Source organism: Thermodesulfobium sp. 4217-1, assembly GCF_039822205.1.
Classification (GTDB): domain Bacteria; phylum Thermodesulfobiota; class Thermodesulfobiia; order Thermodesulfobiales; family Thermodesulfobiaceae; genus Thermodesulfobium.
Genome location: NZ_JBAGBW010000001.1, coordinates 57672 through 173014 on the forward strand (window position 1 = coordinate 57672; position 115343 = coordinate 173014).

Genomic DNA, 115343 nt, shown 5'->3' on the forward strand with positions numbered 1-115343 from the left:
CGGCGTTCAGCATAAGTTCTATGCAAAGGAGCATCATAATAATGCTTCTCCTCGTCATAAAGCCAATCAAACCTATAGCGAAAATAATAGCAGCTAGTATTAGATATGCGTTTAATGGCACCATTTATTCATCACTCCTTTTTCCGGCCAATACAATAGCAGCAATCATTGGAACAAACAGCACTACGCCCATAATAATAAGCGGCAAGTTGGCCTCAGAATAGAAAACCTGACCCAAAAGCTTTGCATCTGAAAAGGTGTTTACAACATCTATAGAAAACTTGCCAATAGTATTTAGATAAGATGCTTGAAGAGCTAGAGCCAATATGCCAAAAACGCAAAAAACAAAGAATATCTTGGGAATTGATAAAGAGCTAAGATCGCTAAGATGATCCTCATGTCTTACGTTTAAGAGCATTATTACAAAAATCAGCATTACAAGTATCGCTCCGGCATATACTATCATCTGAATCATAGCAAAAAACTCAGCGTTCAAAAAAAGATATATGCCCGAAATGTGAATAAAAAGAAGAAGAGTCCACAAAACTGCATGAATATAATTCTTTCTAGTCACAACAATAAGAGACAGAACTATAGAGGCTAGGGCAAAATATGAAAAAAATAATATAGGTATACTCATGGCATGAACACCTTCTTTATTATCATAATAATAAACAAGTTTGTAAGGCTAAGAGGCAAAAGAAGTTTCCAGCCAATTTTTAGCAGTTGATCGAATCTGTATCTTGGAACGGTACCTCTTACCCATATATAGAAAAACATAATTGCATAAACTTTTAGCAAGAACCAGATAATGCCCGGCACTAAGTTTAAGACGGGTAAAAGATTTGTCAAAAAAGGTGGTAGAGTCCAGCCCCCCAAGAAACAGATGGTGAGCATTGAGGACATAACGTACATTGCTGAATATTCTGCAAGGAAAAAAAGACCCCATCTAAACCCAGAGTATTCTGTTAAATATCCAGCAACCAATTCTGTCTCAGCCTCAGGGAGATCGAAAGGAGTTCTGTTCGTCTCAGCTAAGGCGCAAACGAGAAAAACAAAGAAGCCAATAATCTGCGGGAAGATAAACATACCCCAAGGAAGCTTGTCCTGTGCGTATACAATATCAGAGAGATTGAGCGACCCAGTCATAATCAACACAGCAAGAAGAGCAATGCCCATAGGTATTTCATAACTTATTATTTGTGCGCTAGATCTAAGCGCACCTAAAAAGGCGTATTTTGAGTTAGACGACCAACCTGCGATAATTATTCCGTATACCCCCAGAGAGCTCATTGCGAGAATAAACAACAGGCCTACGTTAATATTTGCCAAAACCCATCCTGCAGCAAATGGAAGCACTGAAAAAGATGTCATTACACAGGTTACCACTATTACAGGAGCCGCGGTAAACAAGAATTTGTCAGCTCCGAATGGAATATTGTCTTCTTTGAAAAATAACTTTACCAGGTCTGCAAATGGCTGAAACAAACCAAGAGGACCCACTTCCGTAGGACCTAGTCTTGCCTGAATATGACCTAATATTTTTCTTTCAAAGTAAACTGCATAGGCTACATGCAGCAGCAAAACGCCCAATACTACTGCAACTTCAATAATTAAAATAATAATGCTTAAAATCATATCTAACCTCCTCTCCTGATTTCAAATTTAGAGAGGCTTTCCACTTTTTTAAGAAGCTTTTCGTGGTCTTCCCAAACCCCTATGCCTTTGAGTGGATAATCCTTTTTCAAGGGATAACCAACCCAGTTCTCAGGCATAAAAACGCGTTTGAGGTGAGGATGGCCTCTAAATTGTATACCAAACATATCAAAGCACTCGCATTCGTGCCAATCTGCCCCTTTAAAAATACAGGTTAGGCTATTTACTTCCATATCATCTTCTGGAACCTGAATCTTTACTCTAATTCTGTGCTTAAAATTAATTGAGTAAAGGTTATAAACTACTTCATATCTAATATCTCTTGATTTAAAATAGTCCACCCCACACAGATCAGCAAGGTGATCGAATTTTAAACCTTCATGCTCTTTCAAAAAGAGAATTACTTCTGTGTTGTCATCCTTGGGAACGCTGATATTTAGTTGATCGAATTTCACTTCGTCAGACAATATTCTGTCTTTAAATTCCCCTTTTACTACATCCAAAATTTCTTCTATAGTCATCGCCTCTTCCTCCTGTGATACATATCAAACGCACCCTTTTTCCAATCATAAATATAACCAGCAATAAGTATTGCTATGAATATCAAAACGCTAATCATAGCTACAGAAGAAATATTGTCAAAGTTTATCGCCCAAGGATAAAGAAATGCAATCTCCACGTCAAATACTACAAACAGCATAGCGATTACATAAAATTTCACAGAAAATCTCTCACCAGTTTCACCCACTGGATCGTTTCCTGATTCATAAGGAATCATCGATTCAGAATAGCTTCTTTTTGGTCTTAGAAAGCTTCCAGAAATTAAAATGCCAATTGCAAAAAGAAAAGCAGCAATCATCATAAATACAATTGGTAAATATCCTGTTGGAACATACGATCCTGGTGTCATGACGCTATCTCCTCATTTTTTTTCTTAATCTCGATTGGTTTCTCATTTCTTTTTTGAGGTGTGAGCATTTTTTCTGGCATTCCAGGCGGTCTCCAGAACTTATTAAAATAAGAATCACCTGGGTAATTAGTTAAAAATTCATCCCAATCTGACAATAATTTTTCTTTTTTAAAAAACAGATCTGACCTTTTGTCCCCAAGATATTCATATTCCTCAGTTAACACTAGAGCGTTTACCGGGCAAACCTCCACGCAATAAGCACAGTAAATACATCTGGTGGCATCTATAGAATATTCTTTTAATACCCTTGTATTGTTCTCATCCTTGCCAACCTCAATGCTAATGCAATTAGATGGGCATACTGTCTTACATCTCAGGCACATAATGCATCTCTCTTTAAGCTTCTCGGGGTCTCTTACTAGAGCCTGTCTACCCCTAAAACCTGGAAATGGCTGCCTTTTCACATGCGGATAGAGTCTTGTAACAGGCTTTACTAACATGGTCTTAAACGTAACAGAAAGCCCCCTAAACCATTCGATTAACAAAACGTCTCTAATTAATTTCTGTATCTTCATTTATCCGACTCCCCTAAGACGATATCAATAGACCCTATAATAGCAATAATATCTGCCACCATATGGCCGACAGAAAGGGCAGGCATTGCAGCAATATGAACAAATGAGGGCGTTCTGAGCCTGAGCCTATATGGCTTTCCAGAGCCGTCACTTACAACATAGATGCCAAGCTCTCCCTTAGGCACCTCTACTGCGCTGTACAAATCACCCGTATTTATCATCTTTCTCTCTTTCGAGAGCGTTATAAAAGCGCTTGCAGCACTCCCAGCTCCCTCAACCTGTCTGGGAGGGGTAGGAATCACAAAGTCCGGCGCGTCATCTGAAATTATTTCGCCTTCTGGTAGCTGATCTAAGAGCTGTTTTAGCATTTCATTGGACTGCCTTAATTCTTCCATTCTACAAAGATATCTGTCGTAAACATCGCCATTTTCGCCAAGCGGTACATAAAATTTTACATATGGATATGCGTCATACGGGCAATCTCTTCTGAGATCATAATCAACCCCTGATCCTCTAAGGCAAGGGCCTGTCAGCCCCCAGCTAAGAGCATCTTCACCTGAAATCTGTGCAATATCGATAGTTCTTTCCATCCATATTGGATTCTTAGTCAGAAGAGTTTCGTATTCTTGTACCCTTGAAGGAAATTCTTTTGTAAAATCTCTTAGACCCTGAACGAATTCAGGACTAATGTCACACCTAACTCCGCCAATCCTTGCAAAATTTGTTAGAAGCCTTGCTCCAACAGTCATCTCAAATAGATCTAAGAGCCATTCCCTTTCTCTAAAACAATAGGTAAAAATCGTCATAGCTCCTATATCGAGTGCATGGGTAGCAAGCCAAAGTAGGTGGCTGGAAATTCTTGCCATTTCACAAAATATGGTTCTTATAAATTTCGCTCTTATTGGAGCTTCTATACCAAACAATTTCTCGATTGCAATAGCATAAGCAGTGTTATTTGCAGGGCTAGATATGTAGTCAAGCCTATCTGTAAGAGGAAGAGCCTGAGCATAGGTCTTGCTCTCCATTAACTTTTCAATCCCTCTGTGCAGATATCCTATATGAGGTTCCATACCGACTATTTCTTCGCCGTCCAGTCTGAGTACCAATCTTAGCACGCCGTGAGTTGCAGGGTGCTGAGGACCCATATTAAGGATCATCTCTTTTGTTTCCAGATTTTCTTCAACCTCTGGAAGTATGCAAACGTTCTGGGTAGTTAAGATTTGTTCTTTGATTTCCTTTACCTCCATGCTCCCCATACCAAACCTTCCTTTTTTATTTTCTGTTGGAGATACAAAAGAGCATGCAGTAGTGCCTCTGGTCTTGGTGGACAGCCTGGAAGATAGACGTCCACAGGAACGATTTGATCTACGCCCTGTAAAACCGAATACGTGTTAAAAACTCCGCCGCTGTTTGCACAACTGCCCATTGATATCACATATCTTGGCTGTGGCATCTGATCGTAAACCCTTCTTAAAACAGGAGCCATTTTCAATGTTACCGTTCCAGCAACAATCATAAGATCGGCCTGCCTAGGAGATGCTCTAAAAAGAATTCCAAACCTATCAAGATCGTTGTGTGGGGCTCCCACAGCCATCATCTCAATTGCACAACATGCAAGGCCAAACGTCATTGGCCATAGCGACGATACCCTTCCCCAGTTGACTACCCAATTTATAGCCTTGTCAATTGGGGATACAATAACATTTGCTTCTGGAATAGCTTTAACTCCATCAGCAATTTCTATTTCTCTGTCCTTCACCCCGTTTTCGTTCATATCGACCTCCTTGACAGTTACTAAAATTAATATCTGCAGATAACCTTAAGTAATAAAAGCTTTAAAATATTAATATTTAATATATTATCACTATTTTTTCAAAGGAGATATGTCCTTTGCAAACTTTTCTCGCTTAACTTGAGAAGCCTCGCTCGGAGAAATAAATTTCAATGCACCGGTAGTGCAACCTGTAACACATGCAGGCTGCAACCCTTGATCGATTCTGTCCATGCAATAATCGCATTTCATCACCTTACCCTTTTCTGAATTCCATTGAGGCACACCCCAGGGACACGCGGTAATACAATTCTTACATCCAATACAAAGATCTTCTTTTACATATACAATACCATCTTTTGATCTTTTTATCATCGCCCCAGTGGGACAGGCGTACACGCACCATGGCTTTTCACAGTGAAAGCAGGGCATAAACACAAAGTGCATCCTTGGGACTCCCTTTACCACCTGGGGACCCGTAGGCACTATCCTGCAAAGCTTGGCGCCTTCTGGAGCGTTATTTTTGGTCTTGCAATGAAGCTCGCAAGCATAACATCCTATACACCTTTTCTGATCTTGAAATATATAATATTTTCCCACATTACTCCTCCAAAATTTTTTTATATAACAAAAAACTTATATTTTTTGCTCACAAAATCATTTAATCTTCTTAATAGAAACTGTACATTCTGTATATGGACAGTTGCCACCAATTGCGACCTTAGCAAGCCCTTTTTGGAGTCTAATATCAGACGCGCCCCTGCCATACGATCTGGTTCTGAGAGGTACATCATCCCCAAATCCATGAAGCATAAAAGCTACGTCTGGGTGTATATATTTTGTCAATTTTGATTTAATATGCTGCTTTTCTCCCTCATTTTCTACTTCAAGCAGATCGCCTTCCTTTATGCCAAGCTCGTTTGCCCTATCTTCATGTATATATATATGATTTTCACTAACGTATTCATTCAGCAATTTGTTGTTTGAAGTGGTTCTCCCTTGGGTATGGAGCGCACATTTACTAGTGACTAATCTAAATCTGCCAGGTTTTAATTCTATCGGCTTTTCATAAGGAATAAATGAAGGGACTCCAACGTCCTCTAACTTTTTGGAGATAAATTCTATCTTACCAGAAGGGGTTTTAAACTTTAGGCCATCAACCCTATCCCACATTATAGGCTTATCTACCAGATCTATATAGCCCTTTTCATTAAAATCTTCCAAACTGTAACCAGTTCCATCAAGCTGCCAGGCGATAAGCTCTTCAATATTGTTATATGGAAAATATTGACCCACTCCAAGCCTATTCGCAAGCTCTTTAAATATCCACGACCTTGGCCTGGTGTCAAATCTTCTTTGAACAGCAGCCTGCCTAAGGATATAGCCTGGCTTAGAGCCGTTTCGAGCTATCACATGATCTGTTCTCTCAAGATATGTATCTTCTGGGAGTATCACATCGGAAAACCATCCTGTTTCACTAAAATTTATGTCGATCGAAACTAATAGGTCCAATTTTTTATAAGCACTTCTAATATAGTCCGGATCGGGAAGAGATGCAAGAGGATCGTGCCTGAAGGCAATATAGGCTCTAACGGGGTATGGCTCGTCTGTAAGCAGCACGCTTGCCAACTCTTGAGCAAGACCCCATTGTCCGCTAAGATGAGGATACTTTGTCCCGCATCCATCAAATCTTGGCTCATTTGACTTTGGAATTTGAGATAACAATGACTTTAAGGGCTTGCCCAAGGAACCTGGGCCCTTATTTATAATCAAACCACCCTTTGCCTCATATGTCCCGAGCAAAGCGTTAAGAGAACAGATAGCGCGCCTGAGGTAGAAGTCATTTGAATACCAGGCAGTCATCCAGCCCAAATGAAATATAACTGAAGGCTTCGCATTTCCTACATCGTGAGCCAGTTTTACAATATCGGCTGCAGATATCCCTGTCTCCTTTTCAGCAAATTCTGGGGTATAGGGCTTCACAAAGTTTGAAAGCTCATCAAAACCTACAGTCCATCTTTGTACAAAATCGACATCGTAAAGAGAATCCCTTATGATTACATGAATTAAAGCTAAAGCCAAAGCATAATCCGTACCAGGATTTATCATAAAAAATCTATCTGCTTTTGCAGCTGTGTAGTTCCATCTAACGTCGACCTGTACAAGTTTTCCGCCATTTTCTATCATATCTATAACATTTTTTGCCTCTCCTGTGACAAGAGACTCCAGTAAATTTCTGCCAAAACTGACTAAGTATTTTGCATTTTTATAATCATAAGTCACACCATTTCTTGCAAGGCCTGCTACCGAGAGATGAGCATTGTGTATAGAGTTAGAGCATGTTGCGTGATGATTGAAATAATTCGGAGATCCAATTGCAGCTATGAATGCCTTCTCAAACTCAGTAATAGCGCCCCCTCTATCGGAAAGAACTACGCTCTTTGCTCCATAATTATCGATCACTTTTTTCAAATTATCTGCAACATAATCCAATGCCTCGTCCCAAGAAACGCTTCTCCATTTTCCCGAACCCCTTTCTCCATCGCGAATCAAAGGAGTTTTTGGCCTTTCAGAATCATTTAACAGGGTTTTTCCTGCAGCCCCTCGTGGACAAAGGTTATATCCACCCAAAAGATAGGGGTTGCCCCAGATATGTTCAACCTCATTGTCTTCCACATCAACCACTATGGGGCACCTTCCAGTACACATAGCGCAAATACTATACACCCTCTTACTACCCATGGTCTCCTCCAATTTATTTTGAAATAGTATAAACTAAATCTTAAAAATTGACAGAAAATTGCGACAATATTAATTCTACACTATTATAATCTATAATTATCAATTGATATTTAGTTTAGCAAAGTATTTTAAAATCGTTGATAAGAAGTATTTATTATTAAATATAAAATGATGATAGAAAAGGAGTGTTTATGCCAGAGGCTAGCGGAAAAATATTTGAATTTAAAGATGAATCCTATATTATGCCAGATTTTCTGGAAGGATTCGAGTTTATGGCTGAAGAATATATAAAGATTGAAACAAATGAATTTAGTGCTGTTTGCCCATTTAGCGGACTGCCTGATATAGGAAAATTGATTATTGAATATTTTCCTGATGGCGGGTTTTGTGTAGAGCTGAAAAGCCTGAAATACTATCTGATATCATTCAGAAATGTAGGAATATACCAGGAAGCAGCCACAAAAAAAATATTTGACGATCTAAAAAAGCTATTAAAAACAGATAGAATAAAAATTACTCTTGTTTACAATACCAGAGGCGGGATGGACACATTGACCAGTATGGGGAGCCTATAAAATTTATTAATCAAAATAATAAATAATACACATGAAATAATAAATTTTTCTAATTTAAAAACAAAATTAGATTAGAAATTACTAATTTTTTAGTGATAAAATATTGTATATTATTTTTATTTTAGGGGAGAATTATTTTATGAATATTATTAAGAATTGGTCCTTGAGGAAAAAGCTTTTAGCAATTACTTTTCTTAGTTTCTTTATATTCGGCGTTGCTCTTATAACTCTTACTTCATTTCAGCTTTTTGAAAACGGGCACAAAAGCGCCCAAGAGAAACTTCATTATGCAATGGACGCCTCAAATGAACTTTTGCAGGGATATACATCTAGATCTAAAGATATGGCAAAACTGCTCTCAGATAAGGAGAGCGTGGTAAAAGGAGTAGAAACGAAGAATTTCGATCTATTGAAAAACGTACTTGTCCCATATATAAAGGAATACAAAGACCTCTACATTGTGGTAACAGACAACAAAGGAGACGTCATCATAAGAGCACATTCTCTTAACACGCCAATTGGAGATTCTATAGCAAATCAAATAAACGTTCAAAAGGCACTCAAGGGAGAAAATACCGTTGGCATTGAGGAAGGAAAGGTAGTCAAGCTCTCTATTCGTGCAGGATCGCCAGTCAAGGATAGTAACGGTAACGTTATAGGCACAGTGAGCGCAGGGTATACGATTTTCGACTCAAACAGGCTGGCAAGCGAGATGAAAAAATTATTAAATATTGATGCAACGTTCACGTTTGGCCAAGACATTGTCGCATCAACTTTAAATAAAGATGTCAAAAATCAAAAAATCCCCCAAAATATTTATGACAAGCTAACAAAGGGCGAAAGTTTTATCCAAAGATTTAACTTTCTTGGAAATGATTACTACAATGTAGTGATCCCTCTTAAAGATTCAAATAATAAGGTGGTAGGCTCTTATGTTCTCTCGTATCCACCATCGCTTATAGACGGTCCAATATATAACTCGCTAATAGTTCAAATAATTACAATTATTCTTTGTCTCCTGATAGGGTTTCTGATAATCGGTGCAGGAATAGAGTTTATATTAATAAGGCCGCTTTCAAAAGCAAAGACTGATATAGATTGCCTTTCTACTGGAGATCTGTGCTCTGATATAAGCGTGTCATCAAGAGATGAGATAGGGCAAATTGCCCAGGCATCTCTAAAGCTTAGAGATAACTTCTCTGAGATTCTGCACGATATAAAAGCTGTACTTGACGATCTGTCCCAAGCCTCTAACAAGCTGTCAAATCTTTCGTCAGACGCAAAATACGCGTCAAGCGAGAGCTCAAGCTATGCCGACAAGACAGCTCAAAATTCTGAAGAGCTAAGCGCTACATTAGAAAAGCTAAACAATCATGTAACCATCTTATTGGGAGCCATAGAGTCAATAGCAAAAGGCGCAGAAGATCAGGCAAACTCTGCATCAAGCGTTGCTGACAAAATGGGCAAAATTTCAGAAAACGCACAAATCCTCCTTAAGACCACCAGAGGAGTAGGTTCTCTTGCATCAGAAGCTGAAGAGAAGTCCAAAATGGGATCTTTGTTGATAGAGCGAAACGATTCTTCCTCTTTGCAGATATTGAACTCTGTCGAAGATCTATCGAAGACAATAATATCCCTATCAGAAAGATCAAATGATATAGTAAAAATAGTAGACATCATATCTCAGATCTCTGAACAGACAAACCTCTTGGCTTTAAATGCGGCAATAGAGGCAGCACGAGCTGGCGATGCAGGAAGAGGATTCGCAGTAGTTGCAGACGAGGTTAGAAAATTAGCCGAAGAATCCCAAAAGGCTGCCAAAAATATTGGAGAGCTTATAGAGCAAACCAAGCAGGAAACGACCTTGGCTTCAGAAGCAATGAAAACTACTCTTGAAGAGGTAAAAAAGGGCAGAACCATAACGAAGGACTCAAGAGAAGCCTTTGAGCAAATCAGCTCAAACATTGACAGACTTCTTAAAGAGATACAATCAGCCCAAAACAACGTAACAAAGGTAGAAGAAGACATTAGAAGTATAGAAACAAATATCAGCAACCTTGCAGCCCTTTCGGAAGAATATACTGCAAGCGCTCAAGAGATGAACGCCTCTACATCAGAATTGAAAAAAGATATCGATGGGCTATCAGTAATTGCAAAAGATGGCTCCATTGCTGCGAACGAAGAGTCCGCTCTTTCAAAGGAATTGAGTTCTATGATGGAGGACGTGGAAAACATCTCAAAGAACCTAAGCGTTCATGTAGAGAAACTAAACGATAAAACTTCAAAATTTAAAATATAGCAAAATTTATTTAGGCTCTTGTCGGCAGCATAGTTATATACTTGAGCACATGCTGGCAAGAGCTTTTTTTGAAAATCTTATCTGTCAGCATTCTAAACGTACAAAAATCTTTAAAAATTTTTTAGATTTTTATTATTATCAAATTTCGTATAAAATAGATTATTAGCTAATTTTTAAGGAGGTAATCTATGAGCATACTTGAAATTATCAAGTCAAGAAGGTCTGTTAGAAAATTTAAGGATATTACGGTTGAATCTGAAAAAATAGATCGATTAATCGAGGCTGCCATGTGGGCGCCAAGCGCTATGAATTCACAACCGTGGGCTTTCGTAGTAATTCAGGACAAGGCAGTTCTACAAACCATATCAGATAACTCAAAAAAGTTGCTTTTAGAAAATATGACGAATTTCCCTGCGTTGGAAAAATACAGGGGCGTTTTAGAAAAGGATGATTTCAACATATTTTACAATGCGCCCGTTTTAATAACTATTTATGCAAAGGATAATGGGCTTTATTCAAAAGAGGACACAGCCCTTGCTGCCCAAAATCTTATGCTTGAAGCTCATTCGATAGACCTTGGAACTTGCTGGATAGGGTTTGCAAGAGAATATATGGATCTAGAAGAAACAAAAAATAAATTCAAGGTATCCACAGAATACAGTGCAGTAGCGCCTATAATAGTAGGCTATCCAGAAATAGTGCCATCTCAGAGCATTCGAAACAAACCAATAATATTCTATAGGAGATAACTAAACAGGAGGAAGAGATATGAATTGTAAATTAGCAGATTCATTATATGATGTAGGCGCTTTAGATTGGGAAATAAGAGATTTTCACGGGGTATATACCCCTCAAGGGAACAAGTATAACTCTTTTCTCATCTTAGACGAAAAGATAGCAGTTATAGACAGCGTGAAAGAGTGCTACGGAAAAGAGTCCATCTGTAAAATAAAAGAAATAACTCAAGGCAAAGAGGTAGATTACCTTATATCTTTACATACAGAGCCAGATCATGCAGGCTCTATCATTGAATATCTCAAAGAATTTAAAAATATGAAAGTTGTATGTCTTGAAAAGAATTATGAGTTTATAAAAAACTTTTTGCCAGATCTTGATGATTCAAGAGTTTTAGTTTTAAAATCAGGGGAAAGCCTATCGATTGGAGAAAAAACTCTAAACTTAAAATCAATGCCAATGACCCACTGGCCTGATACTACCAGTCTATATATCCCAGAAAAGGGGTGGCTCTTTACCTCAGACTTCTTTGGCTGCCTCATATCGCTATCAAAACCATTCTACGATCAAACACAATCAGATATATATCCATTTATCAGAGATTATTTCGCGTTCTTAATGAGGCCTTTCGAATCCCTCACAAAAAAGGCTCTCGAATACTATAAGTCGCTAAACCCCACAATAATATTCCCAGCACATGGACCATTTTACAGAAGGCCAGAAGACATCAAATATATATTCGACACTACAGAAAAATTAATAAATGACCCTACAGAGAACAAGGTAGTGATAGTTTACACATCTATGTGGCACACTACAGAAAAGATGGCAAAGTTAATCTCTGAGGGAGCAGGGTGCTCAGACTGTGAAGTAAAGGTATTTGACCTTAGAGAGGATCCGGTCTCTGTTATTATGGGAGAGATCATGACCTCTAAAGCCTTTGCAGTAGGTTCGCCCACGGTTTACAACGGCGTATTTCCAAACATATTGCCACTGTTAAGGCTGATGAGACTTCTAAAATTAAAGGGCAAAAAGGCAGCCGTATTTGGCTCTTATGGTTGGTCGGGCGGCGCAGTAAAAGAAATAGAAGAAGCCATGAAACCGCTTGGAGTAGAGGTTATAGAAAAAATTGAAACAAGGTTTTCCCTAAAACCAGAAGAAGTAAAAAAGTGCTTAGAAATCGGCAAAATTTTATCTGAGACATAATTATGAAAAAGTTATCAAGAAAAATAGAGCTTTATGACACTACCCTAAGAGACGGAGCCCAGAGAGAGGGCATATCTCTAACCTTAGAAGATAAATTAAAGATAGTCAAAAAGTTAGACGACTTTGGAATAGACTACATAGAAGCAGGTTGGCCAGGGTCCAATCCTAAAGACGAAAAATTTTTTGAACACGTAAAGGATATAAAGTTAAATTTTTCTAAGCTTACAGCGTTTGGATCGACGAGAAGGGTAAATGCCCTACCAGAAGATGACAAAAATGTAATATCGCTACTGAATGCCAATACAAGCGTTATCACGATATTTGGAAAGTCTTGGGATCTGCACGTAAAAGAGGCATTGAAGACTAATCTTGAAGAAAACTTAAATATGGTTTTCGACACCATATCATATCTAAATTCAAAGGGCAAATCAGTATTTTTTGACGCAGAGCATTTTTTCGATGGTTTTAAGAATAACAAAGAATATGCGCTTGCTGTATTAAAAAGGGCAAAGGACGCAAAAGCAAAAAGGATAGTCTTAGCTGACACAAACGGTGGCACCCTGCCAGATGAGATTCGAGACATAATAAGGGAAGTAAAATCTTACTTAGGCAAAAATGTAGCGCTTGGCATACACTGCCACAACGATAGCGAGCTTGCTGTGGCCAACTCAATTGCGGCTGTTCAAGAAGGAATAATCCAGGTTCAGGGTACTATTAATGGTTTTGGAGAAAGAGCAGGCAATGCGAATCTGTGTTCTTTAATACCTATTTTGCAGCTAAAAATGAACACCCCCCTCTTTGATGAGGAAAAGCTAAAAGCCCTAACTCCTCTTTCCAGATTTATAGATGAAATAGCCAACATAACGCCAAACGATCATCAGCCATTCGTAGGGAAATCGGTTTTTGCTCACAAAGGAGGCATACACGTAAGCGCCGTCCTGACAAATCCAAAAACATACGAGCACATAAACCCAGAAATAATAGGGAACAAGAGAAGGGTGGTAATTTCAGAGCTTTCTGGCACAAGCAATATAATATTCAAGGCTAAAGAGATGGGAATAGATTTAAATAAAAATAGGCCAGAAACAAGGAAGATACTCTCTTCCATAAAAGAGCTTGAAAATCAAGGCTATCAATTTGAAGCCGCTGAAGCATCTTTTGAGATACTTTTATGGAAGGGTCTGTGTACAAGGAATGAGCTCTTTGACTTAATATACTGGAAAACTACTGTAGAATACAACGAAAGGCTAAAAGAGATCTATGCAGAGGCAGTAATAAAATTAATCGTCGAAGGCAAAATAAGCCATAGCGTTGGAGACGGAAACGGTCCTGTAAACGCAATGGACAAAGCGCTTAGATCGGCGCTCTACAGCCACTTTCCATCTCTTGAAAGAATACATCTATCTGATTATAGAGTTCGTGTTCTTGGAGGGAGCTCAGGCACAGGAGCAGGAGTAAGGGTTCTAATAGACCACACAGACTCAGATGAGACATGGACAACCCTTGGGGTATCAAGCAATATTATTGAAGCAAGTTATATTGCGCTGGTTGATGGAATAGAATACGGCTTAAGAAAAGAAAAAATAAGAAAAGACCTAAAAGAAATATCAAAAAAGCTGCTATGAAGGATAGATTTCTCTTATTCTCTACCATAGGAGAACTTTTTCTTGTAGCAATATCAATTTTTATTTTAGAAACGTTTCAGCAGATGCCTGACTTTTATATAGATACGCAGGGCATATTTACATCAATATTGGTCGGAACGTTAATTTTTTTACTGGGATTCTACGTCTCAAAAGTTTTTTTATTTGCAGAAAAGATAAGCCAAGCCCTCTCTATTAATATCTTTAAACGGGTTAATATAGTAGAGATATTTTATATTTCATTGCTCAGCGCTTTTTGTGAAGAAATGTTTTTTAGAGGATTAATGCAGAATTTTCTTGGGATATATATTGCGTCCATTTTCTTTGGAATTTTACACACGCCAGAAATAAACATTAAGGGCCTTTTTTATGCAATATATATCTCAGGAGTTGGATATATCTTAGGAATACTTTACTTGCAACAGGGATCAATATTAGCCCCTATGATAGCTCACTTTGTTATAAATTTCTTGGGTGGCGTTGCCTTGATGTTTTATAATATATTTCCAGAATCAAAGCCTTAGATATTTGCTAACTTATAGCAAGTTTTTATAAAGTAGCATAAAAGAAGCCACAATTTCATATATAAGCAAAGCTTATAAAAAATTTGCACATAATTATTTAAAACTCAAAATTTTTTGATATAATATTCTCTGGGTTCCCCCCACAGCACGGCCATGAAGGTAAAACTTACTTCATGGCCTCTTTTTTAACAGAATTGTTTGCTACAAAAACCTCAATAAGCCTAATATTATCTCTATCAAGATTAAAAGAATAATAGTAATTTCAAGAAAGTTCGCAATCTTTTGGAAAAAATCTTCTCTTAATAACTGATATATTTCTGAAAGGGTTTTCAAATTTCTTTCAAGCGAGTTTTCCCAGTCTGATACATGTAGCTTCAAACCAAGCGATCTGTAGATCCTTGCAAGATACAAGTCCCCTATCAGCTTCAAGGCATTGTCGAGCCTTTCTCTATTAAGCGAAACGTTCAAGAAAAAGAGACTTATACCTCTAATTGGAGGCAGAAAAACTGATCTTTTTTCAAGAATGGACTCAAAATAATCTAAATTTTTGTCCAGCATTCTATCCAACGCCCTAATTTGAGCCAGTTCAACTTGAGAGAATTCAATTATCTCCAGGATGTCTTCATAGTCAGTGTCCACAACAAATGAGGCATTGTAATCGATTATCACCATATCAAATTCATAATAACTATGCACTATCTGTGTAGCCTCTTCTATCTCCATCTGTGATAGATTGGACTTCTCCATCCTAAGTATATGGCCTAAAATTTCTTTGTTTTTTTTAAGGAATAAGGACGGTTCAATTTCAACATCGTCTGTCTGAAACACTATGTAGTCTTCATATATTAGCTCTTCAAAGGGCTTCTTCAGGGTCTTATTTAAAGAACTTTTCAACCCAGATACATAGCTGCAGACTCTCTCTTCAAGGTCGCTATCAAATAGATCTGATGAAATATCTTTTAAGTTCACAAATTCAGTTTTGCCATTCCACAGGAGTGAAATGGAAACTGCCCCAAAATCAAAAATCTTTAGATTCGCATTGGAGGGATAAAAGTCATCAATAATATCAAAGTCAAACGGCATTTCCAAGTTAACAGTTAGGGGAGAGGTTTCATATTTCAACCTTTTAGGAGTAGATTTCGATCTCCTAAAATCCACCCTTTTTGAAGCGTTAAGAAGGTTTTGCGCAAGGGCAAGGTTTATTTCTTCAGCTATGTAAAAAGAATATATTGAAAAAATTTTTCCTCTGAATTCCATAACTTGATTTTACTACAACTATTAAGGCATTATCTAGGGAATTTTATAAGTTGAACAAGAGTATATATTTAGCGCCATGGGTTATGTATCTGTATAAAGTATTTGCTGACAATTAAGTGCTGATTTTTATAAGTCGAATCACTGTCTGTAAAATACTTCGTGACCCTATTAAGAATTTGTGCTTGATTGTCTTGTGAGGTAACGTCTACCCAGGGCAGTTTTGCGCCAAAATCAGAGTCGTAAAGAATATTGTTTTCACTGTCACAGGATATCTTTTCTAATTATCTTACCTGTTTGGGACCATTATTTGGATAAATACGATATAGATAATGATTGAGCTCATAATAATCTTTATTAAATACATCCTTTACCCATACGTCATATTCTTCAAAAAAATTATTCTTTTCCAGAATCAAACTATACGTATCAAGATAAGAAACAGAATAATTGTTTGAAGAAATGTAATACCACCTAACGGCAGCCAAAGAATTAGAAACGTTGAAACCTGAAAATAAAAATATCAATACAAGGCTAAAAATCGAGAAAAGCTTTTTCATAATACCCCCTTTTATTTAATAACATCTAACAATTGAGTTAAAATTTTGCCAAAAGATCATTTGTTGCACAACATTAATTCTAAAATCCTTTAAATAATTATACTATTTAATAACTTAAAACACAAAAAAATATAAATGTTGTCACTTAATAGAGCTAAAATTTTCCACATCAATCTCATTGTAGAAGGTGTATCTTCCAACATGCTTGGTCTCAAAATACTTTCCGCTTACTTTTAATACTTCGTTATTTTTGATAGATAGCCATTTTGGAGAATAGCAATTATAGATTTTATTGTCTTCTGTCTTTACCTTAAAAGTGGTATATTCATTGCCTCTCTTAGAGGTTCTAAACTTCAAATTGTAGATAGCGCCACTAACCTCAATATTTTTAAAACTGTCACTATATGAATCGTTGTAATTGTTATAAGAATTTTTAGGATAGCTGCTGCTATTGGAATTTTCAGAATAATTGCTGTTATTCTGGTATGAATTGGTTCTGTGCGTTCCAAAAGTTCTATAAAGAAATAGCCCCGCCATAAGCAAAACGACAACAATTATCAAAAAATTTCTTTTGTTCTTAAAAAAGTACATTTAATACCTCGTATTAAGACTTATAAATCATTTTAATACTAAACTCTCTCAATAGATCAAAATTTTCGTCTTATCAAATGTAGCTTAGTAAAAATAAGATCGTTCAATATAATCTAATTTTAATTTGAAAAAAGTATATTTTCTTGTTAAAATATAATAAATGAAATTTAGGAGATATTTTGCTTTGAAATACGTTTTTTTCACCTTGATGATGATTGGAATTTTAGCTTTATCTGGATGTGGTCAGAAGGCTGAGCACAAAGAAGTTACAAAAAACGAAGGTGCAACTCAGCTTATAGGCAAGAGAGCTCCGAATTTTACACTAAAGGATATAGCTGGTTTTGAAGTAAACTTATCACAATACAGAGGCAAACCCGTCTTGTTAGTTTTTTGGGCGACATGGTGTCCTCACTGCAGAGTTGAAATGCCACAAATCAACACTCTATATAAATCATTCAAAGAAAATGTATTAGTATTTGGCATAAATGTAGAAGATGAAAATAGTAGAATTTTGAAATTCATTAGCGACTATCCAATGTCATTTCCTATACTCTCCGATAAAAATGGAGATGTTTCAAGACTTTATGGGATCACATCAATCCCCACATTGGTCTTTGTCGACCCAGAGGGGGTTGTAAAAGACGTTGATGTAGGAGAAACAAATATAAGCACAATTGACAATTGGGTAAATCCATATATAAAGGAGGTAAAAACCAATGGGAGATCAAATTAAAACATTTTTACTCCTTGGATTGCTAAGCGTAATCTTAATAAGCATGGGAGGCCTCATAGGCGGGCAAAGCGGTCTTGTGATAGCCTTTATTATCGCATTGGGTATGAATTTTGTTTCATACTGGTTCTCAGACAAAATAGTCCTTAAGATGACAAGAGCAAGAGAGGTTACCAGGGAAGAGATGCCAATTCTTCACGATATAGTCGAAGAACTTTCATATAGGGCCAATTTGCCAAAGCCGAAAATATATATCACCGACGATCCATCGCCTAACGCTTTTGCAACAGGCAGAGATCCAGAACATGCAGCAGTAGCTGTTACCAGCGGCATTCTTAAAATACTTAGCCCAAGGGAGTTAAAGGGAGTTTTAGGACATGAAATGGGTCACGTTAAGCACAGGGATATTCTAATATCCAGCTTAGCGGCCGTACTGGCCTCCACCATAACCTTTGTAGCCGATATGGCTCGATGGGCTATGATATTTGGCACAAACTCAGACAGAGATGATAACAACAGCCCACTATCTCTTGTAGGAGGAATATTAATGCTAATCCTTGCGCCAATAGCCGCAATGCTTATCCAATTCGCTATATCAAGGTCAAGAGAGTTTCTTGCAGATGAGGAAGGAGCAAAGTTATCGCGCGATCCAGACGCGTTAGCTGATGCCCTGGAGAAATTGCACAGAGGGGTTGAATTAGTGCCATCAGACACCTCACCTGCTATTTCTCACATGTATATAATGAATCCTCTGAAGGGTGACGCTTTAGCTAATCTATTCAGCACACATCCGCCTTTCGAAGAGAGGATAAAAAGGTTAAGAAATATTAGAATATATTAGAATTCAAAATCTTGTAGTTTTCCTAAGGAGATAAAATGGATCATGAAAAGATAAAAAAAGCAGTATATGACATATTGGTAGCAGTTGGAGAAAACCCAGAGCGAGAAGGACTCAAAGAAACCCCAGATAGAATAGCAAGAATGTATGAGGAGATTTTTTCAGGTATAAACGAAGACCCTATGTCAGTGCTTAACGTAGAATATCACGAGAACACAGATGAAATGGTGCTTATAAGGGATATTCCTTTTTATTCTGTGTGCGAACACCACTTGATTCCCTTTATTGGGAAGGCACATGTGGCATATCTCCCAAAAGACGGCAGAGTGGTAGGGCTTTCCAAGATTGCCAGAGTGGTTGACATACTCTCAAAAAAACCCCAACTTCAGGAGAGATTAACTTCTGATATAGCCAACACCATAATGAAGGGTCTCGATCCTTTGGGCGTTGCAGCCGTGGTAGAGGCAGAACATCTTTGTATGAGCATGCGAGGCGTAAGAAAGCCGGGACACAATACGGTTACATCTGCGCTAAGAGGGGCATTTAAGGCTTCTTCGTCCACAAGGTCTGAAGTGCTTAGCTTGATATTCGGCAGAATTATCTGATGTTCAAGGCGCGGGATAAGAGTTTTAAATTAAATAAGACTATTATCTTTGGCATTCTAAACGTCACGCCAGATTCCTTCTATGATGGCGGTAAGTGGGACGGCCCTGACATGGCCATAAAAAGGGCTTTTAAAATGGTTGAAGATGGAGCAGATATAATAGATCTTGGCGGAGAATCTACAAAGCCATTTACAGATCCTACTCCGTTAGAAGTTGAAATAAAAAGAATCTTACCGGTTCTGAAGGACCTCGTTAAGAATGGCATAAGCGTTTCGGTAGATACCTACAAACCAGAAGTGGCAAAAATTGTCCTTGAAGAGGGGGCAATTATAATAAATGATATTTTCGGGCTAAGATCTGAGGGTATGTTAGAGACAATTTCGTCATTTAACCCAAAACCCGGTATAGTCATAATGCACATGAAAAAAAATCCTAAAGAGATGCAGATAAGTCCTGAATACAACGATATTTTTAGCGAAATTTCAGATTTTTTATTTAACCAGGCGAATCAGGCTTTAGACGCTGGTTTTACAAAAGAAAATATACTTTTAGATGTAGGACTTGGATTTGGAAAAAATTTAGAAGATAACTTAAAGCTATGCGCAAACTATGAGAGGTTTTTAAAGGAAGATTTTCTTCATTTATTAGGCCCATCCAGAAAGAGTTTTACTGGAGCCGTTTCAAAAGGCGTGCCCACTGAAGAGAGGCTGCCTGCGACTATCAGTATATCAAGCATATGCGTATACAAAGGCGTTCACGCACTTCGAGTTCATGATCCTAAAGAAGTAAGATTGTCTTGCGATATGGCAGAAGAAGTGAGAAAAGCAACCATTTAAATGCCATTTTCATTTTTGTCTCTTGGCTCAAACATCGGCTATAGAATAGAATATTTAACCAAAGCAATAGGATATTTGAAACAAAGTTGCTGTGAAATAGTTAAGGTTTCGAGCACCTACACGACAGATCCGCTTGAAGTTGCCGACCAGCCATATTTTACAAATTGTTTAATAGTTATCAAGACAAAGCTTTCTCCTGAAGATCTTCTTTTCTTATGTAAGCGTATCGAAAAAGCAATAGGAAGATTTCAGACGTTTAGATATGGGCCAAGGGTTATTGACATTGATATATTAAGTTATAATTATTGTATGGACAAAAACAGTATGGAAGAGATAATAGGATGCTCTTATAAATTAGACAGACCTAATTTAATCCTTCCTCATCCAAAAATTATGGAGAGGGCGTTTATTAAGGTTTTATTCGATGATGTGCTTGGCAATCCTTACGTGAAATTAAAGGGAATAAGCAGAGGGGAAAAAATTGGCCACAGAACTTGTAGAGGTTAGAGTCTTAGGCATAACAATTGATCCAACAAATAATCAAACAGTCGTAGTCTTAAAAGAAATCGACTCAGATAGAGTTTTGCCAATATGGGTAGGTCCTTTTGAGGCTGGCGCAATCGCTATGGCAATAGAAAAGATAAAACCGCCCAGGCCCATTGCGTACGACCTTATAAGCGATATTATTCAGATATTTAATTTAAACGTAGTAAAAGTAATTATAGAATCACTAAAAGATGGCGTTTTCTACGCGCAATTAGTGGTCTCTCAAGGCGGCAAAGAGGAATATTTAGATTGTAGACCATCAGACTCTATCGCTATTGCAGTAAGAGTTTTTGCTCCTATATACGTCAAAAGAGATCTCTTCGAAACTTCATCAGTAAGTTTTACCAAAAAGGACATTAATGATGAGGAGGAGGAAACCAAAAAATTTAAAGATTTCATAAAAAATCTTAAACCCTCTGACTTCAAATGGCACTAAAATATTTTAAGGCAACTTTCATTGTTGTTTTTATATTAATAGCAATATTTTCAGTTCTTTTTCTAAACCTTGATAATATAAAAAAGACATACATATATCCCATAATAAGTTCAAATTTGCCAGAAGGCACAAGCTTCCAATCTGCTGAAATCGGCATAAATGGAATTACAGTTTATAATGCGAGCATTGGAAACGACTTTAAAGCAAAAAAAGTCTATGTGGGGCTTTCTATTTCTCTACTGCCATTCAAGATTACCCCAACTGAAGTAAAACTCTATAATGCCTCATTAAATATGATATTTACAAAAAACAAAGGTTTTTCGTTGCCAGAAGATATCGAAAAGGCATTTGCCCCAAAAGAGGGGGCTCCACCTGCAAACTTTATATTAGATGCCTATGATTCTACTTTAGTCATAGAAAACAGCACAATTACGCTTCCTCTAAATGCGTTTGGAGTCGTACAAAATAGCGAATTAAATCTTAATACGGTATCAAGCTCTAATTATGGGGATATAAATTGCACGGTAAAGATTGAGCCTGATAAAAAAGAGTTTCTATTCAGCGGGAAAAATATAGAAGCCAAAGAATTATTGCAGTTTATTAGCCTTGATAAAAGAATATCTGTAAAATCAGGAAAAGTATCAGCAAGGGGGAGCTTCGTATTAGATAAAGATAAGCCTCTTACAAATATTTATATATCATCAGACAACATAACGACAAGCATTGATGGAAAAAACTTTAGCGGTCCCGTTGATTTATATCTTGATTATCCAAACTTAAACCTAAACTATTCTTCATCAAATTCAGACTACGGACCGATAAAGATAAGCCTGACATACAATGTGGAATCTGATGGCAAAGCGCAAATATTTTTGCCAAGTTATCCTTTGACCCAGATAAACTCAACTGTGAGCGCATACCTATACACCGAGAGCGTCAAATCACCCTATTTTTATGGCAAATTTAATACTCCAAGCATGTCATTTAATGGCATTGAGCTAAAGGATGTAGTCGGAGACATTAAGACAGATGGACATTCTTCACATGGCAGCTTAGATGCCAGCTTTTTTGGTTATCCTATATCTGGAGGATATGCCACAAGTGGTGACAACGTTGCATTTGTAGGAAATTATAGAAATGTAGGCTTTACCTTGCACAAACAGGGAGAACTTGCCCAAATTCAGGGAAGTTTGCCTTTCAATAATAGAAATATTCCTTTTAATTCAATATTTAACCTATCAAACAATCCAATAGCCTTTTCAGGGACCATAGGCTCAGGAGAATTTTCTGGAAACATAATAAAAAGTACTGTTTCATCAGATATAAGATTAAACCTCAAGGACTTTCTAAACGTAGAAAATGGCTTCGCAAAATTTAACTTAAAATATTCCACAGCTGCTGGCTTGAGTTCAAAGGTTGACTTCTCAATGCTTACCAGATACGGCGCCTCTTTAAAAGGCAGTGGTTTGGTTGCGTCAAGAGACTTTAGCGATTTAGATTTTAATTTTTCTTTATTTTCGGGAGAAAACAATGCTCATATTCAGGGAAACTTACAAAAATTTATTGCAAGCGGGAAAAATATATCTATAGATGCCCTATATCAGCTTTCTCCCTTTACTTTTGAAGGGGGACAATTAATAAAAAAGCCAAATTTAAAATTTCTATATAATATTCCGCTAATAAGGGGCTTCGAAAAACCTCCCTCAAATGAAATTCTATATCAGGTATATTCTATGGATTTGAACAAGGGGACCAAAATATTGTCTCCCGAATCATATCTTTCTTTTTATGAGAGCGTTTTAAGCAGCAGAAAGCCATATCAGCCAATAGTTAACTTTAAAGGCACTACTTCATTTAACGTAAGCTATGATAATGGAAATTGGAAAGGTGAGGTAAGCGCAAAAAATTTCTACTCAAACTTTTACTCCTTCTCAAATGCGCAGATAAGCTTTCATGGAGATAACAAGGAATTTTTTGTTGATAGCGCTTCTGTCTACAAGGATTCTGGAGAACTGAATTTTTCTGGCCGCATTACTCCTAACATAGACATTAGCGGAAAAACTAAAAACTACCCTGTAGATTCCGAGGGTTTTAGCTTGCTTGCAGATTCTACCTTTAGTCTTTACCATTCTGAAACAGCCACCAGAGGAACCATAAATCTTACATCAAATAATGTCTCTTACAATGGTAAAAGCGGTGGGAAATTATCAATGAACGTGTCGTTAGACTATCCATTTCTCAAGGTAAGCAACCTTTCATTGGAAAATGATGGACATATAGCAAACCTCCAAGGTACTTTGCCGATGAACAAAGAGGCCCTGAAAAGCAATGAAGCTACCGACCTAAAGCTTTCAATATCAAATTCAAGCATTGCCCTGCTTTCTTTTCTGTTACCCAAAAATATGTCCATAAAATCAAGCGAGGGGAATATAAACCTCCAAGTATCAGGCAGCTTCGACTCTCCAACTTTAAATGGGAATGCAAACATACCCAATATGACCATACTCGTAGGTGGCAAAGAGGTTAAACTAAAAGATTTTAGCGCAAAACTTGACGGGGATGAAATAAACTTGACAGGCTATCTTATAGAGAATGGTGGAATAGCAAGCTTGGATGGGCATATAAACAGTAAGTCAAAGGATCTAGATATAAGCATTTTAGGGAAAAATTTTTCTGCCAACCTTGGAAAAACTTATAATGGCCTGGCAGATTTCTATTTGAATTTAGGCGGCAACATATTTGACCCTGTGCTAAAGGGCAATATAAATCTCACAAAGGGTCATATGGGCCTTGCTGAGGGCACAGCATCCGCCTTGCCAAATATAAAGCTCGATCTCAATATAAACATTGGTAAAAATGTAGACTTTCAAAATGATTTCTTCACTCTCTACCCTGCTGGAGATGTGAAGGTTTCGGGCACATTAAACAATCCAATTATATTTACAGACCTTAGTATAACTTCAGGAAGGATCTCTGTCTTTGATCAACCATTTCAAATCACAAGAGGGCACATAAAATATACCCCCATAAGCCGTACGGTAGACATTTTGGCACAAAGCAGCATATCGGAGTACAAGGTTTATCTTACGGTAAGCGGGCAAATAGACAATCCAAAGCTCTCTTTTTCATCGGTGCCAGAGTTAAGCGAATCTCAGATAATAACCTTGATTGGCACGGGAAAGAATCCAGTAACGTATGCCTCCACGGTAGCAGCAATGACCCCTATAACAGCAGTATCACAAGCACAGGGAATACTTTTTGAGCCTATAAAGCAAGCCTTAGGACTATCTCGTTTATCGTTTGGGATGTCTATCGATGGGAAACCAGACATTACAGTATCCAAATCCTGGAACAAAAAACTTTCTACCTCTATTACCTACACGCTTGACGTAAAACCTCAAGCCACCTATCAAGCTGACCTGCAGCTCTCGAAATTCACTTCGTTTGTTATAAGAAACTCAATAACAGACAATACATCATTGGATAGAGGCACATTCGCTGGCCTCTATTATAGGTTTAGATTTTAATCTTCCTTAGTAATCAGTTAGAATATTTTTTTATTTTTTTATAGATTTTTTCTGCGGGAAAAATTCCATTTTAAACTCAAATCTTGGGTAATTAGTTGGCAGCCTTAATATATGATATGTCCTCAAGCCCATAGCAACCCTCTCAAGCCATGAAGAAGTTGGCCAGCCGAGATGTACTACTATCCTCTTATCGGGAAAGCTCTCTTGCAGCAAGCCCAGCAAACCGTTTATACCACCATCAACTCCCCAAAAATGGTTCACTGGAATAATAAAATGGTTGTTAGAAACTCTCTTTGGAATACTCTGTCTTGACATAAAAAAGGTTATGAAGATCTTTGACGAGTCGTCAGACCTCTCTAAATTATGCTCCATAGGCCTTCTAAAATAGATGTGTATGTTGGCCATATCGTTTTCTTTGACATAGTTAATTACATCCCCAGGTTTTTCGGTAGAAACCTTCATAGCCCTGTCTATATTTTTATGTTTTATAATAATAGTGCCAAATATTAGGAAGACAACTAAAGATGACAGCCACAAAAGAGCTCCATCAGGCTTGTCCTTTAACAAAAATATAAAGCTCCCAAGAAATAATATGAATAGGATGCTGTTAATGATAATGCTTGTCGAGTATTCTTTTACGTCCTCCCTACCCCTATACGCCCTGTATACTATAAGGTTAAAAAGATTAATTACAAATGTAGCAACAAGGCCAATCGCATACATCTGAGCGACAGTATGCTGATTTCCAGATGTAATTAAAATTATCGAAATAAATGCAATAGACATAATAATGATTATTCTATAAGCTGAACCAAATCTATTTGTCGCCGTCAGAGGTGAAAACTTATACTTTTCTGCAACCCTGTCCAAAAGCTCAACCGATGCTACCATGGCAGTATTTACAGCAAATATCAATGTAACAGCCGCTAAGATTACAACTACTATCGCAAGAGGCAGACCCCCAAGCATGCGAGAGAAAAAGGTAATGAGGTCTTCAGAGTGATCAAGCGGGTTGGGCACCTGAGAAAGCGCAAGAGTTCCTATCAGAGGTATTATGATGCCGACAGTTAAAGCAAGAGTAATGTATGCCTTTTTAATAGTTTTCCAGTTTTCTACAAGAGAGTGAGTCTGCAAAACAGACTCAATGCCAGAAAATGCAAGTATGGTAGCTGACATATTAAAGGTCATAGAAGTATAAGAGCTTATTGGGTTGGAATTAAATATTCCCTTTAAGCTATATTGATATGCATTAACAAGAAAAGGCAAACCTACATTAAAGTTAAAGATCCCAAGTATAGCAACGTTCACAAGAATGACTGCTGCTGCTACAAATATCGAATACGTTACCTTAACGTTTTCTTTGATACCTATCAAGTTAAGAATGGCAATAAATAAAATTATAAATATCTCAAAAATTATCTTCAGTTCGTGAGGGAACGCCAAAAGTGAGTGAACGTTATCTATCGCAGAAACGCTTGACATTGCTGCAGTGGTAATGTAGTCGACTATTATAGAGGCAACCGCAATAAAAGAAAAAGTCTGGCCAAGGACTAGATATGAAAAGTTATATACTCCACCCCCTTTAAGATTATTTTTCTCAAGGATCTCAGCTACCTCGGTTAGGGAAAAAGAATAAAGAGTCACCATTGCAAATGTGAAAACAAGATAAAAAACAGCGTGTTCACCAATAAAGTGAAATGCTTCACCAGGAGCGTAAAAGATTGAAGTCAATTCATCCATCATTGTGATTACAGCAACGCCCATAAAACCTAAGAAGAGCATTCCGCCTTTTTTGTAATACAAAATCTTCTTTTTCTTGGTTAGATAGAACAAAGCAATTAGAAGTATTACGTTACAAAAGATTACAATTAATATCTTCAGCAAATCTAAATTCAATATAGACAAATTAAGTTACCACTCTCCTAAAAAAATATATGTATATTTTAGCATTTAAGGTTCTTTAAATCACACACATATTTATTTAAACTTCATGTTAGAATATTAATGTGCTAAGCGGGGAGCTGGCGGTGCCCTGTACCTGCAATCCGCCATAGCAGGGCCTAATCCCCCAGCTAAGGCTTAGGGATGTAATGCAGCACCGTTTTGTGCAATGTCGATAGCAAGGCCTTACGCGGCGGCGCTACCGTGAACCCCGCCAGGACCGGAAGGTAGCAACGGTAAGCGGTCAGACCGGGTGCCGTAAGTACCCCTTGAAGGAGTTGTGCATGCGGAAAGCGGTTGTATCTCTATTGTCGAAGCTGGGGTGCACAAAAATAAGTTTTGTTTAATTAATTTATTATTGAAGAAAGGAAATTATGCTAATAGCTGATGACTGGTGCTTTGCTTGCGGAAAGGCAAATCCATTGGGCTTACACCTTGAGATATCTCAGGATGAAGAAGGCGTATTTACAACATTCCACTTTCATAAAAAGCATCAGGGTTGGGACAACATTGTACATGGCGGTATAATATCAACGCTATTGGATGAATTGAGCACCTGGGCAGCAGTCAAGTTGGGGCACAACGTAGTAACAGCTCAATTAACTGTAAAGTTTAAAAAACCTATCCTTATAGACACTTATGCAAGAGTTTCTGCTCAAATAAGTGAAAATAAAGGCCGCTTAATTTATGCAAAATCTCAAATTGAAAGTCTGGATAAGAAAATATTATACGCTTCAGGGTTAGCAACTCTATCAACTATAAGATGAACAATTTCTCGCCTACAATAGACAACAGAAAAGCACGATATGAATATGAAATCCTTGAAACCCTGGAAGCTGGAATAGAACTCGCAGGCACGGAAGTAAAGTCACTTCGCCTGGGTAGGGCTTCGTTTTCTGGTTCGTATTGCCAGGTTGAAAAGGGTGAGCTTTGGTTATATGATTTTCATATATCATCCTACGATCAAGGCAATGTTTACAACCTTGACCCAAAGAGGAAGAGGAAGCTTCTTGCGCACAAGGGCGAGATATTTCGTCTATATAACAATGTAAAACGCAAGGGCCTGACAATAGTAGCGCTTAGACTTTACTGGACGAGGGGGAGAGCAAAAATTCAGATAGGACTTGCAAGGGGCAAAAGACTGTACGATAAAAGAGAGAGCATTAAAAAGAGAGAAACAGAAAAAGATAGCAAAAGGGGAGACTATTAAGAATGAAGAAAACGAAAGATGTTTAAAAAACTTAGTTTAGCTTTTACTTTTCTGGTTATTTTAATAATTGTATTTGCTTTGGGATTCATATCTGCAAAGGTTAAGCCATCTGGCGTAAAGGTGGGCTATATTGAAATTAACGGAACAATAAACGATCAGATGAGCGAATCGGTATCCTCAGCAATAAGAAGAGCAAAGGCAGATCCGAATATAAGAGGAATACTGTTAAGGGTAAATAGCCCAGGAGGTTCTGTCGGAGCAAGCCAGGAGATATTTAACACCCTGATGAATTACAAAGAAAGCACAGGAAGGCCTATTATCGTATCCATGGGAGACATGGCAGCCTCAGGAGGATATTATGTATCTATAGCTGGAGACAAAATTTTTGCCCTGCCATCAACTCTCACAGGCAGCATCGGTGTAATTTCAAATATATTAGACATCCACGATCTTATGAAAAAAATTGGCGTAAAAGAAGAAACTCTAAAAACATGTGAATATAAGGATACAGGTTCTATGTTTAGATCTCTTACCCCTCAGGACAAAGAATATTTAATGGGGCTTATAGGAGACGCATATGGTCAATTCTTATACGATGTGTCAAAAAGGCGCAACATTCCACTTGACAAGCTAAAAAACATTGCAGATGGAAGAGTTTTTTCTGGAGCAAAGGCAAAATCGCTTGGATTGATAGACGAGCTTGGCACTCTGAACGATACAATAGATTACATGAGAAATCTATTGGGAGCAAAAAAGATCACATTAGAAAAATTAAATAATAAAAACATCTTTGAGGAGCTTGTTGGCACCTCATCAAAAACAGATGTCCAGCAAAAAAATTTTCTAATGTATGTTCTGCCTTTTTTAAAAAATGATATACTAAAATACTAAATTTTAGGAGGTTAATGTGGCTAAGGTTGGAAATGCTTTCGAAGTCGAAAACAAGAGAATGGATGTAGACGGCGCAAAGGGCGCAAGCATAAGATGGCTTATCACGCCAGAAGACGGCGCTCCAAATTTCGCAATGAGGATGATTACTATTGAACCAGAGGGCCAGAGCCCTGCACACGAACACGATTTTGAGCATGAGATGTTTTTGCTCGAAGGAGAAGCAACAGTAATATCTGAAAATGAAGAAACAAAAATTTCAGAGGGTTCATTCATATTTGTAAAGCCCGGTGAATTTCACACTGTTAAAAACACTGGTACAAAAGTTTGCAGATTTTTGTGCATGGTACCAAATTATTCTATAAAGTAAGTGTGAAATAATGCTACCAAGATTAAAAAATTTAAACAAGTTGTCTTTCGAAAGAAAAAATGGCATAAACAAAAAGGTTGTCTTTTCTCCAAATACCGATGGAAATCATTTTTTGTCATTGCATCTCTATGAGGGCGTACCAGGAGAAGAAATTAGGGTCGATACAGAGGTTGGAGATGAAATAATTATCGTAGTCAATGGTGGTCTGAAAGTAACTGTAAACGAAATGGAATATCACATAAAAAAGGATATGTCATTTCTTTTGCCATCAGGAGCAAACTATCAGCTTACTGTTGAAGGAGGAGAGCCTTTAAAGGCTTTTATTATAGGCTGTGAGCAGTGTATCCTTGCAAGCGATCTAAAAAGAGAATACGAATCAGCTAAAGAATAGATTTTAATAGAATGTTTACAGGTATTGTTGAAGATATTGGCCAGATAATTTCATTTACTCCACAGGGACAAGGTTATAAGATAAAGATATCTTTTAAAAAGGCGTTTGATGATTTAAAGATTTCAGACTCTATAGCCGTAGATGGCGTCTGCCTAACCGTAACGAGAAGAGGGGGACAAACGTTTGAAGCTGACATCTCAAAAGAAACTGTGTCGAGAACAGCTTTCAAATATTTTAAGGCAGGAGTAAAAGTAAACCTTGAAAGGGCAATGAGCCACGAATCAAGGTTCGGGGGACATATAGTCTTGGGTCACGTAGATGCAATAGGAAAAATAGTATCTATCAAGGGGGATACATTAAACACCATATTAACAGTAGAATTTCCCCCTGAATTGAAAAAATATATTGCACATAAAGGTTCTATTGCTGTAAACGGCATAAGTCTAACGGTAGCATCAATAAACGAAAATTCTTTTGACGTAGCCCTTATACCGCTAACCTTGAAAGAAACCTCTCTTTCACATAAGAAGGCAGGTTCGTTTGTAAACATTGAGGTTGATGTTATATCGAGATATATTGAAAATTTTTTAAAATTTAAGGATTGAGCAAAAAAGATATTGATCTTTTAAAAAATTATGAAATTCTTTATAATTTTTTTGGTCCACAAGGTTGGTGGCCAGCAGACAGTCCATTAGAGGTTATAGTTGGCGCTGTTCTTACTCAAAGCACTTCATGGCAAAATGTAGAAAGGGCTATTATCAATCTAAAAAAAGAAGGGCTATTGGACTTTGAGGCATTGGTTAATGTTGAGCAGGATAAGCTTGCAATGCTTATTAAGCCTTCAGGATATTACAATATAAAGGCCAAAAGATTAAAAAATCTTATAATAGAAATACATAAAAATTTTCAAGACTTAGAAGATATAAAAAAATTAAGCATGGAAGATGCAAGAAATTTTTTATTAAAGATAAACGGCATTGGATGTGAAACTGCCGATTCCATATTACTTTACGCGCTTGGATATCCAGTTTTTGTAATTGACGCATATACCTTAAGATGGCTTGAAAGATTTCATATAAAATTTTCAGGCAGCAAGAGGGACAGATATCATCAATCACAAGCTTTATTTATGAAAAATTTACCTAAGGATTCTAAATTGTTCAACGAGTACCATGCTTTAATAGTAAGGATGGGGAAAGAATTTTGCAAAAAGGTGCCTAACTGCAAAGGGTGTCCTTTTTACATCAGAGCTCTATAATGTTTTCAGTAGCCTCTGAATCCTTTTTATTCTTTAGCTTGTGAGGCCTGGTGTCTCTAATTAGAAAACTAAATACTATCGCGATAATAAATAGAAAAAATATCCAAAAAAATGTAGTGTTATAGGCCATTATGGCAGCATGCAGATCAATATAATTGCTCAGAATTGCAAAAGCCTTGTTCGGCAAGTCTGCAGGAGTAGAACCTGCGTTTTGCATCAGGGCACCGCTTAGATTAGCAAACCATGTGCTAAGTATGGGGGACGTGGTAGCAGGACTTATTAGCGAGCTCTGGGTGTAAAATGGATTGTTTGTAACGATGTGTTCTACCATATATGCCCTGTTTATAGTAGTAGAATTTTCAAGTATGGTAGCAAAAACCGCTATGCCAATACTGCCGCAAACCGTTCTTACAAGATTAAATAATCCAGATGCTCCGAACATAAATCTTTTTTCCACAGTCATTAGCGCTGCAGTACTCAAGGATACAAATATAAAAGCAAAGGCGACTCCTTGAATCACCTGAGGAATTAAGATGTCCCACGCATTTGTATTAAGATTCATTGTGGTAAGAGGATAAAAACTTATTGCAGCCAAAATCGTAGCAATAAAAATCATCTTTTTTGGACCTATAAAGTTATATATCCTACCAGCAAGCGGCATTGCAAAAGCCATAGCAAGACTCCTTGGCATAAGGGCCAGCCCAGATTCCATTACCGAGTAACCGAGAACGCTTTCGAATAGCATTGGCAATAAAAAAAGACTCCCGAAAAGTCCCATCCCAAAAATACCGCCAAGCGCAGTGGCGCTCGTGAAGGATATATCCTTTAGCACTCTTAGCTCAACAACGGGATTATCGGTCTTTAACTCCCATATTACAAAAGATATCAAAGAAATGGCACTAACAACTGCAAGCTTTACTATAAAGTCGGATTCAAACCATGAGTTTTCTTGACCCTTTTCGAGCATTATCTGCAAAGTAGAGAGCCCCACTGTCATCAACATAAGACCAATATAGTCAATTTTACCAGTATGCCTTTCACGATCGGGAGATTCTTTTAAAAAGAGGGATATCATTATTAGATTCAATATTATAAAAGGCATATTTATATAAAAAATCCAGTTCCAATTATAGTTGTCAGTAATGTAACCGCCAAGTGTCGGTCCAATACCAGGGCCTAAAACAACGCCCATGCCAAAGATGCCCATAGCCTTGCCCTGCTCTTCTGGCGGAAAGGTTTCCCTGAGAATTGCTTGAGACATAGGGATTAGAGCGCCGCCGCCTATGCCCTGAATAACCCTGAAAAAGATCATAGAGTTCATATTCCAGGCAAGACCACACAGAAATGATCCTATCCCAAAAATAATCACGCTAAAGGTGAAAAACCTCACCTTGCCGAACAAATTGCTCAAAAATCCTATCGTAGGCATTATAACAACGTTGGACAACATATATGCAGTTGATACCCAGGTAATTTCAGAAACTGATGCACCCAGAGATCCTCTCATGTTTGGGAGCGCAACGTTTACTATACTGGTGTCAAGAGCGGCTACCAGCGTGCCTAGCATTATCGTAAGCGTTATCATCCATCTATTCGGGTGAGCAGAATCTTTATTTGGCATAATAGCTTAATATCACATCCTTTTTAATTTAAAATGAGGGGTAAATCAAAACATTTTAAAGGGCACTTTGTGTATTGAGAGGGTTAAACAATAATACGTCATAGAATAAGAAAAGGTTTAACCCAGTATACGTCAAAGCATTTCAAAGCGTGTGTTGTTTAAAATCCTGTGTCAACAAATGGATTTACAGAAAGCCCTGGATAAAGAGGATGTTTCGAATCGTAAGGGCTATCAATTGCTATCCTGACAGGGACCCTTTGGACTACCTTTACGAAGTTACCAGTAGCGTTCTCGGGTGGTAAAAGACTAAATACTGCTCCTGTGCCTGGTTGGAAGCTTTCAACGTGACCCTTGAAGGTAACTCCAGGATATGCGTCCACCTGTATGTCTACCTTTTGTCCGACTCTCATTTTATCAATCTGTGTTTCCTTATAATTTGCAGTAACCCACAGGTCATTCTTTCTTACCAATATGAACAAGGTTTGTCCAGGAACAGCATAATTCCCTACCTCAGCAAATTTTTTTGCAATAAAGCCGTCTTCTGGAGCTAAAATTTGTGTTCTTTGGACGTTTACAAGAGCTTGATCGAGGTTTGCCTGAGCTGCCTTGATAGAATACAAAGTTGTAACCTTTTGAGCCCTAATGGTTTCTAAGGCAGCCTGAGCCTGAGCAATAGCCTTTTGAGCAGCTTGCATTGCAGCCACTGCAGTCTTTTCCTTGGTAACATAAGTGTCATATACATCAGCAGAAACAGCATCCTGCTTGTATAGGTCTTCGTACCTAACTTTCTCTTTTTGTGCCAGCTCTGCCTGTGCCTTAGCCGATGTATAGTTATCCATAGCTTGTTGCAGCGCTGCCTCAGCCTGGTTTTCAGAACTGTCAATTTCATTAATTGTAGCCTGAGCCTTATTCAAGGTCGCCTGATTAAGGTTCAATGCGTTCGTATAGTCAGATGTTTCAACTTCAGCAAGAACCTGGCCTTTCTTTACCTGCTGGTATCTTTCTACTTTTACCGCAACAATATTGCCAGATATCTGGGGGGATATATAAATATATGTGCCCTCTACGTATGCGTCATCTGTACTCTGGTGAGTAAGAGAATATACAACTTTTTGATAGGCAAATGGTGATAGTATTATGAGGACAATCAAAAGGGATATAAGAAATACCTTTTTGGTAGGTCTTTTCACTTGCGAAAGATTAAACTTAGATTTGAGATTGTTTTCTTTAGGTTGATCTGCCATAACGCCTCCTAATTATTTCTTGTAAAGTATCATTTTAGTAAATACTGACCAATCAGTCAACTATGTTATGTATATTGCTATAATACAAATAAACGTGTTATACTATATGTGGTGTTTCTTAATTGTTTATACTTATAGATAAATTTACTTTCTGAAACAAAAAGAAACTCTAATATTTAGATAGTATTTACAAATAATTTATAGTGTTATAATAGTCATAAGTAAATATTTTAAGGAGGCGTTTGACATGGACAAACAATCTGTTTTAGTTGCCTTTAGAAACTTTAAGGTTGACAGATCGGTTTTAAAGGAGGCTACAAGAATTGCAAGATCGAATGCGGCGACTGTTTGTCTTCTAAACATAGTTGAACGCTCTAATATACTTGGCGTATATAATCCCGTAGCAGAAGAAGAGCTTCTCACAAGAGCAGAAGACGAAATAGTAAAAGCAAAAGAATATCTTGCATCTGAGGGTGTGGAGGCTGCTGGCTTGGTAAGGTTTGGAGAGAGAAGTGAAATAATATGCGAAGTTGCAAATAAATTGAAACCTGTTAGGGTGGTAATTGGAAACAGAGGCCTTAAGGGAATAAAGAGGTTTTTGTTCGGAGGAGTGCCTGAAAGAGTAGTAAAAACTTCTCCTTGTCCGGTGTACGTCGTAGAATAACACAAACTAAAACTCATAGCCCCCGAAATTAAAATAATTTCGGGGGTATTTATTTGTTATACTGACTTTAGAAATTCCTTCAGAGCGTCAATAGCATCAGAAATCTTATTTGAATCCTTAATACCACCCTGTGCAACCTTATCTCTACCCCCTGCACCGCCGCCAGTAATCTTGGTAACAACTCTTGCCAAATCTTTTGCGCTAATATTTTGAGATATTTTGTCAGAAACTGATAGCACAAAATTAGCACTTTGGTTATTAACTGAGTACAAAAACAATACTAAATTGTCAAAGCGATTCCTGACAACATCTACAAAAAAAAGCATATCATCACTCGTGTATGAATTGAAATTGTCAACAAACAAGGAAAAGTTTCCAATTTCCTCAGCCACCAGTTCGCTTGCCTTTAGCTTCAAAAAGTTCGAAGTCGCTTCTCTAAGGCGCCTTTTATCTTCCTCTACTTCTTTCATAATCGAAATCGACTTTTTTACGGGTGAGCCGCTTGCATCTATAATCTTATCAATCTTTTCAAGGTCTTCTCTTTTTTTCTGGAAGTATTCCAGAGCCCTTATACCTGTAAAAGCCTCAATTCGCCTAACAGAGCTTGCGATAGATTCTTGTTTTACAATAGCGAATGTACCAATTTCACCAGTCATTAGAGCATGAGTTCCACCACATAGCTCAGAAGAAACGTCATCAATATTTAATACTCTAACCCTTGACTTATATTTATCAGAAAATAAGGCCATAGAACCAGACTTAATAGCTTCTTCAAGGTCCATTTCTTGGGAAGTCACTGGGTGATTTTCAATTATTATTTTGTTTACAGATCTTTCTATATCCACTATATCCTCATCTGGTAGCGGAGCATTTGACACAAAATCAAATCTTAACAGTTCGTCAGAGACAAAAGAACCCTTTTGTTTGGTAGCCTCGCCAAATTTATCTCTAAGCACGGCATGCAATATATGGGTGCAAGTATGATTACTCGAAGACAGTCTTCTTCTTTGAAGGTCAATCTCGGCATCTACAGAATATCCCACGCATAAGGTCCCATTCTCTAATTTTCCAATGTGAAATATTGCTTCCTTCTCTCTCTGTACGTCAGTAACCCTAAAGATAGAATCTGCAAACTTTATATAGCCATGATCTGCAACCTGGCCTCCGCTTTCAGGATAAAATGGCGTTCTGTCAAGCACTATAACGCCCTCATCTCCGACGGACATCCTAGTAGTTTCAGCGCTATCTTTATACATGCCAATTATATTTGAATTGGTCTTAACATTATCGTAACCAACAAATTCAGTAACGAAAGATGTGTTCACAATATCGTCAACAAATTGAGAGCCCTCTCTGGATTGCTCTTTTCTCTGTCTTAGTAAATTGTTGAAGCTGTTTATGTCTATTCCGATATTGAACTCTGTTGCCATTTCTTTTGTTAATTCGACAGGAAAGCCATAAGTATCATAAAGTAAAAATGCAATTTCGCCTGAAACAATGCCATCATTTTTTATTTGAGGTAACATTTTATTAAACATACTTAAACCATCTTTCAGACTCTGGGAGAACTTTTCTTCTTCAGCTCTTATGGCATCTTTAAGGTAGTCTATTTTATCAGTAAGTTCAGGATACGAATGCCTATATATATCGCATACTTTTGACACAGCTTTATAGATAAACGGCTCTTGATATCCTGATAGGTGCGAAAAAGTCAATGCCCTCCTTAGAAGCCTTCTAACTACATAGCCTCTTCCCTCATTTGAAGGAAGGACTCCATCTGAAATTGCAAAAACAGCGCCTCTTAAATGGTCTGACATAACCCTTAGAGAGGTAATCCCCGACCCGATATATTCTATCCCTGTAATGGCAGAAAGCTCTTCAATAATTGGATAAATCAAATCTGTTTCGTAATTTGAGTCCTTGCCCTGCAAAACTGAAGCAATTCTTTCAAGACCCATTCCAGTATCTATGCCCTTTTTCTCAAGAGGGGTTAGGTTGGACTCTTCATCTCTATTGTATTGCATAAAAACAAGGTTCCAAATTTCTAAAAATCTATCACAACCACAAAGAGGCGAACAATCAGGACTTTTACAGCCAAAACTTTCCCCTCTGTCATAATATATTTCAGAACAAGGGCCACAAGGACCGACAGGACCAGCAGACCAAAAGTTATCTTTTTCGCCAGATCTATAGATCTTTTCTGCTGGGATGCCCAAAGATCGCCAAATATCAAATGATTCGTCGTCATCATTGTAAATGGTTATATAAAGTCTATCCCTTTGAAGGTGTAAAATCTCTGTTACAAAAACCCACGCAAAAGGGATGGCCTTCTCTTTAAAGTAATCGCCAAAAGAAAAATTTCCAAGCATTTCAAAAAATGTGTGGTGTCTTGCGGTCTTGCCAACCTCTTCAATATCGTTTGTTCTCAAGCACTTTTGGGAGGTCGTTGCCCTCCTAAAGGGTGCTTCTTCCCTGCCCAAAAAATATGGTTTAAAGGGGACCATTCCTGCGATAGTAAACAGTATTGTCGGATCATCAGGTACGAGAGAAAAACTGGGCAATACAGCATGCCCTCTATCTTTAAAATAATCCAAAAAAAGACGTCTAATGTCATCTGAAGTCAAAATCATACCTCCTACAATATAAAAAAAGTTAAATAGCTATATAATTATATAAAACGCAAAACTTCATTTACGCTCTTTCTCCTTGGAGCAGAAAGACTGTTTGTTGCAGGCTTACCCAGAGGTATTGTAGCAATAATTCTATCATTATCGTGAATGCCAATGATCTTTCCCATTTCTCTTTTCGCAATATTGGGAGCTGTCATCCAACAACTGCCATAGCCCATTATGTGTGCAGCAATCTGAAGCTGTAAAATGCTTGCAGAAACGCTTTGTATTGATGCCTCATATGCGAAAGAGGGTTCATCTTCTTCTAAGAAATACTCGTTAATAAAGTCCATTACTGACTTATAGGGCTTTGCAATAGCAAATATTACAACAGGAGCTTCCTTAAAAAAGGTAAAATAGAAACTTGATTTTGAAATAAGTTTAATCTGCCTGGCATCCTTATCCTTGTCAAGATTTGAAGACATAAGATCAAGCTTTTTGAGAACTGCGTTTGCAAGCTCTTCCTTTACGGCATTATCATACACAGCCACATATTCCCATGGTTGAGAATTAGTCGCAGATGGAGACATGGTTGCAATATATATAATTTTTTCAATATCCTCTTTTGGAACAGGATCGGGTAAAAATTTCCTATGAGATCTTCTGCTCAAAATAACATCGATAAGTTCTTGCTGCATTCAAAACCTCCTTTATAACCGCTTAAAGTTATCAATCATCCAACGATCGATTTTATCTTTTCAAAGGTAATTTACTTGTTCTCTTTTTCTACGCTGTGCAGATACCCTGGATTAAAAATCTGACTCAATAAATTTATCGGAATAGGCAATATGGTAGTAGTATTTCTCTCGGGAGATATGTCGGCAATTGTCTGCAAAAATCTAAGCTGGATAGTTAATGGGTTTTGAGCCATAACTTCAGCGGCCTGCCTAAGCTTTTCTGAAGCTTGAAATTCTCCATCTGCAATAATAACCTTTGCCCTTCTCAATCTTTCCGCTTCAGCCTGTTTGGCTATGGCCCTTTGCATCTCTTGAGGAATTTCAACATCCTTGAGTTCTACCACGCTTACCTTAATGCCCCAGGGATTGGTTTGTTCATCTATAATTTGTTGAAGTCTGTGATTTATGGCTTCTCTTTGGGACAGCATCTCATCGAGCTCGGACTGTCCAAGAACCGATCTCAAGGTAGTTTGAGCAATTTGAGAGGTAGCTCGTACAAAGTTTTCAACCTTTAGAACGCCAAGCTCAGGATCAACCAACCTAAAATATACAACCGCGTTTACCCTGGCTGGCACATTATCCTTAGTTATGACCTCTTGTGGCGGAACGTCCATCGTGATAGTTCTTAAGTCTACTTTTATCATTCTCTCGACAAATGGAATCAAAAGTATAAGACCAGGGCCTCTCACTCCAGCAAATCTGCCCAATCTAAAGACTACGCCTCTTTCGTATTCCTGGGTTATTCTAATAGCACTTGGCAAAACTATTGCGATAACAAATATTGCAAATAAAATAAAGATTAAAACTGAACTAAAAACTAACCTTACAATGTCAAACATTTCTTACCTCCTTTTATAAGATCTCTTACACTTTATCTTCATCAGACATATCACCTATCTCATAATTTGTTGATTTCGTTACCTTAAGAATTATTCCTTCTTTGCCGACAATCTTAACTAAATCGCCAATTTTATAAGATTGATCGTCAGCTGGATTCGCGCTCCAGAGTTCTCCATCATAAAAAACTAAAAGCAAGCGTCCGTCGTCTCTGACGTCTTTTACCTCAACCTCTTTATTCAATAAATATGAAGAATCTGAAAATGGTTTCTTCCTTCTCGTCCCAAGGACAAGGTAAAAAAGAATTGCTATCAATATGCCCGTCAAAAGCGCCACTGGAATAGCAACTGTCAGAACTGATGGATAGCCTACCCTCTCAGAAGGTTCAAAAAGCATAAACATACCGAATACTAGACTTATAATACCACCTGCTGTCAATATACCGAAAGTTGGCAAAAAGATCTCTGCAACAAAAAGGGTAACAGCAAACCCTATGAACAACAAACCAGCTATGTTAAATGGGAGATTGCCGAGCGCAAATAAAGACAGCACAAGAGACATAAAGCCTATTACCCCTGGAAAGATTAGCCCAGGACTCGCTAGTTCAAAGATCATCCCAAAAATTCCTATCATCATAAGTATACTTGCAATAGTGGGGTTAGAAATAAAATGCAAAAAGCTCTCAAAAGGGGACATATTATAATATATAAAATTTGGCTCCAAACTGAGAGTAACCGTACTATTGTCAGCTATAACAGCTTTGCCATTTGCTTGAGAAACCAAAGAGTTTAGACCTGTTGCCACCATATCTATGACATGTTCTTTAATAGCCTCTGAATCGTTTATGCTTTTGCTATCGAATACTGAGCTTTGAGCCCAGGCTTCATTTCTGCCATGAATCTTAGCAAGACTCCTAATATATGAAGCTGCGTCTTGAGCGGCTTTTTCAAGAAGTGTTTTATCATTGCCGCCGCCAATCATTATAGGATGTGCAGCGCCAATAGAAGTGTTTGGAGACATAACAGCTAAAGACGATGCCTGAACAATAAATGTTCCCGCAGAAGCAGCTCTTGCGCCAGATGGATAAACAAAGCTTGCTACAGGAACCCTTGAAGACAAGATTGACTGGACTATCTCTCTCATAGATTGGTCGAGGCCGCCAGGCGTATCAAGTTCTATTATAACAAGAGAGGCATTTTGGCTGTTTGCGCTATCAATACCGCTTTTTACATATCTTGCAACCACAGGATCGATTACGCCGTTTACGCGTAAAACCAAAATATCGCCTGCATAGGCGCTCTGGAAAAAAGAAAAGGAAAACAAGAACAAGACTGTTAAAACTATAAAATTAAAAGTTCTCATAATTAATTAACCATAATTTGAATGTGTAAAGGACCAATTGCGTAAGTATCTTCTGCTGCAAGGATACTAATCTTAACCTTGCCCTGGTAAGACAAATTCTTTATGTTTCTTATAGCGTTATACAGCACAGGATATGATACGTTTCCAACAGTCCCAGTCAAAGGATCTGGCACGAGCCCTCTTAGCTTGGCTATGTGATTGGTCTCTTGCAGTAAAAGACCAAGCTTTGCGAGAAGTAAATTACTATCAAGGTTTGGATCTATCTCAGTAGATACTATCGTATCCTCTTTTCTAAAAACAAGGTTATTTTCAAAGACTTGAAGTGAGGCAAGAATATGCTTTTCACCAACCACGACGTTGCCCTCAGAAAGTATTCTTACAGCAAATTGCATATTATTTCTTGACATCATATCTATCGAATCGAACACATTTTGTTTTGGAATAAAAATCACAGTATCTACGCCTTCCAATCCAAGCTCGTTTATCAAAATAGAATTGGTCTTTTGTATAAAATCATTCAGCTCGCTTTCACAAACTGCCTTATCACCGCCTTGAATTGTTGTTTGGGCAATAATTTGGTGTGCCTCAAACTGAAGCTTCCCAGTTCTGAGAGACTGAATAGATGTTTTTAACTTATCCAATAACGCCTGTGAAGAGCTGATATCGTTTAACAATCCCGCCTTTTCAGAATTAAGAGATATTATCTTCTCATCAAGCAAGGACTTTTGAAATTCCATCTCTTTCACATGAGAAAGCGCTAAGTTATTTTCATTTTTAAGTTTGATGGTATCTAAAATAAGCTTTTGTTTTTCTTTATTTACATCGTTTAAATCGAGCTTCAGATTGTTTAACTCGCTCAAGCTCTTATTGTACTCAACTTGTAAGTTATTTTTTTCCTTAATAAGATTGTCTTTTTCCTTGCTAAGCGTAGAAATTTCCTCTTTTAAATTCTGAAGACCAAAAAGTGCCACCCTAGCATTTTGTGAGAGAGATAACATAACCACAATGGTAATCGCAGCTATCAATATACCAGAGCTTACAGACATAAAGATTGCAGTATGCTTTGGTCTCAAACCAAAAATTGAGAGCCTTTTTTTGCCAGCTTTTTTGCCAAGTTTATCGGCAATATATGCAACTACTGCGCTAAGCAGAAGAAGAATCGGTATGAAATAAAATCCTAACTCTACGTGTCCCATTTGACAACCATAAATATTCCAAAAATTGTAATCAATATATCCGCACCAAACGATGCCAGAAATGCAGGAATGTCTTTCATATAACCAAGAGTAGTGAATAAGCTAAAAATTAGATAATATGCGAGCACAGTAGATATTGCGATACCAAAACCAAGAGCAGACGATTTTCTCTCAGATGCTATGCCAAAGGCAACTCCTATACAGGCAAATGCAAAACAAGCAAAGGGAAGAGATATCTTGTTGTATAGATCTACATACAGAGTTTTATCAACTATGTCCTTTGACCTTGATAAATAAGAAAGTAGCTCAGAAAAACTCATATCTCTGGGTTTTTTCGTCGGCAAAGATTTTATGGTCTGAGGCAGTACCCCAAGAGGTACGATAAGTTTTTCAAAATCCAGTCTACCCATAATAAGGCCATCTTTAGAAAATTCATACGACAAGCCTTTAGATGCCACCCAACGGTTTCCTACAAACATAAGACTATTAGAATATATCGTCCTTTTTAAAAATTCATTGTCAAACTCTTGAATATAAACTTCCTGCAAGCTCATAGTAGCTGGCTTATATTCTTTAGCAAAAATTACAAATTTTGGTTGAGGGCTGTCAGGAGGCAGTTTAAATAAAACATTTTGCCTCTCTGTATTAAGCTCTTTTTTTAAGTCTTTTGCTACTATATATCTGCTTTGATCCATCAAAGGGTAAGCCAGTTTTTCAAAGGTAAGAAAAGAAAGCATTGAAAAAATGATGCCGATCACTATAAAAGGCAAAGAGAACTTGAAAATAGAAAGTCCAGCGGATCTGAGAGCAGCAAGCTCCCAATTTGATGAAATTCTTGATACTGCCATCAAAACGCCCAAAAGGGTTGCCATAGGAAAGGCAAACGCAATCGCATAAGGTATGCCACAAGCTATTAACTTAGAACCAGTTAGGAATGAGCCCTGATTGTCGGCAACCAATTTTATGGTCCTCATAGACTCTCCCGCTATCATCAAACCAGAAAAGGCAAGGAGTCCAAAGAAAAAAAATGGCAAAAAATCTCTTAATATATAAGACCAAAATAGCTTATTGAATATTAATCTCATTGTCCCACATTTGTAGCATTTTCTCCGGGACTATTGGCATCTTTTTTTAGAGAACCCGAAGTATCGCTTGACTTTATGTTTGTGCCTTCTATCTTGCCTGTTTTTGTGTTTATAATAAATTTGTCACCAGTCATTTTCGATGACTTAGAGCCAATAGACGCGTCGCCTATCAGTGTAACAATGTCATTTAAGGATGTAAGTTCATTGCAGGCAAATGAGTATTGCTTATAGACGCCATCTTTTACGTTAAATGCATCTACGTAAGTCCCATTATCAGTTTTTTTTAAAATAACTTTTTTTGATAAAAAGTTTAAATCTTTGCCAACCAATTTACCATTAAAAAGGTCCAAAACAGAATTGTTTGGATAATATTGCGCCTTTTCACCAGTAAATTCATAATCTTTATAGGTGATAATTACATTACCTTCTGCAACCCAAGTACCAGTTCCAAAATCAAGATAAACCTGATCAGCTTTTACATTTGGGCTTTCGGCAAAAGAAACGCCTGCCAACAAACATAGCATTAAAAAAGAAATTATAAAGCACTTTATAAAATTCAAATTATCCTCCGAGAATTAAACATATTAATTTTTGGCAATTACTTAAGAAAAATAAGTCTTAAAATATATTATATATTAAATCAGATTAGATTTGATTTAGAAAAGTAAAAATCATCAGAAAATATAATACTTAAAATTATATCTTAAAATATTGAAATTAGAGGCTTTTTTAATTCTTAAGGCACAATTTATTTTTTCATAAGACAAATTGCCGTAACCTCATTAATGGACAATCCGTTTAGATTGACAAAACCTAAAAATTATACTAAACTTGTAATGTTAGTTAAAACTAACTTTGGAGGAGTTTATGGATATGATGTTGATTTTACTTTTAGGCCTTATATCTTTGTTTGTTTTATACAGGATGTATTCAAAGAAAAAGGGCATCTGTGATAGCTGCCCCAATAAGTCTTGCAAGGCAAAAAATTTCGATTGCTGTGATTTAGATAATCTGCCCAAGGAGAAAAAAAATGGTGTTAAATAAGGCATTAAGAAATAAAAAGTACAGAGTAATCGACATAAAGTTAGATGAAAAGCTTGCAAGAAGACTGCAAGAGCTTGGGATTGTAAAGGGCGGCAAGGTTCACATGGTAAGAAGAGCACCTTTGGGAGATCCAATTCATATTTGCGTGAACGGTCAAAATATATCATTAAGGGATTCGGTGTGTTCAGGTATCGTCATAGAAGAAGACAAATAGCTCAGCCGCTCGAGGGATCAATCAAAATAGCATTTGTTGGCAACCCAAATGTCGGGAAGTCTGCGCTCATAAACGCTATAGCTGGTTCTAACCTAAAGGTTGGAAACTGGCCTGGCGTTACCGTTGAAAAAAAAGAGGCAAGCCTTATCATAAATGGAAAGATGTTTTCCTTAGTGGATTTACCAGGTGCATATTCTTTAAATCCATTCTCTCTTGAAGAGAAAATTACCAGGGATTTTCTTATAAATGAAAAACCAGACTTGATAGTAAACGTGGTAGACAGCAACCAACTCGAGAAAAGTCTTTTTTTGACGCTGGCTTTGTCAGAATTTGAAATACCTATGGTAATAGCCCTTAACTTCTTCGATGAGATGATAAAAAACAAGACAGAAATAGATATAAAAAAGTTAAAAGAACTTCTATCGGTAGAAATAGTCCAAACATCGGGAGTAAAAAAGATCGGATTAGACGCCTTAAGGAAGGCAATTTACAAAACGCTTAATGAGGGCACCCTGCCAAACATACTATTTGAGGAGAGTCTTGATAGAAAATTTAATCAAATAAGAGAAATGCTTTCTGATAAAGATAAAGACCTTGACTATCCGCTATCTTTTGCGGCTGCAAGAGTGTTAGAAAATGATTTACAAGTAGTGGAAGAGTTGCAAAACAAGAACCTTCTCGATAAAAAAATTACAGACCTCTCGCTTGATAACACAACATACATCCAATCAAGGTATAGGCTGATATCTTCAATATGCAATAACATTTTAGTGAGAAGAATAAACGAAAACAATTTAACACAAAAAATTGACTCGGTATTATTAAACAAGTTTTTAGGCTTACCACTCTTTGTCATAATGATGTTTGTGGTGTTTAAGCTTACCTTTGACTTGTCTCAGCCGTTTGTCGATTTTACAGGTTATCTCATAAATAATTATATTGGCAAGTACACCATTTACTTGCTTTGGTTTTTGCCAGACATATTTAAGTCGCTTATAAGAGAGGCCATCATAGGCGGTGTGGGCTCTGTAGTAAGCTTCTTCCCGCTAATAGGCATATTTTTTCTATTTATATCAATACTTGAAGAAAGCGGCTACATGACAAGGGCAGCATTCCTTATAGACAAGCTTATGAACTCAATTGGGCTTAGCGGTAAAGTTTTTATACCTCTTATACTTGGTTTTGGTTGTAACGTCCCAGCAATATATGCCACTAAGGGTCTGGATTCACAAAAGGACAGGCTGCTTGCAGGTCTTATGATACCGCTAATGTCTTGTTCTGCAAGACTTCCAGTTTATCTATTGTTCACAGCAGCTTTTTTTGGGAGCTTTAAAGAGTTGGTGATACTTGGATTATACTTTCTTGGCGCCTTTATAGCCATAATACTTGTTATATTGCTCCAATTAGCGGTTCCATCTTTAAGGATGAATTCTACGCCTTTTATCTTAGAATTGCCACCTTATAGAATTCCTCCTTTAAAATTTCTCCTTAGGCTCACAGGCTTCAGGGTGAAATCTTTCGTAAGAAAGGCAGGCTCTGTAATACTCTTTACAATGATACTTGTGTGGAGTGTAAACTCACTGCCTTACAATGCGCCTCCTGGAGAAAGTTATCTTGCACAGGGGTCAAAGGCTATTGCTTTTATATTTGCTCCAGCAGGCTTTGATAAGTGGGAGGCAGTAGCGACTCTCTTGCCAAGCGTAGTAGCAAAAGAAGCAGTTATTGGGACGCTCGGTCAAATACTTGAGGGAGAGCAGGCATCTTCTAAGGAAATAAAAAGCCCAGAAAAATATAATTTTTTGAGCGATACGTCAGAGGTTATTGTAAGATTTAAAAATTCATTTATCGAAGCAGGCTCAAGCCTTTTGAATTTCTTTACGATAAGCTCATTCCAAGAAAAGGAAAAAAACGAAAGCCTTATGAACAGGCTAAAGGTTTTGTTTACACCACTATCAGCCCTGTCGTTTATGATATTTATACTGCTTTTCGTGCCCTGTATCGTTACTATCAGCGTTTTTATACAAGAATACGGCATAAAGTGGACCGTTTTCGAAATATGCATGCTTCTTGTCATTTCATACAGCGTTTCCACATTGGTTTTTCAGACAGGGAGATTATTTATTCGCTGAAAATTTTCTGATATATTTTTCCCAAAAAACTGGAGAAATTGAAAATGTCAAAAAATAAACGGTCTTGGATCCTGATTTTACAAGCTCATTATAAGCGCTCTTTGAAGTCGCACCTGAAGTTATAACGTCATCGATTAGCAATATTTTTTCTGGCGCTGATTCTGCACAAAAGCAGTTTAGAACGTTTAGACGTCTTTCATTAAAATACAAAAGATGCTGTTTCTTCGTCTCTTTTATTTTTTGGAATCTATATATTGGTAAATTTTTTTTGTCTGAGACTTCTTTCACAACCCTATCCAGGTGAGAGTGCCCAAATTTGTCATCGGGGACACAAGAAACACAAAACCCATCAAATCTTTTGTCCTGCAGAAATTTCAAAACTAATTTTGATATCTCTTCCATAGCTATAGAATTTGACTTTGCTTTGATAACCAAGTCTTTAAATCTATCTTTATACATCCCGATAGAAAAAGATTTTTCAAATGGAGGGCAAAAAAATTCAAATCCATCTCCAAAAGAGGAGCTACAATTCGGACAAATATAATCCAGAGCAAGATCGTCGCACAAAATACAATGCCCCCCAAAAAGGAGGGCAAATATATTTTTAAAATTTTTTAAACTCATCTAATATTTATGAAGCTACGACTTGATTCCCTTTTTCAAATCCTCAACTTTGTCAAGTTTCTCCCAAGAAGTTCCCAAATCCACCCTGCCCATGTGACCATAGGCAGCAAGAGGCCTGTATATTGGTCGTCTGAGATCGAGCTGATTAATTATAGATCTTGGTCTAAAATCAAAGATCTCTCTTACAAGCTCTTCTATTCTCTCTTCTGGCACGTTATTGGTCCCAAAGGTATCTATCATTATAGAAAGGGGATTAGCCTTGCCTATAGCATACGAAACCTGGATTTCAGCCCTTGCAGCAAGTCCAGCTGCTACAATATTTTTTGCCACGTACCTTGCATAATACGCTCCCGATCTGTCTACTTTCGTAGGATCCTTGCCAGAGAAAGCTCCGCCGCCATGTCTGGCCATACCTCCATAGGTGTCTACAATTATTTTTCTGCCAGTCAGACCTGAGTCTCCTTGAGGTCCTCCAATCACAAATCTGCCAGATGGATTTATGAGAACCTTCATAGAGTCATCTCTTAGATTTTCTGGAATTACTGGCATAATAACCTTTTCGATAATCTCTCTTTCTATCTCGTCGTTTTCAACGTCTGGTTTGTGTTGACTAGATATGAGAACGGTGTCAACCCTTATAGGCTTATAACCTTCATACTCGACAGTAACCTGTGTTTTGCCATCAGGCCTAAGAAATGGAATTATTCTATTTTTTCTGGCGAAAGCTAATCTCTTTGCCAGGTTGTGTGCTAGAGTAATTGGAAGAGGCATATACTCTTCTGTCTCATCACAGGCAAAGCCATAAACCATTCCTTGATCTCCCGCTCCAAGCTCTTCTTCAGGTGCATTAACTTTTTCACCACGTTTTTCTAAAGCCACATTAACTCCACCTGCTATATCAGGTGATTGAGGATCTATAGATGTTAGAACAGCACAGGTTTCGCTATCAAAGCCATATTTTGCCCTAGTATACCCAACTTCTTTGATGGTCTTCCTAATAATGCTAGGGATATCCACATATGTCTTTGTAGTAATTTGCCCAACAACTAAAACCAATCCCGTAGCAACAGTTGTCTCTGCAGCTACTCTCCCAGATGGATCATCAGCTAAAATTTCGTCAAGTATAGCGTCTGAAATCTGATCGGCAATCTTGTCGGGGTGGCCTTCTGTTACAGACTCTGAGGTGAAAAAATAATGCTTGTTTTGGATCAATTTTTGTACCTCCTGAAGATTATTATTTTAACTCACATTATCAAATATTTATCACAAAATTGCAAGCACAACAATTGTTTGTCTTATAGACTTTTACAACAAAAATTAATACACTATTTTGCTATAAATAGCTTAATATTAAGTATAGCTCATTGTATACAGTATGAAATATGCAGCACAAAACTTTTATAAGAAAATCAATTTTCATATTTCAACTTAAAGAGCGTTTTATCAATGAGAAATATTTATAGGCCAAACTTTATTTTGACGACCAGTTGTCAATAGCGTTGTTTATGTCTGGCCATATTTCAGGGATCATATCGGATAGCACCTTGCCCTGTTCAAAGAGTATCTGTTTCCTCGAAACCCAAGTTTCGTTCTCATGCCAATCGAATGATATCTTCTTTTTTATGTCTTTTGACCAGACCGTATCTCCATTTACATCAATCAACTTAAAGTTAACATCCATAAGAATCTTCTTTTTTGGAGAAAGCGACAGAAAACGACCAATCCACCAGGATCCGCCAAATGAGGGCATACTTAATAAATCGAGAATCGCGCCCGGGCTAGATGCTATAGGCTGCGGCAGCAGCAGTGGCTGCGGAAAATCTGGCACATGGGAAATGGTAGTGATCAGGAAAAGAGTTTCTTCCGGTAAATATCCCATCTTGTTTGCTATGAAAGACCTTGAATCTCTTGACATATCTGTAGGGTTAAAGGCCGCAACGTCTTGAAAAGATAAGAGCATAACGTCATTTTTATATTTTTTCAAAGAACCTATAAACATTTTCATGGGAAATGGGGTTTCCTCATAAGAGGCAAGATATATGCCATTTTTGGCCTGAGGAGGGAAAACTATTATAGAAGGCTTTACGCCAATGGTCTTGCTCCCATAAGGATAGTATGGAGCGCTTAGGATTCTATCTCCCGACAAAAATGGTTTCATAGCAGTCTTTATCTCGCTGTGCAGATAATCAAGATATTGTATTTCTCTAAGTCTTTGGGGGACGCCTCCTGGTATGTATTTCACAGGACCAGAGTTAAAAGTTTTTATGTCCCTTTGGGAGACTCCGTAAATCAGCCTACCTGACCTTGCGCTGTAAACTCTAATCTCAAGCCATACATTAATTTCATACTTCTCGAAGATCAGATTGGGGAGGTTGACTATGTCCACAAGGTGTATGATTGGCAACACCACAATATCTCCTTTATTAACGCTGCCCAAACCAAAATAGGCACAAGACATAATAAATTCCCTGTTTATTCCATTAAATTTTTTTTCAAACAAGTTGACATCATCGGTGTCTATATATTTAAGGCCATATCCAGGAAGAGTATTGTCAAAAGCTCTTATTTGTGAACCAGAATATCCAGGGTCTTCGTTTAAAAAGGTTGTTTCTGCAAGATATGGCAAAATAACAGCCTTTTTCGTATCAATAGAGCCCGCATTGGCTTTAGGAATAAATGCACAAAAAAATAGAACTGCTAGTAAAAAAAATTTTATTCTCATGGTAGTATTTTATCAGAAAAAGTTAAAAATAGATTAGGATATATATTAACTATTCTGAAAATTTCGAAAACTTATATTTCGTAGTATACCAAATTGAATGTTAAAATTCATTAACAGGGAAAATAAGAGTTTTACATATAAGTTGAGGAGGAAAAGATGTCAGATGAAAAGTTAAATGAGGCTATAAGTTATTTTGGCGAAGAAGAGCTGAGGCTATCAAAATTGCTTTCAGATGAAGAAAAAAAATGGATATATGATTTTTTCGACAAGCTTTCAAGAGAGCTTGATTTCGCTGTAACGGTATCAGACCCAGAAGGCACCCCTGTCATCCCTGTAATAAATCATTCTGATCTGTGCGGCAAGACAATCCGTAGCACAGAAAAAGGTCTATCCAGATGTAAACAAGAGGCAGCAAAGCGCGGTAAAGACGCTATGGATCAAGGCAAGCCACAATACTATTTTTGTCATGCAAACATACAAGACTTTATAGTGCCAGTTTTACTTTATGGCAAAAGAATAGGAAATATTGCAGGCGGACAGTGTTTGCCTAAAGAACCCGATGAAGATATGGTAGAACACTTTAGGAAATATTTCACTGAAATTGGAGTGCCAAATGTAGAAGAATCACTCAAGACTTTAAAAACTGCTCATATAAACCCAAGAGAAAGAATTGGAAACTTCACTGTGATGTTCGATGCCCTTGGGAAAATTATCTCAAATTATCTTATGTTTCAAGTCGAAGCAAAGATAGAAGAGATGAAATTATTCGAAACTATAGACAAAAACCAAAAAATATCTTCTTCCTTAACCCAAGCACTTAGCTCTTTATCAGCAAGCTCTGAAGAGCTAGCAGCATCTAGCCAGGAAACAGCCGCCGTTGTTAACGAAGCAAGGAACAAACTGGATGAAACTGACGCGATAAACACTTTTATCAAAAAAATCGCAAATCAAACAAGACTTCTTGGCTTGAATGCTGCAATAGAGGCATCCAGAGCGGGCGTGCACGGCAAGGGATTTGGTGTGGTAGCTAGTGAAATACAAAAGCTTGCAACTGAATCTATGAAGTTTGCCAATAGAATAAACGAAACCTTAGAGGAGATAAGCTTATCAGTAAGGCAGATACTCGAAGGATCCCAAAGTATAGCAAAGGTGTCAGAGGATCAGGCGATGTCTATAAACGAGATATCAAAAGTAGCAGAGGATCTGCACGCTATATCAGAAAAGCTCTTGAAAATGAGAAAAGCTAAATAGTTATTTTTTCTCCAATTTAACATATAGCTCGTTTAAAGAATTATAAAAATTCTCATTTGGGTCTTTACAGACCAAGCTTTTCATAAAACCAGCTATCGTGCCAGCGCTTTGGTCGTCTACCACGTCTACGTCATCTGGCCTATATGCGGCAGTGTAACCAAGAGCCCATATTAGCGCGTATCCCACAGAGTCATCAGAAGTGGTGTCGCTTGAATTGAGAGCTGATAAAAATGTTTTGCAGGTATAGTTTTTCGGATTAAAAACTAAATTTGTATCTTTTTTTGAATTTCCAATATAGTGAAAAGTAAAATATTTTCTTACAAAATCAAGCAAAGTTGTGTTTAAATTTTGCGCACAGCCTTCACTCAAATCTGATGTCAAAGATTTCAACATATCGCTATTTAGAGATAGCAAGCTCTCGTCTTTAAAGGATAAGAAGCCCCATACCCACAAAGTCTGCAAAGCTACGCTGCCAGAATCAGTCGAATAGCTTTGGACAAAATCCCTGCATGTATACACATTTGGATCAAATCCTTGAGCATTAGAAATAGGATTAAAAGTAAAGAAAAAAAATAAACCAAATAATATTAATTTTTTCATACTAGCCCCCTTTTAGTATTTATGGCTTTATGTATGTGAAACCCAGATCTTGAAGCTTCACTATCTCTGTAATACCAGCCCTTACAACCTTCGCCCAATTAAAAACTAAACCGGTATCTATCTTATAAAAATTTAGCGCATTATTACAAAATTCAAACATTACTCCTTTGCCAGATAAATCTTTCATAAGATTTTCAAGCTCGCCTCTCAAATCGCTTGTTAGTATCAGAACCCCTGCTGAGTTGGCCACAACTCTTATGTCGTATTCTGACTCACCCGATATGTCATTTATAAAATTATTAATATTTTTTACTGCAACCGTCCATTCTTCCAGCTTCGAAATGTGAAAACAAACTTTTAGCATACTCATCTCATCAAACCTCCATGTCCAGAATGTCTGATCATCTCATAGGTAATCCTCAATCCAGAAAAGGCTATCTGGCCAAACAGATCAAAAGCCCCCGGATCGAATCTAAGCGCGCCCCCTGGCATGCCAAAAATTGGCAGATCTCCTAAATATGCCACAAGGAACATTGCACCAGGTGAAAGTGGCGCACCATAACTTACTACAGCTGCACCAGATCTTCTTACTCCTTCAGCAGAAACGTCATCTGGACTCATCCCACCAGTTATAATTATAACCTGAGCTTTATTTTGAACAAACTTTAAAATAGTATTAGAAATTAAATCAGGATCATCTGGTAAACATTCCCTCATAAATACTTCAGAATTAAACTTTGCTACCTTACTCACAATTAGCGGGGTAAATGAATCCTCTTTTCTACCATAATAAATCTCTGATCCAGTAACAATCAGACCTACTTTCATGCTTATAAAAGGATGAAGAGTTAGAACTTTCCCAAGATTTTTGCACTCACCCTCAATTAATTCTATTTCTCTTTTCTTTACAACTAATCCTTGAACCTTTGCTTTTGCAACAATTCTACCTTCTTCAACTACAGTATTGCTTTTAAGAGTAGCCACAAAGGTATCTCCTCTTGAGTTTATAGCATCGAGTTGCCTTACCCTAACTTTAAAAATTCCCTTTTTTGTTGCAATCACATCAGCCCAGGCTTCACCAGGCATTTTAACAATCAGATTATCGCCAGATATCGCCCTTGCAAGCCTTAAAGCAGCCTCATCTTCATGAAGTTCGTCTTCAGCAATCTTTAAATCCCATATAAAATCTTTGCCGATCTCTTTCAAAATAGGTATATCATCGGCAGTAATGACATGCCCTCTTCTAAAAACAGCCTCTTTATGTTTGCCGGGGACAATCTTTGTCAGATCGTACCCCAAAGTAATACCGACACTTTCCTCAATAGGGATTTTCTTTGATGGATACACTTTATACCTCCAGAGAGAATGGGTAAACTCTTACTAAAGATCCCTCTTCTTGCGCTGGACCAGGATTTAATCTGGCAATATGTGTCATATTGTGAAACCCCTTGAACGAATGACTGTGTTGAGAAAACTTTTTAAAATAAAACTTATTGTCGATTAGGGTTCCTCTTAAATATCTTGCTTCTTTAGACGACTTATTAAAAGGCTCACCAAGCATAGCGTCAAATGGCTCAAGAGAATAGTCCTGGCCAGAAAGAAGAAATATCAGAGGCAGTACAAAGAGATAAAAACCCAAAACAGCAGCCCAAACATTTCCAGATAAGCCAAAATAATAAGTTTTATTTTTCTTGAAAGCCATTATTGACTTGCCAGGCTGCATCTTTACCCTCCAAAAAAGGGGCTCAAAAAATTTTTGGGCGATCGGAAACAAACCGTCGCTCGTATCGAATGAGGCGTTACCAAAAGAAATTACTATATCTGAGTCGTTCAAAGATCTTTCTAACTCACATTCGGTCTCCAGGTTGCCCCTGCATATCAGATTCCTTTTAATTTCTATATGAGGCTTATTTAAAATAGCTTCAAAGGTTGGCGTTAAAAAATTTTTATACATGCCTTCTTCACCGCAACCTACAAGCTCTGCACCGATGGCAAGAAGAGATATCCTTACCTTTTTGACAACTCTTATCTTAGTCTTGTTGAGTCTACAAAAAGTTCCCAGATCGATTGGAGAAATTTTTGAGCCATTGAAAGACACAATTGAGCCAGCACCATACTCTTCGCCCTTTTTAAATATATTCTTGCCCTCTAATGGTATTTTCTTAAAATGAACTATTTCGCCGCTTACTACAGAATCCTCTACGAGCGCTACGGCATTGCTGCCTTGAGGGAGAAGAGACCCTGTGGAAACCTTCACTGCTTCGTTGTGAAAAATTTCTCTTAAAAATGGTTTTTCGGTTGTAGACTCGCCTACTATTTTGCACTCGTCACTGCAAGGCAAGCTTATAGCAAAACCATCCATGGCAGAGAGATTTTGAGACGGCACGTCTTCTTCTACATCTATATCTTGAGCTAACACCCTGCCAATAGAGTATTTGAGGGGAATTAACTCCTTGCCCAAAACACGCGCATTTTGCAATATCAATAGTTTGGCCTTTTCAACCTCTATCATATTAATTTTTCCTTTCTACATTTCAAGTTGAAAAAGTCTTCAGCTTTTGCAAACTTTATCAGACTTTTTCAATATAACGTGATAAATTGAATCTGTTAGATCTTCCATATGAATTAGATCGAAACCCGAGAATACAAGGGTTCCCAGCAAAAGATCTTCTTCCACCCTGACCATTGCTGGAGGTCCAAAGTTTTCTTTTCTCTCTTTTTTCCATTCAATTATAGACAAAATACCTGAGGACTTCAGCCATCGATTTAGCTTCTTCAGCATCAGAGGAGCATCTTCTAACTCATGATAAACAGATGACAAAATTATGAGATCGAAATATTCTTCTTGAAAATCTACCTCTTCAAAGCTTGACGTCAGAGCGACTATGTTGTTTACGCCTTCATTTTTTGCGCGATCTAACATTAGGTTTAATACTTCAGAATTTTTATCAACAGCAAATACAGTACCCTTGTTAAGCATTTTGGCAAAAGGTATTGAAAGAGCCCCTGTGCCGCAGCCAAGATCCAAAATTGTCAAATTATCATCGGTAATTAACTCATCCAAAACCTTTTTTACGTCAATAAATTGTGATATATCCTTATGCAAGGCACCCTCCTAAAATAAATCTTTTTAAATATTATAACGCCAAATATTTAATTGTAGATTTTTAAGAATTCATCATTCATATTGCTAATTTTCTTATAAAAACCAAAAATCATATTTAGCTTATTAACACTTTGTGCTTTCTCTCTTGTTTAAAGACCTCCAAATTTATAATATTATGAGAAAAATGACTGAATTATAGTATTATAAAATATATATTATCTTTGAATGTCTTATAACTTTCTAAGGAGCCAAGATATGAACGATTACGACTGGATTGAAGGAATATTAAAAAAGATAGCAGAAAAAAAGCCGCTCATACACCATCTTACCAATTATGTGGTAATGAACGACAGCGCAAATGTCACTCTTGCAGCCGGTGCCCTACCAATAATGGCCCAAGAAGAAGCCGAATTAGACGATATAACAAACATGGCCTCAGCAGTGCTGTTAAATATAGGCACATTAAAACAGGATGAAATAAATCATATGCTCCTTGCCGGGAAATATGCAAACTTTAAAAGCCTTCCACTGATTCTCGATCCTGTTGGCGCTGGTGCGAGCAAGTTTAGGACAAGAACAGCAAAAAATCTTTTACAAAATCTAAAAATTAACATTATAAAGGGTAACTCTTTTGAAATATCAACCCTTTGCGATCTGCCAGCGGAGGGCATTGGAGTAGATGCCATTTCAACAAACAAAAATTATGCTGACATAGTCAAAGAAGCTGCAAAAATATATAACTGCGTTGTCCTGTTGACGGGCGAAAAAGACTTTGTGAGCGATGGAGAAAGGGCTTTTGTCATTGAGGGGGGCAGTTCTTTGATGTCGAAAATAACAGGTTGTGGTTGTATGCTTGGCTCTATTACTGCAGCTTTTGCTGCAATAGAAAAGGGCGATCTGTTAAAGGCTTCGCTTGGAGCCAGCATATTTTTTAAATCAGCCGGGAAAATTGCTCAACAAAGAAGCGATCTGCCAGGAGCCTTTAGAACCAGTTTAATTGATTCAATATTTCTTTTAGCAAATAGCAGAGAAAAACTAAACGCAACGTGGAGGGAAGCATAATGACTTTGTACGCCAAAGTAATAGGAAAGGTCCAGGGGGTATATTTCAGGGCTTTTACTCAGGGGATAGCAAGAGAATTGGGGCTCAGGGGCACAGTTAGAAATCTTAAAGACGGATCTGTAGAGGTTATAGCAGTTGGCGAGGAAGAAAAGGTTAATGGGCTAATAAAACTTTTAAAAAGGGGCTCGCCTGGATCGAACGTAATAGAAATAGAAACAAAAAAAGACGAAAATAATCTTGATTTTAATGACTTTACAATTGTCTATTAGCTAATTTATATCTTTTCAAGTCTTTCCTTAGGGCTAATTATCTCAGTTATCCTTATGCCGAAATTTTCATCAATCACGACAACTTCGCCTCTTGCTATCAGCTCATCGTTTATCCTGACCTCAAGGGCTTCGCCTGCTAGTTTGTTTAGCTCAATAACCGACCCAGACCTTAGCTCCAATACGTCTTTCAGCGTCATCCTGGCATCACCAAGAGAAACGCTGAGCTCAAGGGGTATATTTAACAGGTTTTCAATGTTGATCGAGTCTCCCTGGGGCGAGGGTTGAAGCTGTTGAAATTGAGCCTGAGATGCTTGTATTTGAGGCTGCTGTTGATATGTAGGTGGTGGCGGATATCCATAAGGTGGTGGCGGCGGATAATTATATTGGTTTTGTTGAGGGGGCTGTTGTGGATATCCGACAGGTTGCTGTTGAAAGCTATCCTGAGGATACGGAGGTGGCATAATTGTCTGGGTAACATTGCCAGTGCCTTGAGAAACAGTGCCACTGCCTTGAGGTGGAACAACAGGGCTTTCACTAGGAGCATTTGTTGAGCTCTTTGAAGGGCTCTCTTCGGTATCGATCATTGCCTTTGCGTTATTAACTGCCATTGCAGCCATCTTTTGAGCTACAGGCTCAGAGAGTATCATAACCAGTTTTGTTTGAAAGACGCTCTCTCCAGTAAAGTCAAAGAGCACTTCTACCGCCTCATTTCCAGAGGCTATCTGCTTTAGCGATTCTACAATTGGCTGTTCATCAAAATTAATAACCTGAGGTGGCATTATATCAATTCTGCCACCTAAAAGGCTGGCAAGAGCGGTGGAAGATGCGCCCATCATCTGATTCATAGCTTCCTGCAGAGCTGACATAGCAAGCTCATCAAATGGAAGCTCTGGGTTGCCTTCTCCACCCATCATAAGATCAGCAATAATTGAACCGTCAGTCTTTTTTACAACAAGCAAAGAAGAGCCCTCAATCTCACCCTCATAGCCTATCATCACGCCAATTGAATTGTCTTCAAAATCAGCGGCTATCTGTTCGACATCGCTTATATCAACCATTGGAGAGGTAATTGATATCTTTTTGTTAACCAATTGCGAAAGAGTGGTGGCAGCAGAACCCATTGCCATGTTTAATACTTCACCTATTGCATCGACTTGATCATCAGTTAAATTCATCTTATCATTCCCTCGTCAAATCATTAATTTTTATTGCTAAGTTTTTTCCAACTCTTCCTGGAGTCCCAAAAAATTTTTGTTTTTTCTCCACCTTAACTTCAAGAGGTTTGTTTACCTTCCTGTCTAACAAAAGGGTGTCGCCAACCCTTAAGCTAACAAGATCTTTCAAAGGAATTTGCATATGGCCTAAACATACCTGTAGATTAACTATAACATTTAAAACGTGCTGATAAACATATTCCTTTTCAAGGTCATTTTCTGCCTTCTTTTTTACAAAAAATCTCTGTGCGGAAAGGTGATTGGTAATTGGCTCAAGAAGGCTATATGGAATAGCTAAAGACATTATGCCGCTAAGATCCCCAATACCTATATCCATAGTAATCAGGACGACCATTTCATTGGCAGGAACCACTTGTGCAAATTCTGGATTGGTCTCTGTGCCTACAAAGGATAGACTTACAGGATATACTGTCCTCCATGCTTCTTCCAAAGCCACAAGGTGCCTGTCAACAAGTTTTGTAATCAAAGCGGTTTCGATATCTGTTGGCGCCCTCGGGCTGGGAGGCGGAAGGCCAGATCCGCCCAAAAGCCTGTCAACAAGGGCTAAGGTTATATTCAGATTCATTTCCACCACCATTGAGAGTCCGGTATTTTCCCAGCTGATTACTACAATCATTGCAGGGGGTATCAAAGAATTTATAAATTCTTCATAAGGAACTTGATCAATTGCAGAAAAATCAAACCTCATGCTACCTCTTACAAGGCTTGAAAGCGAAGTTGCTACAAGTCTGCCATAAGTTTCGTGAATCAGCTCAAGAGTTCTAAGGTGATCCCTTGAAAATTTACTTGGTCTTTTAAAGTCGTAGGTCTTTACAGTCTTTTTTGGCTCTTTTTCAAGCAGATCGGCGCTAACCTGCCCAGCATTAAAGGCATTTAAGATGGCATCTATCTCGTCCTGACTTAGTACGTCAGCCACTATGCGCCAACTCTTTCCTTTTCTTTCTGCGCTTCATATGAAAGTCTAAGCGTAGGAGGCAAAAATACCTTTAATTTTTCTTCAATTATTCTTGGGTTGTCCCCTGCTTGTATTGACAGTATACCTTCCATAACCATAGTTTTTATCTGAGCCTCTTCTTTGCTTCTCACTCCCAACTTTCCTGCGATGGGCAAGAAGACAAGGTTTGCTATACCAACGCCATATAGCGTTGCGATAAACGCACCTGCAATTGCCTGGCTAACTCCGCTGGGATCAGCGAGGTTTGCAAGCATGTGAACAAGACCCATAACAGTTCCAAGAATACCTAATGTGGGAGCAAACCCCCCCAGCCCCACGAAAAAGTTCTCTCCAGATTTGTGTCTGGCGTCCATTATCTCCAAATCGTTCTCAAGAATAGCTCTGACAAGCTCAGGATCAACTGCATCCACAACCAGTTGGACTCCTCGCTTCATAAACATATCATCAACGCCCTCAAGCTCGGCCTCAAGAGAAAGAAGGCCTTCCCTTCTGGCCTTTTCAGCCAGTCTTACAATCTGATCAATTACTCCCACGGGGTTATCCTTTGGCGCAAAAAAGGCCTTTTTAAGAACTTTTGGGACCATTTTTAGCTGATCCATAGTTGTGTTTATAATTACAGCGCCTGTGGTTCCACCGATAACCAATATAAAAGCAGTAAGGCTGACATAGTGGGAAAAAGATCCACCTTCAATAACCACAGACAAGATAATCGAACCAAAAGCAATAGCAAAACCTGCAATTGTTGCTATGTCCATACTTTATCCGTCTTTTTCAGATGTGTTTTGCATTCTGGCTTGGGCAAATCTTAAACCTACCTTTTTGTTATAATTAACAATTTGTTCTATTATTTCTTCCGGAGACTCCTTTACCATAAATTTCTTCCCCGTAAAGAGCGTTATCATGGTATCAGGAGAGCTCTCTATAGATTCTATCAAATCTGAGTTCAAAATGAACACTGCGTCGTTAAGCTTGGTTAATTTTATCATACAATAAGCCCTATTGCGGTCTGAAGCATGCTATCGCTTGTAGTAATAGCCTGGGCATTAACCTGATAAGTTCTCTCATAATTAATCAAATTAGTCATCTGGGTAGCAAGGTCTGTATTAGATCCCTCCAAGGCGCTTTGAGTTATCGAATAACCGCTATTCAAAGATATGGGATTGCCAGAATTTGAAGACGAAATAAAGTTGTTATCTCCTGCGCTGACAAGGCCCTGTTCGTTTGTAAAGCCAACCACATTAATTTTACCATCTAATGTAGATTTACCGTTTGAGAAGTTTGAATAAACAGATCCGTCAGGATTCACTGTAAAGCCCGTATAACCATTGGCAGCTGTATTGATATTTATATTGCCATTTGTGCCCTGTACGTACAAGCCATCTGCGCTTACCAAGCTTCCGTTGCTATCAAGACTAAAGGAGCCATCCCTTGTATAAAAGGTATTCGTGCCATCAGACAGCGTAAAAAAACCGTTTCCGCTGAGGGCAAGATCGGTTGGATTGTTTGTTTGTAGGATTGTCCCTTGAGCAAAGGATACCGGCGTAGAGTCAATGGTAGAACCAAGCCCAACCTCAAGGGGATTGGTTGTGGGGGTGGCAAAAGAGAGCTCTTGAGACAATATATCAGAAAAATTTGTCCCGCTTTCTTTGAATCCCGTCGTGTTACTATTCGATATATTGTTTGCCACGACGTCCAAAGCATTTTGGCTAGAAAGAACGCCGCTTGTGGCAGTATAAATAGAGTTATCCATAATAAAGTCCTCCTAAAATAAATTCCTACGGAGTAGCCTTTAACGAGAGAAGGTCCTGAAGCATTTGGTCAGATGTAGTAATAACCCTTGCGTTTGCCTCATAGCCTCTTTCGGTAGTAATCAAATTCGTAAACTGCTGAGAAAGGTCTACATTGGACATCTCAAGGGCGCTTGGGATAATAGTTCCAATGCCACCTGAACCAGCAGCACCTATTTGGGCAGTTCCAGAGTTGGAAGACGTACTATATATGTTTGATCCATTGCTCGTTAGACCTGACGGATTTGGAAAGTTAGCCAGTGCAATCTGCCCGATTGAATTTGTAAGTCCATTCGAATATGTCCCGGTAATGACGCCCGATTGATCTATAGAATAACTCTGCAAAGACCCAGATGAGTATCCGTCCTGACTGGCAAAGTTTAGACTGGATGAGCCACCATATTGTGTCATACCTGAAAAGTTAATTGTAGGGGTCCAAGGGGTAGATGCACCCGATGATGGATTTATCAAAAGATTTGCAACAGAGGTAGAGGGAGATGGATAGTTGGTTGTCACACTTGACAGAGAGCCATTTGTATTAAAAGTCATTGTTCCAAAACCAGAAGTAGCGTAGACATTTGAAACAGGGGTAGTGCCTACATCAGTAGACGCATAAGAAAAACCATTAAGCCCTGTAGCAGCTCCTGTAGAACCATCACTTTCAGTGATGCCCAACCAGTTAGTGCCATAAGTCCCTGTTGGATCTACCAGCTTTGACTGTAGGTTAACGCTTCCAGGTGTTGTAGTGCTATCGCTTGCTACAAAATAATTTTTTAGTATTTGATCGTTGTTTATAGCGTTTATGACCTTCTGCTCTATTGTAGAAGCAGTGTCGCCAGATTGAACGGTAATCGATATATTGTATGGTACATTGTCGCCGACTATGCTCTGAATTGCATCGCCATTTAAAGATAGAGTTATATTGCCAGTTGTGGTAGCAGGCCCTGTGGGAGCAGCAGCAGTCTTACTAGGAACATCGGCCGACGGAAGGGTTGTTAAACTTCTCCACTTCCACGTGTTTTGAGTCCCAGTCGGGGTGATAACTGTGGTAACAGAGTGAGAGACACCAAGAGAGTCATATATTGCTCCAGATGATGTAACGGCATATGGATTAGTTGAAGAGGAGATGTTAGCATACTGCGATGCGTCCAGATTCCCTGTCATGGTGATGTTGTTTGACTGTTTTGCAGGCATAGACTGACCTATAGGGACAGTTAAGTCTGATACGGGGCCTGAAGGATTTACTACGCCGCTCGAATCAGCCTGCCATCCTTGAACCTTGAGACCCGCGTTGTTTACAAGGTTTCCGTTTGCATCTACGTTGAAAGAGCCATCCCTAGTATAATAGTTCTGAGAACCATTGTTTACTATAAAAAGCCCGTTTCCCTGTATGGCCAAATCGGTATTAACCCCAGTGTTCTCTGTAGAGGCACTGCTAAAAGGTGTAGAGATAGATGCAATTTGGGTTCCCAAACCAACTTGCATAGGATTGATGCCGCCCAAACCATTTTGAGGCGCAGATGCACCGCTCAAAGTTTGAGTTAACATTTGAGAGAAACTAACAGTGCTTCCCTTAAAACCAATTGTATTAACGTTTGCAATGTTATTGCCTATCACGTCCATGGCTGTCTGGTTATTCTCTAAGCCACTAACGGCAGAAGACATAGCTCTTAACATCTTTTACCCTCCTTAATTTTTCGAGGGCCTCCGACAAGCGGTCCAGCCCATTTTATAATATTATTGCACTATCAATATTTGTAAATATATTGTCTTTCAAGCTGTCTTGACTAACAGCGGTAATTATAGTCTTACTATTTGGATTTACCACAAAAGCCTTGTTGTCCATAAGCACAAGTGACTCTTTAGAACCCTTTTTAGAAAGCTTTTCCATAGCATCGTTCATCCTTGAGATGTCTTGAGAATTTAGGTTTATACCTCTTGATTCAAGACGCTTTGATGCGTGATTTGACAGATTTACGCTACCAAGTTCACTATTCAGGACATCAGCAAAGTTTGAGCTAGGATGTGCTTTTGATTGATTAGTATTTGATGAGCCTTGTCCTTGAATTTTATCTATCTTCATGAAACACTTATCACGCTTGATAAATTTATTGTAGAGCCGTTGCTCAACACCAGAGAAGGCGTGCCGTTGCTGATAGTCACTTGAGAAACTGTTGCGCTCTGAGTGCTCTTATCACTTGCGGTATATTGAATATTTTTGCCTATTAAGCCAGTTGCGTACAGATTATTTATATTTGTCATGGAGTTTTGGACCGTAGTACTCATATTTGTCATCTGTTGGGTGGTAGTTAGTGATGACAATTCATTCATAAAATCGCTTGTGCTCATTGCATTAAGCGGATCTTGATTTTTTAGCTGAGCGATTAACAAAGTTAAGAAAGAGTTTGCGCTTGTCAAGCTATTGGAGCTTGAGGTCGAACTGGAACTCGTATTAGCAGTATTGCCGGTTGAGCCAACACTTGAAACTGACATCTTTACTTCCTCCTTTTCTTATACTCTTACGTCTACACCGCTTTTGAGACTCTGGATGCCCGATATGATTGCGCTGTCAAAAGAGGTGCTATTGCTACCGGAAGCTGGATAAATCGACTGATTAAAACTTTGGTTGAAACCTTGACCCTTTTGATCAGAACCTACATATACGTTTACATTGTTTGCTGTAAAGCCATTTGACTGAAGAATCTGCCTGAAATCCTGGATATTTGACATAATAGCGTGTTTGGCAACGTCGTCAGCAACAAAAAATGTCATATTTACAGCGTTTGTTGACTTATCAAGGGATACGTTTAACTTCACTTTGCCCAAATCTGGCGGTTCCAATAAGAACTCTACATCCTTTGGGGTACCCGATCTCAAATCCTGCACCATGTTTTGGACCTTCTGATAGGCATCTATGGACAGGGAGTGATAGGATATGCTTTGGTTTGGAGTTATAAGAGAGCTGCTATTTGACAAGGTGGCTGTGCCTAAGCCAGAAAAGACGGCTTCTTCGCCATTTGACGATGTCTTGCCAGAAGAGCCGGAAGATTGAGGATTAGTTTGATCGAAACCTGACACGATCTGACCAGAAAGAGCTTGTGCAGTTATTAATTGAGTGTTTACAGATGGAGACTGAAGGTTGCTTAATATCTGGGAAGTAATATTGTTTGAGATATTTTGAGCTATGATTTGGTTTTGGGGCACAAATATCTGCTGGCTCTCCTGTAGTGAAGACGAGATTAAAGAATTAGAGGCATAGGTTGGCAGTATGATTGATTGATTGATATTTTGAGAGTTTAAAGTTGGCTGCGAAGAGCTCGTAAGTTGGCCTAAAACAGGTTGAGAATCTTGGTTAGAGGTCGTTTGATTTGATGGAATAGCGTTTGTCTGTGAATTTTGAGACGCACCCTGTACTACCTGAGACGTTGTTAGCAAGTTTACATTTGAGGCAGCAATATTTTGATTTAATTGATTGGCAGATAAAATTCCAAGGTTGTCTGTCAAACCCTGAGTTGATGATTGAAGCTGGCTAACGCTTGCGACCTGAGAGTTTATAGGCTGAAAATTCTGGCTGGATGACGTTATAGTTGAGGTAGTAGAGTTTGTCTGAGAGCCAATTTGAGAAATAGGCGTTTGGGCGTTTAAGTTAGAGTTTAAATTGAGAATGTTTAACATGGCCTGGTCTACAAGATTCCCCTCAGAAGGGGGGCTTGTTGATAAATTAGTATTTGTTAAGTTTGTAAGCTGAGCATTTTGAGTTAAAACAGGAAGCTGAGTTGCTTGAATTGAAATTAATTGGGTATCCTGTAGGGGAGCTAAGGTTTGAGCATTTGTTTGAGAGACAGAGGAAGGATTGATAGCGCTTTGATTGTTCCCGACAGTTTGTGATTGCGGCTGCGAAGATGATGAATTTATTTGTGTTGATACAGGAATCTGTACTGCTATGTTTAGAATGGGTATTTGATTTGAGACAGAAACTGGCACGGATGAAGACTGAGCTTCACTAGGAGAACCTTGATCGTTAGTTGTAGCCTGAGATTGAGACTTGGACGCAGTTGAGCCAAGATTGACCTGAGAGCCCTGGACTATATTGGACTCAACCTGGGTTGCCTCGCTAACAATTTGTTCCAAAAGGGAAGAAAAAGCCTCATCCTGAGATCCAGATACCTGATTTGGATTAGACTTCGAACCACTTGACTGCGATATGGGTAAACTAATTAAAGGCAAGGAATTCAATTTTTCACCTCCTTTCTATTAATTTTAATCAATATAATATACCTTGTTAAGGATATCGACAAAAATCTACAATATATTTAAAAACAATAATATCCAAAAAATTTCACTATCCCTTCGGACAAGAATTTTTTAGATATGTCAATCTTTAAAAATTTTTCATTTGGAAGAGGTTGTATATTTTAGTTTAAATACCTAAGAAGTAAGAGATAGAACCCATGCTGGACTGTAACAATATATCTCAAATGGATTTTGATACAAGGTTCTGTTCAACAATATCGCAGATAATATGAGCAATCATAATATGAGACTCCTGTATTCTGGGAACCAATCTTGAAGGTACGCTTATGCATATATCAGAGAGCTTCTCCATCTCGCTACCAGTCATGCCAGTGAGAGAAATGGTGCTAATATGGCTAAGCTGGGCAATCCTGAGGGCCTTTATCAAATTCTTTGAATTGCCGCTTGTAGAAATGGCAAGAAAGACATCGCCCGCTTCGCCAAGAGCCTCTATTTGTCTTGCAAATACGCTTTCGTAACCAAAATCATTTGCAATTGCAGTGATAATCGATGTATCAGTAGTGAGCGCTATAGCGCTTAGGGCTCTCCTATCCATCAAAAACCTGCCCACAAACTCAGCAGCAATATGTTGGGAGTCGGCTGCAGATCCGCCATTGCCCGCAATCAAAAGCTTTTTGCCAGATCTAAGGGCAGCAGATATAACCTTGCAAGACATTACAACCATTTCTAAAAATTTTTCATCGTTTAGAAGCTTATTTTTTAATTCTATCGATTCTGAGATAGAACTCTTGATTGTCTCTCTTGAGATCACCTTATTTTTCCCTTTCAAAAAGGTCATACAGGGCACTAGAGAAGTTTTCAACAGAGTACTTCTCTTTGACAGAAAGTCTTGCTCTCTTGCCAAGCTCCTGGGCGAATTGCCTATCCGATGCTAATTTCAGCATCGACTTGTAAAGATCTTCTTCGTCAGGGAGCGCCCACTCCCAGTCAGGATTGTATCCTGAATTATTTTCGCCTATCCTTTCAAACTTGTAATCCAATAGTATTGAATTATCTTTGTTCATAAATTCAAGATTTCCACCATAACCTGTAGCTATTACAGGCTTTCCAAGCCACATAGCCTCTATCAAAGGAAGCGCCATACCTTCACAACTGTGAGGCGAGACATAGGCATCGGCAGCATTTAGAATGGTGATATATCCGTCTCTGTTTGTGGTCTCGTCCACAAATATGACGTTGTCGGTAATATCAAGCTCTTTAATGTACTTAGCAATTTTTGCCTGATTTTCAGAATATTTTGCTGCCTGGAAGGTCTTAAAAATAAGGATAACATCGCCATATTCTTTTATAACCCTAGATAGGGCTTTTAGTAGTAAAAATGGCCTTTTTCTGTCAAAATCCCTGAAAAAGTCGAGTATAAACATAAACACAAAGGAATCATAAAAACCAAAGGTTGCGCGAAGATTTTTCCTGTGCTGCAATATCCTCCAATCGTGACTAAAGGGATATGGAAATTTATAAACCTTTTTCCCTCCAGCTTTTATCAGGGCGCTTTTAGAAAAGTCAGAATAGCACATAACCTCATCTACACAAGCAAACGCCTCGGGATCATCAAAATACCTATCAAATTCCCAATTCCAAATTGCAGATGTTTTGCCCTTGAAAACGTTGTTGGATATGTCTTTCAAATAAACCAGATCCTGTGAGTTTATAAAAAAAATTGTATTGTTAAAGGATAGATTGCTAACGTTAAAACATGCGATATTTTTAATTTCTTCAGGAGAAACGCTTACGTTTGACGCAACAGGCAGGAAGAATAAAGAGCAGGGAACGCCAAGGGAAGAGGATTTTCTAAAAAAAGATCTTGCTTGCACTCCCAAACCAATTTTTGATTCAAAAAATCCAACAATATTTATTCCGAAGGGGTTGCGCTCAATACGAGAGGTATTAGTGAGATTGTAGCTAACCTTTAAGATGTCTTTCAAAATCGAAGTGTCTATTACGCCAGATCCGGAAAAAATAATGCTCAGATCTCTTCTTGATTCAATTACACAGCGGGCAAATCGACTTACTGAACTGTATTTTGGATGCAAAAAAGATAGTATTGCCCTTACGTTTTCACTATCTGGCAGATAGGGGTTCCTAAATCTTTTAAATATTTCTTCAGAATACTCTTTTCTAACCTCAAGGGGCACCATTATCTGTGTAAGAGGAAGGTGTTCAAAATAATAAAGCATTTCCCCAAATTTTCTTTTATTGGAGAAAAAGTCTTTGTTATAGTATTCGCCTACCAATTTAACATAAGATTTATTTATCGAACCAAAAAAGCTTACATGGTCAAATAAAAATAGGTCATCAAGGTAAAAACCACTAAACTCAAAGAGCGAAACTTTCTTAGACAAGTTATTCCTAATTACAAAATAATTAGAATCTTTAAAAACAATGTCGTCTTTCTTGAGGTTATAAAAGGTTAGAGTATATTGCAAATCGTCTAACTCAAGAGACTTTAATTTAGAGATTTCGTTTTTATGAAGATAGTCAATTGTAGATTCAGTGTTTTTTATAGCAAATATTGATTTCTTAAAATGCACTACATCATAATCATCTAAAAGTTCAAATATGCCGCCTATCTCAGATAAACAAAATATATTTGCTGATAAGTATAGGCTCGATTTAAAACCCATATGGGCAAAATATTCAAAAACATAGGGCAGAGTCCAGCTTTTGGCATCTTCCTTGCTCGAAGTCCACAACACCTTGTGCATATCCCTACATGAAATTTCTGACAAGAGCTCACATAAAAAGAAAAACTTTACTCCTTTTGCAACGAGCTCATTAAAAAGCCTATATTCTCTGATATCCTTTAAAAGATCTACAACAACTATTACAAAATCAATATCTGGATTGTTTTTCAAAAAACTATCCCTTAAGTTCAGAGCATAATGAATCTCATCTTTATTAGCTAAAGTAAATGAAACATTAGTGTGTTGGACCGGTATCTTCGGAAAGTAATCAAAATTTATTTTTACTGCCCTCAGGCCCTTCCATGCATCTTTTGCTTCGAAAATTTCATATTTTATTTTTGATATGCCCTTTTGCAAGGAAGCCGCGAAGCCCCTCTCCTGGTATGTCTTTAGAGATTTTCTAAATGACATATATTTTGATAAAGAAGTTTTTAAAAATATATCTTTAAGCATATCAAAATACCACTACGAGCTCTTTAAAGAACAGAAACTTCTTCAAAGCGATTCGAAGATTACTTTTAAGATTTAATTCTCTTGGAATATAAATTTCGATTCCCTCCTGTTCAAAAACTTTATATGACGTATCTTCCATAGGTTCTCCCGCTCGAACTGAGGGGGGCAGCGGAAGTCTGCTTCAGGAAAAACACGATGACGCATTTAAGAAATAAATCTTCGAACCCTTTGCCTGTATGTATTCTTTAGCCTCTTTATCAAACTCAATTTTAGGCATTTTTACCTCCATCTAAAGCATATATATAAATATATTCCTTGCCATAAGAGCTCGACTTTGCATCAATAATTAGATCTTTGTCATAGGAAAAATTATCTGGTACATACAAAACTACATCGTCAAACTGCATGTAAAAGTGTTTATCAAAATCTCTTTTTGGCCTTCCCCATCTAACTGATGGAATTCCAGAACCAGTTCCTCAAGTGCTGCACAACAAATCCCTTGATGGCAAGATATAAATCTCGCCTCCATTAGTTTCAGCTAGTTTAATTGCCCTTTTAGTTAAAGATATCACTATATATATTAAAACACATTAACACATAACAGTGAAGATCGGAAATTGGTAGCAAAAAAACAATTCCTACACAAATTTAAAAAAATAAGCTACTATTTATATTGGTAAATAAAAAATTTATGGAGGAATTATGTCTTTAGTAGATTACAAAGAAAGGCTTCAAAATGCTGTTGAGCTTGTGAACAAGAACGAGCTGGACGAAGCAAGGGAAATACTGCAAGAATTAGTTGAAAAGCTTCATGACAGTCAGTCAAACGAAGAAGTAGATATTCTTGCAACCACACTGGACATAAGGAGCCTCATAAGAGCTTCCGGTAAAGATTTTGAGGGCTCAATGAAGGACCTTGACGAATCAATTTCTCTTAGGAAGAAGTTGTTGGATGCAAATTTCGGCAATAACCAGGAAGATATTGCAAGGCTCCTGACTCACAAGGGGATAAATTTAGGACAGATGGGAAAACTTGATGAGGCTCTCTCTCAGATCAAAGAGGCAGTAGACTTATACGATGAGAGCTACAAAAATGGCTCTCTTTCTAACCCTGGTCTCTACACTCACGCGCTAAATCAGCTGGCAATTACACAAAAAAATATGAACAATTTTGATCAATCCTTTGAAACCTTCAATAAGGCCATAAACCTCCTTGAAAAAGAGGTAGAAACAAAGGGCTTTCTAAATCTCGACCTTGCTGTAACGTATATGAATAGAGGGATCAATAACGTAGAGGCATCTAAAACCCAGGATTCTATTGATGACTTTAGAAAGAGCATAGACATTGTAATAGATTCGTTGAAAGAGCATCCAGAGCTTGTCGGGCTTTATTCAAGATTGGTCTATTACTCAATACTCTCTATGGCAAGATCGGGCCTTATATTGCCAGATAAAATGGAGAAATTTAAAACAGAATCAGAATACGTCTTTAACACATACGGGATGACGGAAGAATCAGAGTTTTGGATGACAAAAATTAGTGAAATATTTGCACCACCACAAAGCTCCTGAGGATCAAGCTGTTAACCCTTGGTCTAAGGGTTAGTTAAGTAAAAAAAGAAGAGAAAATTTTCTCTTCTTTTTTTGTTACTTTAAGTTTATTATTAGCGTATTATACATAACCAAATTCTAAATTAGAGGTAAGAAAATGTGTGATATGTGCAGTAGAAGATCATTTATTAAAAAGCTTATTTGTAGTTTCGTCGCTTTCAAAGTGCTGTCAATTAGCTCAGAGTCATTTGCAGACTCTCTGAGCAGCGTATGGGGTCAATGCCCAAAGGGGCTTCAGTATGATCCATATCCAGGTAAGTGCTCAAGATATATAGACACGAACAACGATGGGTATTGCGACTACTCAGAGCCGCCGCCAAAAAGTACGTCAAGCTTAGAGCCATCCTCTTCGCCCAAATCGGTTGAAAGCTTTAATAATTCTCAACCAATAATTGGCGACGATATTGCAGAGGCTGCAACCAGGCAAAGAAGACGCTCAATTATTGAGAGCTATAATACAGGCACAATATCTATAATGGCTATCTTATTTTCTTTATTTGCAACGTATTTGGTAAGAGCAAAAATAATGAAAAAACAAATGCTCCTAAAGATATGTAATATTGTTTTAGTCATATCCTTTGTAGTATCTGGAATCCTTGGCATGGCGCTTTCGTGTAAATACGATGGCCTACTTGATGTATATATGCCATCATGGGTCTTGTTTCTACATGTAGAGCTTGGAATAGTCTTTTGCATAGTTGCATTCCTCCATCTTTTGCTAAATTGGAGAGCTATGTTAAATTGTTTTAAATTCAATAATAAATGCAAAAATTAGTCTTGCCCAGAACTTTTGGGGCAAGACTAATTATAATTAGGGGGGTGTACTTATTTAGTTTTTATAAACAATATATTAATTATAGACCTAATTACCATAAAATAATATTGGCTTTCCAAAAAATATAGTTATGTATATATTGATTTTGCTAATGGATAAATCAAACAAAATTATTCGACTTGTTTTCCTTTGATGGGAAAAGGCTAAAAAGAAGCGTAACTATTGGCAAAATCCATAAAAGAAGTGCAAATGGGATATAATACATTGGCTTTACCCCTAATAGGATGGCACATATCTGAGACAATAAATTCCAAGGAATGAGCCCGGGAAAAACCTCCGCGCTATCTGCAAGGACCCTTGAGAGCATTGGAAGCTGGAAAGATTTCCCCCACTCAGTTCTTAATTGCTGAGCGGCCAACATCAATGGCAGGGCCTGATTACAAAATAACATCGAAGATATTAAATTAAGTATTACCACCTTGAAAACCGACTGGGAATAACTTTTTGGATTTATTATTCTTTTTACAAAAGAGTTTAAAAGCTGGCTTCTTTGAAGCAGTGAATTAAAAGCTGAAGAAATACAGACAAGGGCGACCAAAGGAAGCATAGAAAATATCCCGTTTAGATGGTTAAATGGCCAAACATTTATACCATAAAAAACAGACTGCAATAGTTTAAGATCAAAGCTTACCTTGCTTATGAGCAGCGCAAACACAGATGCAAGGAGAAATGAGAAAAAAAGGGGCACTTTTTTCATAAAAAGGGCGACCAGGATTCCAATAGGAAGCAGTTTTATATAATTAATTTGCGACAAATAGCCGGTATTTAGATGCGTTGAATTTGCTGGTACGTTACAAAAAAGGGGCACAAATAAAGAATAAAAAATTACAATTAGTATAACTGATATTATCGCGGTAGGCAAAATTGCCCTTAAGTGAGACCTAATATCAATGCCCACACATACAGCAGTAAGTCTTAGAGCAGAAGAAAACACAGAAGTTCTGTCGCCTAACATAGCTCCAGAAACAAGAGCTCCTGCCACTATATACGAGGGATAGTGTACGCTGTTTGAAAGTGCCATTATAGGCGCTGCAAGAATGCAAAGTGCCCCAGTTATGCTGCCAATTATCATAGAAAGACAAGCTGCAAAAATAAAAGAAAATAAAGCCAAATAGCCTGGATCCAAAATAGACATAAAAATTTTGAGTATTTCGTTAAGTGTCCCAGATAAGGCAAAAGAAGGAAGCATTATGCCAACGCCTACAAGTATGCCCACAACTTCTTTTACCATAAGTATGCCCTTTATGGAGATAGAGAATAGATCTTTGAGTTCATTTTTCAAAAATAGTAGGTACATAAACAGCATAAAATAGGGCGGCAGTAGGCCTAAAAATAGGGGCAAAGAAGTTATTATACAAAAGCCTAAGCTAAATAGGATAATTATAACTAAGCCCAGCAAGATCGATTCTGATTTATAATTGTTAAATGTCTTAAACATAGAAATATTATAAATCAATGTAGTGTTAATATTTAGGGAGGTAAAACTTTGATACAAATTTGGCATCCTTGCACACAAATGAAGGACCACGAAAAATATCCATTAATAAAGATAAAAAACGCAAAAGGGGTTTATTTGTATGACTTTGAGGGAAACTCTTACATAGACGGCATATCTTCTTGGTGGGTCAATCTCTTTGGACACTCAAACGAAAGATTGAACAGGGCCATTGCTGAACAATTGAACTCGATGGAGCAGATTATATTTGCAGGCTTTACTCACGAAAAAGCCCTTGAGCTCACAAAATTGCTCTCTGAAATAGTGCCAGACAATCTTTCAAGGGCATTTTTTGCGGAAATTGGATCTAGCGCTGTAGAAATATCCCTTAAGATGAGCTACCACTACTTTCAAAACATAGGTCAGAAAAAAAGACATAAATTCGTATCTCTAAAAAATGGTTATCACGGTGAAACCATTGGTGCGCTCTCTGTTAGCGGAGAAGATCTCTATAAAAAGGCATACAAAAAGATTATGCCAAACAATATTGTATCCCCCTCCCCGGATTGTTATAGGTGCAAATTCGGTCAATCAAGAAGCTCTTGCAATGCAGAGTGTTTCACAGACATAGAAAAGATTTTGACCTCAAACTACGAAAAGATATGCGCTGTAATAGTTGAGCCTCTAGTACAATTTGCCGGAGGATTCAAAATATATCCGCCAAAATATTTAGTTAAGTTAAGAGAGCTCACTTCAAAGCTTGGAATCCATTTAATCTTGGACGAAATTGCTACTGGCTTTGGCAGAACAGGAAAGATGTTTGCCTGTGAATGGGCAAAGATAAAGCCTGATTTTATGTGTTTGTCCAAGGGGATTACAAGTGGCTATCTTCCTCTCTCAGTAGTTCTCACTACTGATGGCATATATAGTGCATTTTATGACGACTATACAACGCTGAAAGCTTTTTTACACAGTCACAGCTACAATGGCAACGCCCTATCCTCGGCTGCTGCCGTAGAAACGTTGAAGATATTTAAAGAGGGGGACATTTTAGAAAAAAACAAAAAAAAGTACACGTATATGAGAGGGCTCATAGAAGATAGGTTCTCTGAGTCACATTATGTAGGAGAAATAAGACATATTGGCTTTATAAGCGTAGTAGAGCTTGTGGAAAACAAAAAAACAAAGAGGCCTTTCGACTGGAAAAAGAGAGTAGGATTCAACATATATAGAGAGGGGCTTAAAAGAGGGGCTCTACTCAGAAATTTAGGGGATATAATATACTTTCTGCCACCCTACATAATAGAACCTCATCAAATTGAGGACTTGGTTAACGCAGCACATCAATCATATCTGGAGGTCTTAAAGAGATGATCTTCTTTATAACCGCTACAGACACCGGGGTCGGAAAAACTTATTTTTCCTATCTATTGGCAAAAAAGTTCTCTAAGGAGGGGAAAAAGACAAAATACATTAAGGTGGTCCAAACTGGCTATCCCGAAGATGACGATAGCTCATTTGTTGCAAAATCAAAGGTTGAGACAAAAACTCTATATTTCGGCAAAGAGCCTCTGGCACCATACTTTATTTTTGAAAATTTTCCCATAGACGAGGCAATAAATAAAATTAAAAGCGAGGAGGTAGACTTCACTGTTGTAGAGGGCTCAGGCGGCTTATTAGTTCCATTGGATAAAAAAAACTTTATGGTCGATATTCCAAAACGAATGAAATTAAAAACTATAATAGTTGTGCCAAACAAACTTGGGTGCATAAATCAAACGCTTTTAAATTTGTATTACTGTGAAAAAGAAGACATAGATTTGTATGGCTTTGCGCTAAACGACTTCTTTTTAGAGAGGTATGATAATTTCAATGCCCTACAAAGTCTTACTGGTAAAATAAGATACAGATTTAAAAATGTGATAAATACAACATAAAGAGGAGGTAGATATGAGAAGAAAGGAATTTGAAATTTCTGAGATTAAAGAAATACAAGAAATATTAGATATGTGTGAATATGGAGTCCTATCTTTGGTTGACTTGAGCAATAAGCCATACTCAGTACCAATAAGCTTTTTTTACTACGACAACAACGTGTATTTTCACAGCGCAAAAAATGGAAAAAAAGTCGACATAATAAGAGAAAATCCTATAGCCTGTTTTGTCGCAGTTAAGCCCTATTCTTTTTTGCCCTCTTATTTTAAAAATGAAAAGATCGCATGTTTTGCAGGACAAGCTTATGCCTCAGTTTATTTTGAAGGTAAAATAACCGAAATAAAAGACAATACTAAAAAGTGTGAATACTTAAATATCTTGATGAAAAAATATCAGCCAGAAGGCGGATACGATCCTATAGAATTCGAAGATGTCAACTATACAAAGTCGGTAGAAAATATCATATTATTTCAATTAAAAACTTCTTACATCAGCGCAAAGTTTAAATTTGATCAGCACAGAAGCAAAGATAATAACCTAGACCTAATCTCAAAACTAAAAGGGAGGGGTACAACTGCCGACTTAGAAACCGCTAAAATGATAGAGAAATTCTCTATCAACAATAATCACTTATAGAATCCTACAACAAGGTAGCTATAGGTTGCATATATTTTTTCTCTGTCTTTAAAGTTTTTTTCGTAAAATTCACAAAACTTTTTAAAGTCCTCTTTAGAGCAGATCCCATTAAAACTTGTGAATCTGGCACCAGAAGCCTTGTGAAACTTTAAAAACTCAATTACACTTTGAAAATATACTTTCTTGGTACAAACGTACTTGTAATTTAAATTTAAATCTTTAAAAATATTCATATAAAAGCTTTCATCTTTAAGATTTAAGGCAGATCCAAATCCAGAAAAGATATTTGAAAGTTTTAATTCTTTAAAAGTAGGTTCAATAAAAACGCTGAAATGTATCTGTCCATTTTCTTTTAACAGCGAAATAAAATTTCTCAATGTCTTTTCAGGGTCAAGAAACCATTGTATACAGGAGGAAGAGAGGATTACGTCAAACCTTCTTTCCAAAAATTCACAGCCTTCTGCATCAGAAATCATAAAGTTGTAGCCTTTTTGATCTTTTAGCTTCTCTTTGAGCCCCTTTATCATATTTTCTGAGATATCAAGACAGGTATAATCTTTAAATTTGATATTTACAGACTGAGTCAAGTAGCCCGAGCCTGAGCCAATCTCTAAAACACTTTCAAACTCTCCCGAAAGATTAGACGAAATTATTTGCGCCATCTCTTGTTGAATGGGGGTAAACTCTTCATAAAATGTGGCCCTATCAAATGAATTTTTGACAAAATTTTTTATAGAGTGCGCTTTTTGCAATTATGTTCTCCAAAAACAATCTTTTTTAAAACAGGCTCTTCTACATAGTGGTTTGAATCTATCATCAACAAATCTCCAAAAACTTTGTTATGTACATCTAAAAAGGCATTAAATGGCAAAATGCTATCGTTTACTGGAGCTATAATCAATATATTTTTTTTATGATAAAGTTCATCAAAATTATTTTTTTCTTTAAGAAATAGCAAACCGTTTTGCAAAGTCTTGCTTATCCGTGTCTCTATATTCTTTCTTAGCCCTATCTTTGACCAAAAGTCGATTACACACTTATCTTTATTCTTCTTGAAAGCCAAGCTCATAAGGTCTACGATCCTTTTGTCCACATAATCGGTAAAATTTAAAAATGGAGCAATAAGAATTATTTTTTTCGCATTTAGTTTGTCAATATTTCTTATAATTAAACTTGCGCCGAGCGACCACCCTACCAGCAGATCCTCTTCCTGTCTTATCTCATCCAGATACCCTTCTAAAAAACCTTCATGTTGAAAAGGAACAATGTATTTACATTTTTCAGATATTTCAGGATAGGCTTCCCTAAAGCCGCTCCAGCCCGACAAAAATATCAAATTTTGCCCGCCAATGACAAAAATGATTGTTTTATAAATTCTAACTCATCCGCATTTAGATCAGATCTTAGAGAAATTCTAAGCCTTGCAGAATTCTTTGGGACGGTGGGTTCTCTTATAGCGGCCACAAATATACCCATATTAGAAAGAAGGTCTTGAGCTATCAAAGTTCTTTTACTACCACCCAAAACAATGGGAATTATCTGAGAAGAGGAGTTTAGGGTATCAAATCCCAATGATTTCAGATATTCTCTTATTTCACCTGAGAACTGCAGAAGAGATAAACCGCAAGATGGATTTTCTCTTACAAACCTCACAGCTGCAAGGTTGGCAGCCAAAACGGAAGGAGGCAGCGCCGTTGTAAAGATTAAAGGTCTTGCGAAATTAACAAGGCTATCTATTAATATTCTGTCTCCTGACAGATAGCCCCCTAAGCTTCCTAAGGCCTTTGAAAAGGTTCCTACGCTAAGATGAATGTCCTTATTAACCGAGAGCTCATACGATAATCCCCTACCTTTACCGAATATTCCTGTAGCATGAGCTTCGTCAAGAATCAAAAAGGCATCGTATTGTTTCGAAATCTTAACCAGGCTAACCAGGTCACTTGAGTCTCCATCCATGCTGAAGATGCTCTCTGTAACTATTATCTTCGACTCACCAGAATTCTTTAACAACCTTTCAAGATGATCCAGGTCATTGTGCTGGAACCTATTGAGCCTTGATCCTGCAAGAATAGCGCCGTCTATCAAGCTCGCATGACATAACCTGTCCATAAAGATGTCACACTTTTTTGCAATTGACAAAGCAGCAAGATTTGCACAGTAGCCGCTATTTAGAACCAAAGATGCACAGACCCCCTTGAAGTCTGAAAGCTCTCTTTCAAGCTCATCATATATGGAATTGTTGCCAGTAACGAGTCTAGAGGAGGAGGCACCAGTACCGAATTTATTTATTGCATCAATAGCCATAATTTTTATTTTTTCGTTACAAGATAGGCCAAGATAGTTGTTAGATGCAAGGTTTAATATTTTTTTGCCATTTATATCTATATATTTTTCAGAACCATTAGAAAGAGATTTTATAGATCTGAACTCAAACTCGGACTTAAGGTCTGCGAGTTTAAGTTCAAGATCGTCTATAAATTTCATCGTTTTTTATTCTAAATTTTCATATATATCTCTATCAACAACCCTCTCATAATCTAATACTTCATGATCTTCAAAAAATATCTTGATTTCTCTTTCGGCAGAATAAACTGAATCAGACCCGTGTATAACATTTCTGCCCAAGTCCATTGCAAAGTCGCCTCTAATAGTTCCAGGAGCTGCGTCGCGAGGGTTTGTGGTGCCCATCATAGTTCTAACCACAGTAACTGCATCTTTGCCTTCTAGAACTATGGCCACTATTGGAGATGATGTGATAAAAGAAACAAGGCCATCAAAAAAAGGCTTTTTCTTGTGCTCTGCATAGTGATCCATTGCCTTTTCTTTAGGTAGCTGCATAAGCTTCAAAGCAACTATTTTTAAACCCTTGTCCTCGAATCTTGCAAGAATTTTGCTTGTTAGCTGCCTCTTAACAGCATCAGGTTTAATCAATACCAAAGTTTTTTCCAAATTTTTTCCTCCTTATATAATGCAGCAGCAACGCTTAAGTAGCCACTGTTTTTAAATGCTTAGAATTAATTGTGTTGAAACATTTAAATTTAATATTTACTCCTCGAGCCCATAAATACTAAAAATTTTTTCGACAAGATTGTTGAGCTCTTCTTTCGAGTAAAACTCGATGACAAAACGTCCAACATTACCGGAGAACGATATATGAACTGGAGTTTTAAGTTTCTTGGAGATTTCAATCTCAGCAAACCTAAGCTCTTCATCTTGTGTCACCTCTTTTTCGCTTTTTAAAGATCGATTGTTGCCCTTTATTTTTTTAGTCGAACTATCAATGCTATTGTTGTTTGGAAAAATTTTTAATTTCAGTTCCTCTGCATCCTTTACAGATATGCCCTCGTCAACTATCTTTTTTGCGAACAATAGTATTTGATCAATGTTTTTCAAAGACAGGAGAACCCTTCCATGTGCAGGGCTTATATCGTTGTTTTCGATGTGTTTGATTACCTCATCTGGGAGTTGGAGCAGTCTTATGGTATTCGTAACATACGATCTAGATTTGCCAACTGAATTTGATATGTCTTCATGCGTCATTGCAAACTTGTCCTGGAGTTCCAGGTATGCCCTTGCCTCATCAATTGCAGAAAGGTTTTCCCTTTGTAAGTTTTCAACAAGGGCAAGTATTGCCATCTGATCATCTGCTATATCCTTGACAACAGCTGGTATTTCTACAATCCCTATCATTTCACATGCTCTAATTCTTCTTTCTCCTGAGACCAACTCATAAAATTGGCCCTTTTCTCTAACCACTATAGGCTGAAGAACCCCGTGTGCCTTTATGGACTCCGAGAGCCTTGCAATGCTCTCAGTATCAAAAAATTTCCTTGGCTGATAAGGGTTTGGCACTATCTTCGACAGTGGAATAATCCTTAACGTATGTTCAGACTTATCATCCCCCAAAAGCGCATCAAGTCCTCTGCCCATTCCTCTTTTAGCCATTGCCTTCTATCTCCTGTAAGAGTTCTCTAAAAGCGTTACTAACTACAGACCTTGGATCAAAGATTATTATTGGTTTTCCGTAACTTTGCGACTCTACCACCCTAATGCTCCTTGGAATCAATGTATTAAAAACTTTATCATTAAAGTGTGATCTCAGGTCGCTTAATACCTCGTTAGAAACGACCAGTCTTTGCATAAACATGTTAACAAGAATGCCCAATAGGTTAAGCTCTGGGTTAAGTCTAGATCTGACTTTTTCATAGGTATTAACTATCATGCTAAGCCCTTCCAGTGCATAAAACTCAGCTTGCATTGTAACGATCAAATCCTTTGCAGCACTAAGCCCATTAAGGGTCAATATACCCAATGATGGCGGAGTATCGATGATTATTACGTCAAAGTCGCGATAATTATCTAACTTTTTCTTCAATTTTATATTTCTATCTGAATCTTCGACGAGCTCCACTTCTGCGCCAGATAGATTTGGATGTGAACAAATTATTTTAAGATTGTCAATGCCAGTGTCAACTGGTTCAACAAAATCTTCTGATACCAAAAGATCGTATGATGAGGAGTCTAATTTTCTTTTGTTGATTCCTAAACCAGTAGTAGCATTGCCCTGAGGATCTAAATCTATAATAAGAGTCTTATTGTTTATCTCTGCATAAGAGGCTGCCAAATTAACTGCGCATGTAGTTTTGCCTACACCGCCCTTCTGATTTGAAAAAACTATAGTTCTTTTCAACGCCTTACTCTGAAGAGTCCCGATGTTGGAATTATATTAACGCCATTTTTTTCAATCTCATCAAGTATAAAGTTCATTCCAACCGAGTCTGATGGCATATGACCAGCTATAACAACGTTTATTCCAAACTTCTTAGCTTCCTGTAGGTGATCTTCTTTCATATGCATGCCTACTATAGTTCCAATGCCAGCAATAGAAAGCTTTTCGTAAGCATCTTTGCTCCCTGACGTTCCGCCAGTCATGTCTACCCAAATTTTTCCACAACGACTTTTTTCTGCTCCATTTACAATTTTTGGTCCAAAATTATGCGCTTGCGCATCTTTGTACTCAGGAATTTCAAGTAGGATATCTACAACTTCGCCTACCGTTTCAGGTTTCTTTTCTAAAAAGAGATCTGTCAAGAATTTTGTAACAATGTTGTCAGCCGGAGTGTGAATATTCATAAATGCGAACCCTAAAAGTTTAGCAGCATCTACTGCCCTATTGTGATTAGCAGGGTGAACAGAGCGAGAAACCTCTGATATCCTCGATCCCATAAGATTTTCAGCTACATTTATAGGTATCCCCTGCGAAAAAAGTATATCCTCTTGTAAGTGCATTACCCCCTCCAATCCCGGAAGAGATTTCCCTTCAGGATGGTGGGCAAATATAAGGTCTATTCTTTCGCCCTTTTCTACCAGTCTATCAGCAAGAATGATTTCTGGTACCTCCATATCAATGCCTACAAAAATCCCTTTTACTATCTGATCTTCTTTTCCACAAAGTATTCGACTATCAGAGTATGGGTTTTCCAACAACTCCTTATCAAACCTGGCTTTTTTCTTTTCACTTAACTCTTCATAATTTTTCTTAACCCTTTCAAGGTGTCTGAAGACCTCTTCCTTTCCTCGCGGATCGGCTTCAATTCCCATATTAATGGCTAACTTATAGACCTCACTCAGTTTCATAATTAACCTCCAAAATGTTTCTCAAGAAACATTTTTATGATAAAACAAAAAAAGATATTAATCAAACAATATAGGGATCCTTGTGTGTAGCAAAAGGTATTCTGCTACACTGCCAAGCAAGAGCCCTTCAAGATATCCCTTTCCCCTTGTGCTCATAACTAGCATAGATACGTTTTCCTTTATAGCAGTAAATTCAATTTGTTTGGCAGGATTGCCTTCTAATACCAAATACCTTGCATTTGCGTTAACCTTTGTAAGACCTAAGGTAAGCTGCTCAATAGCTTCATTTACGATCGATGCTTCTTTTATCATAAGATTTGCATCAGTGGGCTTCAAAACGTGGAGCAAAATAATTTCTCTTATAATTGTAGAGAAGTCTTTTAAAAATTCAAAAGCTCTCATTGAACTTTTAGAAAAATCTGTTGGAAATAATACCTTGTTAAATCTATTTTTAGAAGTCAGAAAGCCACTTTCGGTTTCCTGAAACCTTTCCACATAGACAGGCCTCTTTAATGTCCTAATAATATTAAACAAATTGCTGCCAACAAATATATCCTTAAAAAATCCCTCTCCGTGTTCTGACGCAACTACCAGATTCGCATCTATCTCGTCAGAGTAAGCAGCAATTTGATCTGCGACATCTCCAATAAGGATTTTTACAAAGACCTCAATTCCTTCTGAAGTATATCTATCTAAGTAAGAATTAAAGTGATCTGATGCAATCTTCACAACTTCCTTGTTCACCTCTAAGACATCAGGGTTTATAACGTGTACAAGATAAATTTGGCGAACGCCAAATTTCTTAAAGTCGTTGACAGCATGGTAAAGCTTTGAAGATTGTTCTGAAAAATCAAGAGCTACCAATACCCTTTCAAACTTCATTTTTAACCTCCACAATCAATTATTAACCTTTATTGTAAATCATTTTAGTGAAGATTATCAAAACATAGGGCATTTAATAAAATCTTTACAGGTTAATGTCGTTAACACAAGGTCAAATTTGATTGTTGACACAATACAATTTTTTGTTATCATAAATAAAGTCGTAGGTTTTAGAGTTACTTAGAAGAGAGGTTTTTTAGTTGAGACGAGAGGAGAGTTCTATGTCAAAATTATTAGTTAGATCTTTTTCTGCAGATTCACAAACCCCTGTAAGCATATATGATAAGTTGAAAAACTTGCCATATTCTTTTTTATTGGAGAGCAAAACCTTTAATAAGCTTGCAAGGTATTCTTTTTTAGGAGCCTTTCCAAGATTCATCATATCTACAAACTCAAAAACCACTAGAATAGTTGCGGATATGGATCTTGAAAAAATAGGCATAAAAAGTATAAACACTACAAACTCGCTTATAGAAATTCTAAAAGAAATTTTTAACAAACTGCCAGCAGTTGACACGATATGCCCTTTTAGCTCAGGATTGGTGGGCTATATCGGCTATGAATGCGTAAGATTCTATGAAGAGTCTTTAAAATTTGAAAAGCCCTCTATATTTCCAGATGCAACGCTTTTTTTCCCCGGTCTTATTATTGCATTTGATCACTTTACCGATACCATATACCTTATGAGCCATTCGCTTTATCAGTCGGACGAAGAAAGAGCAGAGTTTTTCCTTAACGAGGGCGAAAAAATACTTCAATCTAGCAATATTGGCAATTCATTAAAGGGACACGAGGATTCGCTAGACCTACAAAAAGACACGAAAAAAGATGGCAATAATATTATAAAAAGTCATATAAAAAAGTCGGACTATGAGGACGGCGTAAATACTATCAAAGAATATATAAAAAATGGCGACACATTTCAAACTGTCCTCTCTCAGAGATTGTCTTCGGCTTTTCCAGGAGATCCTTTCGAATTTTATAGAGATTTAAGAAGGCTAAACCCATCGCCATATCTTTTCCACATAAAGTTAAACGATGTGGTGATCTCTGGTTCTTCACCAGAAACATTTCTCACTTTAAGAGACAATAAACTTTTTTCAAGACCTATTGCGGGAACAAGGAAGAGAGGCAAGGATCCAAGCGAAGACAAGAGACTAGCCAAAGAACTCTTGGAAGACCCAAAGGAATGCGCAGAACATGTGATGCTGGTAGACCTTGCCAGAAACGACCTTGGAAGGGTATGCGCCCCATCAACTATAAAGGTTGAAGAGTTTATGAAAGTAGAAAACTATTCACACGTAATGCACATTGTTAGCGAGGTTACAGGGCTATTAGATAAAAACATAAATCCTATAGAAGCATTTTTTGCCTCGTTTCCAGCGGGAACCGTATCGGGAGCCCCTAAAATCAGGGCAATTGAAATAATAGATTCCATAGAACCAGAGAGAAGAGGACCCTATGCTGGTGCGGTTGGATATTTTGATATAAGCGGAAATTTTGATACCTGTATAGCCATAAGAACCGCTTTCTTCAAGGATAACAAGATATATCTTCAGGCTGGTGCTGGAATAGTCGCTGACTCTGACCCGCCTACCGAATATTTTGAAACAATTCATAAGGCAAAGGCTCTTCTTTCTATTGTTAACAAGGGAGAGACGCTGTGAGAGAGAGACTTGTAATAATTGATAACTTTGATTCATTTACGTACAATCTGGTCCAAGGTTTCGCACAGATTAGAAGAACAAAAAAAGATATGATTGTATTAAGAGATGATGAGCCTTTTGAACGGATATTAGAATTCAATCCTGACAGATTGGTCATATCTCCTGGTCCAGGACATCCAAAAGATTGTAAACTATCTTCAAAAGCTTTTGAATACGCTAAAAAAAATAAAAAACCGCTTTTAGGTGTATGCCTTGGACACCAATTAATAGGATATCTCTCTGGAGCTAAAGTTATAAAAGCAAAAAATCTTATGCACGGCAAAACAAGTATGATAAATTTTATAAACGATACAATTTTTAACGGATTGAAAAACCCTTTTAAGGCGATGAGATATCATTCGCTGTGTTTAGATGAGCTGGGCTTACCAGAAGAGATTACAATATTGGCAAGGAGCACTGATGACGGCATAATTATGGCGCTTAAACATAAAGAGATGCCAATTTATGGGCTCCAATTTCACCCAGAGTCGATTATGACCCCAAGCGGTCAAAAGATACTTAAAAATTTTTTGAATTTAAATAAATAAAACTAGGAGTAAAAAAGATGAGAGGAGAGAGACAGGTGGTAAAGAGCATATTAGACAAGATTTTGAGCAGCGAGCACCTTTCGGAAGTTGAAGCAAAAGGCTTGATGGACAATATGATGGACGCAAGAGTGACGCAAAGTCAGATTGGTGCAATTCTTATAGGACTCAGGATGAAGAGGGAAACCCCGGATGAATTAACTGGCTTTGTAAAGTCAATGAGGGAGCATGTAAGGAAAATTAAAACCAGGCACCCAATTGCTGTTGATACATGCGGGACTGGCGGCGATGGACTTAAAACATTTAATATCTCTACTGCAAGCGCTTTTGTCGTTGCAGGGGCAGGAATACCAGTAGCAAAACATGGAAACAGAAGCGTATCAAGCTCATCTGGTTCGGCAGACGTCTTAGAGAAGCTCGGCTTTAACATTAATCTTAGCCCAGACGTAATAGAAGACTGCCTCAATCACATAGGAATAGCATTTTTATTCGCGCCGCTACTTCATCCATCTATGAAAAACGTAGCTCCCATGAGGAGAGAGCTTGGTATTAGAACATTTTTTAATATCTTAGGACCACTAACAAATCCAGCAGGGGTAGAAAATCAAGTCATTGGCGTTTTTGATAAATCAATAATGCCCACATTGGCTGAGGTAATAAAGAACCTCAATCCAAAACATATATATCTAGTCCACGGTGCTGGAGGGATGGATGAGCTCTCCCTTGAGGGCCCAAATTATGTAATTGAAATTAAAGGGGATAAATCAAGAGAATTCTTTATCGATCCCGAACAATATAAATTTCAAAGAGTGTCATCCTCAGAATTTGTTGTAGAGAATTCGGATGAAAGTGCGAAAAAGATAATGAAGGTTTTAAGGGGAGAGGATAGCTTTGACAAAGACATAGTAGTTTTCAATGCCGCCATGGCAATAATGGCAAGTGACTATACTTCAAATTTCGAAGAAGCACTTTCGATGGCCAAAGATTCGATAGACTCAAAATTAGCGCTCTCGAAATTCGAAACCTTGAAAAACTACACAAACACATTATGAATATCTTAGAAGAAATTTCTCAAAGAGAGATAGAAGAATTCAAACAAAGAAGAGATTTTTTCAATATGATAAAAAAATATGGGAGACCTAAACCTGTTAAGTCATTTTTTAACGCTCTCAAACCTGTAAGCATAATATGTGAATTTAAGCCAGCATCTCCTGTAAAGGGGACGTTTATAAAAAATCCTAAGCTTGAAATTAGAAAATTTATTGATATCTACGAAAAAGGCGGTTGCAAAGCGCTTTCAGTCCTTACAAATAAAAGAGATTTTAAAGGCGATCCTCTATATATTTCTTATATAAAGTCTTTTTGTGATCTACCTATTTTATACAAAAATTTTATTCTATTAGAAGAGCAGATAGACGAGGCATATTTAGTAGGAGCTGATTGCGTGCTGCTTATAGCATCTATTTTGGATCTTAAAAGGTTAAGGGCGCTGTACGAATATGCCAGCGCCCTTGGGCTTGACTCCCTGATAGAGGTTCACGATGAAGAGGAATTAAAAGATACCTTGGAGTTAGAACCAAAGATAATTGGCATTAACAATAGAAACCTAAAAACCTTTGAAGTAGATATAAACAACACTTTTAGGCTATCGAAATATATACCAAAGGGCATTAAGATAGTTTCAGAATCTGGGATAAAATCTTCAAAAGAGATTGATAGACTTTTAGAATACAACATTTCAGGGGCCCTAATAGGAGAGACGGTGGTAAAGCTGGCCCTTGAGTCACAAAGTAACAAGATTAAAGATTTTTTAATAAATAGGGACATTTAAACTGTGTTTGTTAAGATCTGCGGGATAAGAAGCCTTGAAGACGCAATTGTATCAAGCTCATTTATGCCAGATTATATGGGATTCATATTTTGCGAGAGTCCTAGAAAAATAGATATACAAACAGGTAAAAAGATAGTAAATAGTTTAAGTAGTAAAAAATTTATAGGTGTGTTCCAAGACAGCCAAATAGAGGATGTATTGAAGATTGCGAAAGCCTGTAATCTTTTTGGCATTCAACTTCATGGGGATGAAAGCCCAAAAGATATAGAGATCATAAAAGAAAACAACTTCATCGCAATAAAGGCCTTTAGGATAGAAAACAGCCTTCCAGAAAATCTTTCAGAATACAAACCCGATTTTTTTTTATTTGATAAGGCAAGAGGATGCAAGGTTTTCAACACAAGCGTTTTAAAAAACTATGATTTAGACGTTCCATTCTTTATTGCCGGCGGGCTAAACAGCGAAAATGTCCACAAAACTTTAAAAAAGATTTCAAATGCTAAAATTTGCGGGATAGATCTATCATCTGGAGTAGAAAGAGATAACAAAAAAGATCCCGATCTATTAGAAAAATTTTTCGCTGCAATTGAGAATCAAATATTTTTTTAATTAATTTATGGAGGTTAAAAAATTGGATAAAATTTTTAGTGGAGACTTTGGTAAATTTGGCGGAGCCTTTGTCCCAGAAACTCTAATATATGCGCTTGATGAGCTCGAGGATTATTACAAAAAAATTAAGGGCGATAGAGAATTTTTTAAAGAATTTAATAACTTATTAACAGAGTATGCAGGAAGGCCCACTCCATTAACCTGGGCCCCAAATTTTTCTAAGAGATTTGGAGTTAATACATATTTAAAAAGGGAGGACCTGTTGCACACAGGAGCGCACAAATTGAATAACTGTCTGGGCCAGGGGTTAATTACAAAGGGGTTAAACAAGAAAAGGGTTATTGCAGAGACTGGAGCAGGGCAGCATGGCGTAGCAACTGCTACCGTTTGTGCATTTCTAAAAATTCCATGCGAGGTTTATATGGGTTCGGTTGATTATGAAAGACAAAAATTAAACGTATTTAGGATGGAACTCCTTGGAGCAAAGGTGAACAAGGTCGATAGCGGATCAAAAACGCTAAAAGATGCAATGAACGAGGCCTTGAGGGATTGGGTTACAAATATAAATACCACTCATTATATGATAGGCTCGGCTGCTGGCCCACATCCATTTCCAACTATAGTAAGAGATTTTCAAAGAATAATTGGAGAAGAAGCAAGATTGCAAATTTTCAAAAGTACAGGTGCACTGCCTGATGCAATTTTTGCTTGTGTCGGCGGTGGGAGTAATTCTATAGGATTATTCAAAGCTTTTGTTGAAGACGATGGCGTAAAGATATTCGGCGCAGAGGCAGCAGGAAGGGGAATAGAAACAGGGCTACATTCAGCTACCCTATCAGCAGGAAGGCCAGGCGTATTACATGGATCTCTAAGCTATCTTTTACAAAACTCAGATGGTCAGGTAGAAGAAGCTCACTCTATTGCCCCCGGGTTAGATTACCCAGGAGTAGGTCCAGAACACTCTTATATGAAAGATTCGAGAAGGGCTATATATGAAGGGATAACAGACGATGAAGCAATGTGCGCGCTTGAAATACTCGCAAAGGAAGAGGGTATAATTTGCGCGCTTGAAAGCGCGCATGCCGTAGCTCTTGCAATAAAAAAGGTAAAGGAATTAGAAAAGGACAGCACGATAATTATAAATCTATCTGGTAGGGGAGATAAAGATATGCAAACGATTATGAAAAGTATGGAGGCGAAAAATGAACAAAATTAAAGAGATTTTAAAAGAGAAGAAAACTTTAATTCCATTTTTGCCCGCTGGTTACCCATCGATAAATGCTACCAAACAATTCGTTAAAGTGTTAGTAAGTTGTGGTATAAAGGTAGTCGAGCTTGGAGTTCCTTTCTCTGATCCAGTTGCAGATGGACCCACTATTACAAATAGTTACTCCTTTGCTATCCAAAATGGCACAAAAAGCGAAGACGTCTATCTCATGGCAGACGAATTAAAAGACGAATTTGGCATTGCAATTATACCGATGTTGTATTACAACTTAATTTACAATAAAGGCGAAGAAAATTTTGCAAAGAGGATATCCTCCTTCGCAGATGCCGTGATAGTTCCAGATTTACCCTTTAAAGAATCGCACAGGCTCAGACCCCATCTTGAAAAATTTGACATCTCTTACGTTCCATTTGCAACTCCAAACATAAAAGAAGAGGATGTAAAAAAAATCTCCGATTATGCTAACGCTTTTATTTATGCAGTAACTGTTTTCGGCATAACAGGAGCCAGATCCAATTACAGCAACGACACTTATACCTATCTCGAACGCGTCAAGAAGATTAGCTCAAAATATGTTGCTGCAGGCTTTGGCGTTAGTTCAAAAGAGCAATTTGATAATCTGCCAACAGATGCGGTAATTATAGGAAGCGCTTTAGTCAAACAGATAGAGCCAGACAATATTGAAAAGAGCAAGGCGAATATTGAAGGATTAATAAAAAATATAATTAATTAAAATGTTTCTCAAGAAACATGATCTATAAATATTCAAAAAATTTTTTAAACTTAAGTAAATAAAAAAGATAAATTAAACTAAGAAAATTGTCGATATTATATTAGTATAGCGAGCATCTAAAATGCTATATAAATACAAATTTGGGAGGTAAAAGTGTCAACCTTAAATGTAAATTCTGTTTAAAATCAACTTTATACCAGCAATCTTAATTCTACGTCTTCAGGCAACAATACACTAAACCAGAATCAATCTTCACAATCATCACCAACAGCTATTGGTCAAGCTCTTATGCAGACATTGCAGCAATATAGCCTCACACCCCAAGGTATGCAAGCCAACGCTGTATCTGTATCAGGACATCATGGGCACCATGGTGGAGGAGGTGGCGGAGCAGCCGGCCAATTTTTACAAGAGCTAATGGCTGCATTGAATCAGACAAGCACTACATCAAGCACTACTTCCTCTACTTCGAGCACTGACAATTCTAGCAGCTCTATACTCTCTTCTTTAAATAGTTTAATTTCATCTTTACAAAGCAATTCTACAACTTCAAGCACTTCTAATACCGATCTCACCAGTCTTAACAATGCATTCTCAAATCTTATTAGCAATTCTACCTCTAATTCATCAAGTACTACCTCCTCATCTAACAATGTTACGCTTGTAAACTTCTTACAATCTCTTTCTCAAAATCTTACAAATGATATTGCCAGTAGTTCAACAGGTTCTCTTTTGAACACAACAACATAATTAACTTTAATACTTCGTTTTTTAAATGCTCTGAGATAGAAATCTATTTATTAAATCTATCTCAGAGCATTTACTTTATAAGCTTGTATCAAAGACAGGTTAATTAGTGTATTGTTCTAAAAATTATCTTTAAGTGCATCCTAATTTTTTATATTTAATTTTTTACAGGAACGCATGACATTTGATGAACAAATAAGTTTATATAATACTTTTCTTATAAAATAAGTTGAAATTCTTATGGGTTAACAAAGTATAATGTCAGTATAATAGTATAAAGCACACAAAGTTATGGAGGAGAGTTGACAAAAAGAGAGTTAATAAACAACCTACAAGTTCTCCTTAAAAATTTTAGCAAAATGCCTTACATAGAGAGAATGAAAACGAAAGATGCAAGAAGATATCTGTATGTCCCAGTATTAATAGGAATTTCAGTTGGCATAGCGGCAGTAATCTTTTTATTAGCTTTGAAATATACCTCTTTTGTGTTTTTAAGATTACTAGTAGGGTATTATCCGCCAGCAGTTACAGGAGAAGGCGGTAACCCAGATTTATACCATATTATTATTGCTAGACCATATCTATTTCCAGTAAGCGTTGCACTAGGGGGATTAATATCGGGCTTATTAATATATAGGTTTGCGCCTGAGGCAAGCGGCGCTGGAACAAACGCAGCCATTAAAGCATACCACTTTGAAAAGGCAGTAATTAATATAAAAACAACATTTGTAAAGCTTTTAGCCTCAACAATTACAATTGGCGCGGGTGGAACCTCAGGCAGGGAGGGGCCGATGTCGTTAATCGGAGCAGGTTTAGGTTCTTTTATAGCCCAAAAATTAAATTTAAGCGAGGGGGAAAGAAGGATTGCTCTAGCAGCAGGTCTTGGAGCAGGTCTTGGAGCAGTTTTCAGAGCGCCTCTTGCTGGTGCCATAGTTGGCGCTGAGGTTTTTTATAAAAAAGACTTTGAGATACAATCAATGCTTAGCTGCTTCATTTCTGCGATAATAGCCTACACCTGTGTAGGATTGACATTTGGATTTGAGCCCTTATTTTATATACACGTAGATGCCGCTAAAAATTTTAAAATAGTGGCATTATTGCAATACATAGTTCTTGGTTTTGCCTGTATGTTTATTGCAAAATCTATAATGAAGTCGTTTTTATACTCAAAAAAGCTTGCAAGCCTATTGCCTCTGCCTCAATATATGATTCAGCCAATAGGTGGCTTTGTTACAGGCCTGATAGGTATGATAAGCCCTGTGGTTATCAGCAGCGGTTATGGGTGGATTCAGCTTATAACTGATAAAAGACTTGACATCATCACACCTCAGTTCACAATCATCGGCATCGTTGCAATGGTATTGGCATTAGGCTTTACATTGGGATTTAACAGTCCAGGAGGCGTTTTTGGACCATCGCTTGTCTCGGGCGGACTTACAGGATTTGCAGTCAGTAGCCTTTTGTCAAACATAATTCCAAATAACAATCTTGATATAACATCATTTACTATTGTAGGCATGATGTCCGTCTATGCAGCAGTCTCAAAAGCGCCTTTGTCAACTATTGTTATGGTAGCAGAAATGAGTCATGGATACGATCTTCTTATTCCATCAATGATCTCTGTGTTCGTAGCCGATTTCTTTTCAGGACATCAAAGCATATACAGCGCACAGGTCGAAAGAAGAATGGACTCACCTGCATATCAGGACGAATGCATATCACACTATTTAACCTATATAAAGATAAAAGAGGCTATGCAAAAGCCTCTGACAGCAAGTCCAGATCTAAAACTTGCTGAGGTTGAAGATATCATGACAAAAAATATATATACGGGCATTCCCATTACAGACAGCGGTTTTTTGGTAGGAATGATAACAAAAACAGATTTGTGGAAAGCAAGAAAACTGGACAAAAACAAAGTTCTTGCAAAGGATATCATGACAAAAAATTTAATAACATTGACCCCTGAAGATTCATTGTACGATTTTATGAGAATAATTATGTCAAAGGGCATTGGAAGGGTACCAGTGGTAAAAGATAACCTAAACAATGAGCTGGTTGGCATAATTACAAGATCGGACATAGGAAGAATAATGAGACAAGAAACGAGCGAAGATATCCTGACCACAACTGGGGTATAAAAATATTAATGTTTTAAAGAAAACTATTTTGCTATTTTTCCTAATGGCGCGCCCGAAGGGATTCGAACCCCTGACCAACGGATTCGAAGTCCGTCGCTCTATCCAACTGAGCTACGGGCGCTAAATGGGGTGGATGAGGGGAATTGAACCCCCAACATCTGCAGCCACAGTGCAGTGCTCTGCCTTTGAGCTACATCCACCATCCAGCTTATTATATTTTAGAAAGGCTATAGATGTCAAATTAGAAGTTAACTACTAAAAAATTTCTCTCACCAAAACCCTCTGGCAAATTATAATTAAATATTTGGCAATTAAAATCGTTCAAGACAGTATTATTAAAGCTTTTTCCAAGCCATAATCCAGCAACCAAACCCTTATATTTACTTAAAACAGACAACATGATCTCTAAAGGAAATGTGGCCCTTGAAATTATTCTTTTGGGCGCCTCAACCAAATCTTCAAACCTTTTCTGTACAACAAAAACATTGTGCAGGCTCAAATCAAAAATTACGCCTGAAAGAAAAATAACCCTTCTGTGTTTTGGCTCCAATAATGACCAGTAAATTTCTGGAAAACAAATAGATAAGATAAGACCAGGGATGCCTGCGCCAGATCCAATATCAAGAAAATTTGATGATTTGAAGAAATCAGAACAGATAATTGTTGGATATAAAGAGTCGTATATGTGTTTAAAAAAAAATTCATCAACAGTGTTAAAAGATACCAAGGAGTGTTTATTATTATATATAAAAAGTTTTTCTGTAAAAAGATTTATATCATCAAAATATCTCATAAAATCTGGGAGATATTTTTCAAATAGCCCTTTAAATATTAAACTTTGGCTCTTAAAATTATCTATTACCATTAGTTAATGGTTCAATAACTATGTGCCTGGTTTTACCAACGCCAACACTATATACCTTTAAATCGTTACGCTTGGAAAGATATACGTGAATTACCTTTCTTTCATGAGAGGGCAACGGTAAAAATTCAATTTTCTTCCTATAATTAACACACTTTTCTGCAAGTTTATCGGATAACTCATATAGAAAGGCAGTTCTACTTTTCCAATATCCATTGATATCAAGGTTAATGCTATGTTCATTAGAGCTAATCTTAGCAATTCTATTTAATAAAAATTCTATTGATTTCAGTATTGCCCCGTGTCTACCAATAAGACATCCAATATTGTCACCATTAATTTCAACGAAATGTATGTCCCCTTCAATGTATGAATTCAAAGAAAAAGTGCTATCTGGAATCTCGTTAATTAATGCATGAATTACTTCTGATATAACTTCTTCTACAGAAGGTGTATATCTCAAAATAATTTTGGCTTCTTTAGAGCCGATTCCTAAAAGACCTTTTTTTGGTTGCTCTAATACCTCAATGTCAAATGGCGAATTTTCATCTATACCGAGCAATTCAAGACCGCGTTTTACCGCTTCTTCTTGATTTTTAGCTGTAACAAAAACCTCTCTAACCATCATGCATGCTTTCTCATTATTATATAGGATTGAATTATTCCAATGAAGTTAGAAACGTTCCAGTAAATTAAAATGCCAGCAGGAAATTGTATGGATATGAATCCCAAGAAGAGCGGCATCATTAGAAGCATCTGTTTTTGCATCTTGTCAGCAGTGTTTGTTGTCATTTTCTGCTGTATAAAGGTTGTAGCCATAAGCAGAGCAGGAAGAATATAAAAAGGATCTTTCTCGGTTATATCAGAAATCCACAAAAAATTCACAGCTGAGTGGGTCTGAGCAATAATAGCTTTTAATTCTGGGCTTAATAAAAAATAATAAAATGCAATAAGTATAGGGAGTTGAATAAGCATTGGCAAGCATCCGCCAAATGGATTTATTTTATTATTTTTATAAAAGGCTACCATCTCAGTTTGAAGACGTTGGGGATCTGATTTAAATTTCTCTTGAAGTTCCTTTATTTTAGGTTGAAGTTTTTGCATCTTTTTCATTTGATCGAGAGATATGTGGTTAAGCGGCCACAACAAAGCTCTAATCAAAAGAGTGATAAGAATAATTACCAAGCCAAAATCATGCAAAAAACTCAGCAAAGAATAAAAAATAGGGTGAAAAAGATTAGTATCAAACCAACTAAAAAAAGAATTCACTATTTCATTTCTCCTCTCGAACTAAGAAATTTTCTGGTACAGGGTCATATCCACCATGATTAAATGGGTGGCATCTTAAAACTCTCTTTATTGCCAAAAAACTGCCCTTAAATGGTCCAAATCTAGAAATAGCAATAACTGCATATTCAGAGCAAGTAGGGTAAAAAATACAAGTTCTGCCCTTCAAGGGAGAAATAAATTTTTGGTAAAACTTTATTAAAAATATTAAAAAATATTTTAAATATATTTGCATAAATTTATTAGCTCCTGTATAACCTCTCTTCTGTTAGCTTTTGTAAAAGATTTCCTAACCAAAATTACAATATCAAAAAAATCCTTTCTGTTTTTGTTACAAAAAAACTCTTTAACGCAAAAACTCTTTACAAGTCTTTTCATATAATTTCTCTTAACAGAACTTTTTGAAACTTTCTTAGATACAATAACACAAATTCTAAAAGATTGAGAGGGTCTGTAAAATACATTAAAATACAAGCCATCTCTTCTTTTAGAATTTAATACACTACGAATTTCTAATGAGTTGCTTAGTGATTTATCCTTACTAAGCACTTACCGCAAGGTCGTGTCTACCTTTAGTTCTTCTAGATTTAATAATTTTTCTACCAGCTTTAGTACTCATCCTGAGCAGAAAACCGTGTATCTTAAAACGCTTTCTGACTTTTGGTTGATAAGTTCTTTTTGACATTAAGATTCACCTCAAATTTTAGGATAATATATGATAACCTATCTATGATAAAATATATCTACAAATTTTAAAAGAGGTAGAAGATAACTGAGAGGGTTCGGTGACGTGAATAGTATATGGGATGAAATATTAGATACAGTTGAAGAAAAAATGGGAAAACCAACGGTAGAAGCCTTTTTAAAACCTTCAAAAGCAATAATTAACAAGGAAGAAAACAGGTTAACATTGATAGTGCCAAATGACTTTATAAAAACTTATGTAGAACAAAAATCTAGTAAGTTAAAGAACATCATAGAGGACATAATTGAAAGAGAAAATCTAAAATTATATTTAGAAGTAGATCAATCAATGGAAAGTTATGATGATGTTGAAAAAAGAAATAATAACCAAAGAATGCAACAGACAGAGAGAGTTGAACAAAACAGCTTCTTATCAAAATATACTTTTGAAACCTTTGTTATAGGTCCTGGAAACAGAATGGCACACGCAGCATCGCTTGCTGTAGCTGATAATCCAGGTAAGGCATACAACCCTCTTTTTATTTATGGGGGGGCAGGACTCGGTAAAACACATCTACTTCAAGCAATAGCGACAACTGTCAGAATCAAAAAACCAAATCTATACGTGTTATACATAACAAGTGAAAAATTTACAAATGAATTTATAAATGCAATAAAAGATGACAAAATTAACTCATTTCAAGAACATTACAGAAATATAGATATATTATTAGTTGACGATATACAATTTATAGCAGGTAAAGAAAGAACTCAAGAGGAATTTTTTCATACTTTCAATACGCTTTACGAGTCTGGAAAACAAATAGTGCTATCATCAGACAGACCACCAAAAGAGATTAGAACTTTAGAAGAAAGATTAAGAACAAGATTCGAAATGGGATTGATTGCTGATGTGCAGCCTCCAGATTTAGAAACAAGGATAGCAATACTCCAAAAAAAGGCAGAAATAGAAGAAATAGACATAGAGCAAAATGCACTAATTTTAATAGCTGAAAAAGTAGCATCAAACATAAGGGAATTAGAAGGGGTTTTAACAAAAGCCATGGCCCTTTGTTCTATTAATCAAGAATCAAAAATAACTGTAGAATACGCACAAGAAGCTTTAAAAAATATTGAAGAAAATAAGCTAAACAATCAACCAACTATGGATGAAATTTCTATTGCTGTTTCCAAAATAATGCAAATTAAACTCGAGGATCTAAAAAGCAGAGGAAGGAAAAGTCATCAGGCCAATGCAAGACAAATAGCAATGTATTTATGTAGAGAAATAACAAAAAATTCCCTACCGCAAATTGGAGAATACTTTGGAAGAGATCACTCTACTGTAATACACGCATATGAAAGAATTAAAGAAGATATAAGCAACGATCAATCAGTAAAAAGAATAGTGGAACAAATAAAGACATCTTTAAGAGTAACTTAAAAAAAGGTTGACTTATCAACAAATGTGGATAACCTGTTGATAACTTGTTAATATTGTGTGGATAAAAGTTAATAAACGGTTAATAACTTTAGATGTAATAAAAATTATCCACATAAGCATCAAACAGTAAACAAGTTTTCAACAACCAAAATAGCTTTACAACATGTAAAAAGAGAGTTATCAACATATCCACAAGAACTATTACTATTACTTATAAAGGAGTTAAATAATGGAAGAGATAAAAGGCAATGTGGAAAACTCATCAAGTGAGGGAAAAATAAAAATAGAATTAGAAATAAAAGAGTTAAATAAAATAATACAAGACCTATCAAAAAATATTAAGAAACATCCAGTTGAAATATTAAGAAATATACAAGTACAAACAAAAGAAAAAAACATGATATTCAGATCTACTGATTTAGAAGTTGAAACTATTTATGTTTTTGAAATTAAAGAAGATGTAACCATAGAACCAATCTTAATAGAGTCTAATGAAATATCCAATCTAATTAAAAACTATCCAAATGAAAAAATTACATTAGAATTTCAAGATGAGGAATTAAACTTAAAGGGTGAAAACCTATCGGCAACAATACCGATAAAAAAAGATCCAAACTTTCCAGAACAAATTGATATATCTAAAATAGAACCAAAAATAATAAAATTTTCAACAATAAAAAAGGCAATTGAAAAAGTAATAAACTCAAGCTCACAAAGCTCAGATTCTAAGATGAGCGGAGTAAACTTCAAGACAAAAGACAAAACTACAACTATAGCAGCTACAGACGGATTTAGATTATCAATTTATAAGATAGAACCTGAAGAAGAATTAGATATGAACTTCACTATATCAAAAAAATGCGCACAAGAAATAATTAAATTTGATGCAATAACTCCAATGTCATACTTAACAGATACACACTGGATATTATCAACTCACGAAAAAATTTTATCAGTTAAAAAACTTAATTATGAATATCCAAATTATGAAAAGGCTATACCTTCAGACAACAAATACAGACTTCACATAAATAGAGAGGACTTTATAAAAAAGTTACTTTTTACCTCTTCACAATCAGAAATAATAAAATTAATCTTAGAAAACGATGACATAACAATAAAATCATCAGATACAAGAATAAACACAAAATTAAAAACTAAATCGTTAACAGAGATTAATAAAATAGAATTTTTATTTAAGTCGCAATATTTAATAGACGGTTTAAAAATTTTTACAGAAGATGAAATATTATTTACATATAAAGACGAAAACAAACCTATAACAATAGAAAATGAATTAAATACTACTTATATAACACTTCCAGCAAGACCAGAAAGATAGAAATGTTTTTAGAATTACACCAATTTAGAAATTATGACCACAAAATATTCAATTTTAATGAAAAAAATTTAATAATTGGTGAGAATGCATCTGGAAAATCAAATTTAATAGAAGCAATTTATTTAACATTAAGAGGGAAAACAAAAAATAATATTACAAATCAAAATCTAATAAATTTCTCAAAAAATAACTCACTTTTAAAAAATACGATTTACGGAAAAAGAATTGAAGTATCGATAAACAACAAAAATAAAATCATAAAATTCAATGATAAAAAATTAAATTCCAACTTAATTTTATGGAAGTATTTCAAAGTCTTTTATATAAATTTATTCGATTCTCTTCTATTATCACAAGAACCAAAGAAAAAGAGGGAATTTTTAGATGAAACTATAATTAATATAAATCCAGAAAAAATAAAACTTTATAAAGACATTAAAAACTTAAATACACAAAAAAACTTTATTTTAAAAAATAATAAAGATAGAGAATTATTAAAAAGCTATGATATAACGCTTACTCAGCTGTCAAATGATATATCAAATCTCAGAGAGGAAGTTCTAAATAAATTATTTATTAATATAAGAGAATTTATTGATGAAGAAGATTTAGACATCAAGTTTTATAAAAGTCTAGATTCAAAAGAAATGAAAAATAGAGAGATAATTGAATCAAAAATTAAAAGAAATTTAATAAACCCATCCAGGGATAACTTTACAATAAAAATAAAAAATATAGATTCAACATTTTTATCAACAGGAGAAATAAAAAAATTTTCTCTTGCGCTTCAATTAGCAAAAATAAAAATATTTGAAGATTATAATTGTATTTCTTTATTTGACGAGTTTAATTCATTTTTGGATAGCATAAATACTAATAAGTTATTAAAGTGGATAGAAAAAATAAAAGGCTATATATTTATCACAACAACTGCTAATTTAAACATTGAAGATTTTGAAAGAACTGTATTATAGTAAATCTTATGTTTAAAATAGATTCGATAATATTAAATCAAGTTCCAAAGAATTTAAGATTATGTTTTATTATTGAAAAAAATTGGTTAGAAATTGTTGGACCAAAGCTTTCCAAGCTTTCAAGACCAACAAAATTGAGCAATAAAACTTTAATCATATCAACGAACCATCCAATTATAAGTAGTGAAATTTCTCTATGTTCAAATATAATTTTTGATAGAATAAAAAAAAATTTAGGCATAGAAATAGATAATTTAAAATTTAAGACATCAAATTTTGAATTAAAAGAGATTTGTAAAATAGAAAAGGATGAAGAAATTAAAATTGAAATAGAATATCCAGAATGTCTTAATAATATTGAAAACGAAAAAATAAAAAAAAATTTATTAAATATATACAAAACGATTGTTAAAAAAAATTATTTAAAGGTTTCTAAAGGAGATGAATAAATAGTGAAATATACCTCAAAAGATATAGTAGTCTTAGAAGGAATGGAAGCAGTAAGAAAAAGACCGGGAATGTATATCGGTTCAATAGGTCTAAAAGGTTTATTACATTTGATATATGAAGTGATTGATAATTCAGTAGATGAATATATGGCTGGATACTGTAAAAATATTTCAATAAAAATTCATAAATCAAATTTTGTAACAATAGAAGATGATGGAAGAGGAATACCCACAGATTTACACGAACAAACAAACAAAAATGCTCTTGAACTTGTATTGACTACTCTACACGCAGGCGGAAAGTTTAATGATAAGGTCTACAAGGTGTCAGGCGGGTTACATGGAGTTGGTGTATCTGTTGTAAATGCCCTGTCTGAAAAATTCGTTGCAACTGTTTATAGGGACGGTAAAATATTTACACAAGAATTTTCTAAGGGCATTCCAACTTCTGACATAAAGATAATCGGTGAGAGCAACAATCATGGTACCAAAATAAATTTCCTACCTGACAAAGAAATTTTTAAGGATATTACATGGGATGTAGACGATCTAAAATCAAGATTTCAAGAAATCGCATTTCTAAATCCTGGATTAACAATTAAATTTTTTGATGAAAGAATTGATGAAAAAGAAGTTTTTTATGATGATAAGGGAATATCTGGATTTGTAGAGTATTTAAATAAAAATTCCAAAACTCTATACTATCCGCCTATAGCTATTCAGGGAGAATATGATGAAGTATACGTTGATATTGCTCTCCAACATATTGATTCAACATATGAAAACATAATCTGTTTTGCAAACAATATTTCCACAAAAGAGGGAGGTTCGCATTTAACCGCCTTTAAAAATTCGCTGACAAAATTTACAAATCAGTACGCAAAAGATAAAAAGTTTCTAAAAGAAGAAGAAAATTTTCAAGGTGAAGATATAAGATGTGGTTTAACCGCTGTAATATCAGTAAAATTAAAAGAACCACTATTTGAAGGTCAAACAAAAACTAAATTATCATCTCTAGAAGCTAAGATTGCTGTAGAAAAGCTTATGGAAAAATTTATAGTAGAATTAGAATCAAAACCAGAAATAGCAAATATGATAATCAAGTCATCCCTAGCTGCAAAAGAGGCAAGAGAAGCAGCGAAAAAAGCAAGGGATATGGTAAGAAAGAAACACGATTTTACGACAAGCATCTCTCTACCTGGTAAATTAGCTCTATGCTCATCAAAGAAACCAGAAGAATGCGAACTATTTATTGTAGAAGGAGATAGCGCAGGTGGTTCTGCAAAACAAGGTAGAGATAGAAGATTTCAAGCCATATTACCACTTAGAGGAAAAATACTTAACGTAGAAAAAGCAAATATAGATAAGATTTTAGCAAACCAAGAAATAAAGGCCCTTGCAGCTTCAATTGGTTTACCATTTTACGAAGAAGAAAGAACCACAACAGATTGGATTAAAAATCTAAGATTTCACAAGGTAATAATAATGACAGATGCTGACGTAGACGGTTCACACATAAGAACCTTACTATTAACTTTATTTTTTAGATATTTTCGTCCACTGATAGAAATGGGCAAAATATTTATTGCACAACCACCGCTATATATGATTAGAAAGGGCAAAGAAAGAAGATATGCTATGAGCGACGATGAATTAAATAACATACTTTTAGAAATAAAAAATCCAGATTCGATACAAAGATTTAAAGGTTTAGGGGAAATGACTCCCACTCAACTTTGGGATATAGCAATGGATCCTGACAAAAGAACAATGTTAAGAGTTTGTATAGATGATGCAAGTGAAGCAAATAGGATATTCGAAATACTTATGGGAGATAATGTCGAATACAGAAAAGCTTTTATTGAAAGATATGCTCGGGAGGTAAAAAACTTAGATGTCTGAGATAATGAGAATAGTAGAAGAAGAAATAAAAGATTCATACTTAGATTATGCTATGAGCGTAATTGTTGGTAGAGCAATACCTGATATAAGAGACGGTCTAAAACCCGTTCAAAGAAGAATTGTTTATGCTATGAGCGAGATGGGTATGACTTACGATAAACCACACAAAAAGTGTGCAAGAGTAGTAGGAGAAGTTTTAGGAAAATTCCACCCTCACGGTGATACTGCAGTATACGATGCTCTTGTGAGAATGGCACAGGATTTTACTTATAGATACCCATTGATTGACGGTCATGGCAATTTTGGTTCTCTTGATGGAGACAGTGCAGCTGCTATGAGATACACTGAGGCAAGACTATCAAAGATTTCGAATACGCTTGTGTCAGAAATGAATTTCAATATTGTGCCCATGCAAGATAACTTTGATGGCTCTTTAAAAGAACCAGAGGTTTTGCCTGCAAAATTTCCGCAACTCTTAGCAAACGGCGCTTCTGGAATAGCTGTTGGAATGGCTACTTCTATTCCTCCTCACAATTTAGGGGAATTAATTGACGCGCTTTTATTAATTTTAAGAAATCCTCAAACATCGGAAGAGGAATTATTAAAAGTATTACCTGGTCCTGATTTTCCTACAGGAGGAATAATAGTAGGAAAAAATGGCATTAGAGAATATTTTTTCAATGGCAAGGGAAAGGTTATCTTAAGAGGAAAATATCAAATAGAAATGGGCTCTAAAATAAATAAATTAGTTATAAGTGAGATTCCTTATTCTGTTAATAAGGCTATTTTAGTTGAAAAGATTGATCAGCTAATTAAAGAAAAAAGATTAGATGGAGTTTCAGAAGTAAGAGATGAATCTGGCAGAGAAGGAATAAGGGTTGTTTTGGAGCTTAAAAGAGATGCCAACTCTGAAAAAATTATGAAAAATCTATATAAACACACTACGATGCAGGTGACATTTGGCGTAATAATGCTCTCCTTGGTTGCTGGAGTTCCAAAGGTTTTGCCAGTAAAAGATGTTTTGTTACATTTTCTCACCTTTAGAAAGGATATCCAAAGGAAAAGACTGGAAAAAATCCTTGAAGACTTGAAAAAAAGATTGATTCTTTTAGATGCTCTGTCCAAAGCTTTGGATAAAATAGATCAAGTTATAGAGATAATTAAAAAATCCTTAAATCCAGCAGAAGCGAAGAAGTCGCTATGCGAATTTCTTGAAATAACAGAAGAAGGTGCTCAGGGCATTTTAGACCTAAGATTACAAAGATTGACATCTTTAGAAAGAGAAAAAATTCTTAGGGATCTTGAAAAAACTTTGTTAGAAATTAAAGAGACAGAATTTGCTTTAAACAATGAAGAAAAATTTTTAGAAATTTTGGAAAAAGAACTCTTTGAAATAAAATCAAATTTTGCTGACAAGAGAAGGACAGAGATCTCTTTGGATTTTGAAGAAGACGACATCGTTGAAGAGGACATCCCTGAAGGAGAAGTAATTGTTACAATAAGCAAATTAGGATTTATAAAAAGGATGAAAAACGAAGTTTATGGAAGGCAAAATAAAGGCGGGAAAGGCATAGACGGAGTTCAAAAGAGCAGTGCAATTCAAGATAGAATTCAAACTTCAATAACTCTATCAAACAAAGATAAAGTATTATTTATATCCTCAAGAGGTAGAGCCTATACACTCCTTGCTTACAGTATTCCAGAATTTACAAGAACATCCAGAGGTACAGGCATAGCGAATATATTGCCACTTTCAGAGGACGAAAAAATTACATTTATGGTGCAGGTTAAAGATGATGAAATAAAAAAAGACATAATACTTTCGACATCAAAAGGCTATTTAAAAAAAATAAAACTTGAAAATATTGTCTCAAAGAGAAGAAATGGAGTAATTGCGATAAAACTTATTGATTCTGAATCTGTTGTAGGCGCGTGTATGGTATGTAAAGAGAGATTCTTGCTTTACTCCAGCAAAGGGTTTGCAACCCTGGCTAATTTAAAGGATTTGAGAAGTATGGGAAATAATTCACATGGCGTTATCGGCATGAGACTCTCTAAGGACGACAAACTGTTAGGCATAGTTCCAGATTCAGAATTTTTTATAGTTATTGATAAGGATGGAAATGGCAAGAGAGTTAGCAATAAGAATTTTACAGGTCACAACAGAGGGACAAAAGGAGTTAGGGTTGCAAAGTCAAGTCTTGCTACAATATTGAATTATGAACAGAATAAAGACTTAACAATATATACAGAAAAAGCCAAAGTTATAAGAATTGATATTGATTCGGTAAAGCAACTTTCAAGAAGTGCAAAGGGAGTAAAACTCCAAAAATTAGATGGTACTGATAAGGTTTTGGATGCTTATACCTCTCCACCAAATAATGACTTAATTGATGATAATTTATGAATGCTATAACGGTAAAATTAGAACTAAAATCTCATATAAAATTATCAGAAATTGAACTCTCAAGAATATTAGAAACTGATGTAGATACTTTACGAAAGGCATCTTTGCATTTGCTTGACGCAGGTGGTAAAAGAATTAGACCGGCAATAGTTTTTTTAAGCGCGCTTTGTATGAACCAAGATCTAGATAAAGTTGTAAAATACGCAGCAGTTGTAGAAGGTATACACCTGGCTACGCTTATACACGATGATGTTATTGACGAATCCAATATAAGAAGAGGCATGCCCAGCGTAAATGGCAAGTATGGATTCAAGGTTGCGATTCTCTCAGGAGACTTTATCCTGGCAAAGATAACTCATTATCTTTCTTTGTTGCCAAATAAAGAGCCTGTAAGCCTTATGGCAGAAGTAATAATGCGCATGGCTGAGGGAGAAGTGATGCAACAAGAAGACCTTTTTAAAATAGTGCCAGTGGAAAGATACATCATCAGGTGTATTAACAAAACTGCAAAACTGATAAGCTCTTCTGCTCTTCTGGGGACAATTGATGTTGTAGAAAAAAGAAATATTTTTGCTGATTTTGGGCTAAATTTGGGCATCGCATTTCAAATAATTGACGACATCTTAGATTTTACCGGTGAAATGAAAAAATTGGGCAAGCTGCCCGGTTCAGATTTGAAGTCAGGCGTGGTTACTCTTCCTGTTCTATTGCTCTCAAAGAAGAGTAAAGAAGTGAGATTATTGTTAGAAAACAAAACGGAAGACGACTTAAATAAAATAATTGAAATGGTTAGAAATGAAGAAGTTCTAAAAGAGAGTGTAAATTTAGCGAAAAACTACTCCGAGCGAGCTCTTGAGTGTTTGAGCGAGTTAAATATTAACAATATATACTCAAGAACTTTAATCGATTATGTAAAAATGCTTGAGGAGCGAGTGTCATAATTGCCAGATGATATTATCGAGAAAGTTAATAATCCGGATGAGTTTTATAAATCTACAACAAAGATTGATATATATTTAATTAAGAGATCTGTATCTAAAGATGAACTTGAAGGTCCTTACGGATCTATAATATCTTACTTAGAAGACAATAAAGAAATCCTTTGGATAGAGACTCCTATGGACAAGGGATACCCTCTTATTTTGGCACAAGGAGATCTCGTATTAGTTGACGTAAAAAAGGGAAAGACAATTTATCAATTTCAGAGCGCTGTTTTAGGAAGAAAAAAGGATTCTAATACAAATTTATTTTTATTTGCATTAAACGTACCAAAAGAAGTAAAGAAGATTGAGAGAAGAGTTTTTTTTAGGCTTAAAATTACAGACTTGGATGTAGTTTTAAAAATTAAAAAAAACATGAATGACAAAGACTTTATCAGCTTTAAGGGAAATGCGCACGACCTTTCTGGGGGCGGTATAAAGGTTAGGCTGATATTAAAAGACAAAAAGCCAAATGACTACGAAAAGATTTTAACTTTAATAAAAGAAGAGGCTATAACGTTTATCGAATTTGAAATTGATAAAAAGAAAAAAATAAATCAAAAAATAAAATTTATTAATTCACATAAAGATGAAGAAAATAAAATTGGATATATTTCTTTCTCTTTTGTTGAAATACCAAGGGGGATACAGGACTCAATCATTAGATATATTTTTAATAAACAGAGAGAAATGAAACAAAAAGGTATAGAATTTGATGATTAATTTTATAAATAATAGATTATCTGATAAACTATTTATAAAGCAAACAGTTTGAAAGGATAAGGTGGACGGGTTGATTTCATTTTTATTTTTGAAGAACGAAAATGTTAGATGAAAAAGCCCTTTGGATAAAATATAGAAATTCTACAACTCAAGAAAACAGGAATTTGCTCGCTCTTAATTATCTATCGTTAGTAAAAAGAATTGCAGCAAAGATATATACAAATATACAGGGCAAAGTTGAGTTTGAAGAGCTTTTAAACTATGGAATTTTCGGTTTATTAACGTCAATTGAAAGATTCGAAGAATCTCGAGGTCTTAAATTCGAAACATTTGCTACACACAGAATTAGAGGGGCAATTTTAGATGGGCTTAGAGAACTAGATCCATTGAAAAGAGGGACTCGTTCTAAGGTAAAAAAATTAGATAGAGCAATTAACGAGCTAAAATCCTCACTTGACAAAAATCCAAGCGACAAAGACATCGCAGACTATCTGAGCATAACCCAAGAAGAGCTGCTTGATTGGTATGTTGAGATTGATGCGCCATCTGCCTTTGGAAATGAGTTAACCACTTCAGAAAATTCTTCGATTGATTTATCAATGGCTATTGATAGCCTTGAAGATAGAGAAAAACAAATTATTGATCTATACTATTATGAGGATCTTTCTTTAGACGAGATCGCAAAGATTTTAAATATATCGATTTCTAGGGTATCTCAGATTCACGGTAAGGCTCTGATAAAACTAAAATCACAGTTAGAGGGGGATGTATGAATCTAGATTTAGATCTTTCTGTTGATAAAATGTTGGCCACTATATGTATAAGAGTTCAAGAAGGAGAAACCTTGCCCTCCCTTGAAGATATGAGACAATATCTCAAAAAGGGCGGAATAAATTATGGCATAGATGAAGAAGCTCTAAATCAGGCTATTGCAAAGCCAGGCTCGATATTTACTGTTGCAAAAGGAGAGAGTCCTACAAGTCCTGTAGATGGAAAAGTTGAGTACAAATTTCCATTGAAAACACAAATTAAACCCAAAGAAGACAAAACTGGAAATGTAGACTATTTTGATTTAGGATTTGTATATAACACTAAAGAAGGAGATCTTCTTGCAGTTAAAACTCCCCCGATAGAGGGACAGCCTGGGCACGATGTTACTGGGAGGGTTTTAATGCCAAAGAAACCATTCAATCCAAAATTCGTGGCTGGTAAAGGGACAAAGTTGTCAGAAGATGGACTTAGTATATTTGCAGAAGCTGCAGGTACCCCAAGACTCATTGATGGTAAAATTGTTGTATTGCACACCCTTGACATAGACAAGGATATAGACTTTTCAACGGGAAATATTGTTTTTAATGGATCTGTCAACATAAAAGGCAGCGTTTTATCAGGATTTTCTGTTGAGGCAGATGGGGATGTAATGGTAGCTGGCATAGTTGAAGAGTCTACAATTAAGGCAAAGGGCAATGTGGTAGTAAGATCGGGTTTTGAGGGAGGGTCAAATGGCTTTATTCAAGCTGGAAAATCGGTCAATATTAGATTTGTTCATAATGGCAAGATTGTTGCAGGCGAAGATGTCTTAATAGAGTCTGAGGCATTTTTTTCCAGCATCATGGCTGGCGGTAAGGTTATTATGCAGGGCAGAAATTCTCAAATTACAGGCGGCAGTGTAGAAGCCGGTGTTGAAATTAGGTCGAGAGTTATCGGATCTTATAAACATACAAAAACCCAGGTAAGCGCAGGAATAGTTCCAGGTCTAAAGGAGAAATTAGAAACTATTTTAAACAGGATAAAGTCTATTGAAGCTCAGGTTAAGAAGGCTAAAGAAATAGAAGATAGATTTCTTTATCTTAAAAAGAGGCAAAAGGACAAATTTCCTCAAGCTCAATTAGATTCTCTTGAAAATATTCAGAAAACTATAGAATCATATTTGGGTCAGATAGAATCTTTGAAAAAGGTAAAAGATGAGATAATTAAAACAAAAGAAGAAAGAAAGAGCGGAAGGATAATTTCAGATATAATATATCCAGGAGTAATTTTAACAATCGCCGATATATCTCAAGAGATATCGGAGGAGATGAGAGGCGTTAGCGTTAGAATTGAAGAAGGAGAGTTAAAGTTCTATTAATGAAATGGTTAATGATCGTAGGATTTTTAATAATTGCTATTATTGGCACAGCTGCTGGACTCTATTTTAGCGGCACGGTGAAATTTCCTTTTCTACCACCACAAAAATCTGTAAAAACACAGTCTGAGAGTGCTAATGTCTCTCAAAATCAAACTCAACAACAGACACCTTCAACAATATCACCCGCCCTAAACGCATCTCAAAACAATGCCAACAATAGTGCTTCGATTACCAATAGTCAAAAAAATATTATCCAGTCCGCAGCAGATAAGGTGAAGCAGCAAGAGGTGCTGAAGTTACAAAGAGACGCAAGGGTTCTCTCCAATATGGATCCTTCCGATGCTGCTAAGATAATAGAAAACATGGACGATACCCAGGCTGCAAAGGTGCTTAGCTATATGGATAATAAAGAAGCATCTGATGTGTTGTCCGAGCTTACGTCTAGCAATCCAAAAAAGGCTACAAAACTCTTAAATATGATGGGAGCATCGCCTGGTGGCTAAAAAAAAGAAAAGTTCAGGTGGAGGCGGAGGAGGTCATGATAGCGCTGGTGGTATGAGGTGGCTTTTGACCTACTCAGATATGATCACGCTCTTAATGGCTTTTTTCATCTTGCTATTTTCTATGGCTACCCTTAACGCTTCCAAATTTGCTGCAACCGCACAAGCGCTAAGAGAGGCGTTTGGAGGTTACACTATCCTTGACAGGGGTTCATCTGTTATTGGAGAACCTGGTTCAACTACACAAAGCGCTCCTGTAATGCCTGATTCTGCAATGAAGGCACAGGATGCATCTTTAAAAATAGCTCAGATTCTAAGACAGTCTTTAAACTCTAACCAATTTTCAGTTATTCAAACTGAAAGGGGTTATTTAATCTCTATCTTAACTGACAAGATACTTTTTGACTCTGGAAAAGCTAATCTCAAAACTGATGCCTTTCCACTTCTCACAAAGATCGCAGCAGTTTTAGAAAAGATTGACAATGAAGTATATGTTGAGGGCCATACTGACAACGTTCCTATACATACAGTAGAATTTCCATCCAACTGGGAGCTTTCTGCTGCAAGGGCTGCCTCAGTAGCAAAATATTTTATAGAAAAAGGCGTATCCTCCTCAAGGTTGGTGATAGCTGGGTATGCAGATACCAGACCCGTAGCCTCAGATGACACTGCTGCTGGTAGACAAAAAAATAGAAGAATTGATATTCTTATAACAAAGAAATAAAGAAATTTGATATTTAGGAGGATAAAATGAAATTGTTCTCAAATAAAAAGATGTTAATAGCTCTTGTAGTTTTGATAGTTTTGGGAGGTGGGATAGGCTTTTATGTTGCAAATATGTTGACTCCAAAGCCAGCCCCAAAAGAAAAACAAGAACCAATATTTTTTACTTATCCTCTCCAAGAGTTTGTGGTGAATACGAAGGATGGAAGGTTTCTAAAGGCTAGCATTGTCTTAGAACTAAACGAAGAGATACCTCTTAAAAGTGAAGCTGCAGGCGGGGAAGGTAAAAAAGTTGTTTTAGAACCGAAGGCCAAACCTATCCTGGATGCCCTGACTCCACAATTAAGAAATGCTGCTATAATTATATTGTCGAGCCAGACATATCAGGAATTGATAACTTCTCAGGGTAAGGAAAGGCTTAGACAGATATTATTTCAAAAGTTTAACCAAATTGTAGGACGCGATGTTGTAAAAGATGTTTACTTTACAAGTCTTGTTATGCAATAATATTTTTACCTTAAAACTTATGATAGGGGGAAACTATGGCAAAAATATTGATTACTGATGACGCTACATTTATGAGGAAGATGTTAAAGGACATTTTAACAAAAAATGGTCATGAGGTGGTGGGTGAGGGAGTAAATGGTTTAGAAGCTTTAGAAAAATACAAAGAACTCAAGCCTGAGTTGACTTTGTTGGATATCACTATGCCTGAAAGAGACGGTCTTTGGGCTCTTAAGGAGATTAAGGCTTTTGATTCCAATGCTAAGATTATAATGGTGTCTGCAATGGGTCAGCAAGCAATAGTAATTGAGGCCATACAAGCTGGAGCAAGAGATTTTGTTGTAAAACCATTTCAACCAGACAGAGTATTGGAGGCAGTTAGGAAGGCCCTTTCTTAAATTGATCATGCGCTTTATATATATATTTTTATTTATAGCGCTTTTATCGTCAAACGCGTTTGCAGCCCAAAAAAATATAAATGGGCCGCTTCCTTCCTTCTTTCAAACTGACTCAACGCCTTCTATAAAGTTTGGGGTAAACAATCCTAAAGATATATATGTGCTAAATACAGACGACAATCAAAATAAAAACAATCTAAGTAAAACAAACACCCCAATCGAAGAAAAGGCTATTTCTATAGATAAGACCTCTAAAGCTGCGAACAATACTAGCTCTAATAACTTAGAACCAATACAATACACCCAAAACTCTTCACCTCAATATCACCAACTCGATAAAATCTCCTCAAATGATAATATAAAAGTAAATAGCCCTGAAGAAGCAAAGACGAATAATGTTGTAGAAAGTACTAACGCGGCTCAAAATCAAAACAATCCGTCAAAGGATAATTCTCTGGGTTTAACGGTAGACAACTCCCAAAATCAACATAATTCATCCGCTCCCGATATTATGGGCTATCTCATTAGGTTTTCAATATTTTTGATTTTATTAGTTCTTGTTCCAATGTTAATTATCAGAAGACTAAAGGGAAAGCTTAAGGTCAGCTATTCTATACCAAAATCAACTAACGGCTTTGTCCGAGTAGTTGATAAGTTAACCCTATCATACTCTGAGCTTTTTATAGTTGAAGTTATGGATAAATATCTTCTGTTGTCAGTGTCTAAAGATGGCGACATAAAACTTTTAAGAGAATTTGAAACTATAGGAATTTTTCCAGAAAAAGATATTAAAGAAAAAAAATTGGAAAAAAGCAGTTTTTTGGATGTATTGAGAAAGTTAAAAAAAGAAGTAAAACAGTTAAATAATAGTTAACAGTGAAAAAAAATTTTATATTTTTATTTTTTCTTTTGGGATTGGTTGTTTGCTCTCATACAGCTAATGCCGCTCCAAATATAAATATCGATTTAGGCGCTGGTTCGCCAAACGATATTGCAAATTCTTTAAAAGTTTTATTCATTCTAACCATTCTTGCTTTTGCGCCACTATTACTCTTGATGACCACTTCTTTTTTGAGACTGATAATAGTATTTGGTTTTTTAAGAAACGCCCTTGGTGTGCAGCAAATAATACCTGGTCAGATTATAATAGGGCTTTCTTTGTTTCTTACGCTTTTTATTATGACCCCTATAATCCAGAAAATTGAGCAAGACGCATATACTCCATATCAAAAAGGCCAGATCACTTTTCAAGACGCAATTGAAAAAGGATATGTCCCACTCAGAGACTTTATGCTTCACAATACTAGAAAGAGCGACCTGTCCTTAATGATAGATCTTTCTCGATCCCCTAGGCCAAATTCTGTAAATGATATTCCTCCAACAGTAACCATAAGCGCATATGTATTGAGCGAATTAAAAACATCATTTATAATTGGTATAGTAATATATTTACCTTTTGTTATAATAGATCTTGCAGTTGCAAGCATACTTATGTCTATGGGAATGATGATGATTCCACCTGTTATGATTTCTTTGCCGCTAAAGATACTTCTTTTCGTTTTGGCTGATGGCTGGTCCCTTTTGGTAAAAAGTTTGATTGCAAGTTTTACAATTTAGGAGGCTGTAGTGTCTAAAATAAAACTATTTATAGTAGAAGACTCATTAGTCATAAGATCAATTCTCAAAAGAATGCTTCTTGAGGAAAGCGATATAGAGGTAGTTGGCGAAGCTGGCAAGGTAAAAGACGCCATAGATGGGATAACTTCTTTAAGACCAGACGTAGTTACTCTTGATGTTATATTACCCGATGGCTCTGGACTGGATGTTTTGAAACAATTATCTGATAGCGGAACTCCTTTTATAATGCTTAGCTCTTCTACAACAGAGGGGGCTCAGGTAACAGTAGACGCACTTAACTATGGTGCCTTTGATTATGTTGCTAAGGTTAACCCCCCTCTTGGAGTTATGTCTGCTAAGGATGAATTGTTAAAAAAAATCAGAGCAGCCTATCTTGCAAGGGGAAAGATTAGAGTAAAGCCATGCATAGAGTGTTTGCCACCTAAAAAAACGCCCATAAAAATAGAAAGAAAGATTGCCAATAAGGCTGTTGCAATAGTCGCATCTACAGGTGCTCCTCCACAAATCAGAAAGGTCGTGTCAGAGTTAGATCCAGATTTTGATGCATCGCTGATAATCGTCCAGCACATGCCTGTCGGATTTACAAAGATTTTTTCAGATAGCTTAAATACAATCTGTCCCTTTCCTATAAGCGAAGCTGAGGACGGGCAATTGCTTTTGTCAAATACAGGAATTGTTGCAAAAGGCGGATACCACTTGAGAGTAAAAAATGACAAATCAATATATTTAGATGATAAAACTCAAGCTTATTTTGGCCTAAGGCCGGCAGGGGATATGACGCTTGAAACGCTTGGCCCAGTCTTTAGAGAAAAACTCTTGGTAGTTATAATGACTGGTATGGGATCTGATGGTACTAGTGGTGCGAAAATAGTCAGAGAATCGGGTGGCAAGATCTACGCAGAGGATGAAAGTTCTTGTGTTGTTTATGGAATGCCTGGCTCAATTGTTCGCTCAAATTTACAAGACAAAATAGTAAATTTATCTGGTATACCTAATGCTATAATGGAATTTGTTAAAGATTAGAATATTTTAGGGAGTGAATAATGGACGATCAAAAGGAATATAAAGAATTTACTGAAGAGATATTCAGGCTAACAAGCATTCCATTGCATTTATACAGAGAAAACCAGGTAAGAAGAAGGGTAACTCTGTGGATGAGCTTTTTAGGCATAAAGACATTTGGAGAGTATTTAGGCTACCTTAAGTCGAATCCAAAGGCGTTGGAAGAGTTTAAGAAAAAATTTACCATAAACGTGTCTGAGTTTTTCAGAAATCCAGAGCTTTTTGAAGAGCTACAAAAATACATACCAGAACTATCAAAAAAAACAGACGTGTTGAAAATTTACAGCGCTGGTTGTTCTGTGGGGGCAGAGGCATACACCGTTGCAATAATACTTAATGAATATTTTAAAGGCATAAAGTATCATATATGGGGGCTTGATATTGACGATGAAGCTCTTGAAAAAGCTAAGATAGGAATCTATACGAAAGATTTTTTTAAAAGCGCAAAAGCGCAACTGCTTGAAAAGTATTTCAAGAAATTTCCAGATGAAAAATATCAGGTTAACGACGATATTAAGCAGAATACAACATTTGTGAGGGGAGACTTGATTCTGGGTGAACCTCCAAGATTGGATTTTGATATTGTACTTTGCAGAAATGTGGTAATATATTTTGATGAAGAGGCAAAAGAGAAGGTTTATGCAAATATTAGCAAGAGTCTTAAATTAGGGGGAATTCTTTTTGTGGGAGCCACCGAGCGAGTTTTTAATGCAAGAAGATTTTCCTTGGAATATGTCTCGTCATTTATATATAAAAAGGTCTGAGGAGGTTCCATGGGATACGAAAAGCTTGAAGCTGACCACTTAGATGCTTTAAAAGAATTAGGCAACATTGGTGCCGGCAATGCTGTTACTGCCCTGTCTTCTTTCTTGAATACCGAGATAAATATGGAGGTAGTGGAGGCGAAGCTTGCCACCTTTAATGAGGCTGCTAATATCTTTGGCAGTCCAGAAAAGGAAGTGGCAGCTGTGTATTTAGCAATTTCTGGCAATCTAAAGGGCCACGTTTTATATCTTTGGCCAGTCCAAAGCGCAAAGGCAATAGCAGGCATGCTTATGGGTATGAATCCAGATGAGCTTGAGTTTGATGAGATGACAATGTCTGCGATTTCTGAAATAGGCAACATTATGTCTGGATCATATATAACTGCCCTATCCTCTTTTACTGGTATGACATTCGATATTAGCCCTCCTGCTGTGGCAGTAGATATGAACGGTGCACTTTTAGACGGCATTATATCCTTAACTGCTGTGGGCGATAGAGTTTTGATTATACAGACAAGCATGGTTGCTTATGGCGTAAGAATTGCTGGAGTTTTGGCCGTTTTGTTTGAACCAGATTCTTTAATAAAACTTTTAGAGTCAATTGGAATGGGTGTTTGATATGGCTGAGTATTTTTGTGGTATGGGAGAATGGGCTGTGGGTCAGGTGGGGGATATTCTTTGTGCGAGAGGTCTTGGTTCTTGTTTAGGTCTGGTGCTTATTGACAACAAAAAACGTATGGCTGCTATGGCTCATGTAATGCTTCCATCTTCTAATGGCAAGGTGGATATGCCTGCTAAATATGCTGATACTGCGGTAATGTATCTTTTAGAGCAATTAAAGAAAAATGGTTCGAGTATGAATATTAGTTGTAAAATGGCTGGCGGGTCAAAGATGTTTAATGTTTCGGAGTCTTCTCTTTTGGATATAGGCAGAAGGAATGCCGAGGCCCTGGAAAATTCCTTAAAAGAAAATGGGATCCAACTTCTAAGTAAGGATGTAGGCGGAAGCTTTGCCAGAACAGTCATTTTTGACGTTATGAAAAGGAAATTTTTAGTTAGGACAATCGGACGAGGTGAGGTAGAGATCTGATGAGCCAGGGGCTTGTTCTCGACCTTTCGAGGAATGCAATGTTAATTCTTCTTCTAATAACAGCCCCAGTTTTATTTGTTGCTTTGTTTATCGGTCTGTTTTTGGGAATATTTCAGGCTGCAACACAGCTTCAGGATATTACCATATCTTTTGTTCCAAAACTTTTAGCAGTCATTATAGTTATGTTTTTATTGGGCCCATTCACTTTAAACGTTTTGACAGACTATATAATAAGACTCTATCAAAATATTCCTAATATCATAAAATGAACGATATATCCCTTTTCTGGGATATGGTGATTCGCTCTTTGATGCCGATACTTAGGTTTTCAGGCTTTTTTGCTGTCGCTCCGTTCTTTAGCACAAAGGTGATACCGACTCAAGTTAAAATATTGATAATTCTTATCTTTTCTATATTGATTACAATGAACATGAAGATTAATGTCCCAGATAATCCCATAATCTTTATTTTTTCGTCAATTTTTGAAGTTTTGATAGGAATGTGGATGGGCTTTATATTTTATTTATTTTTGTGGATCCTTGAATTCGCGGGCGGGTTATTTGATATGCAATCTGGAATGGGTATGGCTGCGTTCTATGACCCTCAAATGGGGACTGAGACATCTGTTTATGGCAATTTTTTTACGCTACTGGGACTTTTGATGTTCTTAATAGGAAATTTTCACTATCTTCTTTTAAAAATATTTGTTGAAAGCTATTATATCTTGCCAGTGGGTCAATTTATCAAACCAGGACCCTCATACCAGCTATTAATGACCACTTTAATGTGGGCGATGATTGCGGGATTGCAGATGGCTTTGCCGGTTGTTTTAATTTTATTTTTGATAGATTTTAGTTTAGGAATAATGGCAAGAACTGCGCCTCAACTAAACGTCTTGTTGTTAGGGCTTCCTTTAAAAATTCTTATTACCACTATGATGATTATTATATTTTTGGGTTTTGCCCTGCCTTTTATAAACCAATGTTTTAATTATATGAACACTGTTTCAATGGAGCTAATCAATGCCCTTCGATGAGGGAGATAAGACAGAGCCGGCTACAGACAAAAGAAGGCGAGAGGCCAGAAAAATGGGTCAGGTAGCGAAATCTCAAGAGCTCTCTAGCATTCTTGTATTTTTTGGAAGTTACATGATTTTACAGTTCTTTTTATTTACATTTTTTAATAGCTGGTTTAATCTATGGAAGAGTTTTTTAGCTTTTGATACCCTTGACTTAAACGTTCAATATCATAATTTTTTGATTGCTTTTTTAGTTCTTATGGTCCCCCCCGTGATTGGGGCTCTTTTTATGTCATTGTTATCAAATATTTTGCAGGTTGGTTTCGTAATAACGCCACAAGTTCTTATTCCAAAATTTTCTAATCTTGACATTTTAAAGTACTTCAAAAGGCTTTTTTCTGTTAGGGGATTTGTAGATCAAGTCTTGAAGCCAGCTATTAAGATATTGATCCTTGCATATATTTTAATATCTTCTCTATTGGTTGTTCTTCCTGAAATCTTAAACCTCTCCTTCATAGATATTCACAAAAGTTTTCAAATCGTTATAGAAATTGTTTCATCAATTCTTGTGAAGACTATGATAGTGTTGTTTTTCTTTGCATTGATTGACTATCTTTTTCAAAGATGGCAATATGAAAAGGGCATTAGGATGAGCAAACAAGAGATCAAAGAGGAATATAAGAGCACAGAAGGGGATCCTCTCGTAAAATCCAGGATAAAAAGGTTGCAAAGTGAAATGGCGAGAAGGAGGATGATGCAAGAGGTTCCAAAGGCCGATGTAATCATTACAAACCCTACTCACGTTGCAGTTGCTATATTTTATGATCCAGAGAAATATAGAGCACCAAAGGTCGTGGCTAAAGGAATGGGCATCGTAGCTGAAAAAATTATGCAAATAGCTAAAGAAAACGATGTTCCACTAATAAGAAATGAAATTTTGGCGAGGTCGATTTTTAAAGAGGTAGAAATCAACTTCGAAATTCCCGAAAAGTTTTATAAAGCTGTTGCAAGTATTTTGGCAACGGTATATAAGGGAAAAAAGAAGGTGATCTAAGTCAAGAAAAGAGTCGTGGCTTTAAAATATGATAAATCTAAAGGGCCCCCAAGAGTTGTAGCTAAGGGCCAAGACGAGCTTGCTGAGAGAATTATAAATATGGCAAGATTGCACAACATTCCTGAGATAAAAGATCCCAATCTCTTAAAAGACCTGTATAAAGTTAATATTGGTGACGATATACCAGTAGGACTATATGAATCGGTTGCAAAAATTATTGCAAAAATCTACCTATTAAAGGGCAAAAAGAGTATTGACCAGTGAGTCATATATATTTTAATTTGATGATATACTTAAAATATTGATAAGAGGTGATATGAATGATTAGCTCTGTTGATATGCAAGGGGTACTTATGCAAATAACAGAATCAGGGAGGGCACAGCTTGCCAACCCCGGTTCAAGAGTTGATGCTGCTCAGCAATCAATGGCTATTCAATTTCAAAAGATCCTTGAGGAAAATCGAAATAAGGTTAAAAAGACAGAGGAAGCTGAAAAATCTTCCTCAATAAAAAGGGTGTCGCATAGACAGACCAAGGGTGAACAGGGCAAGAATAACAAAGGACTCAATGTGGTGGTTTAAATGGAGCTATTAATTTTATTGTTTCAGATTGTTATTCTTGGCGCATCTATCTTTTTTCTTTACTCGCGAGAGGTGAGGTTGAGGGATATTTATTCAAAGCTTCCTTCTGAAAGCGAGATTATAGAGCTTGAGAGTGAGATGAGGGAAATACTTTATGAGTTAAAAGATTCCTTGAGAAGGGTGAAAACTCTTGAGTCAGATGAAGCGCTAAAGGTTGAACACCTTGAGCAAGCGGATGAAAAATATACCGATCTTGATATTGAAAATATTTTGCCAAAATCCTTGGAGCAAAACGGCGTTTATGATGATGTTATAGGGCTTTTTAATAAAGGTATGTCAGAATTTGAAATTTGCAGGAAGCTCAGTCTTCCTAAGGGAAAGGTAGATCTTATCTTGAATTTAGAAAAGCTAAAAAAAGAATTTAAAGGGGGTTTTTAATTTGGAAAAAGATATTTTAACATCTGATGTTTATGAGATCCAGCTTGTGGTTTTCAAGCTTGCAAAGGAATTTTATGGAATCGAGATTTCATCTGTTCAGGAGATAATTAAGATTCAAGACATCACGCGGGTGCCAAAGGCACCAGGTTTTGTCGAAGGGGTTATAAATCTGAGAGGCAAGATAGTTCCAATTGTCGATCTTAGAAGGCGATTTGAGCTTGGACAAACTGAGCGAACAAAGGATACCAGAGTAATAGTTGTAGAGACTTCAGGCAATATTGTAGGCTTCATTGTAGATCTTGTTACTGAGATACTTAGATTTTCTTCAGATTCTCTTGAGCCGCCTCCGCCAATTTTTTCTGGAATTGATGCAGAGTACATAAAGGGTGTTGCAAAAGTTGACGAAAGGTTGATAGTTTTACTAGACATCAACTTAATGTTCAAAGGGGAAGAAGAAGATGGATTGAAGATGCTTGAGGCAGGCAAATAGGAGGCATTTATGGATATTGACGTAAATGAATATCGGTCTATATTTTTAGAAGAAACTAAAGAGCTCATAGAGCAGTTTGAAAAATCTCTCTTAGAGTTAGAAAAACAACCTAATAACACAGACGCTATACAATCGCTTTTTAGAGCGGCTCATACTATAAAGGGCTCTTCGTCATCGCTTGGTTTTGATTCGCTTGCTAAGTTTACCCATAGCCTTGAAAGCCTTATGGATATGGTTAGAAGCTCAAAGCTTTCTCTTAATCAAAACATTATAAACATCCTCTTTAAGGGTTTGGATTTTATACAAGAAGCTGTTGACGATATAGAAGAGGGACACAATGGAGATATAGACTCATCAGAGCTTGTGTCAATGATTGAAAAAGCCAAAACATCGCCATCAGAACTCAGCATCCCTACTGTTGATTCTGTAATAGAAAAAAACGTAGTGCGTTCTTTAGATGTGCTTAACGAAGCTGAAACGGGAGTTATTAACGAGGCGTTTATAAAAGGGCTTAACGTTTTTGTTGTGAAGTTTTCTCTTGCTCAAGGATGCCAGATGAAGTACCCCAGGGCATATATGGTCTTGAAATCTCTTGAACAGCTCGGTGAGATATTCAAAACTCTTCCAGCTGTTACAGAAATTGAGCAGGAGAAGTTCGACCTTGATCTGACATATTACATCGTCACAAAATCAACTGAAGAGGAAATAAAAAACGTCGTTCAAGGCATAGCTGAGGTTGAGATGGTAGAGGTGTTGCCATATGAATCGGCTAGAACAGAGCAAATTCAAAGTGTTTCCCAAGAGAATATCGAAAAGGATGAAAAGAGTGAAATAAAAGTTAAAACAGATTTCAAAAAAAGCCAAACTATACGTATTAGTGTTGAAAGACTCGATAATCTGATGAACCTTGTCGGAGAACTTGTCATTGACAGGACGAGGCTTATAAAGATTAGCGAAGACGTAGGAGAG

128 protein-coding genes, 2 tRNA genes and 1 other RNA gene (2 of these 131 cut by a window edge) are annotated in these 115343 nt (G+C 36.7%); 70 read left to right on the top strand and 61 right to left on the bottom strand.

Annotation, left to right across the window (positions count from 1 at the left end):
• The 10 genes from nuoK to V4762_RS00300 form a co-directional block, all read right to left on the bottom strand.
• Positions 1-124: the 5' end (the start) of an NADH-quinone oxidoreductase subunit NuoK gene (nuoK, locus tag V4762_RS00255; protein ID WP_347313755.1), read on the bottom strand. The gene continues 179 nt to the left of window position 1, outside the view; only the first 124 of its 303 coding nucleotides appear in the window; its start codon is at positions 122-124; its stop codon lies beyond the left edge, outside the window.
• Positions 125-640, bottom strand: a complete 516-nt coding sequence (locus tag V4762_RS00260; protein WP_347313756.1) for an NADH-quinone oxidoreductase subunit J family protein — start codon at positions 638-640, stop codon at positions 125-127.
• A complete protein-coding gene (gene nuoH / locus V4762_RS00265) occupies positions 637-1638 on the bottom strand; it encodes an NADH-quinone oxidoreductase subunit NuoH (protein WP_347313757.1) in 1002 nt (333 codons plus the stop codon). Before nuoH ends, V4762_RS00260 begins: the two co-directional genes overlap by 4 nt.
• Positions 1639-1640: 2 nt before the next feature.
• On the bottom strand, positions 1641-2177 hold the full coding sequence (locus V4762_RS00270; protein ID WP_347313758.1) for an NADH-quinone oxidoreductase subunit C: 537 nt from the start codon (positions 2175-2177) through the stop codon (positions 1641-1643).
• Positions 2174-2566, bottom strand: coding sequence for an NADH-quinone oxidoreductase subunit A (locus tag V4762_RS00275; protein WP_347313759.1), 393 nt, complete (start codon positions 2564-2566; stop codon positions 2174-2176). Before V4762_RS00275 ends, V4762_RS00270 begins: the two co-directional genes overlap by 4 nt.
• Entirely contained in the window at positions 2563-3141 is a 579-nt protein-coding gene (locus tag V4762_RS00280) for a NuoI/complex I 23 kDa subunit family protein (RefSeq protein WP_347313760.1), read from the bottom strand. The genes V4762_RS00275 and V4762_RS00280 overlap by 4 nt, the downstream gene beginning before the upstream one ends.
• Positions 3138-4397, bottom strand: a complete 1260-nt coding sequence (locus V4762_RS00285) for an NADH-quinone oxidoreductase subunit D (protein WP_347313761.1) — start codon at positions 4395-4397, stop codon at positions 3138-3140. Before V4762_RS00285 ends, V4762_RS00280 begins: the two co-directional genes overlap by 4 nt.
• The gene (locus V4762_RS00290; protein WP_347313762.1) at positions 4379-4915 is read right to left on the bottom strand and encodes an NADH-quinone oxidoreductase subunit B; all 537 of its coding nucleotides are present in this window, start codon (positions 4913-4915) and stop codon (positions 4379-4381) included. Before V4762_RS00290 ends, V4762_RS00285 begins: the two co-directional genes overlap by 19 nt.
• A 90-nt stretch (positions 4916-5005) precedes the next feature.
• Positions 5006-5512 carry a 4Fe-4S dicluster domain-containing protein gene (locus V4762_RS00295; protein WP_347313763.1) on the bottom strand — a complete coding sequence of 169 codons (507 nt, stop codon included), beginning with the start codon at positions 5510-5512 and terminating at the stop codon, positions 5006-5008.
• 57 nt (positions 5513-5569) lie between these two features.
• Positions 5570-7654: a molybdopterin-dependent oxidoreductase gene (locus V4762_RS00300; RefSeq protein WP_347313764.1), complete on the bottom strand. Its 2085-nt coding sequence runs from the start codon at positions 7652-7654 to the stop codon at positions 5570-5572.
• 191 nt (positions 7655-7845) lie between these two features.
• Between V4762_RS00300 and queF the strand changes: the two genes are divergently transcribed.
• The 6 genes from queF (at position 7846) to V4762_RS00330 (ending at position 14636) form a co-directional block, all read left to right on the top strand.
• Positions 7846-8229 (top strand): preQ(1) synthase, encoded by a 384-nt coding sequence (queF, locus tag V4762_RS00305; protein ID WP_347313765.1) that lies wholly within the window; start codon positions 7846-7848, stop codon positions 8227-8229.
• 139 nt (positions 8230-8368) lie between these two features.
• On the top strand, positions 8369-10528 hold the full coding sequence (locus V4762_RS00310; RefSeq protein ID WP_347313766.1) for a methyl-accepting chemotaxis protein: 2160 nt from the start codon (positions 8369-8371) through the stop codon (positions 10526-10528).
• 188 nt (positions 10529-10716) lie between these two features.
• The gene (locus tag V4762_RS00315) at positions 10717-11277 is read left to right on the top strand and encodes a nitroreductase family protein (protein ID WP_347313767.1); all 561 of its coding nucleotides are present in this window, start codon (positions 10717-10719) and stop codon (positions 11275-11277) included.
• 19 nt (positions 11278-11296) lie between these two features.
• Entirely contained in the window at positions 11297-12469 is a 1173-nt protein-coding gene (locus V4762_RS00320; protein WP_347313768.1) for an FprA family A-type flavoprotein, read from the top strand.
• Between the two features lie 2 nt (positions 12470-12471).
• Entirely contained in the window at positions 12472-14094 is a 1623-nt protein-coding gene (gene cimA / locus V4762_RS00325) for a citramalate synthase (RefSeq protein WP_347313769.1), read from the top strand.
• Positions 14091-14636 (top strand): CPBP family intramembrane glutamic endopeptidase, encoded by a 546-nt coding sequence (locus tag V4762_RS00330; RefSeq protein WP_347313770.1) that lies wholly within the window; start codon positions 14091-14093, stop codon positions 14634-14636. Before cimA ends, V4762_RS00330 begins: the two co-directional genes overlap by 4 nt.
• Positions 14637-14837: 201 nt before the next feature.
• Here the strand turns inward: V4762_RS00330 and V4762_RS00335 are convergent, their stop codons facing one another.
• The 3 genes from V4762_RS00335 to V4762_RS00345 all read right to left on the bottom strand — a co-directional run bounded on the left by V4762_RS00335 (position 14838) and on the right by V4762_RS00345 (position 17041).
• Positions 14838-15893: a hypothetical protein gene (locus tag V4762_RS00335; RefSeq protein WP_347313771.1), complete on the bottom strand. Its 1056-nt coding sequence runs from the start codon at positions 15891-15893 to the stop codon at positions 14838-14840.
• A gap of 281 nt (positions 15894-16174) precedes the next feature.
• The gene (locus V4762_RS00340) at positions 16175-16450 is read right to left on the bottom strand and encodes a hypothetical protein (protein WP_347313772.1); all 276 of its coding nucleotides are present in this window, start codon (positions 16448-16450) and stop codon (positions 16175-16177) included.
• 141 nt (positions 16451-16591) lie between these two features.
• Positions 16592-17041, bottom strand: a complete 450-nt coding sequence (locus tag V4762_RS00345; RefSeq protein WP_347313773.1) for a hypothetical protein — start codon at positions 17039-17041, stop codon at positions 16592-16594.
• Positions 17042-17225: 184 nt separating this feature from the next.
• Between V4762_RS00345 and V4762_RS00350 the strand changes: the two genes are divergently transcribed.
• Genes V4762_RS00350 through V4762_RS00380 form a run of 7 tightly spaced genes read left to right on the top strand, consistent with a single transcriptional unit; the run spans position 17226 to position 24559 of the window.
• The gene (locus tag V4762_RS00350; RefSeq protein WP_347313774.1) at positions 17226-17774 is read left to right on the top strand and encodes a TlpA disulfide reductase family protein; all 549 of its coding nucleotides are present in this window, start codon (positions 17226-17228) and stop codon (positions 17772-17774) included.
• A complete protein-coding gene (locus V4762_RS00355; RefSeq protein ID WP_347313775.1) occupies positions 17758-18612 on the top strand; it encodes a zinc metalloprotease HtpX in 855 nt (284 codons plus the stop codon). Before V4762_RS00350 ends, V4762_RS00355 begins: the two co-directional genes overlap by 17 nt.
• Positions 18613-18647: 35 nt before the next feature.
• Positions 18648-19214 (top strand): GTP cyclohydrolase I FolE, encoded by a 567-nt coding sequence (gene folE, locus V4762_RS00360; protein WP_347313776.1) that lies wholly within the window; start codon positions 18648-18650, stop codon positions 19212-19214.
• Positions 19214-20050, top strand: a complete 837-nt coding sequence (gene folP, locus V4762_RS00365; RefSeq protein WP_347313777.1) for a dihydropteroate synthase — start codon at positions 19214-19216, stop codon at positions 20048-20050. Before folE ends, folP begins: the two co-directional genes overlap by 1 nt.
• Positions 20051-20557, top strand: coding sequence for a 2-amino-4-hydroxy-6-hydroxymethyldihydropteridine diphosphokinase (gene folK, locus V4762_RS00370; RefSeq protein ID WP_347313778.1), 507 nt, complete (start codon positions 20051-20053; stop codon positions 20555-20557).
• Positions 20532-21032, top strand: a complete 501-nt coding sequence (locus V4762_RS00375) for a bifunctional nuclease family protein (RefSeq protein WP_347313779.1) — start codon at positions 20532-20534, stop codon at positions 21030-21032. Before folK ends, V4762_RS00375 begins: the two co-directional genes overlap by 26 nt.
• Positions 21023-24559, top strand: a complete 3537-nt coding sequence (locus V4762_RS00380; protein ID WP_347313780.1) for a translocation/assembly module TamB domain-containing protein — start codon at positions 21023-21025, stop codon at positions 24557-24559. Before V4762_RS00375 ends, V4762_RS00380 begins: the two co-directional genes overlap by 10 nt.
• Before the next feature lie 30 nt (positions 24560-24589).
• Here V4762_RS00380 and V4762_RS00385 read toward each other — a convergent pair whose 3' ends face one another.
• Complete coding sequence (locus tag V4762_RS00385) at positions 24590-26464, bottom strand: APC family permease (RefSeq protein WP_347313781.1); 1875 nt, start codon at positions 26462-26464, stop codon at positions 24590-24592.
• 99 nt (positions 26465-26563) lie between these two features.
• Between V4762_RS00385 and ffs the strand changes: the two genes are divergently transcribed.
• The 8 genes from ffs to V4762_RS00425 all read left to right on the top strand — a co-directional run bounded on the left by ffs (position 26564) and on the right by V4762_RS00425 (position 30617).
• Positions 26564-26830: signal recognition particle sRNA large type (gene ffs, locus V4762_RS00390), an RNA gene on the top strand.
• A gap of 44 nt (positions 26831-26874) precedes the next feature.
• Positions 26875-27267, top strand: coding sequence for a PaaI family thioesterase (locus V4762_RS00395; protein ID WP_347313782.1), 393 nt, complete (start codon positions 26875-26877; stop codon positions 27265-27267).
• On the top strand, positions 27264-27710 hold the full coding sequence (gene smpB, locus V4762_RS00400) for an SsrA-binding protein SmpB (protein ID WP_347313783.1): 447 nt from the start codon (positions 27264-27266) through the stop codon (positions 27708-27710). The genes V4762_RS00395 and smpB overlap by 4 nt, the downstream gene beginning before the upstream one ends.
• Positions 27711-27728: 18 nt before the next feature.
• Positions 27729-28601: a signal peptide peptidase SppA gene (gene sppA / locus V4762_RS00405; RefSeq protein WP_347313784.1), complete on the top strand. Its 873-nt coding sequence runs from the start codon at positions 27729-27731 to the stop codon at positions 28599-28601.
• A 16-nt stretch (positions 28602-28617) separates the two neighbouring features.
• A complete protein-coding gene (locus V4762_RS00410) occupies positions 28618-28968 on the top strand; it encodes a cupin domain-containing protein (RefSeq protein WP_347313785.1) in 351 nt (116 codons plus the stop codon).
• A 10-nt stretch (positions 28969-28978) separates the two neighbouring features.
• On the top strand, positions 28979-29359 hold the full coding sequence (locus tag V4762_RS00415; RefSeq protein ID WP_347313786.1) for a cupin domain-containing protein: 381 nt from the start codon (positions 28979-28981) through the stop codon (positions 29357-29359).
• An 11-nt stretch (positions 29360-29370) separates the two neighbouring features.
• Complete coding sequence (locus V4762_RS00420) at positions 29371-29964, top strand: riboflavin synthase (RefSeq protein ID WP_347313787.1); 594 nt, start codon at positions 29371-29373, stop codon at positions 29962-29964.
• Positions 29961-30617: an endonuclease III domain-containing protein gene (locus V4762_RS00425; protein ID WP_347313788.1), complete on the top strand. Its 657-nt coding sequence runs from the start codon at positions 29961-29963 to the stop codon at positions 30615-30617. The genes V4762_RS00420 and V4762_RS00425 overlap by 4 nt, the downstream gene beginning before the upstream one ends.
• Here V4762_RS00425 and V4762_RS00430 read toward each other — a convergent pair.
• Together V4762_RS00430 and V4762_RS00435 are read right to left on the bottom strand one after the other, a co-directional pair.
• Entirely contained in the window at positions 30604-32238 is a 1635-nt protein-coding gene (locus V4762_RS00430) for a DHA2 family efflux MFS transporter permease subunit (RefSeq protein ID WP_347313789.1), read from the bottom strand. The two genes, V4762_RS00425 and V4762_RS00430, sit on opposite strands and share 14 nt — an antisense overlap.
• A gap of 158 nt (positions 32239-32396) precedes the next feature.
• Positions 32397-33482, bottom strand: coding sequence for an HlyD family secretion protein (locus V4762_RS00435; RefSeq protein ID WP_347313790.1), 1086 nt, complete (start codon positions 33480-33482; stop codon positions 32397-32399).
• A gap of 247 nt (positions 33483-33729) precedes the next feature.
• Here V4762_RS00435 and V4762_RS00440 point away from each other — a divergent pair, with 247 nt between their 5' ends.
• Positions 33730-34146 carry a universal stress protein gene (locus tag V4762_RS00440; RefSeq protein WP_347313791.1) on the top strand — a complete coding sequence of 139 codons (417 nt, stop codon included), beginning with the start codon at positions 33730-33732 and terminating at the stop codon, positions 34144-34146.
• 56 nt (positions 34147-34202) lie between these two features.
• Here V4762_RS00440 and alaS read toward each other — a convergent pair whose 3' ends face one another.
• The 7 genes from alaS to V4762_RS00475 form a co-directional block, all read right to left on the bottom strand.
• On the bottom strand, positions 34203-36770 hold the full coding sequence (alaS, locus tag V4762_RS00445) for an alanine--tRNA ligase (protein ID WP_347313792.1): 2568 nt from the start codon (positions 36768-36770) through the stop codon (positions 34203-34205).
• Positions 36771-36814: 44 nt separating this feature from the next.
• A complete protein-coding gene (locus V4762_RS00450) occupies positions 36815-37453 on the bottom strand; it encodes a nitroreductase family protein (protein WP_347313793.1) in 639 nt (212 codons plus the stop codon).
• A 71-nt stretch (positions 37454-37524) separates the two neighbouring features.
• Positions 37525-38331 carry a slipin family protein gene (locus V4762_RS00455; RefSeq protein ID WP_347313794.1) on the bottom strand — a complete coding sequence of 269 codons (807 nt, stop codon included), beginning with the start codon at positions 38329-38331 and terminating at the stop codon, positions 37525-37527.
• Between the two features lie 25 nt (positions 38332-38356).
• Complete coding sequence (locus tag V4762_RS00460) at positions 38357-39691, bottom strand: NfeD family protein (protein WP_347313795.1); 1335 nt, start codon at positions 39689-39691, stop codon at positions 38357-38359.
• A gap of 2 nt (positions 39692-39693) precedes the next feature.
• On the bottom strand, positions 39694-40887 hold the full coding sequence (locus V4762_RS00465) for a DUF3084 domain-containing protein (RefSeq protein ID WP_347313796.1): 1194 nt from the start codon (positions 40885-40887) through the stop codon (positions 39694-39696).
• Positions 40875-41972 carry an LptF/LptG family permease gene (locus tag V4762_RS00470; protein WP_347313797.1) on the bottom strand — a complete coding sequence of 366 codons (1098 nt, stop codon included), beginning with the start codon at positions 41970-41972 and terminating at the stop codon, positions 40875-40877. The genes V4762_RS00465 and V4762_RS00470 overlap by 13 nt, the downstream gene beginning before the upstream one ends.
• A complete protein-coding gene (locus V4762_RS00475; protein WP_347313798.1) occupies positions 41969-42532 on the bottom strand; it encodes an LptA/OstA family protein in 564 nt (187 codons plus the stop codon). Before V4762_RS00475 ends, V4762_RS00470 begins: the two co-directional genes overlap by 4 nt.
• A gap of 307 nt (positions 42533-42839) precedes the next feature.
• On the opposite strand from V4762_RS00475, the gene V4762_RS00480 reads away from it, so the two are divergent.
• The 3 genes from V4762_RS00480 to feoB are packed head-to-tail and all read left to right on the top strand — an operon-like array spanning position 42840 to position 45359.
• The gene (locus V4762_RS00480) at positions 42840-43016 is read left to right on the top strand and encodes a hypothetical protein (protein WP_347313799.1); all 177 of its coding nucleotides are present in this window, start codon (positions 42840-42842) and stop codon (positions 43014-43016) included.
• Positions 43003-43230 (top strand): FeoA family protein, encoded by a 228-nt coding sequence (locus tag V4762_RS00485; protein WP_347313800.1) that lies wholly within the window; start codon positions 43003-43005, stop codon positions 43228-43230. Before V4762_RS00480 ends, V4762_RS00485 begins: the two co-directional genes overlap by 14 nt.
• On the top strand, positions 43197-45359 hold the full coding sequence (gene feoB, locus V4762_RS00490) for a ferrous iron transport protein B (RefSeq protein ID WP_347313801.1): 2163 nt from the start codon (positions 43197-43199) through the stop codon (positions 45357-45359). Before V4762_RS00485 ends, feoB begins: the two co-directional genes overlap by 34 nt.
• Here feoB and V4762_RS00495 read toward each other — a convergent pair.
• The 3 genes from V4762_RS00495 to V4762_RS00505 form a co-directional block, all read right to left on the bottom strand.
• Positions 45345-45926, bottom strand: a complete 582-nt coding sequence (locus V4762_RS00495; protein WP_347313802.1) for a ComF family protein — start codon at positions 45924-45926, stop codon at positions 45345-45347. The two genes, feoB and V4762_RS00495, sit on opposite strands and share 15 nt — an antisense overlap.
• 72 nt (positions 45927-45998) lie before the next feature.
• On the bottom strand, positions 45999-47195 hold the full coding sequence (metK, locus tag V4762_RS00500; RefSeq protein ID WP_347313803.1) for a methionine adenosyltransferase: 1197 nt from the start codon (positions 47193-47195) through the stop codon (positions 45999-46001).
• Between the two features lie 259 nt (positions 47196-47454).
• On the bottom strand, positions 47455-48705 hold the full coding sequence (locus V4762_RS00505) for a hypothetical protein (protein ID WP_347313804.1): 1251 nt from the start codon (positions 48703-48705) through the stop codon (positions 47455-47457).
• A gap of 156 nt (positions 48706-48861) precedes the next feature.
• Here V4762_RS00505 and V4762_RS00510 point away from each other — a divergent pair, with 156 nt between their 5' ends.
• Entirely contained in the window at positions 48862-49956 is a 1095-nt protein-coding gene (locus V4762_RS00510) for a PocR ligand-binding domain-containing protein (protein ID WP_347313805.1), read from the top strand.
• On the opposite strand, the gene V4762_RS00515 is transcribed toward V4762_RS00510, so the two are convergent.
• The 5 genes from V4762_RS00515 to V4762_RS00535 are packed head-to-tail and all read right to left on the bottom strand — an operon-like array spanning position 49957 to position 53662.
• Complete coding sequence (locus tag V4762_RS00515; protein WP_347313806.1) at positions 49957-50556, bottom strand: hypothetical protein; 600 nt, start codon at positions 50554-50556, stop codon at positions 49957-49959.
• 19 nt (positions 50557-50575) lie between these two features.
• Complete coding sequence (locus V4762_RS00520) at positions 50576-50926, bottom strand: DsrE family protein (protein ID WP_347313807.1); 351 nt, start codon at positions 50924-50926, stop codon at positions 50576-50578.
• The gene (locus tag V4762_RS00525) at positions 50923-51903 is read right to left on the bottom strand and encodes a molybdopterin-binding protein (RefSeq protein WP_347313808.1); all 981 of its coding nucleotides are present in this window, start codon (positions 51901-51903) and stop codon (positions 50923-50925) included. The genes V4762_RS00520 and V4762_RS00525 overlap by 4 nt, the downstream gene beginning before the upstream one ends.
• 1 nt (position 51904) lies before the next feature.
• A complete protein-coding gene (locus tag V4762_RS00530; protein ID WP_347313809.1) occupies positions 51905-53068 on the bottom strand; it encodes a molybdopterin molybdotransferase MoeA in 1164 nt (387 codons plus the stop codon).
• A gap of 39 nt (positions 53069-53107) precedes the next feature.
• Complete coding sequence (locus tag V4762_RS00535; RefSeq protein WP_347313810.1) at positions 53108-53662, bottom strand: class I SAM-dependent methyltransferase; 555 nt, start codon at positions 53660-53662, stop codon at positions 53108-53110.
• A gap of 255 nt (positions 53663-53917) precedes the next feature.
• On the opposite strand from V4762_RS00535, the gene thiM reads away from it, so the two are divergent.
• Positions 53918-54724, top strand: a complete 807-nt coding sequence (gene thiM / locus V4762_RS00540) for a hydroxyethylthiazole kinase (RefSeq protein WP_347313811.1) — start codon at positions 53918-53920, stop codon at positions 54722-54724.
• Positions 54724-54993: an acylphosphatase gene (locus tag V4762_RS00545; protein WP_347313812.1), complete on the top strand. Its 270-nt coding sequence runs from the start codon at positions 54724-54726 to the stop codon at positions 54991-54993. The genes thiM and V4762_RS00545 overlap by 1 nt, the downstream gene beginning before the upstream one ends.
• A 5-nt stretch (positions 54994-54998) precedes the next feature.
• On the opposite strand, the gene fliY is transcribed toward V4762_RS00545, so the two are convergent.
• From fliY to V4762_RS00610, 13 genes are all read right to left on the bottom strand, one after another.
• The gene (gene fliY / locus V4762_RS00550; RefSeq protein ID WP_347313813.1) at positions 54999-56168 is read right to left on the bottom strand and encodes a flagellar motor switch phosphatase FliY; all 1170 of its coding nucleotides are present in this window, start codon (positions 56166-56168) and stop codon (positions 54999-55001) included.
• Positions 56169-56172: 4 nt separating this feature from the next.
• Positions 56173-57144 (bottom strand): flagellar motor switch protein FliM, encoded by a 972-nt coding sequence (gene fliM, locus V4762_RS00555; RefSeq protein ID WP_347313814.1) that lies wholly within the window; start codon positions 57142-57144, stop codon positions 56173-56175.
• Positions 57144-57938 carry a flagellar motor protein gene (locus V4762_RS00560; protein WP_347313815.1) on the bottom strand — a complete coding sequence of 265 codons (795 nt, stop codon included), beginning with the start codon at positions 57936-57938 and terminating at the stop codon, positions 57144-57146. The genes fliM and V4762_RS00560 overlap by 1 nt, the downstream gene beginning before the upstream one ends.
• 3 nt (positions 57939-57941) lie before the next feature.
• Positions 57942-58169: a flagellar FlbD family protein gene (locus V4762_RS00565; RefSeq protein ID WP_347313816.1), complete on the bottom strand. Its 228-nt coding sequence runs from the start codon at positions 58167-58169 to the stop codon at positions 57942-57944.
• Entirely contained in the window at positions 58166-58933 is a 768-nt protein-coding gene (locus tag V4762_RS00570) for a flagellar hook-basal body protein (protein ID WP_347313817.1), read from the bottom strand. Before V4762_RS00570 ends, V4762_RS00565 begins: the two co-directional genes overlap by 4 nt.
• Positions 58934-58958: 25 nt before the next feature.
• Positions 58959-60647 (bottom strand): flagellar hook protein FlgE, encoded by a 1689-nt coding sequence (locus tag V4762_RS00575; protein WP_347313818.1) that lies wholly within the window; start codon positions 60645-60647, stop codon positions 58959-58961.
• A 52-nt stretch (positions 60648-60699) separates the two neighbouring features.
• On the bottom strand, positions 60700-61053 hold the full coding sequence (locus V4762_RS00580; RefSeq protein WP_347313819.1) for a TIGR02530 family flagellar biosynthesis protein: 354 nt from the start codon (positions 61051-61053) through the stop codon (positions 60700-60702).
• A complete protein-coding gene (locus V4762_RS00585) occupies positions 61050-61463 on the bottom strand; it encodes a flagellar hook capping FlgD N-terminal domain-containing protein (protein ID WP_347313820.1) in 414 nt (137 codons plus the stop codon). The genes V4762_RS00580 and V4762_RS00585 overlap by 4 nt, the downstream gene beginning before the upstream one ends.
• Positions 61464-61481: 18 nt before the next feature.
• Positions 61482-63206: a flagellar hook-length control protein FliK gene (locus V4762_RS00590; protein ID WP_347313821.1), complete on the bottom strand. Its 1725-nt coding sequence runs from the start codon at positions 63204-63206 to the stop codon at positions 61482-61484.
• A 238-nt stretch (positions 63207-63444) separates the two neighbouring features.
• Entirely contained in the window at positions 63445-64062 is a 618-nt protein-coding gene (locus tag V4762_RS00595; RefSeq protein ID WP_347313917.1) for a D-sedoheptulose-7-phosphate isomerase, read from the bottom strand.
• Positions 64037-66421 carry a glycosyltransferase family 4 protein gene (locus V4762_RS00600; RefSeq protein ID WP_347313822.1) on the bottom strand — a complete coding sequence of 795 codons (2385 nt, stop codon included), beginning with the start codon at positions 66419-66421 and terminating at the stop codon, positions 64037-64039. The genes V4762_RS00595 and V4762_RS00600 overlap by 26 nt, the downstream gene beginning before the upstream one ends.
• A gap of 1 nt (position 66422) precedes the next feature.
• Positions 66423-66698, bottom strand: a complete 276-nt coding sequence (locus tag V4762_RS00605; RefSeq protein WP_347313823.1) for a CC/Se motif family (seleno)protein — start codon at positions 66696-66698, stop codon at positions 66423-66425.
• Entirely contained in the window at positions 66691-66828 is a 138-nt protein-coding gene (locus V4762_RS00610) for a hypothetical protein (protein ID WP_347313824.1), read from the bottom strand. The genes V4762_RS00605 and V4762_RS00610 overlap by 8 nt, the downstream gene beginning before the upstream one ends.
• A gap of 295 nt (positions 66829-67123) precedes the next feature.
• Here V4762_RS00610 and V4762_RS00615 point away from each other — a divergent pair, with 295 nt between their 5' ends.
• Positions 67124-67993 carry a tetratricopeptide repeat protein gene (locus V4762_RS00615; RefSeq protein WP_347313825.1) on the top strand — a complete coding sequence of 290 codons (870 nt, stop codon included), beginning with the start codon at positions 67124-67126 and terminating at the stop codon, positions 67991-67993.
• A gap of 136 nt (positions 67994-68129) precedes the next feature.
• Positions 68130-68807, top strand: a complete 678-nt coding sequence (locus V4762_RS00620; protein WP_347313826.1) for a DUF4405 domain-containing protein — start codon at positions 68130-68132, stop codon at positions 68805-68807.
• Between the two features lie 160 nt (positions 68808-68967).
• On the opposite strand, the gene V4762_RS00625 is transcribed toward V4762_RS00620, so the two are convergent.
• Positions 68968-70362 (bottom strand): Na+/H+ antiporter NhaC family protein, encoded by a 1395-nt coding sequence (locus V4762_RS00625; RefSeq protein ID WP_347313827.1) that lies wholly within the window; start codon positions 70360-70362, stop codon positions 68968-68970.
• Between V4762_RS00625 and bioA the strand changes: the two genes are divergently transcribed.
• From bioA to V4762_RS00640, 3 genes are read left to right on the top strand one after another with little or no spacing between them, the layout of a single operon-like run.
• Entirely contained in the window at positions 70354-71676 is a 1323-nt protein-coding gene (gene bioA / locus V4762_RS00630) for an adenosylmethionine--8-amino-7-oxononanoate transaminase (protein ID WP_347313828.1), read from the top strand. The two genes, V4762_RS00625 and bioA, sit on opposite strands and share 9 nt — an antisense overlap.
• The gene (gene bioD / locus V4762_RS00635; protein WP_347313829.1) at positions 71673-72239 is read left to right on the top strand and encodes a dethiobiotin synthase; all 567 of its coding nucleotides are present in this window, start codon (positions 71673-71675) and stop codon (positions 72237-72239) included. The genes bioA and bioD overlap by 4 nt, the downstream gene beginning before the upstream one ends.
• Positions 72240-72252: 13 nt before the next feature.
• Complete coding sequence (locus tag V4762_RS00640; RefSeq protein WP_347313830.1) at positions 72253-72873, top strand: pyridoxamine 5'-phosphate oxidase family protein; 621 nt, start codon at positions 72253-72255, stop codon at positions 72871-72873.
• On the opposite strand, the gene V4762_RS00645 is transcribed toward V4762_RS00640, so the two are convergent.
• From V4762_RS00645 to V4762_RS00680, 8 genes are all read right to left on the bottom strand, one after another.
• Positions 72864-73625, bottom strand: coding sequence for a methyltransferase domain-containing protein (locus V4762_RS00645; protein ID WP_347313831.1), 762 nt, complete (start codon positions 73623-73625; stop codon positions 72864-72866). The two genes, V4762_RS00640 and V4762_RS00645, sit on opposite strands and share 10 nt — an antisense overlap.
• Positions 73604-74209, bottom strand: a complete 606-nt coding sequence (locus V4762_RS00650) for a hypothetical protein (RefSeq protein ID WP_347313832.1) — start codon at positions 74207-74209, stop codon at positions 73604-73606. Before V4762_RS00650 ends, V4762_RS00645 begins: the two co-directional genes overlap by 22 nt.
• The gene (locus V4762_RS00655) at positions 74206-75357 is read right to left on the bottom strand and encodes an aminotransferase class I/II-fold pyridoxal phosphate-dependent enzyme (protein ID WP_347313833.1); all 1152 of its coding nucleotides are present in this window, start codon (positions 75355-75357) and stop codon (positions 74206-74208) included. The genes V4762_RS00650 and V4762_RS00655 overlap by 4 nt, the downstream gene beginning before the upstream one ends.
• 6 nt (positions 75358-75363) lie before the next feature.
• Entirely contained in the window at positions 75364-75822 is a 459-nt protein-coding gene (ndk, locus tag V4762_RS00660) for a nucleoside-diphosphate kinase (RefSeq protein WP_347313834.1), read from the bottom strand.
• Between the two features lie 96 nt (positions 75823-75918).
• Complete coding sequence (locus V4762_RS00665) at positions 75919-76818, bottom strand: ParB/RepB/Spo0J family partition protein (RefSeq protein ID WP_347313835.1); 900 nt, start codon at positions 76816-76818, stop codon at positions 75919-75921.
• Entirely contained in the window at positions 76811-77563 is a 753-nt protein-coding gene (locus tag V4762_RS00670; RefSeq protein ID WP_347313836.1) for a ParA family protein, read from the bottom strand. The genes V4762_RS00665 and V4762_RS00670 overlap by 8 nt, the downstream gene beginning before the upstream one ends.
• Complete coding sequence (locus tag V4762_RS00675) at positions 77560-78510, bottom strand: NGG1p interacting factor NIF3 (protein ID WP_347313837.1); 951 nt, start codon at positions 78508-78510, stop codon at positions 77560-77562. Before V4762_RS00675 ends, V4762_RS00670 begins: the two co-directional genes overlap by 4 nt.
• Positions 78511-78567: 57 nt before the next feature.
• Positions 78568-79392 (bottom strand): universal stress protein, encoded by an 825-nt coding sequence (locus V4762_RS00680; RefSeq protein WP_347313838.1) that lies wholly within the window; start codon positions 79390-79392, stop codon positions 78568-78570.
• 221 nt (positions 79393-79613) lie between these two features.
• Between V4762_RS00680 and trpE the strand changes: the two genes are divergently transcribed.
• The 9 genes from trpE to V4762_RS00725 all read left to right on the top strand — a co-directional run bounded on the left by trpE (position 79614) and on the right by V4762_RS00725 (position 88932).
• Positions 79614-81059, top strand: coding sequence for an anthranilate synthase component I (gene trpE, locus V4762_RS00685; RefSeq protein WP_347313839.1), 1446 nt, complete (start codon positions 79614-79616; stop codon positions 81057-81059).
• Positions 81056-81646: an anthranilate synthase component II gene (locus V4762_RS00690; protein WP_347313840.1), complete on the top strand. Its 591-nt coding sequence runs from the start codon at positions 81056-81058 to the stop codon at positions 81644-81646. The genes trpE and V4762_RS00690 overlap by 4 nt, the downstream gene beginning before the upstream one ends.
• 17 nt (positions 81647-81663) lie before the next feature.
• A complete protein-coding gene (gene trpD / locus V4762_RS00695; protein ID WP_347313841.1) occupies positions 81664-82695 on the top strand; it encodes an anthranilate phosphoribosyltransferase in 1032 nt (343 codons plus the stop codon).
• A complete protein-coding gene (locus V4762_RS00700) occupies positions 82692-83474 on the top strand; it encodes an indole-3-glycerol phosphate synthase TrpC (protein WP_347313842.1) in 783 nt (260 codons plus the stop codon). The genes trpD and V4762_RS00700 overlap by 4 nt, the downstream gene beginning before the upstream one ends.
• Positions 83475-83477: 3 nt before the next feature.
• Positions 83478-84083, top strand: a complete 606-nt coding sequence (locus V4762_RS00705; RefSeq protein WP_347313843.1) for a phosphoribosylanthranilate isomerase — start codon at positions 83478-83480, stop codon at positions 84081-84083.
• Positions 84084-84114: 31 nt separating this feature from the next.
• On the top strand, positions 84115-85299 hold the full coding sequence (trpB, locus tag V4762_RS00710) for a tryptophan synthase subunit beta (protein ID WP_458646929.1): 1185 nt from the start codon (positions 84115-84117) through the stop codon (positions 85297-85299).
• Positions 85286-86044, top strand: a complete 759-nt coding sequence (gene trpA / locus V4762_RS00715) for a tryptophan synthase subunit alpha (RefSeq protein ID WP_347313845.1) — start codon at positions 85286-85288, stop codon at positions 86042-86044. Before trpB ends, trpA begins: the two co-directional genes overlap by 14 nt.
• A gap of 288 nt (positions 86045-86332) precedes the next feature.
• Positions 86333-86794 (top strand): hypothetical protein, encoded by a 462-nt coding sequence (locus V4762_RS00720; RefSeq protein ID WP_347313846.1) that lies wholly within the window; start codon positions 86333-86335, stop codon positions 86792-86794.
• A 299-nt stretch (positions 86795-87093) separates the two neighbouring features.
• Positions 87094-88932, top strand: coding sequence for a chloride channel protein (locus tag V4762_RS00725; RefSeq protein ID WP_347313847.1), 1839 nt, complete (start codon positions 87094-87096; stop codon positions 88930-88932).
• A 44-nt stretch (positions 88933-88976) separates the two neighbouring features.
• Here V4762_RS00725 and V4762_RS00730 read toward each other — a convergent pair.
• The 8 genes from V4762_RS00730 to rpmH all read right to left on the bottom strand — a co-directional run bounded on the left by V4762_RS00730 (position 88977) and on the right by rpmH (position 91766).
• Positions 88977-89053 (bottom strand) — tRNA-Arg (locus tag V4762_RS00730).
• A gap of 4 nt (positions 89054-89057) precedes the next feature.
• Positions 89058-89132, bottom strand: a tRNA-His gene (locus V4762_RS00735).
• A 41-nt stretch (positions 89133-89173) separates the two neighbouring features.
• A complete protein-coding gene (locus V4762_RS00740) occupies positions 89174-89797 on the bottom strand; it encodes a 16S rRNA (guanine(527)-N(7))-methyltransferase RsmG (protein ID WP_347313848.1) in 624 nt (207 codons plus the stop codon).
• Positions 89784-90422 (bottom strand): RNA-binding cell elongation regulator Jag/EloR, encoded by a 639-nt coding sequence (jag, locus tag V4762_RS00745; protein WP_347313849.1) that lies wholly within the window; start codon positions 90420-90422, stop codon positions 89784-89786. The genes V4762_RS00740 and jag overlap by 14 nt, the downstream gene beginning before the upstream one ends.
• Positions 90419-91063, bottom strand: coding sequence for a YidC/Oxa1 family membrane protein insertase (locus tag V4762_RS00750; RefSeq protein WP_347313850.1), 645 nt, complete (start codon positions 91061-91063; stop codon positions 90419-90421). Before V4762_RS00750 ends, jag begins: the two co-directional genes overlap by 4 nt.
• A gap of 4 nt (positions 91064-91067) precedes the next feature.
• On the bottom strand, positions 91068-91316 hold the full coding sequence (gene yidD / locus V4762_RS00755; protein ID WP_347313851.1) for a membrane protein insertion efficiency factor YidD: 249 nt from the start codon (positions 91314-91316) through the stop codon (positions 91068-91070).
• Positions 91301-91630 (bottom strand): ribonuclease P protein component, encoded by a 330-nt coding sequence (gene rnpA / locus V4762_RS10025; RefSeq protein ID WP_458646928.1) that lies wholly within the window; start codon positions 91628-91630, stop codon positions 91301-91303. The genes yidD and rnpA overlap by 16 nt, the downstream gene beginning before the upstream one ends.
• Complete coding sequence (gene rpmH, locus V4762_RS00760) at positions 91623-91766, bottom strand: 50S ribosomal protein L34 (RefSeq protein ID WP_347313852.1); 144 nt, start codon at positions 91764-91766, stop codon at positions 91623-91625. Before rpmH ends, rnpA begins: the two co-directional genes overlap by 8 nt.
• Before the next feature lie 105 nt (positions 91767-91871).
• On the opposite strand from rpmH, the gene dnaA reads away from it, so the two are divergent.
• The 28 genes from dnaA to V4762_RS00900 form a co-directional block, all read left to right on the top strand.
• The gene (gene dnaA / locus V4762_RS00765; RefSeq protein WP_347313853.1) at positions 91872-93209 is read left to right on the top strand and encodes a chromosomal replication initiator protein DnaA; all 1338 of its coding nucleotides are present in this window, start codon (positions 91872-91874) and stop codon (positions 93207-93209) included.
• Between the two features lie 229 nt (positions 93210-93438).
• Positions 93439-94551, top strand: coding sequence for a DNA polymerase III subunit beta (locus V4762_RS00770; RefSeq protein ID WP_347313854.1), 1113 nt, complete (start codon positions 93439-93441; stop codon positions 94549-94551).
• Between the two features lie 2 nt (positions 94552-94553).
• Entirely contained in the window at positions 94554-95525 is a 972-nt protein-coding gene (locus V4762_RS00775; protein WP_347313855.1) for a DNA replication/repair protein RecF, read from the top strand.
• An 8-nt stretch (positions 95526-95533) separates the two neighbouring features.
• On the top strand, positions 95534-95974 hold the full coding sequence (locus V4762_RS00780; RefSeq protein WP_347313856.1) for a DciA family protein: 441 nt from the start codon (positions 95534-95536) through the stop codon (positions 95972-95974).
• 42 nt (positions 95975-96016) lie between these two features.
• Positions 96017-97876: a DNA gyrase/topoisomerase IV subunit B gene (locus tag V4762_RS00785; RefSeq protein WP_347313918.1), complete on the top strand. Its 1860-nt coding sequence runs from the start codon at positions 96017-96019 to the stop codon at positions 97874-97876.
• Positions 97869-100283 carry a DNA gyrase subunit A gene (gene gyrA, locus V4762_RS00790; RefSeq protein WP_347313857.1) on the top strand — a complete coding sequence of 805 codons (2415 nt, stop codon included), beginning with the start codon at positions 97869-97871 and terminating at the stop codon, positions 100281-100283. Before V4762_RS00785 ends, gyrA begins: the two co-directional genes overlap by 8 nt.
• On the top strand, positions 100280-101224 hold the full coding sequence (locus V4762_RS00795; RefSeq protein WP_347313858.1) for a polyprenyl synthetase family protein: 945 nt from the start codon (positions 100280-100282) through the stop codon (positions 101222-101224). Before gyrA ends, V4762_RS00795 begins: the two co-directional genes overlap by 4 nt.
• Positions 101225-101986, top strand: a complete 762-nt coding sequence (locus V4762_RS00800) for a flagellar brake protein (RefSeq protein WP_347313859.1) — start codon at positions 101225-101227, stop codon at positions 101984-101986.
• A 101-nt stretch (positions 101987-102087) separates the two neighbouring features.
• The gene (locus tag V4762_RS00805) at positions 102088-102759 is read left to right on the top strand and encodes a sigma-70 family RNA polymerase sigma factor (protein WP_347313860.1); all 672 of its coding nucleotides are present in this window, start codon (positions 102088-102090) and stop codon (positions 102757-102759) included.
• Entirely contained in the window at positions 102756-104114 is a 1359-nt protein-coding gene (locus tag V4762_RS00810; protein ID WP_347313861.1) for a DUF342 domain-containing protein, read from the top strand. The genes V4762_RS00805 and V4762_RS00810 overlap by 4 nt, the downstream gene beginning before the upstream one ends.
• Complete coding sequence (locus V4762_RS00815; protein WP_347313862.1) at positions 104114-104617, top strand: MotE family protein; 504 nt, start codon at positions 104114-104116, stop codon at positions 104615-104617. Before V4762_RS00810 ends, V4762_RS00815 begins: the two co-directional genes overlap by 1 nt.
• A complete protein-coding gene (locus tag V4762_RS00820; RefSeq protein WP_347313863.1) occupies positions 104610-105338 on the top strand; it encodes an OmpA family protein in 729 nt (242 codons plus the stop codon). Before V4762_RS00815 ends, V4762_RS00820 begins: the two co-directional genes overlap by 8 nt.
• Positions 105339-105364: 26 nt before the next feature.
• On the top strand, positions 105365-105844 hold the full coding sequence (locus V4762_RS00825) for a flagellar basal body-associated FliL family protein (RefSeq protein WP_347313864.1): 480 nt from the start codon (positions 105365-105367) through the stop codon (positions 105842-105844).
• A 35-nt stretch (positions 105845-105879) separates the two neighbouring features.
• Complete coding sequence (locus V4762_RS00830; RefSeq protein ID WP_347313865.1) at positions 105880-106239, top strand: response regulator; 360 nt, start codon at positions 105880-105882, stop codon at positions 106237-106239.
• Positions 106240-106246: 7 nt separating this feature from the next.
• Positions 106247-107113: a flagellar biosynthetic protein FliO gene (locus V4762_RS00835; RefSeq protein WP_347313919.1), complete on the top strand. Its 867-nt coding sequence runs from the start codon at positions 106247-106249 to the stop codon at positions 107111-107113.
• Between the two features lie 2 nt (positions 107114-107115).
• Positions 107116-107856, top strand: coding sequence for a flagellar type III secretion system pore protein FliP (fliP, locus tag V4762_RS00840; RefSeq protein WP_347313866.1), 741 nt, complete (start codon positions 107116-107118; stop codon positions 107854-107856).
• A gap of 9 nt (positions 107857-107865) precedes the next feature.
• Positions 107866-108900 carry a chemotaxis-specific protein-glutamate methyltransferase CheB gene (cheB, locus tag V4762_RS00845; RefSeq protein ID WP_347313867.1) on the top strand — a complete coding sequence of 345 codons (1035 nt, stop codon included), beginning with the start codon at positions 107866-107868 and terminating at the stop codon, positions 108898-108900.
• Between the two features lie 20 nt (positions 108901-108920).
• The gene (locus tag V4762_RS00850) at positions 108921-109703 is read left to right on the top strand and encodes a CheR family methyltransferase (protein ID WP_347313868.1); all 783 of its coding nucleotides are present in this window, start codon (positions 108921-108923) and stop codon (positions 109701-109703) included.
• A 9-nt stretch (positions 109704-109712) separates the two neighbouring features.
• A complete protein-coding gene (locus V4762_RS00855) occupies positions 109713-110321 on the top strand; it encodes a chemotaxis protein CheC (RefSeq protein WP_347313869.1) in 609 nt (202 codons plus the stop codon).
• Between the two features lies 1 nt (position 110322).
• Positions 110323-110793 carry a chemotaxis protein CheD gene (locus V4762_RS00860; protein ID WP_347313870.1) on the top strand — a complete coding sequence of 157 codons (471 nt, stop codon included), beginning with the start codon at positions 110323-110325 and terminating at the stop codon, positions 110791-110793.
• Positions 110793-111062 carry a flagellar biosynthetic protein FliQ gene (locus tag V4762_RS00865; protein WP_347313871.1) on the top strand — a complete coding sequence of 90 codons (270 nt, stop codon included), beginning with the start codon at positions 110793-110795 and terminating at the stop codon, positions 111060-111062. Before V4762_RS00860 ends, V4762_RS00865 begins: the two co-directional genes overlap by 1 nt.
• A gap of 41 nt (positions 111063-111103) precedes the next feature.
• The gene (gene fliR / locus V4762_RS00870; RefSeq protein ID WP_347313920.1) at positions 111104-111829 is read left to right on the top strand and encodes a flagellar biosynthetic protein FliR; all 726 of its coding nucleotides are present in this window, start codon (positions 111104-111106) and stop codon (positions 111827-111829) included.
• Positions 111816-112865 (top strand): flagellar biosynthesis protein FlhB, encoded by a 1050-nt coding sequence (flhB, locus tag V4762_RS00875; RefSeq protein WP_347313872.1) that lies wholly within the window; start codon positions 111816-111818, stop codon positions 112863-112865. Before fliR ends, flhB begins: the two co-directional genes overlap by 14 nt.
• Positions 112866-112880: 15 nt before the next feature.
• Positions 112881-113129 carry an EscU/YscU/HrcU family type III secretion system export apparatus switch protein gene (locus tag V4762_RS00880; protein ID WP_347313873.1) on the top strand — a complete coding sequence of 83 codons (249 nt, stop codon included), beginning with the start codon at positions 112881-112883 and terminating at the stop codon, positions 113127-113129.
• Between the two features lie 56 nt (positions 113130-113185).
• Positions 113186-113446 carry a hypothetical protein gene (locus tag V4762_RS00885; protein ID WP_347313874.1) on the top strand — a complete coding sequence of 87 codons (261 nt, stop codon included), beginning with the start codon at positions 113186-113188 and terminating at the stop codon, positions 113444-113446.
• A complete protein-coding gene (locus V4762_RS00890) occupies positions 113447-113884 on the top strand; it encodes a DUF6115 domain-containing protein (RefSeq protein ID WP_347313875.1) in 438 nt (145 codons plus the stop codon).
• Position 113885: 1 nt separating this feature from the next.
• Positions 113886-114374 carry a chemotaxis protein CheW gene (locus V4762_RS00895; RefSeq protein WP_347313876.1) on the top strand — a complete coding sequence of 163 codons (489 nt, stop codon included), beginning with the start codon at positions 113886-113888 and terminating at the stop codon, positions 114372-114374.
• Between the two features lie 9 nt (positions 114375-114383).
• Positions 114384-115343, top strand: partial view of a chemotaxis protein CheA gene (locus tag V4762_RS00900; RefSeq protein ID WP_347313877.1) — the 5' end (the start) only. 1089 nt of this gene lie beyond the right edge of the window; the window shows 960 of its 2049 coding nt (coding positions 1-960); its start codon is at positions 114384-114386; the stop codon falls past the right edge of the window.

Coding starts and splice junctions, on each gene's coding strand:
- V4762_RS00595 (WP_347313917.1), bottom strand. CDS start 64,062: ATGACCTTTTTGAAAGGGAAAAATAAGGTGATCTCAAGAGAGACAATC.
- V4762_RS00485 (WP_347313800.1), top strand. CDS start 43,003: ATGGTGTTAAATAAGGCATTAAGAAATAAAAAGTACAGAGTAATCGAC.
- V4762_RS00775 (WP_347313855.1), top strand. CDS start 94,554: ATGTTTTTAGAATTACACCAATTTAGAAATTATGACCACAAAATATTC.
- V4762_RS00355 (WP_347313775.1), top strand. CDS start 17,758: ATGGGAGATCAAATTAAAACATTTTTACTCCTTGGATTGCTAAGCGTA.
- V4762_RS00450 (WP_347313793.1), bottom strand. CDS start 37,453: ATGCAGCAAGAACTTATCGATGTTATTTTGAGCAGAAGATCTCATAGG.
- V4762_RS00335 (WP_347313771.1), bottom strand. CDS start 15,893: ATGGAATTCAGAGGAAAAATTTTTTCAATATATTCTTTTTACATAGCT.
- folK (WP_347313778.1), top strand. CDS start 20,051: ATGCCATTTTCATTTTTGTCTCTTGGCTCAAACATCGGCTATAGAATA.
- V4762_RS00340 (WP_347313772.1), bottom strand. CDS start 16,450: ATGAAAAAGCTTTTCTCGATTTTTAGCCTTGTATTGATATTTTTATTT.
- fliY (WP_347313813.1), bottom strand. CDS start 56,168: ATGAATTTAACTGATGATCAAGTCGATGCAATAGGTGAAGTATTAAAC.
- thiM (WP_347313811.1), top strand. CDS start 53,918: ATGAACGATTACGACTGGATTGAAGGAATATTAAAAAAGATAGCAGAA.
- V4762_RS00310 (WP_347313766.1), top strand. CDS start 8,369: ATGAATATTATTAAGAATTGGTCCTTGAGGAAAAAGCTTTTAGCAATT.
- V4762_RS00855 (WP_347313869.1), top strand. CDS start 109,713: ATGGGATACGAAAAGCTTGAAGCTGACCACTTAGATGCTTTAAAAGAA.
- trpD (WP_347313841.1), top strand. CDS start 81,664: ATGAGAGGAGAGAGACAGGTGGTAAAGAGCATATTAGACAAGATTTTG.
- jag (WP_347313849.1), bottom strand. CDS start 90,422: ATGATGGTTAGAGAGGTTTTTGTTACAGCTAAAAATCAAGAAGAAGCG.
- trpE (WP_347313839.1), top strand. CDS start 79,614: ATGTCAAAATTATTAGTTAGATCTTTTTCTGCAGATTCACAAACCCCT.
- smpB (WP_347313783.1), top strand. CDS start 27,264: ATGAACAATTTCTCGCCTACAATAGACAACAGAAAAGCACGATATGAA.
- V4762_RS00810 (WP_347313861.1), top strand. CDS start 102,756: ATGAATCTAGATTTAGATCTTTCTGTTGATAAAATGTTGGCCACTATA.
- V4762_RS00620 (WP_347313826.1), top strand. CDS start 68,130: ATGTGTGATATGTGCAGTAGAAGATCATTTATTAAAAAGCTTATTTGT.
- V4762_RS00865 (WP_347313871.1), top strand. CDS start 110,793: ATGAGCCAGGGGCTTGTTCTCGACCTTTCGAGGAATGCAATGTTAATT.
- V4762_RS00280 (WP_347313760.1), bottom strand. CDS start 3,141: ATGAAGATACAGAAATTAATTAGAGACGTTTTGTTAATCGAATGGTTT.
- fliR (WP_347313920.1), top strand. CDS start 111,104: ATGCCGATACTTAGGTTTTCAGGCTTTTTTGCTGTCGCTCCGTTCTTT.
- V4762_RS00440 (WP_347313791.1), top strand. CDS start 33,730: ATGGACAAACAATCTGTTTTAGTTGCCTTTAGAAACTTTAAGGTTGAC.
- V4762_RS00795 (WP_347313858.1), top strand. CDS start 100,280: ATGAATGCTATAACGGTAAAATTAGAACTAAAATCTCATATAAAATTA.
- V4762_RS00320 (WP_347313768.1), top strand. CDS start 11,297: ATGAATTGTAAATTAGCAGATTCATTATATGATGTAGGCGCTTTAGAT.
- V4762_RS00835 (WP_347313919.1), top strand. CDS start 106,247: ATGCGCTTTATATATATATTTTTATTTATAGCGCTTTTATCGTCAAAC.
- V4762_RS00770 (WP_347313854.1), top strand. CDS start 93,439: ATGGAAGAGATAAAAGGCAATGTGGAAAACTCATCAAGTGAGGGAAAA.
- V4762_RS00270 (WP_347313758.1), bottom strand. CDS start 2,177: ATGACTATAGAAGAAATTTTGGATGTAGTAAAAGGGGAATTTAAAGAC.
- folE (WP_347313776.1), top strand. CDS start 18,648: ATGGATCATGAAAAGATAAAAAAAGCAGTATATGACATATTGGTAGCA.
- V4762_RS00435 (WP_347313790.1), bottom strand. CDS start 33,482: ATGGCAGATCAACCTAAAGAAAACAATCTCAAATCTAAGTTTAATCTT.
- V4762_RS00785 (WP_347313918.1), top strand. CDS start 96,017: ATGGAAGCAGTAAGAAAAAGACCGGGAATGTATATCGGTTCAATAGGT.
- V4762_RS00415 (WP_347313786.1), top strand. CDS start 28,979: ATGCTACCAAGATTAAAAAATTTAAACAAGTTGTCTTTCGAAAGAAAA.
- V4762_RS00580 (WP_347313819.1), bottom strand. CDS start 61,053: ATGAAGATAGATAAAATTCAAGGACAAGGCTCATCAAATACTAATCAA.
- V4762_RS00570 (WP_347313817.1), bottom strand. CDS start 58,933: ATGGATAACTCTATTTATACTGCCACAAGCGGCGTTCTTTCTAGCCAA.
- V4762_RS00700 (WP_347313842.1), top strand. CDS start 82,692: ATGAATATCTTAGAAGAAATTTCTCAAAGAGAGATAGAAGAATTCAAA.
- V4762_RS00665 (WP_347313835.1), bottom strand. CDS start 76,818: ATGGCTAAAAGAGGAATGGGCAGAGGACTTGATGCGCTTTTGGGGGAT.
- gyrA (WP_347313857.1), top strand. CDS start 97,869: ATGTCTGAGATAATGAGAATAGTAGAAGAAGAAATAAAAGATTCATAC.
- V4762_RS00615 (WP_347313825.1), top strand. CDS start 67,124: ATGTCTTTAGTAGATTACAAAGAAAGGCTTCAAAATGCTGTTGAGCTT.
- V4762_RS00600 (WP_347313822.1), bottom strand. CDS start 66,421: ATGCTTAAAGATATATTTTTAAAAACTTCTTTATCAAAATATATGTCA.
- V4762_RS00520 (WP_347313807.1), bottom strand. CDS start 50,926: ATGAGTATGCTAAAAGTTTGTTTTCACATTTCGAAGCTGGAAGAATGG.
- flhB (WP_347313872.1), top strand. CDS start 111,816: ATGCCCTTCGATGAGGGAGATAAGACAGAGCCGGCTACAGACAAAAGA.
- V4762_RS00805 (WP_347313860.1), top strand. CDS start 102,088: ATGTTAGATGAAAAAGCCCTTTGGATAAAATATAGAAATTCTACAACT.
- V4762_RS00480 (WP_347313799.1), top strand. CDS start 42,840: ATGGATATGATGTTGATTTTACTTTTAGGCCTTATATCTTTGTTTGTT.
- bioD (WP_347313829.1), top strand. CDS start 71,673: ATGATCTTCTTTATAACCGCTACAGACACCGGGGTCGGAAAAACTTAT.
- V4762_RS00545 (WP_347313812.1), top strand. CDS start 54,724: ATGACTTTGTACGCCAAAGTAATAGGAAAGGTCCAGGGGGTATATTTC.
- V4762_RS00455 (WP_347313794.1), bottom strand. CDS start 38,331: ATGTTTGACATTGTAAGGTTAGTTTTTAGTTCAGTTTTAATCTTTATT.
- cimA (WP_347313769.1), top strand. CDS start 12,472: ATGAAAAAGTTATCAAGAAAAATAGAGCTTTATGACACTACCCTAAGA.
- V4762_RS00740 (WP_347313848.1), bottom strand. CDS start 89,797: ATGGTAATAGATAATTTTAAGAGCCAAAGTTTAATATTTAAAGGGCTA.
- V4762_RS00815 (WP_347313862.1), top strand. CDS start 104,114: ATGAAATGGTTAATGATCGTAGGATTTTTAATAATTGCTATTATTGGC.
- V4762_RS00330 (WP_347313770.1), top strand. CDS start 14,091: ATGAAGGATAGATTTCTCTTATTCTCTACCATAGGAGAACTTTTTCTT.
- V4762_RS00395 (WP_347313782.1), top strand. CDS start 26,875: ATGCTAATAGCTGATGACTGGTGCTTTGCTTGCGGAAAGGCAAATCCA.
- queF (WP_347313765.1), top strand. CDS start 7,846: ATGCCAGAGGCTAGCGGAAAAATATTTGAATTTAAAGATGAATCCTAT.
- V4762_RS00465 (WP_347313796.1), bottom strand. CDS start 40,887: ATGGGACACGTAGAGTTAGGATTTTATTTCATACCGATTCTTCTTCTG.
- rpmH (WP_347313852.1), bottom strand. CDS start 91,766: ATGTCAAAAAGAACTTATCAACCAAAAGTCAGAAAGCGTTTTAAGATA.
- V4762_RS00585 (WP_347313820.1), bottom strand. CDS start 61,463: ATGTCAGTTTCAAGTGTTGGCTCAACCGGCAATACTGCTAATACGAGT.
- V4762_RS00470 (WP_347313797.1), bottom strand. CDS start 41,972: ATGAGATTAATATTCAATAAGCTATTTTGGTCTTATATATTAAGAGAT.
- V4762_RS00260 (WP_347313756.1), bottom strand. CDS start 640: ATGAGTATACCTATATTATTTTTTTCATATTTTGCCCTAGCCTCTATA.
- V4762_RS00515 (WP_347313806.1), bottom strand. CDS start 50,556: ATGAAAAAATTAATATTATTTGGTTTATTTTTTTTCTTTACTTTTAAT.
- folP (WP_347313777.1), top strand. CDS start 19,214: ATGTTCAAGGCGCGGGATAAGAGTTTTAAATTAAATAAGACTATTATC.
- V4762_RS00860 (WP_347313870.1), top strand. CDS start 110,323: ATGGCTGAGTATTTTTGTGGTATGGGAGAATGGGCTGTGGGTCAGGTG.
- V4762_RS00575 (WP_347313818.1), bottom strand. CDS start 60,647: ATGTTAAGAGCTATGTCTTCTGCCGTTAGTGGCTTAGAGAATAACCAG.
- V4762_RS00290 (WP_347313762.1), bottom strand. CDS start 4,915: ATGAACGAAAACGGGGTGAAGGACAGAGAAATAGAAATTGCTGATGGA.
- V4762_RS00505 (WP_347313804.1), bottom strand. CDS start 48,705: ATGAGAATAAAATTTTTTTTACTAGCAGTTCTATTTTTTTGTGCATTT.
- V4762_RS00565 (WP_347313816.1), bottom strand. CDS start 58,169: ATGATAAAATTAACCAAGCTTAACGACGCAGTGTTCATTTTGAACTCA.
- V4762_RS00530 (WP_347313809.1), bottom strand. CDS start 53,068: ATGATAGAGGTTGAAAAGGCCAAACTATTGATATTGCAAAATGCGCGT.
- V4762_RS00420 (WP_347313787.1), top strand. CDS start 29,371: ATGTTTACAGGTATTGTTGAAGATATTGGCCAGATAATTTCATTTACT.
- V4762_RS00430 (WP_347313789.1), bottom strand. CDS start 32,238: ATGCCAAATAAAGATTCTGCTCACCCGAATAGATGGATGATAACGCTT.
- V4762_RS00315 (WP_347313767.1), top strand. CDS start 10,717: ATGAGCATACTTGAAATTATCAAGTCAAGAAGGTCTGTTAGAAAATTT.
- V4762_RS00830 (WP_347313865.1), top strand. CDS start 105,880: ATGGCAAAAATATTGATTACTGATGACGCTACATTTATGAGGAAGATG.
- V4762_RS00640 (WP_347313830.1), top strand. CDS start 72,253: ATGAGAAGAAAGGAATTTGAAATTTCTGAGATTAAAGAAATACAAGAA.
- V4762_RS00720 (WP_347313846.1), top strand. CDS start 86,333: ATGCAGACATTGCAGCAATATAGCCTCACACCCCAAGGTATGCAAGCC.
- V4762_RS00275 (WP_347313759.1), bottom strand. CDS start 2,566: ATGACACCAGGATCGTATGTTCCAACAGGATATTTACCAATTGTATTT.
- V4762_RS00825 (WP_347313864.1), top strand. CDS start 105,365: ATGAAATTGTTCTCAAATAAAAAGATGTTAATAGCTCTTGTAGTTTTG.
- trpA (WP_347313845.1), top strand. CDS start 85,286: ATGAACAAAATTAAAGAGATTTTAAAAGAGAAGAAAACTTTAATTCCA.
- V4762_RS00850 (WP_347313868.1), top strand. CDS start 108,921: ATGGACGATCAAAAGGAATATAAAGAATTTACTGAAGAGATATTCAGG.
- V4762_RS00675 (WP_347313837.1), bottom strand. CDS start 78,510: ATGAAACTGAGTGAGGTCTATAAGTTAGCCATTAATATGGGAATTGAA.
- V4762_RS00655 (WP_347313833.1), bottom strand. CDS start 75,357: ATGAAATTTATAGACGATCTTGAACTTAAACTCGCAGACCTTAAGTCC.
- V4762_RS00460 (WP_347313795.1), bottom strand. CDS start 39,691: ATGAGAACTTTTAATTTTATAGTTTTAACAGTCTTGTTCTTGTTTTCC.
- V4762_RS00885 (WP_347313874.1), top strand. CDS start 113,186: ATGATTAGCTCTGTTGATATGCAAGGGGTACTTATGCAAATAACAGAA.
- sppA (WP_347313784.1), top strand. CDS start 27,729: ATGTTTAAAAAACTTAGTTTAGCTTTTACTTTTCTGGTTATTTTAATA.
- V4762_RS00610 (WP_347313824.1), bottom strand. CDS start 66,828: ATGCAGTTTGACGATGTAGTTTTGTATGTACCAGATAATTTTTCCTAT.
- V4762_RS00380 (WP_347313780.1), top strand. CDS start 21,023: ATGGCACTAAAATATTTTAAGGCAACTTTCATTGTTGTTTTTATATTA.
- yidD (WP_347313851.1), bottom strand. CDS start 91,316: ATGCAAATATATTTAAAATATTTTTTAATATTTTTAATAAAGTTTTAC.
- V4762_RS00300 (WP_347313764.1), bottom strand. CDS start 7,654: ATGGGTAGTAAGAGGGTGTATAGTATTTGCGCTATGTGTACTGGAAGG.
- V4762_RS00890 (WP_347313875.1), top strand. CDS start 113,447: ATGGAGCTATTAATTTTATTGTTTCAGATTGTTATTCTTGGCGCATCT.
- V4762_RS00510 (WP_347313805.1), top strand. CDS start 48,862: ATGTCAGATGAAAAGTTAAATGAGGCTATAAGTTATTTTGGCGAAGAA.
- V4762_RS00780 (WP_347313856.1), top strand. CDS start 95,534: ATGTTTAAAATAGATTCGATAATATTAAATCAAGTTCCAAAGAATTTA.
- V4762_RS00285 (WP_347313761.1), bottom strand. CDS start 4,397: ATGGGGAGCATGGAGGTAAAGGAAATCAAAGAACAAATCTTAACTACC.
- nuoH (WP_347313757.1), bottom strand. CDS start 1,638: ATGATTTTAAGCATTATTATTTTAATTATTGAAGTTGCAGTAGTATTG.
- V4762_RS00560 (WP_347313815.1), bottom strand. CDS start 57,938: ATGGACATAGCAACAATTGCAGGTTTTGCTATTGCTTTTGGTTCGATT.
- V4762_RS00680 (WP_347313838.1), bottom strand. CDS start 79,392: ATGAAGTTTGAAAGGGTATTGGTAGCTCTTGATTTTTCAGAACAATCT.
- V4762_RS00345 (WP_347313773.1), bottom strand. CDS start 17,041: ATGTACTTTTTTAAGAACAAAAGAAATTTTTTGATAATTGTTGTCGTT.